Below are 115343 nucleotides of genomic sequence, written 5' to 3' on the forward strand. Positions count from 1 at the left end.
TTCTTCGAAGGCTCCGGCTACTACCGCCTCGCCTACGGCGCGATCGAACGCGATCGCGGAACATGAGCCAGGACGGCGCACAGGGCCGGAACGCGGGGCGGGCGCTCGCCGGTGCCGCCCGGTCCGTGTGGACGGAGCTCTCGTGCCGGTGTCGGTGCCGGTGTCGTGAAACAGGGACGGTGTGCGGCTCCGGCGGTCCGCGGGCTCACGCAGTCTCGTCACCGAGCGGCCGCGGGTTCGGGGTGATGCGGGCCTTCGGCCGGCCCGGGGGGTGCAGGAACACGGCCACGAAACCGGCGAACAGGGAGATCGAACCGGCGAGGACGAACGCGCCGGCGTAGTCCCAGGCGGCCACCACGACGGCGCCCATACCGGACCCGAGCAGACCGGAGACCAGCTTCGAGGAGTACACCAGGCCGTAGTTGGTGGCGTTGTTGTTCTCACCGAAGTAGTCGGCGGTGAGCGCGGCGAACATGGGGAAGATGGCGCCGCCGCCGAAACCGGAGATGGACGAGAACACCAGGAACAGCGGCAGGTTCCCGATGTTCCCGGAGACCAGGATGCCGTACTGGGACAGACCGAGGACGATGCAGACGAAGATCAGGCACTGCTTGCGCCCGTAACGGTCGGAGAGCCAGCCGATGACACCGCGGCCGGTGCCGTTGACGATCGCCTTCAGGGACATGGCGGTCGCCACGATGCCTCCGGCGAAGCCCGCGTCGTCACCGAAGGGCACCTGGAAGGCGATGCCGAAGATGTTCACGCCCGAGGTGCACAGCAGGCAGAACCACATCAGCGCCACCCGGCCGGTGCGCCACGCCTCCATGGGGGTGTACTGGTGCACGGCCGGCGGGTTCTTCTCCAGCGCGCGCCGGGTGCGCGCGTCGGTCGGCTTCTTCAGCGGATCGATGTCGGCCGGCCACCAGTTCTTCGGCGGGTCCTTGAAGAAGTAGCCGGACACCGCCACCACACCGGCCAGGAACACACCCACGGAGACCAGCACCCACCGGAAGTTGGTGAGGTCCATGAAGCCGGTGAAGATGAAGACGAACGGCACCGAACCGTAGGCGAAACCGCCGTTCACGAAGCCGGTCTTGCCGCCCTTGCGCTCCGGATACCACTTGGCGACCATGTTCACGCAGGTCGCGTACACCATGCCGGCGCCCATACCGCTGAACATGCCGAAGCCGAGATACGCGACGATCACATGCGGTGCGAAGGCGAGCGAGAGATAGCCCAGCAGGGTGCCCACCGCACCGCACATCATCGCCCAGCGGGCCGGCAGCCGGCCGCTCTCCCGCAGCTTGCCCGCCGGGAAGGCCACCGCCGCCTGGAAGAAGACCCAGACCCCCAGCATCCAGAAGATGTGCGCGCTGCTCCACGAGTGAGCCGTGTGCAGGGTGTCCTCGGCCGACGCGAACGCGTACTCCGCCGAGCTGATGCCCATCATGCCGACCCACGGCAGGATGACCATCCACTTGCGTTTGCGGCCCATGATGTCGACGTCGGTCTCACCGAGGCGGTAGACGCGTCCGTTCGCGTCCGCCACCTCCCGGTAGGGAACCGAATTGCGTAGATCAGTCGTTGTCATGTCGTGTTGCACCCCTTGCGTCGAAAGTTCTGGCCAGCGCCCCCTGTCCAATGCCTTTCGTGCGCGTTCGGGTCCCGGGGCCGGCCGACGCGCACCGTCGGCCGGCCCCCCGGTTCACTCACCTCATGAACCGCCCCCCAACATCCCGCCCGTCGCCCGCCACCGCCCTGTCGGAGGGGCCTTCGGCCCCCAGCTTTGACGCCGCACGCGCCCAGCGGTACTTCGCACCGAGCACGGCCACCGGCTGCTCGGTCGTGTACGGGTACGCCACGACCCCCCGCTCGAAGAGGTACTGGCACGCCTCCTCGACCTCCACGTCACCCGCGAGCGACGCCACCACCGGCTTCTCGATGCCCCGTTCGCGGAACTCGGCCACCACCCGCGCGGTGAGCTCCGCGAACACCATGGGAGGCGTGACGATCGTGTGCCAGTAACCGAGGACCAGCGCGTGGATGCGCGGGTCCTCGAGACCCAGCCGGATCGTCGCCTCGTACGTCGACGGCGGCTCGCCCCCGGTGATGTCCACCGGGTTGCCGGCCGCCCCGAACGGCGGGATGAACGCCCGGAACGCCGCGTCCAGATCCGGCGGGATCTCCATCAGCGACAGCCCGTTGTCCGTCACCGCGTCCGACAGCAGCACCCCGCTGCCGCCCGCCCCCGTGATGATCACGACGTTGTCGCCCTTCGGGGTGGGCAGCACCGGCAACGCGCGCGCGTACTCGAGCATGTCGTTCAGGCCCGGCGCGCGGATCACGCCGGCCTGCCGCAGGATGTCGTCGTACACGGCGTCGTCACCCGCCAGGGCGCCGGTGTGCGAGCCCGCGGCCTTCGCGCCCGCCGCCGTACGCCCCGCCTTCAGCACCACGACCGGCTTCTTCGGCACGGTCTCCCGCGCGGCCCGCACGAACGCCCGCCCGTCCTTGAGGTCCTCCAGGTGCATGGCGATGCAGTCGGTGCGCGGGTCCTCCCCGAACCAGGTCAGCAGGTCGTCCTCGTCCAGGTCCGACTTGTTGCCCAGCCCGACGATCGCCGACACACCCGTCCTGGTGGTGCGGGCGAAGCCCAGGATGGCCATCCCGATGCCGCCCGACTGCGAGGTCAGCGCGACCCCGCCCTTGACGTCGTACGGCGTGCAGAACGTGGCGCACAGGTCCTGCCAGGTCGAGTAGTAGCCGTAGATGTTGGGCCCGAGCAGCCGGATGCCGTGCCGCTCGGCGATCGCCACGATCTCGTCCTGGAGTTCGTGCTCACCGGTCTCGGCGAACCCGGAGGGGATGAGGACGGCGTTCGGGATCTTCTTGCGCCCCACCTCCTCCAGCGCCGCGGCCACGAACTTGGCGGGGATCGCGAAGACCGCCACATCCACCTCACCGGGGACGTCCGTGACACTCTTGTACGCCTTGCGGCCCAGAATGTCATCGGCCTTGGGGTTCACCGGATGGATCTCCCCGGCGAAACCGCCGTCGACGAGGTTGCGCATCACCGAGTTGCCGATCTTGCCCGCCTCGTTGGAGGCGCCGATCACGGCCACCGAACGCGGCTGCATCAGCCGCCGCATCGAGGTCAGGATCTCCTCGCGCGAGTACCGGCGGCGTTCCCTGGGCGGCTCGGTGGACAGGATCACGCGGATGTCCGCGGCGACGGCCCCGTCCGGGGTGGCGATCACCGGGTTGAGGTCCACCTCGGCGATCTCCGGGAAGTCCGTGACGAGTTCCGACACCCGGCGGATCTGCTCGGCGACCGCCCACCGGTCCACGCCCTCCCGGCCGCGCACCCCGCGCAGGATCTCCGCCGACCGGATCGAGTCCAGCATCGACAGCGCCTCGTCGGCCTCCACCGGCGCGAGCCGGAAGGTGACGTCCTTGAGCACCTCGACGAGCACACCGCCGAGACCGAACGCCACCACCTTCCCGAACGTCGGATCGGTGACCGCGCCGACGATGACCTCCTGCCCCTGCGGCAGCAGCTCCTGCACCTGCACACCGTCGATCCGGGCGGCGGGGTCGTAGGCGCGCGCGTTCTCCACGATCCGGCAGAACGCCGCCCGCACGTCGGCCGAGCCCTCCACGCCGACGATCACACCGCCGGCATCGGTCTTGTGCAGGATGTCCGGCGAGACGATCTTCATCACGACGGGCCCGCCGAACCGTGCCGCGTACGCCACGGCCTCCTCGACGTCCGTCGCCAACTCCTCACCCGGTACGGCGATCCCGTACGCGTCCGCCAGCACCTTGCCCTCGGGCGCGGTGAGGGCGGTGCGCCCGTCGGCGCGCACCGCGTCGAGCAGCTCGCGCACCCGGAGCGTGCGGTCCTCGGCCATCACTCAGATCACTCCGTTCGACTTGAGCAGACGCAGTTCCTCGTCGCCGATCCCGAGCTCGCCGACGAACACCTCTTCGTTGTGCTCGCCGAGCAGCGGGGAGGCGACCACGTCGACGGGGGAGTCGGAGAGCTTCAGCGGGCTGCCGACGGTGACGAACTCGCCGCGCTCGGGGTGCGGGACGGTGACGACCATCTCGTTCGCGGCCAGCGAGGGGTCCTCGATGATCTCCTTGGTGGACAGGATCGGCCCGCACGGGATGTTGTGCGCGTTCAGCCGCTCCAGCACCTCCCACTTGGGCAGCGTCGAGGACCACTCCTCGATCAGCTGGAACATCTTGTTGAGCTGGGGCAACCGAGCCTCCGGTGTCGCCCACTCGGGGTCCTCGGCCAGCTCCGGCCGGCCGATCAGCTCACTGATCGGCTTCCAGCCGACGGGCTGCACGATCACGTACACGTAGTCGTTCGGCCCGCCCGGCGCGCACTTGACCGCCCAGCCGGGCTGTCCGCCGCCGGAGGCGTTCCCGGACCGGGGAACCTCGTCGCCGAAGTCCTCGTTGGGGTATTCGGCGAGCGGACCATGGGTCAGGCGCTGCTGGTCGCGCAGCTTCACCCGGCAGAGGTTGAGCACCGCGTGCTGCATGGCCACGTTCACCCGCTGCCCGCGCCCGGTGTGCTCCCGCTGGAACAGCGCGGCGAGGATGCCCGCCACCACGTGGATGCCCGTGCCCGAGTCCCCGATCTGGGCCCCCGTCGCCAACGGCGGTCCGTCCTCGAAACCGGTGGTCGACATCGACCCGCCCATGGCCTGCGCGACGACCTCGTACGCCTTGAAGGCGGTGTACGGGCCCTCGCCGAACCCCTTGATGGAGGCGTAGACGATCCGTGGATTGATCTCCTTGATGCGGTCCCAGGTGAAGCCCATCCGGTCGACGGCACCTGGTCCGAAGTTCTCGACCATGACGTCCGAGCGCCGGATCAGCTCGGTGAGGATCTCCTTGCCGCGCTCGGTCTTGGTGTTGAGGGTGATGCTCCGCTTGTTGCAGTTGAGCATCGTGAAGTAGAGGGAGTCGACGTCCGGGAGGTCGCGCAGCTGTGTGCGCGTGATGTCCCCGGTCGGGGCCTCCAGTTTGACGACGTCCGCGCCGAGCCAGGCCAGCAACTGGGTGGCGGAGGGCCCGGACTGGACGTGCGTCATGTCCAGGACGCGGATGCCGTCAAGTGCCTTGGCGGTCATGGCGTGCACCTCACTTGTACATCGTCTGGTTCATGGTTCCGGGGGCGTACGCGTCCGGGTCCACCCAGACGTTGATCAGGGACGGCTTGCCCGACTCGCGGGCCCGGCGCAGCGCGGGGCCGATGTCGGCGGGGTCGCGGACCTCCTCGCCGTGACCGCCCAGCATCCGCGCGAACTGGTCGTACGGGACGTCGCCGAGGGTGTTGCCGATCCGCTCCCGCTCCTTGCCGTACTTGGCGGCCTGGCCGTAACGGATCTGGTTCATCGAGGAGTTGTTGCCGACGATGCCGACGAAGGGCAGGTCGTAGCGGACGAGGGTCTCGAAGTCCCAGCCGGTCAGGGAGAAGGCGCCGTCGCCGAAGAGGGCGACGACCTCCTTGTCGGGCCGCGCCTGCTTGGCCGCGAGCACGAAGGGGACACCGACGCCGAGGGTGCCCAGCGGGCCCGGGTCCATCCAGTGGCCGGGCGACTTGGGCTGGACGACCTGCCCGGAGAAGGTGACGATGTCGCCGCCGTCCCCGATGTAGATCGAGTCCTCGGTGAGGAAGTCGTTGATCTCGCTGACCAGCCGGTAGGGGTGGATGGGGGAGGCGTCCGACCTGAGCTGCGGCAGCCGCTTCTCCAGCGCGGTCTGCTCGGCCGCGCGCAGCTCGTCCAGCCACTCCTTGCGCTTGGAGGCACCGCCGTTGATCCTTCCGGACACCGCCTCGGTCACCGACTTCAGCACCAGCCCCGCGTCGCCGACGATGCCGAGGTCGATGTCGCGGTTCTTGCCGACGGTGCGGTAGTCGAGGTCGATCTGCACGACGGTCGCAGTGGGGGAGAGCCGCTTGCCGTAGCCCATGCGGAAGTCGAAGGGCGTGCCGACGATCACGATGACGTCGGCGTTGGAGAAGGCGTACCGGCGCGACAGCTGGAAGTGGTGCGGGTCGCCGGGCGGCAGGGTGCCGCGTCCCGCGCCGTTCATGTAGGCGGGGATGTTGAGGGTGCGGACGAGTTCGGTGGCCGCCTCGGTGCCCCGGGTGGTCCACACCTGGCTGCCGAGCAGGATCGCCGGTTTCTCGGCGTGCGTCAGCAGGTCGGCGAGCTTCTCGACGGCCTCGGGGTCGCCGGCCGAGCGCGTCGAGGCGCGGTAGGCGCCCTGCCGCGGCACGCGTGCCGCGGACGCCGGGACCTTGGCGTCCAGTACGTCGCGCGGGATCTCCAGGAAGGAGGGGCCGGGCGCGCCGTGGTAGCACTCGCGGTAGGCCATCGACACCATGTCCGCCGCGCGCGCCGTGTCCGGCACGGTCGCCGCGAACTTGGTGATGGGGTTCATCATGTCGACGTGCGGCAGGTCCTGCAGGGACCCCATCTTGTGCTGGGTCAGGGCTCCCTGACCGCCGATCAGCAGCATCGGCGACTCGGCGCGGAAGGCGTTGGCGACGCCGGTGACGGCGTCGGTGGTGCCGGGGCCCGCGGTGACGACCGCGCAGCCGGGCTTGCCGGTGATCCGTGCGTAGCCGTCGGCCGCGTGCGCGGCCACCTGTTCGTGGCGTACGTCGACGACCTCGATGCCCTCGTCCACGCAGCCGTCGTAGATGTCGATGATGTGGCCGCCGCACAGCGTGTAGATGCGGTCGACGCCCTCGGCCTTGAGGGCCTTGGCGACGAGGTGACCGCCGGAGATCAGGTCCTGTGTGTCGTCGGGCATGGCGAAGTCCTGTCCCTTCATAGGGGGTGGGAACGCTCTCGCGTACTGCTCGCGTACCGCTCTCGCAGTACATTGCATACAGTCGACGAATACTGTATGAAGCTTGTTATCCCGCATCCCCTGAGTGGTGTCCAGGGGGTGTGCGGCACTTTTCCCCCGCCGGACCCCGGCTTCTCCCAGCGACCTTCCGGCGACTTCGCAGACATGCGCAGACAGGAGCCGAGATGGACCTGTACGAACACCAGGCAAGGCAACTCTTCGAGGAACACGGCATCGTGGTGCCGAAGGCCGAGGTCACCGACGCGCCCAAGGAAGCCCGCGCGATCGCCCGCCGCCTCGGCGGCCGCGTCGTCGTCAAGGCACAGGTCAAGACCGGCGGACGCGGCAAGGCGGGCGGAGTGAAGATCGCCGCCGACCCGGCCGCCGCCGAACTGACGGCACGCCAGATCCTCGGCATGGACATCAAGGGACACACGGTCGGCAAGGTCATGCTGGCCCAGCCCGTGGAGATCGAGGACGAGTTCTACGTCTCCTACGTCCTGGACCGCGCCGCCGGCCGCTTCCTCGCCATCGCCTCCGCCGAGGGCGGCATGGACATCGAGGAGGTCGCCGCCACCCGCCCCGAGGCCGTCGCGCGCATCCCCGTCGACCCCGCCGAGGGCGTCACCTCGGCGACCGCGGCCCGCATCGCCGAGGCGGCGGGCCTCCCGCCGCAGACCGTCGACGTCCTCGTCCGGCTCTGGAAGGTCCTCGTCCGCGAGGACGCCCTGCTCGTCGAGGTCAACCCGCTCGTCCGCACGCGCGACGGACGGATCATGGCCCTCGACGGCAAGGTCACCCTCGACGACAACGCCCGCTTCCGGCAGGCCCGGTGGGGAGCGGAGGACTCGGCCCACGACGACCCGCTGGAGGCGGCCGCGGCGGCGAAGGGCCTCAACTACGTCAAACTGGACGGCGAGGTCGGCATCATCGGCAACGGCGCCGGCCTGGTCATGTCGACCCTCGACGTCGTCGCCGGCTGCGGGGCCCGCCCCGCCAACTTCCTCGACATCGGCGGCGGGGCGTCGGCGCAGATCATGTCGGACGGACTGTCCGTCATCCTCTCCGACCCGGCCGTGAAATCCGTCTTCGTCAACGTCTTCGGCGGCATCACCGCCTGCGACGCGGTGGCCGACGGCATCGTCCGCGCCCTGGACACCGTCCGGCTGACCAAACCGCTCGTCGTGCGCCTCGACGGCAACAACGCGGCCCGGGGCCGCGCCATCCTCGACGACCGCGCTCACCCGCTGGTCGAACAGGCCACCACGATGGACGGCGCCGCCGGCCGCGCGGCCCGACTCGCCACCACAGCCTGAGGAGACCGGACATGGCGATCCACCTCACCAAGGAGAGCAAGGTCCTCGTCCAGGGCATGACCGGCGGCGAGGGCATGAAGCACACCCGGCGGATGTTCGCCGCCGGCACGAACGTCGTCGGCGGAGTCAACCCGCGAAAGGCAGGCCGGACCGTCGACTTCGACGAGCGGGTCGTGCCCGTCTTCGGATCGGTCGCCGACGGCATGCGGGCGACCGGAGCCGATGTCACCGTGGTCTTCGTACCGCCCGCCCACGCCAAGGCCGCCGTCCTGGAGGCGGCCGACGCCGGCATCGGCCTCGCCGTCGTCATCACCGAGGGCATCCCCGTCCACGACTCCGTCGCCTTCACCACGTACGCACGGCAGAAGGGCACCCGGGTCATCGGCCCCAACTGCCCCGGCCTGATCACCCCCGGACAGTCCAACGCCGGCATCATCCCCGCCGACATCACCAAGCCGGGCCGCATCGGACTGGTCTCCAAGTCCGGCACGCTCACCTACCAGCTCATGTACGAGCTGCGGGACATCGGCTTCTCGACCTGTGTCGGCATCGGCGGGGACCCCGTCGTCGGCACCACCCACATCGACTGCCTCGCCGCCTTCCAGGACGACCCCGACACCGACGTCGTCGTCCTCATCGGTGAGATCGGCGGCGACGCCGAGGAACGCGCGGCCGCCTACATCGGCGAGCACGTCACCAAGCCGGTCGTCGCCTACATCGCGGGCTTCACCGCACCGGAGGGCCGTACCATGGGCCATGCGGGCGCGATCGTCTCCGGCTCCTCGGGCACGGCACAGGCGAAGCAGGACGCCCTGGAAGCCGTCGGCGTCCGGGTGGGTGGCACACCCACGGAAACGGCACGACACGTACTCGCCGTCCTCGAAGCCGGACGGTGACCCAGAGCGAACCCCAGCCAAGGGCGGCCCCCCGGGCCCCCTCCTCTCGACTGTGCACCGAGAGCGGAGAGAACCGCATGGCATCCACCCTCACCCTCAAAGCCGGAACCTCCTGGACCGACGCCTGGCAGCGCTGCCTCGCCGTCGCCCCCGAGGCCTTCCGGGACGACCGCGTCCTCAACCTCTGGAACGCCGCCTGGCAGGCCGACGGCAGCACGCTGCCCGCCGTCAGCCCCGTCGACGGCAGCCCCGTCATCGGCCCGCCGCGCCTGGACCGGGCCACCGCCCAGGACGCCGTACGCGCCGCGCTGGACCAGCACCGCGCCTGGCGGCATGTCCCGCTGCCGGAACGCCGCGCCCGCGTCGCCGCCACCCTGGACGCCCTCACCGAACACCGCGAACTGCTCGCCCTCCTCCTCGTCTGGGAGATCGGCAAACCCTGGCGGCTGGCCCAGGCGGACGTCGACCGGGCCATCGACGGCGTGCGCTGGTACGTCGACGGCATCGACGCCATGGTCGCCGGCCGGGCCCCGCTGGACGGGCCGGTGTCCAACATCGCGAGCTGGAACTACCCGATGAGCGTGCTCGTCCACGCCCTGCTGGTCCAGGCGCTGGCGGGCAACGCGGTCATCGCCAAGACCCCGACCGACGGCGGCGTCGCCTGTCTGACCCTGGCCTCGGCGCTCGCCGCCCGCGAGGGGATCCCCGTCACCCTCGTCAGCGGCAGCGGGGGCGAGCTGTCCGAGGCGCTGGTGCGGGCGCCCGAGATCGGCTGCGTCTCCTTCGTCGGCGGTCGCGACACCGGCGCGGCGGTGGCCACGGCCGTCGCCGACCTCGGCAAGCGGCACGTCCTCGAACAGGAAGGACTCAACACCTGGGGCATCTGGAACCACTCGGACTGGGACGCGCTCGCGGCGGTCGTCCCCAAGCTCTTCGACTACGGCAAGCAGCGCTGCACGGCGTATCCGCGCTTCGTCGTCCAGCGACAGCTCTTCGACGAGTTCCTGGCCGCGTACCTCCCCGCGGTGCGCACGCTCAGGATCGGCCACCCGCTCGCCGTGGAGCACCCCGACGACCCCCACCCGCGGCTGGACTTCGGGCCGATGATCAACGCGGCCAAGGCGAAGGAACTGCGCGACCAGGTCACCGAGGCCGTCGACCGCGGTGCCGTACCGCTGCACCACGGCGACGAGGCGGACGCCCGCTTCCTGCCCGGCCAGGACACCTCGGCGTACGTCCAGCCCGTCACGCTGCTGGACCCGCCACCGTCCTCACCGCTGTACCACGCGGAGCCGTTCGGGCCGGTCGACACGATCGTCCTGGTCGACACCGAGGCGGAACTGCTGGCCGCCATGAACGCGTCCAACGGCGCGCTGGTGGCCACGCTGTCCACGGACGACCGGGCCACCTACGACCGGCTCGCCCCGCAGATCCGCGCCTTCAAGGTCGGCCACGGCACCCCGCGCTCCCGCGGTGACCGGGACGAACTGTTCGGCGGGTTCGGCGCCTCCTGGCGCGGCGCCTTCGTCGGCGGCGAGCTGCTGGTCCGCGCCGTGACGCAGGGCCCGGCGGAGGAGCGGCTGCCCGGCAACTTCCCGGAGTACCACCTCATGCCCTGACGAACCCCGTGCCCCGGGCAGGTCCGGACGGACCCCTGCCCGGGGCACGGAAACGCAGGTGAAAGGCACTGCGAAACCTTGGTATGGTTGTCCACGTCGCCGAGGGGAACGCCCCTGACAAGGCGGTACACACCTGGTCCGGGTGGCGGAATGGCAGACGCGCTAGCTTGAGGTGCTAGTGCCCTTTATCGGGCGTGGGGGTTCAAGTCCCCCCTCGGACACTCGCAGTGAAGACACGGATGCAAGGGCTTCGACCTTATGGTCGTGGCCCTTTTTCGTGCGTCCACGGCCCCGCCCGGCGGAGACCGCACAGAAAACACCGCGGCCCCCTTCCCCGGAGAAGGGGGAAGGAGGCCGCAGTGGAACGCCGGGCGGTTCAGGGCACTGCGGTGGCGGCGGGGACCTCGTCCCGGTCGGCGGTGGCGGGGGCCTCGCCCTCGTCGAGGGCGGTGTCCTTCGTCTCCTTGCCGATCAGCAGCGAGACCAGGGTCAGCAGTGACATCGCGGAGAGGTAGACGCCGACCAGCCACGGCGAGCCGTCGGCGGCCTCCCACAGCGCCACCGCGATGAACGGGGCGACGGCCGCACCGAGGATCGAGCTGACGTTGTACGAGATGCCGGAGCCGGTGTAGCGCACGCTCGTCGGGAACAGCTCCGGCAGCAGCGCGCCCATCGGGCCGAAGGTCATGCCCATCAGCGTGAAGCCGAGCACCAGCCACAGCACCACGCCGAGCGTGCCCATGCCGATCAGCGGCACCCACACCAGACCGAAGACCAGGATCGCGGCGGTGACCCAGATCAGGGTGGCGCGACGGCCGTACTTGTCGGCGAGCGGGCCGGAGATCAGGGTGAACGCGGCGAAGAACAGCACCCCGAAGATCATCATCAGGACGAAGGTGGTGTAGCTGTACCCCAGGCCGGGCACGGCGGCGTCCGTCGCGGTCCGGCCGTAGCTCAGCGAGAACGTGGTCATCAGGTAGAAGAGCACGTAGGTGGCCAGCATGAAGAAGGTGCCGAGGACCAGCTGCTTCCAGTGGTTGCGGAAGACGGTGGCCAGCGGCAGCTTCCGCACCAGCCCGGCCTCACGGGTCTTGGAGAAGACCGGAGCCTCGACCAGGCGCATCCGCACCCACAGGCCGATCACGACCATCACGGCCGAGAACAGGAACGGAATGCGCCAGCCCCAGCTCAGGAAGGCCTCGGAGGGCTGCGACGGGTCGGCGCCCGCGGCGGACGGCAGCAGCGCGCCGATGATCAGGAAGAGGCCGTTGCCGATGATGAAGCCGAGCGGGGCACCCAGCTGCGGGAACGTGCCGTAGAGGGCGCGCTTGTTCTTCGGGGCGTTCTCCGTCGCGACCAGCGCGGCGCCGCTCCACTCACCGCCCAGCGCGAAGCCCTGGGCGAGCCGCATCAGCACCAGCAGCGCGGTGGCGATCCAGCCGGCCTGCTCGTAGGTGGGCAGTACGCCGATGAGGAAGGTGGCGATGCCCATGGTGAGGAGCGAGGCCACCAGCGTGCCCTTGCGGCCGAGCCGGTCGCCGAGGTGCCCGAAGACGACGGCGCCGATCGGACGGGCGACCATGGCGGCGCCGAACACCGCGAAGGACGACAGCAGCGCGGTGGTCGGGTCGCTGTTCGGGAAGAAGAGCGCGGGGAAGACCAGGACGGCGGCGGTCGCGTAGATGTAGAAGTCGTAGAACTCGATCGTCGTGCCGATGAGGCTCGCGACGAGGACACGGGACCGCGAGTTGACGGGCGCCGGGGCTGGACTGGTGGCTGGTGCGGGCATTTCTCGGTCTTTCGCACGAGGGCGGAGAACAGACGCCGACGGGGTAACGCCGACGGCCCGTCCGACGGCAGGCGCCTTCCCGGAGGAAGGACGCGTGTACGGTACAGGCGGTTCAAGGTTCCCAGACATCTCACTCACCAGTCGACGCGTATCAAGATGTGGGACGAGTTCGAGATGTCGGACGTCGTGAACGCACGCGGGCCCGCCACGGGGGCCGGCCCCCGGCGGGCGAACGGCGAACGGCCCGCGGCACGGAACCCGGGAGGAATCCCCGGGCCCGTGCCGCAGGCCGTCGTCAGATCGCCGGACCGGACCACCGCCGGGTCGCGGCGGTACCGGAAGGGCTGACTCAGTCGTCGCGCGCTTCGGCCTCCACCGGCTTCGGGATCATGAAGGACGTCGCGAAGGCGGCGGCCAGGATGACCACTCCGGCGATCATGCCGGCGGTGTAGTCGGCGGGCGACGTGGGGTCGTCCGGCAGGGCCGCGGTCTTGACCGCGTACAGCAGCGCGAAGCTGAGACCGGCGCCGAGGTTGAACGCCCCCGCGTTGAGGCCGGGCAGGAAGCCCGGGTTCTCCTTGGGGGACAGGACGATGCCGAGCCCGTTGAGCACGATGTTCGCCACGCCCGCGTAGGCGATGCCGACCAGGATCGAGGTCAGCAGCAGCATGGGGCGGGACTGGGAGTCGACCGTGAGGATCATCAGGAGCACGCCCGTCACGGCTCCGATCAGCCCCAGCCGCAGGATGCGGCCGTACCCGAAGGTGGCGGCGAGCCGGCCGGCAAGGGGTCCCATGGCCAGGCCGGCCAGGGCGTACGGCGTGAGGGTCCACCACGCGGACTGCTCGGCGCCCATGCCGAGTCCGGCGTTCCCGTCCTGGGCGAGTGCCGGGATCAGGCCGTTCATGACGGCGAACACGCCCGTCATGGTGAGCAGGGTGGTCAGCAGGGTCGCCCAGGTCGAGCGCTGCTTCAGGTGCCGGGTGGCGACCAGCGGGTGCCTGCTGCGGTCCTCGGTCCGCCAGAACAGGGCGAAGGCGATCGCGCCGACGACGATGAGGACGGCGACGAGGAGCCAGTTGGCGTCGGCGAGCTTGCCGGCCTCGTTCAGCGCGGTGAGCAGTGCGCCGACGGACACGACGAGGAGTGCCACACCGGGCCAGTCCATCCGGTCCGCGTTGGGCGCCTTGGTCTCGGGGGTCAGGGTGGCGACCATCACGGCGGCGAGGACCGCCACGACGGCCATCGTCCAGAAGACCGACCGGAAGCCGTAGTTGTCGGCGAGGTAGCCGCCGGCGAGGGCGTCGATACCGGCGATGCCGCCGTTGACGGCGGTGATCACGCCCAGCAGGGTGCCGTACTTCTTCGGTTCGCGCACCTCCTGCCGCAGCATGATCAGGCAGAGGGGGACGACCGGGCCGGACACACCCTGGATGATGCGGCCGACGAACAGCACGGGCACGCTCGGCGCCAGTGCGGCGACGACACAGCCGATGGCCATGAGCGCCAGCATGCCGGCCAGGACCTTGCGCCGGCCGATGACGTCGCCCAGCCTCGGCAGGAAGAGCGAGAACAGGGCCGCCGAGGTGAAGAACGCGGTCTGGGTGAGCCCGATCTCGGCCGAGCTGGCCCCGAAGCTCTCCTCGATGTTCTTCAGCGCGGGGCTGAGCATGCTCGCGTTGAGCTGGAAGGCGAAACAGGCCGCGAGGAGTGCGACCATCAGCACGCCCACGCGGGTCGCGCGCCGGCCCGACGTCTCGTCGGGCCGGTTCAGAGTGGTGGGTGCGCTCATGCCTCGACGTCACCGATCCGCTCGAGGGCGTCCACCACGAGGTCCCAGAACCGCTCGCGGTCGAGCTCGACCGCGACCTGGGTGTGGCAGTCGGCCGGAGCCGGGGCACGGAAGTCCGTCACGGTCATGCCCAGGGTCAGACCGCCGCTGAGCTCGACGTCCACGGGAGCCTTGCGCACCGTCATGACGGAGGGGTCGATCACGTACGCGACCGCGCAGGGGTCGTGCACGGGCGGGTGCTCGAAGCCCTGCGCCTCCTTGTAGGTGGCGCCGAAGAAGTCCAGCAGCTCGCCGACGAACTTGGCGGGCTTGGTGCCGACCGCGGCGATCTTCTCGGCGACCTCGGGCGTCGCCAGGGCCTGGTGCGTCAGGTCGAGACCGACCATGGTGACCGGCCAGCTCTCGTTGAAGACGATGTGGGCGGCCTCGGGGTCGATGATGATGTTGAACTCGGCGACCGCGCTCCAGTTGCCCTCGTGGTAGCCGCCGCCCATCAGGACGACCTCGCGGACCCGCTCGACGATGCGGGGCTCCTTGCGCGCGGCGAGGGCGATGTTGGTCAGGCCCGCCGTCGGGACGATGGTGATCTCGCCGGGCTCGTGCGACATCACCGTGTCGATGATGAGGTCGACGGCGTGCCGGCGGTCCAGCTCGAGCGTCGGTTCGGGCAGCTCCGGTCCGTCCAGACCGGTCTCGCCGTGGATGTCCGGGGCCGTCTCGATGGCCCGCACCAGAGGCCGCGGGCAGCCGGCGGCGAAGGGCACGCCGGTGATCCCGGCGATGCGCGCCACGGACAGGGCGTTGCGGGTCACCTTCTCCAGCGTCTGGTTGCCGACCACGGTCGTGACGGCGACCAGGTCGATGTCCGGGTTGCCGTGCGCCAGCAGCATCGCGATGGCGTCGTCGTGCCCGGGGTCGCAGTCGAGGATGATCTTTTTGGCCATCGGGAGCCCCTTTGCTCAAGGTGGAACGGGTGGAACGGGTGGAACGGGGGGGTGAAGCGGATCTCTGGAGCGCCGAAGAGGGCTGCTACCGGAGGGCGGGCCGGCTCGTACGCCCGGCGCCGGTGGTGGTGGCCGTCTCCGTCTCCGTCACCGGAGGGACGGCAGCGGCACGGGGCGATCGACCGGCGCCGGCGGCGATCGGGGCGATCGGGGTGAACATTGCGCACCTCCTTGGAAACGGTTTGGGAAAACGTTCTCCAGAAAAGTTCCTCATGGAACCCGCAGTTGTCAATGACCGATATCTCACGACTCCGCGCGGACGGGCCGATGATCGGCAATCCCAGGTGATAACGTTTGCCGGAAACAGTCCCGGAAGGCCGCTTCCCGCCTGGCGAGAGCCCGGTGGGCGAAGCGGAGTCGCACCGAGTGAAGGGGGGCTCGGCAGTGGCCGAGGTCACACTGAAGGACGTGGCTCACGCGTCGGGCTGCTCCGTTGCCACGGTGTCCCGGGTGCTGGGCGGAACCCGTCCGGTCGGGCCCGAGATCGCCCGCCGGGTCAAGGAGGCGGCCGACCGTCTCGGTTACCGGCCCAACCAGGTCGCCCGCGCCCTGCGCAGCCGCGCCACCGGCACCATCGGTCTCGTCCTGCCGCAGATCACCAACCCCTTCTTCCCCTCCCTCGTGCGGGAGGTGGAGCACGCGCTGCACGCCGAGGGCCGCGCCGTGCTGTTCGCCGACTGCGACGACGACCCGGAGACCGAGGCGGCCCGGATCACCGCCCTGCTGGACCGGCAGGTCGACGCCCTGCTGGTCGTCCCCGTCGACGAGACGCACAGCAGGGAGGCGGTGGCGATGGCGGCGGCCCACGTGCCCCTGGTGCTGCTGGACCGCGGCTGCGGGCCCGGCGTCGCCGACTCGGTCGCGACCGACAACACCGCCGGCATGGCACTCGTCCTGGACCACCTGGCCGCCACCGGCCGCCGTCGCCCGTGCTTCGTGGGCGCGGCCGGAACCGCCTCGGCGGCGGTCGAACGGCTCGCGGCGTACAAGGCGGGGGCCGGCGCCCTGGACGCGGAAGCCCCCGGCCGCGTCGAACTCGGCGACTTCTCGTTGGAGTGGGGGCGGGCCGCGGTGGACCGGGTCCTGCCCTCCCGGCCGGACGCCATCGTCTGTGCCAACGACCTCATCGCGGTCGGTGCGCTGCGACGGCTGCGGCAACTCGGCGTGGACGTCCCGGGTGAGATCGCCGTCACCGGTTTCGACGACGTCCCCGTGGCGGACCTCGCCGAACCGCCCCTGACCACCGTCCGCCAGCCCGTGCGCGCACTGGCCACCGAGGCCGCGCACCTGCTCGGCCACCGGCTGGCCGGGCAGCAGAACGGACAGCCGGACGGGCCGCGACGGTCGGTCCGGCTCGCCCCCGAACTCGTCGTACGCGCCTCCAGCGCACCTCGCGCCGCCTCGGCGCAGGACACCGGCAGTACCCGCACCTCAGAGGAAAACCAGTGATCGCAGTCGTCGGAAGCCTCAACCTGGATCTCGTCGTACCGGTTCCCCAGCATCCGGTGCCGGGCGAGACGGTCCTCGGCGGGGGCATCGCCCAGCACCCCGGTGGCAAGGGCGCCAACCAGGCGGTCGCCGCCGCCCGGCTCGGCGGGAGCGTCGCCTTCGTCGGCCGGGTCGGCGAGGACGACGCGGCCGGTGTCATGCTCGGCGCCGTCCGGGAGGAGGGCGTGGACACCACACACATCACCCGCACCCCGGACACGGCGACCGGCCGCGCCCTGATCGCGGTCGACCCGGCCGGCGAGAACACCATCATCGTCAGCCCCGGTGCCAACGCCCGCCTGAGCGCCGCCGACTGCGAGGCCGCCGCGGACGTGCTGCGGAAGGCGGCCGTGACCGTCCTCCAGCAGGAGGTCCCGGACGAGGCCAACCACGCCGCCGCACGGCTGGCCGGCGGCATCGTGCTGTACAACCCGGCCCCCGCCGTCGCCGGCGCCGTCCCGCCGCCCCACGTCGACGTGCTGGTCCCCAACCGCACGGAACTGGCGGCCCTCACCGGCACGCCCGTACCGGAGACGATCGACGAGGTCGCCGCCGCCGCCCGGAAGCTGACCGGTGCGGGCGCGGTGATCGTCACGCTCGGCGGCGACGGGGTGCTCCTCCTCGAGGGCACCTCGCACCTGCACGTCCCCGCCTTCTCCGTCCGGCCCGTGGACACCACCGCCGCCGGTGACTCCTTCTGCGGCGCGCTCGCCGTCGCCCTCGCGGAGGGCCGCACCCTCGAGCAGTCCGCCCGCTGGGCCTGCGCCGCCGCGGCGATCAGCACCACACGGGCGGGTGCCCAGCCCTCCCTCGCCCGCCGCGACGAGGTGGAGGCCTTCCTCGCCGGGAACACCGGGAACAGCTGAAGCGCCGTTCCGGCGGGAGGCGCCGGGGAGGCCGTCGCCGTGGCGCGGGCTGAGGCCCGCCCGCGCGGGACCCGCACCGGGTCCGCGCCCGGGCCCCGGCGCGGCTCACGGCGGACCGCCGAAGTCGCGGCTCTCCCAGCCGCGTCGCCGGCCCCGGCCCACGCCGAAGATCTCAACTTGAGAAAGAATCCGGACAAGATCGTTTTGATGCGCTCTACACCTGTTGAATAGCGGTCTCCTGAAGCCGCATATGCGGATGTCAAGCACCCTCACCGGGAGATCTGATGGTCCTCCGTTCTCTCTTCCGCAACGCACGGTCCGCCGACACCGAACCGACACCGTCGCCGGCCCCGCCGACGGGCGCAGGCGCCCGGCCGTTCGTTGCCGACCCCTCCCGGGCCGGGCTCTCCGGGGAATGGATGTTCGACCAGGCGCACAGCACCATCGGGTTCGCCGCCCGGCACGCCGTGGTGACCCGGGTCCGGGGGAGCTTCACCGGCTTCGACGGCTGGCTTCAGTTGGACGGTGCACGACCGGAACGCTCCGGAGCCGGAGTGGTCATTCGGGCGGACACCGTCAACACCCGCGTCGCGCAGCGCGACCGTCACCTCTGCAGCGCCGACTTCCTGGACGCCGAGCGCTACCCGACCATCACCTTCCGCAGCACCCACATCGAGCAGGTCGGTGAGGACCGCTTCCGGATGACGGGCGCCCTCACCGTCAAGGGCCGCACGCATCCGATCACCGTCGACCTCCTCTACACGGGCTCGGTGGTCGACGCCTTCGGCGTCGAGCGGATCGGCTTCGACGGTACAGCCGTCCTCAACCGCACCCAGTGGGACCTCACCTGGAACGCGGTGCTGGAGACCGGTGGTCTGATGGTCAGCGAGGAGATCGAGCTCGAGTTCGACATCTCGGCGGTCCGTGCGCCCTGACCACCCCGCACACGCGGCGCCCCGGCACGGGCTCCCGCACGGATGTGCGGTGCCGTGGTCCCGTTCTCGAGGATCTTGACGTGAGCCGGAACCAGTCGATACTGGTCCAGCGCGCACAGTCAGCTGTCCATGGCCGTGTCGGCACGAGGCGGGGGAATGCTGCTCGTTCGAACCCGGTCTGCGGTCCACCGGCAGCGTGATTTCCGGGACGGGTACCGACGAACCGTGGTCACATCCTCATGCCATCCTTCCAGGCGGTGCCGATGAAGAAGAGACTGTCCGGTGCGGGTGCCGTCCTCGGCGTCCTCGTCACGGTGGGCGCGCTGGCGGCGCCTGCGGCGCCCCTGGACCCACCGCGGCGTCACCACGCCGCCCTGCCCCTGGGCCCGTCCGGTCTGACCGAGACCCGTACCACGACCACCCTGCAGCCAGGTGTCACCCTCACCCGCATCGTGCGCGGTGACGACGCCCCGGCGCTGCACTGGACGGTCGAGGTCTCCATCCCCGGCGGTGACACCTCACCGGACCCCGACGCGCCCCCGACCGCCCTGAAGGACAAGGCGAGCGCCGACGAACTGGCCGCCGAACTCGAACGGGACGGTTTCGCCGCCCGGGTCGAGGAGGTGACGACGGCGAAGGTCGCCGACTACGCCGGCGGCACGCTGGGGTGGCGGGTCCGCGTCGGCTCCTACGACTCGCAGTCCGCCGCGACCTCCGAACGCGCGCGGCTGCGGGCGGCCGGTCACACGGGAGCCGCCGTCTACACCGGCTGGGACGGCGACGCCGCGGACCGCGGCCCCTGGCGGGTCGACGTGCTCACCATCGACCCACGCACCTTCCGCGGCGACTTGACGGCCTCGTACGGCCCGGACCTGGAGAACCGCGAGACCACCAGCGAACTGGCGGAGGCGGCCGGCGCGACCGCGGCGGTCAACGCCGGGTTCTTCGTCCTCGACCCGAAAGCGGGCGCGCCGGGCGATCCGGCCGGCGTGGGGGTGTACGACGGACGCCTGTTGAGCGAACCGGTGAGCGGACGCCCCGGCCTGGTGGTCCACGACGACGGCCGACGGACGGAGATCACCCGGCTCACCTGGCGAGGGCAGGTCATCGGTCGTGACTCTTCCCTGCGCCTGAACGGCGTCAACCGCGTCCCCGGCCTGATCAGGAACTGCGGCGGATCCGAGGGCGACCTTCCGACCGCGCTGCCCCTGCACGACGTCACCTGCACCAATCCCGACGAACTCGTCGCCTTCACACCGGACTACGGCCGCCGCACGCCGCAGGGCGAAGGGCTGGAGGCCGTACTGGACGCCCGGGGCCGGGTCGTCGAGCTGCGCTCACCCCGCGGCGGGCCGCTCCCGGACGGCGGCAGCTCCGTGCAGGCGACCGGCCGACACGTCGCCGGGCTGACCGGACTCGCACGCGTCGGCGACCGCCTGCGCGTCGAGGCGACCCTGCTGGACGAACGCGGACACCGGGTCCCGCCCTCACCCCGCACCGACATCCTGAACGCCGGCCCCGAACTGGTCCGCGACGGGCGGCTCCACGTCACGCCCGCCACCGACGGCATGGTGCACCCGGGCGACCCGAGCTGGTACTACGGCTGGGTGCACAAGCGCAACCCGCGCACCCTGGCCGGAGTGGACGCGGCCGGCCGCACCGTGCTCGTCACCGCCGACGGACGCGGCACCGACGCCCTCGGGCTCAGCATCGGCGAGAGCGCCGAGGTCGCCAGGGCACTCGGACTGCGCGACGCCGTCAACCTCGACGGCGGCGGCTCGACCACGATGGTGGCCGCCGGCCGGGTCATCAACACCCCGTCCGACGCCGCCGGCGAACGCCCCGTCGGGGAAGCCTTGTTGGTCCTGCCCCGCAGGAACTGACGCTCCAGGCCCGGTGGAGAAATCAGGTACTGGTCGTGGTGCCGCAGCCGCGACGGTCAGTCCAGGTCGGCCTGCCACAGGTCGGGGCCGAAGACCTCGTACTGGATGTCGCGCGGGGCGACCCCCTGCTCGATCAGCCGGCTCCGTACGGCCTGCATGAAGGGCAGCGGCCCGCACAGGTAGTAGAGGGCGTCGCCGGGGAGGTCGACGGCGGACAGGTCCATCTGTCCCTCGAAGACGCCGGTCACCGGTTCGAGGCTGTGCGCGCCCTTCTCGTACCAGAGGTACATCCGCGCGTCCCGCAGTGCCAGCACGTCGTTGACCACTTGCCGCCGCAGCGGGAAGGACGCCTCGTCGAGGTCGGCGTGGAGCACGGTGATCGGCAGCCCGGAGTCGGCCGCGACCAGGTGCGACAGCATGCCCGCCATGGGGGAGACCCCGATGCCCGCACTGGCGAACACCACCGGCCGTCCCGAGTCGTCGAGCACCACGTCGCCGTACGGCAGCGACAGCGTCAGGTCGTCGCCCACCTCGACGGAGTCGTGCAGCAGCGCCGACATCTCGCCGTCGGGATCGCCGCCCTCGCCGCGCACCCGCTTCACCGAGAACTGGCGGTGCTCGCCGTCGTCGGCGCGGGTCAGGCTGTACTGACGCGGCTGGAGCTTCCCGTCGGGCATCCGCATCCGGACGGTGACGTACTGGCCCGGCAGCGAGGTCTTCACCAGGCGGTCGTCGTTCCGCTTGACCACGAAGGTGACCACATCGCCGGTCTCCTTGATCTTCCGCTCCACCCGCCAGTCCCGCCAGACCGTCTCCGGCCGGACCCCGCGGGCGCTGTAGAGGCCGCGCTCCTGGTTGATCAGGGCATGGGCCATCAGCCAGTACACCTCGTCCCAGGCCGCGGCGACCTCCGCGGTGACCGCATCGCCCAGGACGTCGCCGATCGCCCCCATCAGGTGGTCGTGGACGACCTGGTACTGGTCCGGGCGGATGCCGAGCGAGGCGTGCTTGTGGGCGATCCGGCGCAGCAGCTGCTCCGGCACCCGCTCCGGTGTCTCCACCAGGGTCGTCGCGAACGCGGCCACCGAACCGGCCAGGGCCTGCTGCTGATGGCCGTGCGCCTGGTTGCCGCGGTTGAAGACGCCGTCGAGGAGTTCGGGATGCGCGGAGAACAGATTCCGGTAGAAGCGCTGGGCGATCTCCCCGATGTGGTCGGCGACCACGGGGAGCGTGGCGGTGATGACGGGACGGGACGTGTCGGAGAGCATGTGGCTTCCCTCCGGGGTCGGCGAGGACTCCTGGCCCGCTCCAGGTACCCGCCACCTCCGGAGCGACACGGACCGGGGACTCGGCTGGAGCGGGACGCCCCTGCTGCGGGACCGCCACTGTCCGTGCAGGTGGGGCCCGCGGCATGGAACCGACAGGGCTTCCTGCACAGCGCCGTCGACAGCCGTCGCTCCACCACCAGCGGCACCTTCCGGTTCGACGGCGAGGGCGCCCGCATCCCCGGATGGACATCGCGGTACAGCGCCGCTACGGAGCGGTCTTCGGCGCATTCGGGGAGTCCGAGGAGCGGTCACGAAGGGCGGCCGAACTCAGCAGGCAGATCGCCGCGTCGGCGCGGGACGGACTCGGCAACGTCGCCCTGGAGCCCGGCGACTGACGGGACGCGACGGCCGACGCCCCGGGCACATCAGGGTGGAGACGGGCTGCCCGACCCACTTGCTCCACCGTGCGCGGGCCATCGTGCCGGACACGGGAGTGCGACTTGTCGGGACCGGCAGCTGCGGATACCGGAGTGACTTGGCACCATGTGGCGTGGCGGCTGCTGTGGGAGCGGTGCGTGGCGTGCATGGGGCCCGGCGACGGGCCTGGTGTGCTGAGCGAGGGGGAGTCGTGGCGGACTGGATCTACATCCTCGATCCGAACAGGGACACGCTGGACGGGGAGCCGTTTGACAGGGAGACGATACGTCGGCTGGCGGAGGAGGAGCCCGGACTCGAACTCTGGCTCAGCCGCCGCAACCGCATGAAGGAGGGCGACCGCCTCTGGTTCTTCTTCACCCACCCGGAGTCGGCGGTCGCCGCGGTGGCCGAGGTCGACGAGGAGCCCTGGAACGATCCGGACGCCCCCGACATCCCCTACCTGGTCGCGGTGACTCTGCTGCCCGAGGCGACGAAGGCGCTGTACCGCGACCCCGTGGGCCGGGACGAACTGGGACTGGGGCAGGTGCGGTCGGTGCAGAAGGTGAAGCCGGAGGCGCTGCCGGTGCTGCTGGCACGGGCGGGCCTCTGACCGGCACGGCGGCGGCCGCGCGCCCGGTGCCTCGGTGAGGTGATCGGCATGTCGTCCGGTCGAGCCCGGCCGCGAGGAAACTTACCGCGGCCCTCAGGATCTCGTCGGCCCGCTTCAGTTCGGCGTTCTCCCTCTTCAACGCTTCGAGCCGGGCGGGATTCCTCCGTCGTCGTCCCCGGACGCGTCCCCGCGTCGATCTCTTGCTGCTTCCCCCGGTTCCGCAGCGTCTCACGGGACCCGATGTCGAGCTCCTTGGTCACCGCCTGCAAAGCGGGCGTCTCGTTCGGGTAGTCGTCGCGCACCTCGGCGACCCTGCGCACCGCACGACGGCGCAGCTCGAGCGGGTAGGGGAAGGCCGTGCCATGATGCGCCCCCTTCATGAAATCGAGTCTCCATCCGAGCCGCGGCGGTTCGCCGCTCACGCGTGTGCCCCCGCGGACTCACTCCCTGAGTGTCCAGGCCGGCGATCCGGGTGCGGGGCGCACCTTCAGTGCGGAGAAATCGATGTCCTCGTCCTCGTCCTCGTCGCCGGAGGGCAGACGGCCCGCCGTGTCCGGGTAGTAGTAGAGGCCGTATGCCCAATACTCCGGGAACTCGTGGCACATGAGATCGGGGTAGGGCGAGATCTCGGCGTTCTCGTAGCGTTCGTTGATTCTCGCCACGGCCTCGGCACGGGAGATCCCGAACCGTGAAACCATTTCATCCGCGATGTCCCGGAAGTATGCGAGCATTCCTTCGTCGAGACGCATGAGGAATTCTTCTGTCATGATGTCGGGGGCCCACCCGTCGATGAATCGAATGGGAGAACAATTCGGCAGCGCGCTCACTGAATCAGGAGATCTGTTGACCGACGTCGGCGAGCTGATCCTCGGCATTCCACCTGTAGCGCCACTCCCGCCTGCCTCCCGACAGCAGCTTGGTGACCCGGCGGACCACCCGTCCCTGGCCGTCGTGGCGGTAGAAGGTGCGTCCCGCCCGCTCGATGACGGTCCCCGAGTACGTGCGGTCCCCGGGACCCGGTGCGCCGTCGTCCACGGGCCCCGAGGTGGCGCAGGCGGTCAGGTTGCCCAGGACGTCGTAACCGTAGGTCTCGTCCCAGCGCCCCGCCCGATGAGGGGAAAACCACTTCCCCGATCCGGCATGTGCCCCTTCCCGGTGACGCAAGCTGCTCTCAGCATCTGCCAAGTGTGCCGAAAGACTTCAGGAAGTCATTGAGAATCTCCCCGGAGAACGGATCGACAGCAGGGTCCTCGGGCGTTACCACACTGACGGCGTAGTACTCGGACAGCAACAGGCCCGTCCCTTCGACGGCCGCTTCGGAATCCGTTGAACCGGTTCGCACTACGGAGACCGCCGTCGCATACAGCGGCTGCGCGTGGAGGCGGTAGAAGATTGCGTACGGCCCTTGCCCCGAAGCATCGAGAGCGTATCCGTGATCCTCCCAGAAGTCCTCCATGTCCTGCCCGGACGAGAAGGTGACGATGCCGGAGGTGTCATCGTCCGCCTCGGGAATATTCCAACCCGTCAAGTAGCCCAGGGTGAACGGCTCTCCGTACAGGAACAGTCCCGCCCACCTCTGCAGACCTCGGGAAACGAAGCGACGCATCGCCTCGGGGAACGAGGTGTCCATGAGGAAGTCGGTTGAATGGCCGGTGATATCCATCAAATCCTTTGCGAGGTCCGTGGAGTGGTGTCAATCCGTTGGAACAACGCCTTCGGTCAGGGCTCGTTGGAACGCTTCTTGGGGGGTGAAGTAGCCGAGGCGGCGTCGGGGCTGGCTGTTGATCTCTTTCACGATGGTGGTCAGGTAGGGCTGGCGGTCGGTGGTCTCGGTGCCCTTGGGCAGGTAGCGGCGGATGATGCCGTTCGTGTTCCCGTTGGCGGGCCGTTGCCAGGGCGACTGCGGGCTGGCGAAGTAGACGTCCAGGCCGGTTGCCGGAGTCAGTGAGGAGTTCGCCGGGTGATCCGAACGGGCCTGCCGAGGTGCTGCCTGCCAAAGGGCCTCGGTCCGAGGCGTTCACTCGGTGAGTGTCCAGACGTGCGAGCCCTTTGGAGGAGCAGGCCGCGTTTCCCACTGCGAGAGGTCCTCGGTGGACCCACTGTGCGGCACTCTTCCACCCTTGTCCTGGAAGTAGAGCCCGTAGGCCCAGTAATCCGGTTCTTCATGGCACATGAGATCTGGATAAGGGTCGATGTCAGCCCCTTCGTATGCCGCATTGATGCGTGCAACGGCCTCGGCCCGGGACATACCGAACCGGCCGACCAGTTCGTCGGCGATTTCTCGAAAATACTGAAGCATTCCTTCGTCGAGTACCGTAAGGAACTCTTCCGTCCTCGTCATGGACCCAGCCTCCGCAGTAGAGAATTGTCGAACAGTTGGGCAGCGCGATCGGAGTAGATCGCAATCTGGTGTCCGTTGAACACGCCGTCCGCCCCCTTCTTGAAAGGCCCCACGTTCCGGAGCATGGGCCCTTCAACCATCTCGTAGCTGTGCATGTCAGCGCCGGTTCGGTCCAGGCGGTGACGTCTGATGAAGTCGGAAAGCTCATCACTCGGACCATCGAAGATCTTGCTGTTCAGCTTGTCCAGCTCGCTCTTGGGTACTCGGAAGTGCAGCACCGCAGGGACATCGTTGTTTTTTCTCGCCAGTCGTTTCGCCCAGTCCAGGGCCTGTCGTGGGTCATTCGTCACATAGAACCCACCGAATCCGAAGTCCATCTCTCGGGGCGAGATATTGGGGTTGATCCCATGGGCGGTGATGTTGTCGGCGGCGTTTCCGTAGGTGCCATGGTACAGATCCACTGTGCAGGGGGCTTTCAGCCCGAGTGGATCCTTCCACTGCAGCGGATTCTTGACGTACGCATAGTGGTTCGGCGCCGGTGTTCGGCCCAGGGGGTCCGGGCTCAGGTAGCGTGCCGTGCCAGGCTCGTAATAGCGGTGATGGTTGTAGTGCAGCCCGGTTTCCACGTCGAAGTACTGACCCGGGAACCGCAGCGGGCACTCGATGCCGCTGCCACCGGAGGCTGCGACGCGCACGCCCCACAACGTGGTCGACTGCGTCCAGACGACGCCCCCCTCGGGGTCCACCAGTTCCGTGGGAGTGCCCAGGAGGTCGGTGACGATCGCGTAGAACCGCTCGTCGATCTGCTCCTGTGGGGTGTCCGGCCCGATCGGACCGGTCCCCCGGACCCGCTGGCTGATCGGGACCTGCCCACCGGTCCAGTCCCATGACAGGCTGACCGCCCCGTCCGTCTGCTCGGCCAGGTCGTCCCCGTCCCAGAAGAAGGACACCTGCTCCAGGACCGTCGTACCGTCCTCCGCCAGCAGTTGCTTCGCGATCCGTCGGCCGACGGGGTCGTAGACGTAGTGCCAGTGGCGACCGTCCGGAGTCAGAACGTCCGTCAACTGGTCCTCGGCGTTCCAGACGTAACGCCATTCGCGGCTGCCGCCGGACAGCAGCTTGGTCACCCGGCGGACCACCCGCCCCTGCCTGTCGTGCCGGTAGAACGTGCGGCCGGCCCGTTCGATGACGGTGCCCGAGTACGTGCGGTCACCGGGCCCGTTCTCCTCGTCGCCCAGCGGTGCCGAGGTGCTGGAGCCGATCAGGTTGCCCACGGCGTCGTACTGATAGTCCTCGTCCCATCCGGCCCCGCCCCGTGCGGCCGTCACCCGCCCGGCACGGTCGATCTCGAAGACTCGTTCGCCACGGACGGCGTCCGTCACCGACGACATCAGGCCGTCCGCCCTGTGCTGGAAGACGCGCTTCCTGGTTTCTCCGGCACTGGTGACGACCCTCTGGGTGGTGCGCAGTTGGTCCGCGTCCCACTCGTGGGTGAGGCGCGTGGCCTCTCCCAGGACCCGCTCGATCTCGCGGCCGACCACGTCGTAGTGGAAGGCGACCTCGTGTCCGCCCATGCCCTGGACCATCGAGCGGCCCTCGAAGTCGTACGCCCACCTGGTCGTGGCCCCGCTGGGAGTCCTGCGGGCAGTACGACGCCCGGTGATGTCGTACTCGGACCGCACTTCCCGGCCGTTCCACGACTCGGCGAGCAGCCGACCCGCCACGTCGTGCTCCCGGGTGAGTTCGACGTCCGCGTTGCGAGCCCGGACAAGCCGACCGAGCAGGTCGTACTCGTAGGTGGTGGTGCTGCCGCCCGCCTCCATGGCGACGATGTTGCCGAGCACGTCGTGACGGAACCGTGTCGTCTCGCCGGCCCCGTTGGTCCGCTCGACCAGTTGTCCCGCCGCGTCATAGCAGTAGGTCAGCGTACGGCCGTTGTAGTCGGTCTCCGTTATGAGCCTGCCGACACCGTCGTACGTGTAGGTCCAGTTCTGACCGATGGCGTTGGTGACACTCCGCAGCCTCAGTTCGGTGTCGTACTCGTAGCGCTCGAGGTTCCCGTCCTCGCTCTCCCGCAGCGAGCAGAGATCGAAGTGGGTGTTCGCATAGCTCGTGCGGCGGCCGTTCGAAGAGCGGAATTCCAGCGGGTTGCCCTCGGAGTCGTAGGACCAGTGCTCCAACGTCCCCTGGGGGAGGTGACGCCAGGCGATGCGTCCTTCCAGGGTCCAGCCGACCCGCGTGGTCTGCCCGAACGTATCGGTGAGTTCGGTGATCCGCCCCAAAGCGTCTCGTACGAACGTGCTCGTGGCACCCAGCGGATCCGTCTGGCCGATGACAAGGCCCGCGTCATTGTTGACGAGGGCTCGCTGCCGGACGCCCAGGGCGTCGGTGATGCTGGTGAGTGCCCCGTTGTCATCGAACGTGAAGGATGTGGTCCCACCCAGGGGATCGACGACCGCGACACGATTGCCTCGGTCGTCGTATGCCGACTCCCACGTGCTGCCGTCCGGCCGCACCACCTTCGACACTTGACCGTGTTCGTCGTACTCCCTGCGCTCCACGCTGCCGTCGGCACGGATGATGTGCGTGACGTTGCCCTGGGCGTCGTGGCTGAAGCCCGTGGTGCGACCCAGTGGGTCGATGAGCGCGATAAGTCGCCCGTCCTCGCCCCAGTTCCGGGTGACCGTATGTCCCAACGGGTCGGTCTCCCGGAGGGGCATGCAGTCCTCGTTGAACGTGTACGTGATCGAGTGGCCGAGCGAGTCCGTCGCCACGCTGGTACGCGTGTCCTCGTCGTACTCGTAGGTGTACGCGAGCACGCCGCCGTCGCCGGTCGTTCGTACGCAGCGGCCGACCAGGTCGTAGGTGTAGCGGTACCAGTACCCGCCCCGGCTCTGCCAACCGGTGATCCGATCCTGGTCATAGCTGTATCGCTGCGCGGCACCCGAGGAGTCGAGCACTCCGGCGAGGTGACCACGGCCGTCGTACTCGTACGACAGGAGCCTGGGCTGATCGGGAGCACTGATAAGGGACAGGCCGGTCACACGCCCCGCTGCAGTGGTGATGCCGAGGCGGTATCCGCCGTGATGCACCAGCTCGCGTGGCGAACCGTCTGCGTCGTAGAGCAGCTCAATGGAGTTGCCGTTGCGGTCCTTCACAGCGAAGAGCGGTAGTTCTGCCACGCGGCCACCGGGCACGCGGCGGAAGTGCAGTGTCACGCCGGTCTCGGACTGGGAAACCGTCATGTCGGCATCCGGCGTGCCGTCCCAGCCGAGCGACCAGTTGGGGCCCACCAGTGGTCTCATGGGCTCGCCCGGTTCCGGGATCGCGTATTGGAGCACGGTCCCGTCGGCGCTGACGAACCGGATGCCGTCGTCGTCGAGCAGGAGTCGCTGGTCCAGAGTGGACGTCCAGCTCGCCCCGAACCAGCCTCCTGCCTTTACCCCGGTGCGGTGGCTGCGCTCGACGATCAGAGGCAGGACACCCGGCAGTGCCACGTCGGTGATCGACATGACCATCTGACCGGTGGCCATGTCGATGGGGTCGCCACAGGTGAAGAGACTCTTCATCTGCCGGCCCAGGCCCTTGAGACGCGGGCCGAATCCCTTGACCCCGAGTGTCATCCCCTTGAGGCCGGTCTTGCCCAACGCCTTGAGGCCCTTGGCAAGTCCGCCGAGGGTGGTGAGCCCCTTCATGCCGGGGATGCAGTCCAGCGCCGCCAGCCCCACGTCCCACAGGGACGCCTGGCCCTTGGAATATTTATGGAGGGTGTCGGCGAGCACGACCAGGGCGGCGATCAGGACGATGGCGCCGAGGATCGGGCCGCCGATGATCAGGGCGACGATGCCGACGACCGCGACGACGACCTTGCAGACGGCGACGATGGTGTCCCAGTTGTCGGTGAACCAGTCACCGACCTCCTCCCACACGGACCGGTTCTGGATACCGGCGTCGGAGGCCTCGTCGATCTTCGACTTCGCGTCCCGGGCGGCCTCCTCGCGCATCTTCCGGGCGTCCGCGGCCATCTTCTTCGCCGCGGCCAGCGCGTCCTGGGCATCCGAGACGTCCGAGCGGGCCGAGGCCTGGGCGGACTTGGCGTTGCGCACGTCCCGGGTCGCCGCCCGCACCTTGGCCTCGTCGGGCTGGTCCGCGTCCGACTTCGACCCGGTGGGGTCGTCCTTGTACTTGTCGGCCTCCCTGGTCGCCCGTCCCACCCAGGACTCCGCCGACGCCAGCTTCGACTGCGCCGAGGACAGATCGGCGCGGGCCTCGCGCGCCTTGGCCAGCGCCTTGTCCGCCAGCGCCTGGGCCCGCTCAAGCTTCGGCCAGTAGGCGGCGAGCGCGTCGCCGCACATCCCGTAGGACTTCTCCAGCTTCCGCAGGTTCTTCGGGACGCCGGAGAACTCCTCCTTGAACACGGCGGCCGACTTGCCCGCCCACTCCGCCAGCGTGCCCTCGCCGGCCATGCCCTTGGCCAGGCGCAGCGCCTCGGAGACGTCGTCGGCGAAGTCGTGCAGGACCTTGGCGAGTCTGCGCACCCGCTGCGGGTCGCCGGGGGTGGGGTCCCTGTCCAGGTCCAGGACATGCCAGTCACTCGGCCTGTGGCCCACCATGCCGCAACCCCCGTCACACGCACATCGTCAACACCCTTATGCACACGTGAACTTACATGGCGCGTTAGTTCGATGAAAGATCGGCTTCCTCGAGGACGGTTCGGTGGTGGGGGCCTTCCTCGGTGTCGTGAAGCGTCGCAATTCCATGATCGTCCAGATGCACGTCGGTGAGAAGGTTCCCGGACTCGGCCTGTGGCGGGGCGGCCGGTCACCGGGTTGTGCAGGCGCACGCCCATGAAGGTGCGGCCTGTGACGGTCTCTCCGGAACGGTTGAAAGAACGCTCGTCGTCGAACTTCTTCCAACAAAGTCCAACAGCCCGTAGCCTCTTCACTCGGCAGTCGCACCAGGGGAACGATTCAGGACGCCTGACGAGGGAGACATGCAGATGACTCACTTTCCCGGGTGGAGAACCCGGTCCGGCACTCCCATACGTACTGCGCTCGCCACGCTCGCCGCAGGGCTGCTGTGCGCCACCGCGCTCGGCACACCGGCGTCGGCCGCAGAAGCTCCGGAGGAAGCCCGTGCCTCCTCCGCGGCCCCGGCGGGCATAGACGACCACCTGGCACTGACACCACCGATGGGGTTCAACAACTGGAACTCGACCCACTGCAGAGCGGAGTTCGACGAGGAGTTGGTCAAGGGCATGGCCGACCTCTTCGTGGAGAAGGGGCTCAAGGACGCCGGGTACGAGTACATCAACCTCGATGACTGCTGGGCCCTGCCCCAGCGCGACGCCGAGGGCAAGCTCGTGCCCGATCCGGCGCGGTTCCCCCACGGCATCAAGGCCGTCGCCGACTACGTGCACGGCAAGGGCCTGAAGTTCGGCATCTACACCAGCGCGGGAACGAAGACGTGCAGCAGCATCGGCTTCCCCGGCGCACTGGGCCACGAGTACAGCGACGCCCAGCAGTTCGCCGACTGGGGTGTCGACTACCTCAAGTACGACAACTGCAACAACGAGGGCGTGGACGCGAAGCAGCGCTACACGACCATGCGCGACGCGCTGGAGGCCACCGGGCGTCCGATCCTCTACAGCCTCTGCGAGTGGGGTGAGAACAAGCCCTGGGAATGGGCCAGGGGCGTCGGGCAGTCATGGCGCACCACGGGGGACATCAGTGACGACTGGGACTCCATGCTGTCGATCATGAAGGAGAACCTGCCCCTCGACGAGTACGCGGGCCCGGGCGGCTGGAACGACCCGGACATGCTGGAGGTGGGCAACGGCGGCATGACCGACACCGAGTACCGCACCCACTTCTCGATGTGGTCCATCATGGCCGCGCCCCTGCTCATCGGCGCGGACCTCCGGTCGGCGCCGCAGTCGGCCTTCGACATCCTCTCCAACGAGGAGGTCATCGCCGTCGACCAGGACGAGCTGGGCAAGCAGGGCAAGGTGATCAGTTCCGAGGGCGGCCGCTGGGTCGTGGCCAAGGAACTGGCCGACGGCAGCCGCGCGGTGGCCCTGTTCAACGAGAGCGACCGACCGCAGCGGATTTCCACCACGGCGCGTACGGTCGGCCTGCCGCACGCGGCCGGCTATCGGGTGCGGGACCTGTGGGAGCACCGCTCCACCCACACGGCGGGCGAGATCTCCGCGACCGTCCCCGGACACGGAACCGTGCTGGTGCGGGTGGGCCCGGACCGCGGCTGGGCCCAGCTGCCGCCCGCCGTGGACTCCGGAGCGGGCGGCGTCGCGATCACCGAGGCGGGTGACAGCGCACGGCTCACCGCGGTGACCGCGAACCTCGGACGCCGCCCGGTGCACTCCGTTTCCCTCGCGCTGACCGGCCCCGAGGGGTGGCGGACGAAGGCCGACTCCCGTCCGGGAAGCCCGCTGCTCCGTGGTGGCGCGGAGTTCCGGACCACGTGGCGGGCGAGGGTTCCGGAGGGCGCCGACCCCGGTACCTACGAGCTGAAGCTCACCACGACGTACCGCACGCCGTCCGGCCGGGAGGTCCGTTCCGTCTCCCCGGTCCAGGTGAAGGTGGCCGTCGCGCCGGAGGACGGCACCACCTACCTCAGCGACCTCACACCGCTGACAGCGGTCAACGGCTGGGGGCCGGTGGAGAAGGACCGGAGCAACGGCGAGAAGGCGGCCGGTGACGGCGGGACGCTCACCATCGGCGGCCGCACCTGGGACAAGGGCCTGGGCGTGCACGCCCACAGCCGCGTCGAGTACTTCACCGCGGGGCGCTGCGAACAGGTCACGGCCCTGGTCGGTCTCGACGACGAGACGGGGACACGCGGCACCGTCGCCTTCGAGATCCGCGCCGACGGCGAGCGTGCGGCCGCCACCGGCCTCCTCACCAACTCCCAGGACGCGCAGCAACTCACCGCTGAGGTGAGCGGCGCCCGGACCGTCACGCTGGTCGTCACCGACGGCGGCGACGGCAACGAGTACGACCACGCCGACTGGGCGGACTTGAAGATCACCTGCTGAGAACTCCGGTGGCCGGACCCGCCGTCGGGCCCGGTCACCGTCTGCATGCCGGGACCGCGTGTCCGGGGCTGGGGAGGGGAGTTCGGCTTGGAGTGTCCGCGCCGCCGCCGCCATCGTTCCCTCTTCCCGGTCTTCCCGGTCTTCCCGGTCCTCCCGGTCCTCCCGGTCCTCCTCGGGACGTGCCGGAACCTTGTGGCCGTGCTCCTGACCCCACGATGGGCCATCCCGCAGCGCCCGATTTCCCGCCGACCCGAGACGCTCGGCTCCGGCAGCTCATGTGCGCACTCACGGACAGGCGCCGCACCCGCGTCGGAGTACGAAACCGGGCTGGAGCGCTACTGGAGTGCTGAGGGGGATATGTCTCGTTAACGTCGTCAACGGTCGCCTTGCATTGATGCAGACAGGCGGGCTGTGTACGGTGGAAGGCATGCCACAGAACCCGGCCACTCCGACGAACCCGTTGGTGACAGGTTCCGAGATCGCTCGAATCGCGGGTGTCACTCGAGCCGCCGTGTCCAACTGGAGGCGGCGGTACGACGACTTCCCCGCTCCGGCCGGAGGCGGGGCCAACAGCCCTCTCTTCGACCTGGCCGAGGTACAGGCGTGGCTGAACAAACAGCACAAGGGACAGGACGTCACCGACGAGGTCCAGCTGTGGCAGGTGCTGCGCGGAGCCTACGGCGACGACATCCTCGGCGGGCTCGCGGACGTCGCGCAGGCTCTCGCCGCCCCCGGGGGCGAGGAGCCGTCCGTACTGCCGGCGCAGGCTGTCCGCCTGGCCCACCGCATGGCGGAGGAGAGTTCCCCGGCCGACGTGGTGAACGGGCTGGCCGAGCGGTTCACGGAGTCCGTGCGGCGGGCCGGATCCGATCAGGTGACCTCGCCCCGCGTCATCCGTGCCGTCCGGCACAGCGCCGGTGACCTCGCGCCCGACGCGGTGCTGTTCGACCCTGCCTGTGGAATCGGCACCCTCCTCCTGACCATCGGGACGAACCGCGGCAGCAGGCGGTACGGCCAGGAAGTGGACACCCACAGCGCACGGTTCGCGCGATGGCGGGCCGAGCTCGCGAAGCCGGCTCCCGTCGAGGTCAGGCAGGGCGACTCCCTGCGCGCCGACCAGTGGCCGGACCTCAAGGCAGACCTCGTCGTCTGCGACCCGCCGGTGAGCGACACCGACTGGGGGCGGGAGGACCTGCTCCTCGACCCGCGCTGGGAACTCGGCACGCCCTCCCGGGCCGAGGGTGAGCTCGCCTGGCTCCAGCACGCCTACGCGCACACCGCGCCGGGCGGCCGGGTCGTCATGGTGATGCCGGCGTCGGTCGCCTACCGCAAGGCCGGCCGTCGCATCCGTGCCGAGCTCGTCCGTCGCGGCATCCTGACCCAGGTCACCGCTCTGCCCCCGGGCACGGCTGCCGCGCACTCCCTGCCCGTGCACCTGTGGCAGCTGCGGCGGCCACGGACACCGGACGACACCGCCGCCACCGTCCGCATGGTCGACCTCACGGCCAACGATCCGGACGGGCCCTTGGAGCCGCGCCCCGAGCAGGTCACCGATGTCGCTCAGATCGACCTGCTGGACGATCTGGTGGACCTCACCCCGGGCCGCCACGTCGACGGGTCCCACCGCGACTTCGTCACCGAATACGACGCCTTGCACCGCGAGTTGGCCGAGCAGCTGCAACGCCTGGGTGAACTGCTCCCGACCCTGGTCGCCGGTGAGGGACCCGGCCCCCTCGACGGGGCCAGTGTGAGCGTCGCCGACCTCGTCAGGGCCGGACTGGTCGAGTACGCGGACCCGGAACCGGTCTCGGTCAGCGACCAACTCGACACGGACTTCCTCCAGGGCTTCCTGTACAGCACCGTCAACAGCCGCCGCTCCACCACCACCAGCGGCACCTTCCGGTTCGACGGCAAGGGCGCCCGCATCCCCCGGATGGACATCGCGGTACAGCGCCGCTACGGAGCGGTCTTCGGCGCACTCAGGGAGTTCGAGGAGCGGTCGCGAAGGGTGGCCGAACTCAGCCGGCAGATCGCCGCACTGGCGCGGGACGGGGTCAGCAACGGCGCCCTGAAGCCCGGCGACTGACCGGACGCAACGACCAACGTCACCTCCCGGCCGAACGGAACCGCACCGGCCGTCACGCCCAGCACGGCGACACACCGAAAATCCAGTCCCGCACACGTGCCACGAGCGCAGCCGTTTCCTCGCCCGGGTCATCCACTGTCACGGGGCTCAGGGGCCCGATGGACCACGTCAGGATCTCCTCGGTGCCGCGGTAGTCGAGCCACAGCCGGTGGGTGCGCCCGGTCACGCGCTGCCACAGCTGCCGTTCCTCACGGTCACCGATGGGGAGGGGCCTTGCCGGCAGGGAACCGGCAGCGGCGGCGGCCTTCTCCAGCTGCGGCGTCAACTGCTCGATCGCCACCACGTTGCGGACCTCCAGGGCCCTGGTCTCCGCGTTCGTCGTGTACGGCCGTTTGGCGGCTCAGGTGCAGGCGTCGTCGTGCCGGACGACAATCACCAGAAGGAAGAGTGCCGGGGCAGGGGTGCGGCTGCCGTGAGCGCTCGGCACCAGTTCACCAAGTTTCCCGTCCGCGTGTCCCGTTGCGAGGGCGCGACCGACTTCGAGTCGGTCTTCGCCGTCGTCCGACTGCGCACCAAGATCACCGTGGGCGTCGGCCTCCAGGCCCGCTCGGTGGCCCTTCGTCCGCCGTCGTCCGTCAGGAGTAGGTCCAACGCCAGGAGTTCGAGCTGTAAACGCACTTGATCCGAGCACCGCTCGCGGTCGTCGTCGTGGCCCCGTGGTCACTGTTCCGGCAGTACTGCCCTGCCTGGTAGCAGTTGCCCGCGTTGGAGACGATGGAGCAGGTTCCGGAGCCTTGGGCGCTGCCGGCGCTGCCGGCGCTGCCGCTGGTGCCGGATCCGGCGGCCCTGGCGGTCTTGGTGACGGTGACGGTCGGGCCGGGTGTGGTGACCTTCTTGGTCTTGGTGACCGTGGGGGTGGGTTCCGGCTTGGGAGTGGCGGTTACGGTGGCAGTTGCCGTGGCCGTGGCAGTTGCCGTGGCTGTGATGGTCGGCACGGGCTTGGCGGCCAGCGCCTGAGCGGCGTCGACCTCGTCCTGCGCGGACTGGGTGCCGCCGATCGCCCCCAAGGTGAACAGAGCCGCGCCGACAGCCCACAGTCTCTTGCGCTTGTGCAGCGGTCGTATGTCGGCTGGGTGCTGCCACTGGTTCTGCGGATTCACGATTCCCCCCGGGGACGGTCGGTGGTGGTAGGAGCGTTGTTGCCGGAACGTTTCGGGCAGCGGGTATCAGCAAAGCGCGCTTACTCGTGACCCTCGTGGGGTCGCCCTCTTGCGGGACGCCGAGGCATCGCCGGGTTTCCCGTGGTGTCCGGGGGCCGCGGCCGTTGAGGCGCAGGGCGCAGCCGGGTGGCTGCGTTGTTTTCGAGGGGAGCATGACCCATGCGTGTTAGTAATGTCAACAGATCGTCATATCGCTTGCTGTCGTGTGCACCATCGCCGGTGTGAGTTGCTGAGCATGAGCGGCGATGCCGGACATCCGACGGGACGGTGCGCAACGAGATGCAGCAGGCCTTCTGTCGCCCCTCGATGGTCCGGCATGAGAGTGTCGCCGCCGATGAGGGGGCCTCGTCGAGCCGCTGAGCCTTTTCCACTCTCATGCTGAGGCGAGGTGAAGCGCGAAGGAGTCGGCCGGTCTCTCCGGGCCAGGTCAGAGACCAAGATCAATCTTGGCGCTCCATCCTGTACCGCAACTCCTCACGTCCGTGCATGGCGCGGTGCGTGCGCGGACAAGGGGACCAGGGCGGTGTAACCATCTGCAACGAGTGCAAATGCGACGTCGCCGAGTGTGGGTGCGGGAGGCCATGGCCGCTACCGACGGTCAGGGCGTGCCGCTTGATTGATCAGGCCGCTGCTCTGGAAGGGGAGCGGGTTCGCCCTGTCAGTTATGTTTAGCGGGCAACTACCGCCGTTCGAGCTGTCTCAATCGTGTTGATCATCATGCTGTGGCGTCCGTTCGCTTGAGCTACGTTCTCTGGGTGATCGACTTTCAACTTTCCAGTGAGTGCAGCGATTTGTCCGCGCTCCGGGCCACCCTCTTCGGCATGCAGGCTGAGCAGCTCCATGGGCCATGGCGCGAGCTGTTCAGCTCTGCTCCCTTCGCCTTCCAGGAAGGGCTGACGCATCGAGAGCGCACCGAACTGTCCTACCAGCGACTCCACTTGGTCAATGAGGCTGTTCCCGATGCTCGGGCTCTGGTTGCCGACGCCGCTTCCCTGACCGCGTTGCATGAATGGGCAGGGGTCGCCGATGCCGGCATGGCGACGATCGCGAGCATCCACTTCAATCTGTTCCTCGGCAGCCTCCTGGATCACGACCACGAGGACCGGGACCTGACGCCCTACCTCCAGATGGAGCGTCTGGGGACCTTCCTGTGCACCGAGCAGGCGCACGGCAATGACGCTGCCCAGATGGAAACCACCGCCACGTTCGATCGAGCGTCAGGCGGCTTCGTGCTCGACACCCCGTCCGACGGCGCCCGAAAGTTCATGCCCAACACCAGCTCCGTAGGCGGCGCGAAGGACGCACTCGTCGCGGCCCGACTGATCGTTGACGGTGACGACAAGGGCGTGTTCCTGTTTCTGACCCCTCTCAGCGACAAGAACGGGCAGCATCTGCCAGGTGTTGAGGTCTGGGACCTGCCCCAGACCGGAAGCGCTCCCGTGGATCACTGCACCACAGCGTTCCACAGCGTCCCCCTGCCGTTCACCGCCATGCTGCAGGGGGAACACGGACGACTCCACCCGGACGGCCGGTTCGTCAGTTCCCTGGGCAACAGCCGTAAACGGTTCCTCCATTCCATCGGGCGTGTGACCATGGGCAAACTCTGCATGAGCGCCTACAGCCTGGGAGTGACACGGCATGCCTTGGGTATCGCCGTGCGGCACGCCCACAACCGGCAGACAGCAGGAATGACCAAGGGGCAGCGGGTGCCTTTGATGTCACATCGGAGCCACCACACACCGCTCCTGGACGCCCTTGCCTCGACTTACGCAGCCACGTTGCTGCACCGGTCCGTCGTCCGACAGTGGAGCCGGTCCACGGAGGCTGACCGTGAGGACTGCGAACGGCTGATAGCCGTCGCCAAGGGGTGGATCACCTGGCGGGCCCGGACCGTCATGACGGAGTGCCGTGAGAGGTGTGGTGCGCAAGGGCTCGCTCTGGCCAACGGCATAACGTTCCAGCTGGCCGCCAACGAGGGAACGATCACCGCCGAGGGGGACAATCTTGTCATCTGGACCAAGGCGGCAGGGGAGATGCTTCTGGGGGGCCTCACCCCGAAACCGGCCAATGAGACACTGCCCGAAGGGCGCTCGCTGCGCGATCCGCAGCACTTGCAGGACCTCCTGGCGGACGTAGAGCGGATATGGCACGAGCGGGCGCGTACGCGGCTGCGGACCAAGGGGGCTCGCTCACCCCTGGAGCGGTGGAACGCAACGGTGACCCCGGCCCTGAAGCTCGTCGACGCGCATGCCCATCGTCTGGCCGCCGAGGCTCTGCTGAGTGCGTCCGCCCAAGCCGCATCAGCACGCGCCCGGTCGCTGCTCGTGGACCTGCACGGCCTCTTCGCCCTTCGAGAAGTGGCCGCCCACAGCGGCGACCTGCTGGCGCAAGGGCGTCTCACTGCGGATCAGGTCTTGGTCCTGCCAGACGTCATCGAGAGTGTCATCACGGACCTCGCACCTCATGCGCTGGAGATGGTTGAGGCGTTCTCCGTACCTCACGGACTTTTGGACCGCCACCCCATACTGCACCTGGACGGTTCAAGCAGCCTCACGTCGGCCCTGCCATGACTTCTGCGTACCTGACGGGCCTCGTTGCGGCTGGTTGAAGCAAGGTCCCTCGCTGCCGACAACGTCCTGTGAGAGCGGTTGCCGTACGTGCCTGACGATCCCTCGGACATTCGTGAGGCACGTACGGAGGTCGGTACTCGCCGCATGCCTCGGCGCGTCCCGAGACAACGCGTGGACGGGCCCTTCGGGCACCGGGTTCAGGAGTACAGCGCGCGGTGAGATGTGTGGGTGAACCCGTCACCGGCGCTCAAGGCGTACACGACGCGTCCGCAGAAGTCCTGATACTCGGCTTCCTGCGCCGCATCCAGCGTGATGGCCGGCACCGGCCCGGTCTGCGCTCCGCGCCCGACGGCCTTGAGCAGGCCGGGCGGCGCCTTGAACTCCATCACATCCAGTACGCGTCCGAAGTTGTCGACGAGACACCGCATGTTCGTCTCCTCCGCCAGTTCGTCGAGCGCCTCGGTGAGCCGGCCGGTTGCCTGCTCCGCTCGAGCGAGCATGGTGTGGCAGGCCCGCAGGGTGTGCAGATGCTCCGCCGGAACGTCCACGGAGTACAGGCACGTCAGCTGTCGGCCCCGCGAGTCGTGCAGGGCCCAGCCTTTCCGGTCCCCTTGCCCCGGGGCCGCCGGGACCAAGGCCTGCCACTGGAGCTGAGACGGAAAACACTGCTGGATTTCGCCCCACCTGTCATATGCGGCGCGGATCAACAGGGCCTGTCCATCACTCAGATCATTTCGGTAGAAGTAATACAGGTTGTACAACAAAGGCTGCTCGATCCCGATGAACATACCGAGGAACACCGGATCGTCCGGGACCAGGAAACGCATCGAAATCCTCCCTCCTGGCATGGGTGGCACTACTGGACGACGGGCTCGAAGAGGACGGTCAGGACGCTCACCCCGACGGCACGGACAGCCATGAACCGAGCCGTTCCCTCACCGTGCATCGGATGGCGCAGGGGGTGCGCCCGGTCGTTCAGGCCCCGACTCGGCGCGGCAGTAATCCGCTGCAGATCCGTGTCACGGACGGTGTCCGCATACAGAGCCCGCACCGGCGCCGGGGCTGACCCCGTGTTGGCGGGCGAGGCCGGTGATGGTCTGGCCGCCCGGGTACGCGGCGTGCACGACGTCGGTCTTCTCGGCCTTGACGGCCGGGCGGCGGTCGCCCCTGTTGCCCTTGGCCTCGACGGCCCGCAGCCCGTCGTAGGTCGGTTCCCGATGGAGGTCCCGATGGAGTTCTCCGGTGGCCGCGTGGGTCTGCACCGTGAACTTCGCGGTGGACAGCAGCTCTCCGGTGCGCGGGTGGCGTGCGGTGAGGTCCATTGCGGAGAACGCGCTGTCGTGGATGCGCAGGGCGAGGCGGCCCTGGTGCAGGACGTCCAGCACGTCGAGAATGTGCTGCGGGTCTCGCACCAGGCGGAACATCTCGGAGATGTGCACGGTGTCGCCCGGCCGCGCGTACGTGAGCAGCTCACCGGACTTCGGGCGCTGGAGCGGGTGGAGGCGGCTGGAGGTGCCGGCCTCGGCAAGAACGGGGTTCTGACGGTCGGTCGACTGCTGGTCGGTCGACACCCGCTTGTAGGCCGGATTGGCCATGCTGCTCCCCGCTCCTGTGGACGGATCCGACCCTAGCCGTCGTCGAACGATCGTTTGACGACGGGGTCGGGCGGCAGCCGGGACGGCCCGCGCCTGGCGAGGTGCGCGAGACGACCGCCCAGGCGGCGTCCGGGTAGACGCTGCACGGTCTCCGGTACCGCAAACCGCACTGTCGGCGATGTCCTCGCGGGGCTCAGGAGGCGAAAAATCAGCGTCCCCGAGCCCTGAGCCGACGGGACCGGCCCGGCGCGCCCTGCGGCACGCGCCGCTGCTCGCCGGGGTCCCCTGCTTACCGCCGGGATCGTGCTCGACAGGCTGGTGGTGCGGCCGCTGTCCCATGGGTCGGGCCTGTCCAACGCTCACCGGTTGGTGACGTGCCGCTCCTTGCCCCAGCCCTCGTGAGCGCCGTGGCCCACTCCGGTCACCGTCGTGGTCCCGCGAGGGCGTACGCCGCGGTGCCGGTGACCGTGAGGGCCAGGGCCGTCCAGGTGCCCGCCGCCGTGCCGGGGGGCAGCAGCATCCAGGACGCCACCTGCGTCGGCACACTCGTCGGGGGCGGGGCGAAGAACGAGAACGAGAGCCAGGAGAACGGCAGCGTCCACGCGTACTGGCCGCCTGCGAGCGCCGCGCCCAGGGCGGCCAGGCCCATCAGGCCCGCGCTGTCCCGGACGACGAACGCGGTGGTGGCCATGTCCTCGCCCATGGCCTGCACGGTGAGCAGCGCCGTGCCGACGACCGCGCCGGCGAGCAGCACGTGCGCCGCTCTGCGGGGCACCCAGCGGATCGCGGCCGTCCGGTCCAGTGCGAGGTCCTGCCCGCTGAGCCCGATCGAGGCCGCCATCGCCCCCGTGGCGAGGAGGAGGACGGGGAGCCGCGGATCGCCGGGCCCCCCGCCCCCGTTCCGGGAGAGCGCCCACGCCGCCACCGTGCTGACCACCACCGCGGCGAGCGACGCGGGCACCTGACGCGAGCGCGCGTACAGCGTCAGCCATCTCACCGGGACGCACCGCCGGACAGAGCCTCGAAGGCGTCGCCCTCGCAGGAGAGCGCGGCGGCGCGCATCGCGTTGATCCGCGAGAGCTGTTCGGCCCGCGGCAGCGCCGTGAGTTCCTTCCACACCGGGCGGGTCTTGACCTCGACCTCGCTGCGCAGACCTGCCGACTCCGTGCCGGGAAGCGGCCTGAGGTCCCCGAGGACCCAACCCACCGCGACGGCCCGCGCGAAGTCCTTGTTCCCCCAGCCGCTCCAGCCGACAGGGGTGCACCCCGGCACCATGGCCTTGGCGATCAGGGCCCGGGTCAGTTCCTCGCCCTTCGCGGCGGCGATGACGCCGTCGTCGAAGTCGAAGAGCACGGTCTTGCCGGACCACTGCGGCATGGCGCCGTCCGGCAGTACGGCGGTGTTCTCCCGGACCGAGACCGGGGCCCGGTCGCCCAGGGCGCCGTGCAGCAGGCGCAGTGCCTCCTTGCCGGGACCCGCGAGGTCGGCGAGTCGTGTCCGGTGCGTCTTGGCCACGCACACCGGGCCGTCGCACACCAATTCCGCGGCGGCCTCGTCGACGACGTACATCCGGCGCGGGTCGGAGGGGAGGACGAGCAGGGCGAGCACCGCGCCCGCCAGGACGGGCGTCAGGGCGATCAGCCGGGCGCGCCGGCCCGTGGCGACCAGCAGCGCGAAGCCGGTCGCGGCCATGCCGAGCAGCCAGATCGTCTGCCCGACGTGCACGGAGGCGGAGAGGGTGACGAGCACATCGCGCACCTCCTCCACTGCCGGCGACAGCAGCGAGATGCGGTTCGGCTCCGTGCTCGGGTACCCCTCCTGCGTGACCGTCTCCGTCCGGCCCAACGACATGTGCATGAGGGCCGTGAACACGAAGGCACCCATGGCCAGCGCGGGCGGGGTGAGCGCGGACGGCAGGGCCCGCCCGGCTCCCATGCCCAGTACCGCGCCCGCGACGAGGAAGAGTGCCCCCACCAGTGAGATCGGCAGCCACCCGAGGTGCGTGTACTCGGTGTGGGCGACCACCTGGACCGCGCCCACGAGGACGAGGAGCGCGAAGGCCGAGGCCAGTGTGATCGCCGTCGTGCCCGCCAGCGCGGCCGCGCGGTGCCGGGCGGGCCGCGGCGTGCTCGTCAGCAGCTCGGTCATCTTCGAGCGGTGGTCGCGCAGGCCCTGCAGCGCCCCGAGCCCCACGGCGAGCGGCCACAGGTAGAACAGCAGGGAGCGGGTCCACAGGGCCATGGACGTCCACTGGGCCGTCCAGGCCGTGGTGCCCCTCCACCACCCGCCGTTCACCAGGTACAGGAACGCCGCCGCCGCCGTCAGGACCACGGCGCCGGCCCACGGGGCGACGGAGCGCTTCAGTTCGATGCGCAGGACGCGGACGTTCACCATGTGCCCCTTCCCTGCTCGGGGTCGAGCAGCAGCGCCGAGTAGCCGCGCTCCAGCGGGCTGTCCCCCGCGTGCTCGGGGCCGCCCACCGAGGCCAGCTCGTCCGGAGGGCCCTGGAAGACCAGCCGGCCCTCGGCGAAGAGCACCACGTCGGTGCAGGCGGCGGCGACGTCCTCCACCAGATGGGTCGAGACGAGCACACAGGTGTCCGTACCCAACTCCTGGAGCAGCTCGCGGAAGCGCAGCCGCTGCGCCGGGTCCAGACCGACCGTCGGCTCGTCCAGCAGCAGGATCGTCGGGTCGTTGACGATGGCCTGGGCGATGCCGACCCTGCGCACCATGCCGCCCGAGAGGGCCTTCATCCTCTCGTCGGCGCGGTCCGCCAGACCCACCCGCTCCACGGCGCGCTGCACCGCCGCGGGGATCTCCGCCTTCGGCACCTCCTTCAGCCACGCCATGTACTCGACGAACTCGCGCACCGTGAAACGCTTGTAGTAGCCGAACTCCTGCGGCAGATAGCCGATTCGGCGGCGCAGCGCACGGTGCTCGCCCCGGCCGCCCGCGGGCTCGCCGAGCAGCTCCAGGGTGCCCTCGGTGGGGCGCAGTACGGTGGCCAGGGTCCGGATGAGGGTGGTCTTGCCCGCCCCGTTGGGGCCGAGGAGCCCGTGGACGCCGGTGCCCAGCGACAGGTCGAGGCCGTCGACGGCCATTCGGTTCCTGCCGACCCTGACCTTCAGCCCGGTGGCCCGGATCTCCCAGGCGTAGGCCGTCGGTGCGATGTCGGCCGCGCTCACGGCGGACGTCATGTGGTGTTCCTTTCCGATGGTCCGATAGTCACCGAAGGGCTCCCGGCACGGAGTACGCGCCCCTGCGGGCGATCACGACACCGGTGCCGAGTGCGAGGAGCAGCCCCCACACGGGCAGACCGCCCGTCTGCAGGGCGAAGGTCGTACGGCTGGTGGCCAGGGTCGGCGCCACGACCACGGCGGCCCACACGACGGCCAGCACGACGGCAGCGCGGGTCACACCGAGGACACCGCCGAGCGCCAGCGTCGCCGCCGTCCAGGCCAGACAGGGCAGCAGCCACTGGGCCACCATCACCCCCGTCACCCATCCGCCCGCCAGCAGCGCGGGGACGACCGCGCCGAGCACGGACGCGGTGCGCCGCAGCACCAGGGGGAGTCCGGCCCGGGGCACCGAGGCCGTCAGTTCGTACGCCGGGTCCAGACCGCGCGACCAGGACGCCGCGACGCCGAGCACGGGCAGGATCGGCGCGAACAGCAGCACCAGCGACACCTCGCCGGAACCGGTGCCGGCCAGGTCGAGCAGCAGGGCCAGCAGCGTCACGCCCACGACCATGGCCAGCCACGGCACCATCGTGGGCGTCAGCCACCTCGACAGTCGCGCCGGCCGACGCCGTCCGCGCGGCATCGTGGCGGTGACCGCCAGCCGGGGTTCGAGGCCGGACCACACGGTGTCGACCAGCGACGCCACGGCGGGCACCTCGGCCCCGACAGCGGCGGACAGCCGGTCACGGCACACCCGGCACATCTCCAGATGAGCCTCCACGGCCCACACCTCGTCGGCGGCGAGGTCCGTGCCGCCGCGCGCGTAACCTCCGATGATCCGCGTCGACGGATGTTCCCCACTCACGCCAGCGCCCTCCGCATCGCGATCCGGGCCCGGCGGGCACGGGTCTTGACCGTGCCCTCGGGCAGCCCGAGCAGGACCGCGGTCTCCCGGACGGACAGCCCGTCGAGCACCATGGCCTGCAGTACCTGTCTCAGCTCCGGCGCGAGGCACCGCAGCGCGTCCCCGACTTCACCGCCGACGGTCGCCGCGAGCGCCTCCTCCTCGGCGGCGGGCGCCGCGTCGGGCACGGCGGCGGCCGGCGGCGGCTCCGCGTGGTGAGCCCTGCGCCGGAACGCGTCGACCAGGCGGCGCGCCGCAATCGTCCACAGCCAACCGGTGGCAGTCCCCCCGACCGCGGCCCCGGCGAACGCGCCCGCCGCGCGCCACACCGCCAAGTAGGTCTCCTGCATGACCTCCGCGACGATCTGCTCGTCCGCACACCGGCGGCGCAGCCGCACCGCCAGCCACGGCGCCGTACGCCGGTACAACTCCTCGAACGCGGCACGGTCGTCCTTCGCCACCAGCCGGACGAGACGCTCCTCGTCCACCTCGTGCAGCGCTGCCCTGACTGATCTCACACCCGCTAGACGCCCGAGCCGCGCCGCAGGTTTTCCCCCCGACGTGATCCCCGCCACATGGGGAAAAGCGAGCGGTTCCCCCCGACTGACGTTTCCCCGTCGCGCAGCGGTGGCTTCGCCGGTCCGGACGTCGGCCTCCTCCCTCGTGAAAAGCCGTGGCTCCGTCCGCCCGCCCCTCCCTACACTCGGCACCGAGCAGGCGCTGCCTCGATGTGGGGTCGCGCGTTCGCGACCGTGAGGGGAGTCCGGCCATGCGTGACCACACCGCTGCAGCCGTTCTCCGGACCCGGTCCGTCCGCTCCGAGGTGCTCCTCGTGTCCTCGGCCGTCCGGTGCCCGCTGCGCGGCCGGTACCGGATGCCGTGACGAGACCTGACCATTGACGGGCGGTCAATTCCGCTTTCCTTGAAGGCTTTCGGGTACTCATGTGCCCCCGTCGCCCGGCTGTGGGTCTCGTCCGGGAATCGCGCTGCCCTGTCACAGAGCACCGAAAGGCCACGGGCCATGCGCAACCCCCTGCACACCGACCCCCTCGCCGCCGTCCGCAACCTCGGCGTCCTCGCCCACGTCGACGCCGGCAAGACCACCGTCACCGAGCGGATCCTGTACGCCACCGGCACCACGCACCAGCGGGGCGAGGTGCACGACGGCACCACTGTCACCGACTTCGACCCGCAGGAGCGCGACCGGGGCATCACGATCTTCGCCGCCGCCGTCAGCTGCGCCTGGGACGGTCACCGCATCAACCTGATCGACACCCCCGGGCACGTGGACTTCGCCGACGAGGTCGAGCGCTCGCTGCGCGTACTTGACGGCGCGGTCGCGGTGTTCGACGCGATCGCCGGCGTGGAGCCGCAGAGCGAGTCGGTGTGGCGGCAGGCCGACCGGCACGGCGTGCCGCGCATCGCGTTCGTCAACAAGATGGACCGGGCCGGTGCCGAACTGGACGCCGCCGTCGCCTCGATCCGCGAGCGGCTGCACCCCTCGCCCCTGGTGGTCCAGTTGCCGATCGGTGCCGAGGGCGCCTTCACCGGTGTCGTCGACCTGATCCGCATGCGGGCGCTGACCTGGACCGACGACGGTACGACGGCCCACGACGGCCCCGTGCCGGACGACCTGCGGGAGGAGGCCCGCCGTCGGCGCCGGACGCTGGAGGAGGCCGTCGCCGAACTGCATCCGGGCGCGCTGGAGGAGTTCTGCGACACGGGCGCGCTCAGCGCCCGTACGCTCACCTCCGCCCTGCGCGACCTCACCCGCAGCGGCGAGGGTGTCGTCGTGCTGTGCGGCTCGGCGTACCGCAACCGGGGCGTCGAACCGCTGCTGGACGCCGTCCTCGCCTACCTTCCGTCCCCGCTCGACGTGCCGCCCGTGCGCGGGACGCGCGAGGACGGCACCGGTGTGCAGGACCGTCCCGCCGACCCGGAGGCGCCGTTCGCCGCCCTCGCGTTCAAGGTGAACGCCACGTCCACCGGGCGACTGACCTACCTGCGCCTGTACTCGGGAACGATCGAGAGGGGAGACACCGTGTGGGACGCGACCGCCCGCCGCACCGAGCGCATCGGCCGCATCCTGCGGGTCCGGGCCGACCGGCACGCCCCGCTGGACCGGGCGGTCGCCGGGGACATCGTCGCCGTGGTCGGGCTGAAGTCCGCCCGTGCCGGAGCGACCCTGTGCGCACCTTCCGCTCCGCTGGTCCTGGAGCCCCCAGGTGTCGCCGAGCCCGTCGTGTCCGTGGCGCTCGAGGCGCTCCGGGGCACCGACACCGGACGTCTGGCGTCGGCACTCGCGCGGCTCGTCGAGGAGGACCCCTCGCTGGTGGCACGGGCCGACTCGGAGACCGGTCAGACGGTGCTGTCCGGCATGGGTGAGCTGCATCTGGAGGTCGCGGTGGAGAAGATCCGGCGCGATCACGGGACGGCCGTCAACGTGGGCCGTCCCCGGGTCAGTCACCGGGAAACCGTCGGCCGCGGGGTGTCCGGGTTCGTCTTCCGGCACGTCAAACAGGATGGCGGGGCGGGCCAGTTCGCCCACGTCGTGCTCGACGTCGAGCCGCTGGGCACCCCGGGCACGCCGGGCACCGGGTTCGAGTTCCGCTCGGCCGTGGTCGGCGGGCGCGTGCCGCAGGAGTACGTCCGTGCGGTCGAGGCCGGCTGCCGGGACGCCCTGGCCGAGGGGCCGTCGGGCGGTCATCCGGTGACCGGTCTGCGCGTCACGCTCACCGACGGGGCGACCCATGTGAAGGACTCCTCGGACACCGCCTTCCGCACCGCCGGCCGGCTCGGTCTGCGGCAGGCCCTGCGGGCCTGCGCGATGGTGCTGCTGGAACCGGTGGTGGAGGCCACCGTCACCGTGCCCGAGAACGCGGTGGGCGGGGTGCTCGGCGATCTGGCCGCGCGCCGCGGCCGGGTGACCGGCTCGGCCACCCGGCCGGGCGGCACCGTCGTCATCGCGACGGTGCCGCTGGCCGAACTGTTCGGCTACGCGACCCGGTTGCGCAGCCGCACCCAGGGCCGCGGCACCTTCACCACCCGGCCCACCGGCTACGCACCGGCACCCCTCCCGGCACGGTAATCGCAACACCGGCCCGCGCCTGCGGACAGGACGGTGGCCGACGGTGGGTGCTTGAGGCCGGCAACCTCTGCAGTCGGTGTGGCGCCGGATGGTGCCGCTTGGCGCCGTTCGGCGCCAAGCGGCACCATCCCATGCTCTCAAGGGCGTATGAGTAAGCATGGAGCCGCAATCAATCAGGTAGGAATCAGGGCGTTTCTCCAGGTGAAACGGCTGCTTCACATGTCGGACCAGAGGTGCTGCCATTTGGCTTGCGCGTGGCGCCTCAATGGTGCCACCATGGCGCCATGGACCTCACTCCGTATGTCGAAACCCTCCGCCGTGAACTCGCGGTGGCCGCCGAAGCCGGTGGGGAGGACGCCCGCGAGCTGGCCGAACGGCTCACCGCTCCGCTGGAGTCGGCGACCCGCCTGACCCTGCTCAACGTGCTCTCCGCCGCGATGGACGAGATCACCCGCGAACTCGCCCCCGGCTCGGTCGACGTACGGCTGCGCGGGCTGGACCCCGACTTCGTGGTGACGCCGCCGCCCGTCGGCGGCCCCGTGGAGCCGGCCGCGCCCGTCGAACCGCTCAGGGCGCAGGCGCCCGCCGAGGGCGACGAGGGCGGGACCGCCCGCGTCAATCTGCGTCTGCCGGCCCACCTCAAGGCACGCGCCGAGGAGGCCGCGGGCCGCGAGGGCCTGTCGGTCAACGCGTGGCTGGTGCGGGCCGTGTCGGCCGCGGTCGACGGCGGTACGCGGCCGCGGCCGACGGAGAGGACCCGGACCATCGGACAGAGCTTCACGGGCTGGGTGCGCTAGCCGCACCCCCGCCCGCACCACTTCACCCACACCGCGTCCCACCAGCGGGGACGTTCTGAAGACCCAAGAGGACGGGACAGCCATGCCTTCTTTCGACACTCCCGAACCGATCTCGGTCACCGCACACGTGGACGCCGGTTCCATCCGGTTCACCGCGGGCGACCGCCCCGACACCGACGTCGAGGTGCGGCCCCGCGACCCGAAGAAGGAGCTGGACGTGCGGACAGCCGCCCAGACCCAGGTCACGTACGCGAACGGTGTCCTGGCTCTCAGGACGCCCAAGTCCCATCTGTTCGGCCGCACCGGCACCGTCGACGTGGCGGTCGAACTGCCCACGGGCTCGCACGTCGACGTGACCGGTTCCTGGGTTCAGGTGCTCGGTGAGGACCGGCTCGGCGAGGTTCGCGTGAAGACCTCGTCCGGCGACGTCCGCCTCGACGCGACCGGCCCGCTGAAGCTGACCGCGTCGCACGGTTCGATCACCGTGGACCGGGTCGAGGGCATGGCCGAGATCGCCACCAGCTCCGGCAGCCTGCGCGTCGGTCTCCTCGACGGCCCCGCCGTCCTGAAGAACTCGCACGGCACCACGACCGTGGGCGCCGCGACCGGTGAACTGCGGGTGAGCGGCGCCAACGGCGACATCGAGATCCGGCGCGCCGAGGACTCGGTCACCGCCACCACCGCCCACGGCACCCTGCGTGTGGGCGAAGTGGCCTGCGGCACGGTCCAGTTGGAGACCTCCTACGGCGCCATCGAGGTCGGCGTCCGCGAGGGCACGGCCGCCTGGCTCGACGTCAGCTCGGAATCCGGCCAGGTACGCAACACGCTCACCGCGTCCGCGACCCCGGAGGAGACCGAGGACACCGTCAAGGTCCGCGCCCGCACCCGGTACGGCAACATCGACATCCGCCGAGCCAAGGCCTGACCCCGGAAGAGCCGGTCTCAACTCGCACCCCCGCCAAGCCACTTCAGCTTTCGAATGGGAGGGCTCATGCCTTCTGTTGTCATGCCCGCATCCAGAAAGGGTGAAGGTCACCCGTCGCCGGCCGCCGTCTCCGCCGTCGGTCTGCGCAAGTCGTACGGCGACAAGACCGTCCTCGACGGCATCGATCTGAGCATCCCTGCCGGGTCCGTGTTCGCGCTGCTCGGGCCGAACGGCGCCGGCAAGACCACCGCCGTGAAGATCCTGTCCACGCTCATCGCCGCCGACGGCGGGCAGGCCCGGGTCGCGGGCCACGACCTCGTCGCCGACCCGCAGGCCGTGCGTGCCGCGATCGGCGTCACCGGACAGTTCTCCGCCGTCGACGGGCTGATCACCGGCGAGGAGAACATGCTCCTCATGGCGGACCTGCACCACCTGCCCAGACGCGAGGGTCGGCGGGTCACCGCCGAGTTACTGGAGAGGTTCGACCTCGTCGATGCCGCGAAGAAGCCCGCCCAGAGCTACTCGGGCGGCATGAAACGCCGCCTCGACATCGCCATGACCCTCGTCGACGACCCGCGGATCATCTTCCTCGACGAGCCGACCACCGGCCTCGACCCGCGCTCCCGCCACACCATGTGGCAGATCATCCGCGAACTCGTCACCGGCGGCGTCACCGTCTTCCTCACCACCCAGTACCTGGAGGAGGCCGACGAGCTCGCCGACCGTATCGCGGTGCTGAACGACGGCAGGATCGCCGCCGAGGGCACCGCCGAGGAGCTGAAGCGGATGATCCCCGGCGGACACGTCCGGCTCCGCTTCACCGACCCGGCCGCCTACCGGTCCGCTGCCCTCGCGCTGAGCGAGGTGACCCGGGACGACGAGGCGCTCGCGCTGCGGATCCCCAGCGACGGCAGCCAGCGCGAGCTGCGCTCCCTCCTCGACCGGCTGGACTCGGCCGGCATCGAGGCGGACGAGCTGACCGTGCACACCCCCGACCTCGACGACGTGTTCTTCGCCCTGACCGGCTCCACCGTGCCGAGTCGGCCCGACCAGTCCGACCAGCCCAAGGAGGATGTCCGATGAGCTCCCTCTCCCTCGCCGTGCGCGACTCGTCCACGATGCTGCGCCGCAACCTCCTGCACGCCCGGCGCTATCCGTCCCTCACTCTGAACCTGCTGCTCACGCCGGTCATGCTGCTGTTGCTCTTCGTCTACGTCTTCGGCGACGTGATGAGCGCGGGCATCGGGGGCGGCGGTCCGGACCGCTCCGAGTACATCGCGTACATCGTCCCGGGCCTGCTGCTGATGACCATCGGCTCCACTGTGATCGGGACCGCGGTCTCCGTCGCCAACGACATGACCGAGGGCATCATCGCCCGCTTCCGCACGATGGCGATCCACCGCGGTTCGGTGCTCGTCGGGCACGTCGTCGGCAGCGTGCTGCAGTCGATCGCGAGCGTGGTCCTCGTGGGTGCCGTCGCCGTGGCCATCGGCTTCCGGTCCACGGGAGCCGGCGTCCTGGAGTGGCTGGCGGCGTTCGGGCTGCTGGTGCTCTTCGCCACGGCGCTCACCTGGATCGCGGTCGGCATGGGCCTGGTCAGCCCGAACGCCGAGGCCGCCGGCAACAACGCGATGCCGATGATCCTGCTGCCGCTCCTCTCCAGCGCCTTCGTCCCGGTCGACGCCATGCCCGGCTGGTTCCAGCCGGTCGCCGAGTACCAGCCGTTCACGCCCGCCATCGAAACCCTCCGGGGCCTGCTGCTCGGCAGCGAGATCGGCCACCACGGGTGGCTCGCGGTCGTCTGGTGCCTGGGCCTCGCGGTGATCGGTTACTTCTGGTCGACCTCGAAGTTCAACCGCGACCCGAAGTGACCGCCATGCCGGCACGGACCGCCTTCCGCAACTCGTCCCGCCCGGGGGCGGCGCACTCCGACACCGCCTCGGAGTCGTCGGTAAGCCCGTTCGTGTCCGTGGCGAGCCGGTCGCCGCGTCCGCAACCGGCGCTGTCACGGTGCGCGCTCCGACCGGCGGTTCCGGTCGGAGCGCGCACCGCGTACCGGGGTCAGGGGTAGGAGACCACCTTCGACGGCACGGTGCTGGTCCCCGACGTCGGCGAACCCGTGTCGTTGATGACGCACTCGTACTGCCCGTGGCCGCTGAGCGACACGACCAGGAGGTGGTGGAAGCGGACCCCCGGGCGGTTCGGGGCGGCGAAGCCGTGGTGCTGCACGATCGACGGGTTGACGTTGTAGTAGCAGTAACTCCCCATGCCCCAGCCCTCGTGGGTGGTGACGTGGTCGCCGACCTTGTACGCGGCGTAGCCCTTGATCGAGCCGTTCTGGACGGCGGCCTGGTTCGGCGCGTCGTAGGCCTTCTCGTTCTGGAAGAAGATCGTGCGCCCGCGCTCGCCGTTCCACTGCACGTCGTACTTGTTGAAGTGTTCGACGAACAGGCCGGTGGCGAGCACGTCGTGGCCGTTGACGACGACGCCGTAGTCGCAGCGGTTGGTCTCCCAGCCGACGCCCTCGCCGTGGTCGGCGCGCCAGATCCAGGTGTGGTCGACGATGGTGTGCCGGGCGTTGACCACCATGCTGGTGGTCGCCTTGCCGGGGCCCGCGCCGCCGATCCGGATGAACACGTCCTGGACGGTGATCGGGTCGGCCGAGTGGTCACGGGAGGCGCCGTTCGGGCCGATCTCCACCAGGGTGGGGGAGTTGACCGGTCCGGCGTCGACGAGGAAGCCGGCCAGCCGTACCCCGTCGACGTCGGCGACCTTCAGGGCGGTGACGCCGTTGTCGGGGATCAGGGTGGCGTAGCCGAGGCCGAGGACGACCGTGCCCGCGCGGTTGACCCGGACCGGCTGGTCGACGTGGTAAATGCCCGGTGTCAGGAGCAGGTTGAGGCCCTGGTCGAGTGCCTGGTTGAGGGTGGCGGCGGAGTCGCCGGGCTTCGCCACGTAGAAACGGTCCAGGGCCAGGGAGGTGCCGCGCGGGGTGCCGTTGCCCCAGGTGACACCGCGTGCGTCGCGGCGCAGTGCGGGCAGGAACACGCGGTAGTCGGCGCCGGCCAGGTACAGGAACGGCTTCTCGCGGGAGATCGGCGTCCGGTCGAGCGTGGTGTAGGGCGGTTCCGGGAAGCTCTGCGCGGGGGCGCCCTGGACCCCCGAGAACACCATGTTCCACACGGCGTTGGTCCAGCCGCCGACCGAACTGTCCCGGGTGTACCACTGCTGCTGCGAGTACGGGCCGACCACTCCGTCGATCCGGCTGTCGGCGATGTAGCCGCCGCTGGCCCAGCCGTAGCCGGCGGGCGCGAGGTTGAGGCCGCCGCGTATGTGCATCCGGCGGAAGGGGGCGGCCTGGGCGACCGCCCAGCGGTTGGTGCCGTTGACCGGGACGAGGGCCAGGTTCTCCGCCGAACGCCAGAAGTTCTGGGTGGCGTTGCCGTCGAACCAGCCGGCGTCGACCGTCACGTCGCCGTTGATGGTGGTGTCGTCGGGGGAGAGGCCGAGGCCCGAGAGCGAGGTGTAGAAACCGAGTTGGGCGTTGAGCCCGTGGTAGGTGCCCGGCTTGAACAGGAACTGGTAGCGGCCCGGGCCGAACTGGGCCGATTCCTGCCGGGCGAACACCTCGTCCAGCTTCGCCTGGATGCCCGGCGTGGACGGGTCGAAGACGATCACGTTCGGACCGAGGTCGCCGCCGGCCCGCAGCCGGCGCGGCTTCCCGGGGTGCACCGCGGGGGAGGGGGCGGCCGGTGCGGCGGAGGCGGTGGTGGGCAGCGCCGCCAGCACGGGCGCGGCGGCCGCGGCTCCGAGGACGGCCCGGCGTCGGACGGCGGCACGGGGGTCGTCGGAGGACGGCTGGGCGGAGGGGGAGTCGGAGATCATGGGGGCTCTCCTGGTTCAGGAAGTGAACGGTGTGGGGGAGGTGGGAGCGCTCTCTCGCCGCTGATGGTTCATCCGTGGAACAGATGCGTCAAGAGGCTCGGCGAGAGTTGGGTGACTCCGTCAAAACCCTTGACGTGCCGCCTTCAGAGGGTTTAACTCACGTCCTAAATTAAGCCATGAGTCGCCGCCCCGCCATCCTTCTCCACTCCCTTCCCACACCCGGAAAGGCACATCAGGAGCCATGCGCAGTATTCGAGCCGCGGCCACCGGCGCCGTCATCCTGTCCCTCGCACTCGCCGCCTCGGCCTGCGGAGGCGGTTCGAGCACGGGGGGTGGGTCCGGCGACTCGCCCAAGGAGCTCACTTACTGGGCCTCCAACCAGGGCGCCGGCATCGAGATCGACAAGAAGGTGCTCCAGCCCGAACTGGACAAGTTCGAGAAGCAGACCGGCATCAAGGTCAAGCTCGAGGTCGTGCCCTGGTCCGACCTGCTCAACCGGATCCTCACCGCGACCACCTCCGGCCAGGGCCCGGACGTGCTCAACATCGGCAACACCTGGTCCGCCTCGCTCCAGGCGACGGGCGCGCTGCTGCCGTGGGACGCGAAGAACTTCGACAGGATCGGCGGCAAGGACCGCTTCGTCGACTCCGCGCTCGGCTCCACCGGCACCGAGGGCCAGGACCCGGCCGCCGTCCCGCTGTACTCGATGGCGTACGCCCTCTACTACAACAAGCAGATGCTCGCCGACGCGGGTGTCGACGCCCCGCCCGCCACCTGGGACGAGCTGGTCGCCGTCGGCAAGAAGGTGTCCGAGGGCGGCAAGTGGGGGATCGGCATGGAGGGTTCGAACCCCTCCGAGAACATCCACCACGCCTTCGTCTTCGCCAAGCAGCACGGCGCCGACTTCTTCACCCCCGACGGCAAGCCCGACTTCACCAGCGACGGTGCGGTCACCGCGGTCAAGCAGTACGTCGACCTGATGGCCAAGGACAAGATCATCGCCCCGGGCAACGCCGAGTACGCCCAGAACCAGTCCGTGAGCGACTTCGCCAAGGGCAGGACGGCGATGCTGCTGTGGCAGTCCGCGTCCGCCAACCTCGCGTCCCAGGGGATGAGCGAGGACGACTACGGCATCGCGCCGGTGCCCGTGCAGTCCGGCACCCCGGGCGCGGGCAAGCAGGTCAACTCGATGGTCGCCGGCATCAACCTGGCCGTCTTCAAGGACAGCGACAACCTCGACGGCGCCACCGAGTTCGTGAAGTTCATGACGAGCGACGCCGAGCAGAAGATCCTCAACACGGCCTACAGCTCCATCCCGCCGGTCAGGGCCGCCCAGGAGGACGCCGCCTTCAACTCCCCGGCCAACGCCGTCCTGAAGGACACCCTCGCCAACAGTGCCGTGGCGCTGCCGCAGGTCCCCGACGAGTCCCAGTTCGAGACCGCCGTCGGAACGGCGATCAAGGACCTGTTCGCCGACGCCGCCGGAGGCCGTGAGGTGACCACCGGCTCGGTCGAGGCCGCACTCACCAAGGCCCAGCAGCAGATGCCCGAGAAGTGAGTCACGACACCGCCATGACCGCCACTGTCCCCGCGGAGGCCGCCGTGCGGAATACGTCCCCCGGTGCGGCGCGCGGCCCCCGCCGCCGCCCCGGGCGGATCCGCCGCATCGGACTGCCGTACCTGCTCCTGCTGCCCGCGCTGCTCCTCGAACTCCTGGTCCACCTGGTGCCGATGGTGATCGGCATCGTCATGAGCTTCAAGGAGCTCACCCAGTTCTACATCCGCGACTGGGGCACCGCCCCGTGGGCCGCCCTCGACAATTACAAGGTGTCGGTGGACTTCGACGCCCCCGTCGGCGCGGCCCTGCTCCATTCCTTCTTCGTCACCGTCGCCTTCACCGTGTTGTCGGTCGGCCTGTGCTGGCTCCTCGGCACCGCCGCCGCGATCTACCTGCAGGACGCCTTCCGCGGCCGAGGCCTGCTGCGCGCCCTGTTCCTGGTGCCGTACGCGCTGCCGGTCTACGCCGCCGTCATCACCTGGGTGTTCATGTTCCAGCACGACAACGGCCTGGTGAACCACGTCCTGCACGATCAGCTCGGCCTCACCGACAAGCCGTCCTTCTGGCTGATCGGCGACAACAGCTTCTTCGCGCTGCTGACGGTGTCCGTGTGGAAGGGCTGGCCGTTCGCCTTCCTGATCGTCATGGCCGGCCTGCAGAACATCCCCCGCGAGCTGTACGAGGCCGCCGCGCTGGACGGCGCCGGGATGATCCAACAGGTCCGCCGCATCACCCTGCCGTCGCTGCGCCCGGTCAACCAGGTCCTGGTGCTGGTCCTGTTCCTGTGGACGTTCAACGACTTCAACACCCCGTTCGTCCTGTTCGGCAAGGCCGCCCCCGAGGCCGCGGACCTCATCTCGGTCCACATCTACCAGGCGTCCTTCGTCACCTGGAACTTCGGCACCGGCTCCGCCATGTCCGTCCTGCTCCTGCTGTTCCTGCTCGTCGTGACAGGCGTGTACCTCGTCCTCACCTCGCGCCGACGGAGGCCGTCACATGCCTAGTTCACCGAGGACGACGGCCGCCTCCCCGATGGCGCCGCCCCGCTCCTTCCTCTGGTCCCGGCGGATCTTCCTCACCCTGCTCACCGGCTTCGTGCTGATCCCGGTGTACGTCATGATCTCCAGCTCGCTGAAGCCGCTCGCGGACGTCACCGGCGGGTTCCGCTGGCTGCCGAGCGAGTTGACGATCCGCCCGTACATCGACATCTGGTCCACCGTCCCGCTCGCCCGGTACTTCGTGAACTCGCTGATCGTGGCGGGCGCGGCGACCGTCTGCTCGGTGGTGATCGCGGTCTTCTCCGCCTACGCGGTGAGCCGCCACAGCTTCCGCGGCAAGCGCGTCTTCACGGTGACCGTGCTGTCGACGCAGATGTTCCCCGGCATCCTCTTCCTCCTCCCGCTGTTCCTCATCTACGTCAACATCGGCAACGCCACGGGCATCGCCCTGTTCGGCTCGCGCGGCGGCCTGATCCTGACGTACCTGACGTTCTCCCTCCCGTTCTCCGTCTGGATGCTGATCGGCTACTTCGACTCGGTCCCGCGGGACCTGGACGAGGCCGCGCTGGTCGACGGCTGCGGTCCGCTCGGCGCGCTCTTCCGGGTCGTCGTGCCGGCCGCGGTCCCCGGCATCGTCGCGGTCGCCGTCTACGCCTTCATGACGGCCTGGGGCGAAGTGCTCTTCGCGTCGGTGATGACCAACGACACCACCCGCACCCTCGCCGTGGGACTCCAGGGCTACTCCACCCTCAACGACGTCTACTGGAACCAGATCATGGCGGCCTCGCTCGTGGTGAGCGTCCCCGTGGTCGCGGGCTTCCTGCTGCTGCAGCGCTACCTCGTCGCAGGCCTGACGGCAGGAGCCGTCAAGTGACACACCGGACCGGCACACCTGACGAGCCGACACACCTGACGGCCCGACACGCCTGTCGGATCAACGCGTCTGACGGGTCAACGCACCCGACATCGAAGGGACTTCTGTGACCATCGACTACGCCGCCCTCCCGCACGACTTCCTGTGGGGCACGGCCACCTCGGCCTACCAGGTCGAAGGAGCCGTGGCCGAGGACGGCCGCTCGCCGTCGATCTGGGACACCTTCGCGCACACCCCCGGCACCATCGACCACGGCGACCACGGCGACACCGCCTGCGACCACTACCACCGCTGGCGCGAGGACATCGACCTGATGCGCCGCCTCGGCACCAACGCCTACCGCCTGTCCATCGCCTGGCCCCGGGTCGTCCCCGGCGGCGACGGCCCGGTCAACGCCAAGGGTCTCGACTTCTACGACCAGGTGACCGACGGCCTGCTCGAGGCGGGCATCACCCCGTCCGTCACCCTCTACCACTGGGACCTGCCGCAGGTCCTCCAGGACCGCGGCGGCTGGCCGGAGCGCGACACCGCCGAGCACTTCGCCGCGTACGCGGCGGCGGTCGCCGAACGCCTCGGCGACCGCGTGCACCACTGGGCCACCCTCAACGAGCCCCTGTGCTCGGCCTGGATCGGCCACCTGGAAGGCAGGATGGCACCGGGCCTGACCGACCTGACGGCGGCTGTCCGCGCCTCCTACCACCTGCTGCTGGGCCACGGCCTCGCCGCGCGGGCGATCCGCGCCGCCGCCCCGGACGCCCGGGTGGGCATCGTCAACAACCTCTCCACGATCCATGCCGCCACCGACAGCCCCGAGGACCGGGCGGCCGCCGTCCGCATGGACGGCCACACCAACCGCTGGTGGCTGGACCCGATCCACGGCCGCGGCTTCCCCCAGGACATGCGCGAGCTCTACGGAGTGGAACTCCCGGAGAAACCAGGAGACTCGGAGGCCATCGCGGCCCCGCTCGACTGGCTCGGCCTCAACTACTACTTTCCCCAGGTGGTGGCGGCCGATCCCGACGGCCCGGCACCGCACGCCGCCTTCGTGCGCCGCGCCGACGTCCCGCGCACCGGCATGGACTGGGAGATCGACGCGAGCGGCATCGAGACGCTGCTGCTCCGCCTGACGAACGACTACGGCGCACGCAAGCTCTACGTCACCGAGAACGGCTCCGCCTTCCCGGACGTGGTCCGTCCCGACGGCACGATCGACGATCCGGAACGCCAGGACTACCTGGAACAGCACCTGGCCGCCTGCGCGTCCGCCGCCCGCAAGGGCGCTCCGCTCGCCGGCTACTTCGCCTGGTCGCTGCTGGACAACTTCGAGTGGGCGTACGGCTACGACAAGCGCTTCGGCCTCGTCCACGTCGACTACGCCACCCAGACCCGCACCATCAAGGGCTCCGGCCACCGGTACGCGGACATCATCCGTGGCCACGGGGGCCGGGCGCGGCACGCGGCCTAGCGGCACTCGCCGCGGCCCCGGTGGGCGCGAACGCGGAACCGCGCGCCCACCGGAGCCACCCGCGTTCCTGCTTGCATACCGTGCGCACGCCCTCCACGTACACGCCGTGCACGTACACGCCGTTCACGTACCACCGTCCGTACCGGTGCACGTCAGCAAGGGAGCCGGCGCCCCCACCCTCCCCAAGGAGAGCCGTATGCCATCCCGCACCCCCCGCACCCTCCTGACCGCCCTCACCACAGCAGCCGTCCTCTCCGCCGGTCCGGCACTCGCCGTCCCGGCGAGTGCCGCGCAGGCCGAGCGACCGGCAGTGGCGGCCGCCGCGTGGGACACCGACCACGCGGCCACCGCGTACGCGGCCGACCCGTCCGCCGTCACCGCCTCCGGCAGCGAGAACGCGGACGTCGGCCCCGGCCGCGCAGGGCCCGCCGGGCGTCACTGACCGCGTAGGCGGACTCCAGTCGCCAGGTCTCCAGTTTGTCCTGCACCTTTGACGCGACCTTCCACCACTTGAGCCACAGCGGCAGCTGCCGGAACGGCACGTGGTCGAGGGTGTCGTCGACGGCGTTCCCGGCGATGCTCCTGCGGCCGGGACCTTCCGCCCGCAGCGCGGCGTACAGCTCCGGCGTCAGTCTCCCGTTGAGCCGGGCCGCGGTGCCCGCCGCGGTGAACGCGAACCCGCGCTGAGCGACGTCCGGCAACCGCATCGCCCTGGCAACGCGTGGCGACGCCTCCTCCAGCGAACAGTTGAAGGCCAACCCGATCGCCGCTGTGCCGAGATGATTTTCGCCGCGCTCGAACGCGGCATCCCACTCCTCGGGGTCATCCAGCCCCAGCAGCCCCTCGCCGCTTTCCCAGTCCAAGTCAGACGCCATGACGCACCGTTCCCGTCACCCGTCAGCCGTCGCACTTGGGAGGAAGCAAGCGCCCTGTACCGAGCGTCGCCCGAGCGCGAGGCGATGGGGCTCGACCCGGACGACTGCCTCCTGCACACCGACGAGTTGGTGGGCATGATCGGTTGCCGTGCGCCGAACCGTCGCAGTCCCATGACCACCACGCGGTCGCCGCACAGCTTGCGCAGGTCGTCCTGGTCGGAGGTGAAGACGGGGACCGGCCCCGGCAGTCGCAGGGCGGCGGTGGCCAGGGCGGCGTCGATGGCGTACTTGCGGCCGTGGAGACCTGTCGGCGGTCAGATCAGCCCCGCCCCCTTGATGGCCCGGTTCCGCCAGAGGCAGTACACGGCGGCCGGGTCGTCCCAGTACCTCCACGGCATGGCGTCCACATAGCCGTCGACCAGCCGGAACTGCTCCAACGCCGCGTGGTGGCGGCCCTGTCGGGTCAGGAAGTAGGCCAGCAGGTGCCGTACGGCCGCCCTGTCCGGATGGTCCGGCGGGGCTGCGGCCACGTCCGCCAGGGCCGCGTCGACCAGGGCGACCAGGTAGGGCGCACGAAAGTCGGCCGGCTTCGCGGCGTCGTCCTGGTGCTCGTACCACGTGATCAGCGGCAGCGCGGTGAGCAGGCTGCCGGGCGGCGCCTTGGCCGCGGCCTCGCGTGCGAAGGACACGGCCAGCTCCTCCGAGCCACGCCACTTCGCGCACCAGTACTGGAGCGCCGCGCAGTGCGCGCGGTAGTGGTGCGGGTCCCGGGCGGTGATCTCCTTCCAGATCCGCCGCATGTCCTCGTGCGAGTAGCCCAGGCCCAGTGCGGCCCAGATCTCCGCGATGTACGGCGAGGGGTCGTCCGGGTTCAGCGCCGCGGCGCGCGCGTTCTCCTGCGGCGCGCGGACCAATGTGCTGTGGAACCCCGCGAACTGGTCCCGACTGGTGTCCTGCGCCCAGCCACCGCCCCGCAGATGCCAGGCCAGGGAGACCGTCGCTTCCGCCCGCACCAGCGCCACGTCCGGGTCGTCCGCTCCGGCCGCCGCTTCCCACGCGTGCAGCCAGCTGTCCGGGTGGGCGGCCCGGTGCGAGCCCAGCGCGTCGGCGCAGTACGAGCGGCGCGCCCAGTCGCGCTGTTCCCTGGTCCGGGCCAGCAACTGCGCCGCCGGCTCCCAACGGCCACGGGCGGCCGCGGCCCTCGCCCGCTCCAACTCGGGGTCGTGAGCAGCCTGCTGGGTGTTCTGCCCGGATCGCGGGAGGAAGCCCAGCGCTTCAGCCCTCCGGGAGGAGCGCCCGGAGGGGGAGGGACCTGCCATGAAACGGCGGTAGTAGACGATCCCGGCTGCTGTCGCGAGCCCGAGGACGACGATGCGAGCGATCTCCACGAGTCACGCACCGTCCTGCAGGATCACAACCACCATGGCGCCTTGTGCGCACACGAACACAGCCATCGGGCAAAGTCCTTCACAGGAGAGACGCACAACTGGGACGCGTGGGGGAGGAACGGAGTATCACCCGTCGGCGACACGCCTCGCAAACGCGTTCCCGGCGACCGGACTGCGAAGAGGACGCGGAGACGGTGGAACAACTCGCAGGCGGCCGACCAGCCAGGTCGCAGGGGTTGCCGCACGCGTGATCGAGGGGGAGTTGCCGTCCGGATCGTCGGAGCCTGCCGAAGGAGCCTGTCGGCAGACCGGGTCCGGTGCACATGACGGTGGCGTCAATGAGGAACACGAGCCGATGTGGATCGTCTCCTGGACGGGCGAGGGGTACGCGCGTGCCCAGAAGCCGGAGTTCGTGCTCGCGGCCATGGGAACGTACCTGGTCGATCAAGTCAACGGAGTCCGCGCCCGAGACATGGCCGCCGTGCCGGGCAGTCCGTCCGGCACGGCGCACAGACGGACACGACACGGGTCGGGTGCCCCGTCCCGGGTCGGGACGGCCCCGTGTCCGGCCCGATCACGTCATCGGCCGCAAGGCCACAGCTCCCAGGCCGTTCCGCGCGTGCTGGTCGTGGACCTTGACGTGAGGCGGAACCCGCCGATACTCATGCAGCGTGCAACGACGGGCCGTCAGCGACGAACCGAACCCGCAGGGAGCCGCCGTGATCGCGACCGTGACCGCCGTCCTGACCCTTCGAGCCCGTGTTTCCCTCATCCTCGCCGTACTGCTGCTCACCCTCGCCCCCACCGCTCCGGCACTCGCCGCCGTCCCACCGACGGGATCTCCCGTCACCGGTGTCCAGGCGGCGACGGACACGTCGCGTTCCGGGTCGCCCCGAGGCGCCGAGGTCGTCGCGGTCACCCGGGTCGCCGACCGGCAGGTCGATCTGTCGGTGCGCTCGCAGGCTCTGGGCGGCCGGACGGTCGAGGTCCGCCTGCTCACCCCCGACGGCTGGAACCCGGACGCGCGACGCCGGCAGCACTGGCCGACCCTCTGGCTGCTGCACGGCTGCTGCGGCGACTACACCTCGTGGACCGCGATGACCGACGTCGCGCAGACCGACAGCCTGCGCGACGTGCTCGTGGTGATGCCGGAGGCGGGCTGGAACGGCTGGTACAGCGACTGGTGGAACCACGGCCGGGGCGGCGACCCGGCCTGGGAGACGTTCCACACCGTGGAGCTGCGACACCTCCTGGAGCGTGACTGGGGCGCCGGCGCCGACCGCGTCGTGGCCGGCCTGTCCATGGGAGGCCAGGGCGCCCTGCAGTACGCCGCACGGAACCCCGGCATGTTCAAGGCGACCGCCGCGTACTCCGGTTCCGCCCACCCGCTCCTGAACGACGAGTCGGTCGACCGCATCATGGGCTTCTTCGCCGGCCAGGGCGACGACCCGCTGCGGGTCTGGGGCGACCCGGTCGCGCAGCGCCGCATCTGGCAGGCCCACGACCCGTTCCACCTGGCCGAGCGGCTCCGGTCGATCCCCGTGTACCTGTCGTGCGGCGACGGCACCACCGGCCCGCTGGACCCGCCGGGCCGCACCAGCGCGCTCGAGGCCGACTTCAACCGGCAGAACCACGCCCTCGCCGCCGAGTTGGAACGCGTCGGCGCGAAGCACCTCACCACCCACTTCTACGGACCGGGCACCCACGGCTGGGCGTACTGGGAACGCGAACTGCACGCGTCGCTCCCTATACTGCTCGGCGCCCTACGGGTCGACCACGTCGACGGCTGACCAGGCCCGCCCGGGGCCGTCCCACTCGAGCGAAAGAACAGGGTTGATGACGAAGGAAGACGCCGACCGCCAGGGCCGGTGCGTGGTGCTCGAGGAGATCACGGACGAGAACTGGCGCGACGTCGCCGACGTGGCCCCCGCCGACGACCAGCGCCGGTTCGTGGCAGCCCTCGGGGCACGCTATCTGCTGCTCTCCCTGCGGGACGGAACCTGGAACTCCCTCGCGGTCCGGGCCGGTGGCGAGGTCGTGGGCCATGTCATGTGGGCGTACGACGAGGAGGACGGCACCCACTGGATCGGCGGCATGGTCGTCGACGCCGCCGAGCAGGGCAAGGGCGTGGGCCGCGCCACGATGCGCGTCCTGGTGCGACGCCTCGCAGCACTGCCGTCCTGCCGCGAGATCCGGCTCTCCTACCACCCGGAGAACACCCCCGCCGCTCGCCTGTACGCGTCGCTGGGCTTCACGCCCACCGGAGAGTTCGAGGACGAGGAGGTCGTGGCCGCGCTGAGCAGCGGATCGGCCGCCGCCTGACCCTCCAGGACGACCGGAAGCCCTCGGCGGGCGCACTGAGCCAGTCGACGGAAGCCGGACAGACCATCGTCCGCCGCCGGGCGACGGCGAGCCGCTCACCGGTGTGGAGGTGGTCCGTGCCGCGCCCGGACCGCTCTCGGGCAGCGGCCCGCCGTCGCGCACCGGCGGGTGGGCCGCCGGCCCAAGCGGATCGGTGCTGCTTACCACCGCGTGCCGGGCCGGCGCGCGGCGGTTGGGCCGTTCGGCGGCATCGCCGCGCGCGCACCGACGGACCGCTGTGTCGTGGACCCGGACGCGCACCGACGGACCGCTGTGTCGTGGACCCGGACGCGCACCGCGGCCAGGGCACCGGTGGCCCGGGGCGCTCAGCCACGGAGAACCACGAACGGAGTATGCCCATGCCCCTCATACGCCGATTCACAGCGGGCCGCAGACGCCCTGCCGCGCTCATCACCGCGCTGGTGACCTGCTCGACCGTACTGACCGGCCAGGACCTCGCCGTGACCGGTGGCACGCCCGCACCTTCGGTACCCGTCCCGCAGCTGGACTGGAGCCCCTGCGTTCGAGGCGGCGAGTTCGACTGCGCGACCGCGAAGGTGCCGCTGGACCACGACAGACCGGGTGGCCGCCTCCTCGAACTGGCGGTCGTCAAAAGGAAGGCGACCGGCCCCGGCCGGCGCATCGGCACCCTCTTCTTCAACCCCGGCGGCCCCGGCGGTCCCGGAACGGTGCAGATGCCGCAGAACTACGAGAAGTTCCCGCGCGAGGTGCGGGAGCGGTTCGACATCGTCAGCTGGGACCCCCGGGGAGTCGGCAGCAGCACCGCGGTGAACTGCTTCGCCAGTCTTGAGGAGGCCGCCGAATGGAACGCGGGCAAACCGGCGGGCTTCCCGGTGGGCGAGAAGGAACGGGCGGCCTTCACCGCCGCGTACAAGGACCTGGCCCGGCGCTGTGAGCAGCGTGACCCCGAGCTGCTGCGCCACGTGTCGACCACCGACACCGCCCGCGACCTCGATCTGCTCCGCCAGGCGGTGGGGGAGTCGCACCTCACCTACCAGGGGATCTCCTACGGCACGATCCTGGGCGCCACCTACGCCAACCTCTTCCCGGGCAAGGTCCGCGCCATGGTCCTCGACAGCGGCATCGACCCGCAGGCCTGGACGAATCACGCGTCCGACGACCCCCGGCTCACGACGTTCCTGCGCATGGGCTCGGACCGCAGCGCGGCAGCGACCCTGGACGGGTTCCTCGCCCTGTGCGGGGCCACCACCACCGCCCACTGCGCCTTCTCCGCCGGCAGCCCGAAAGCGACGCGGGCCAAGTTCGACCAGCTGATGCAGCGGCTCCGGAAGCAGCCCGTGGGCGCGTGGACCTACGCCGGCACGGTCGCCGACGCGGTGAGCAGCCTCTACGTCGTCCACCCGGGGTGGACGGACCTCGCCGGCCGGCTGCAGGACCTGTGGCGGGGCCGCGTCCCGGAGTCGGCCCCGCTCCCGCCCCCGCCGGCGGTCCCGAACCCGAACCCGTACCTGGGCCAGGAACAGGGTGCCGCGGTGCTCTGCGGCGACAGCCCCAACCCGCGTGACCCCGGTGTCTACCACGCCATGGAGGAGGACAGCGCCGCTCGTGCGGGCGACGCCGGACGCTTCTGGACCTGGGCCGCCGCGGGGTGCGCCGCCTGGCCCGCGGTCGCCGCCGACCGTTATCGCGGTCCGTGGAACAAGCCGACGGCACACCCCGTCCTGGTGGTCGGTACCGTCTACGACCCCGCCACTCCCTACTCGAACGCGCAGGCCATGGTCGAAGAACTGGCCGACGCCCGTCTGCTCACCAACGACGGCTACGGGCACACCGCGTTGATCAACCCCAGCAGCTGCGTCAAGGCACACGAGAGCCGCTACCTGATCGACGGCACCCTCCCGCCGGTCGGAACGACGTGCCGGCAGGACACGCCTCCCTTCTCCGCGCCCAAGCCGATCGGTGGCGTCACCACCGGCGGCGGCGGGACGGCCGGCGCCGTCTCCTGAACCGGTCACGACCCCCGCTCCGGCACGGGCCGGCGACGAGCCCGCGCCCGGGCCCGGGAGCGGGGTCCGGACCCGGGCGCGGGGTCCGGGCGCGGGCATCCGGAGTCGCCGGCTGTGGTTCCTGCCGCCCGGCGACGTCGGCCGGGCGGCGCGACCAGCCGGTCAGCCGTCAGGGAGGAGACGCACGGGCAGAGAGACCCAGGAACGCAGGGTGTTGTTGGGATGGCGGCGGGGCGGGCCGGCCGGCTCGATCCGGCGGACGCGACGGGCCAGGGCGGTCAGCAGTGCTTCCGCTTCCAGACGTGCCACATGCTGCCCGACGCACTGGTGGATGCCCATGCCGAAACCGACGTGGCCGGACGGATCACGGGTGAGGTCGAAGCGGTCCGGGGCGTCCCAGCGGGCCGGATCGCGGTTCGCGGCCCCGAGGAACATGAGGATCTTCGTCCCCTCGGGGACGACGGTGCCGGCGATGCGGACATCGGTGGTGGCGGTGCGGAAGAACGTCTGCACCGGCGACTGCCAGCGGACCGCCTCGTCGAAGGCGATGCGCGCCGCCTCGGGCCGCTCCCGCAGGAGCCGCCACTGCTCGGGATGGGTGGCGAAGGCGTGCAGGGCGGCCGCCAGACCGTGCACGGTGGTGTCGACCCCCGCCGTGAGCAGCGAACGCACCACCAGCGGTGCCTGCTCGTAGGTGAGGTCCCCGCGGTCGGCGGCGGCCCAGATCCGGGCCCCGAACCCGTCCTCGCCCAGTGCCTCGCGCGCGCACTGGGCGTTCACCCGGGCCGACAGCTCGGCCACGCGGTGCGCGTCGGCCGTGACCAGGTCGTTGACCGGGCCGAAGGCGTTGAAGGCCATGTTGCCGTAGGGCAGCAGATGCTCCCGCCCGTCGGGCCCGAGGCCGACCGCGTCGGGGAACACCCGCAGCGGGAAGTCCTTCGCCAGGGCAGCGAAGGCGTCCACCTCCGGCCCCTGGGCCAGCACCCGGTCGACCAGCTCCTCGGCCGTCGCGATCCAGGACTCGCGCAGGCGGCGCAGCGCGGGCGGCGCCAGGATCTCCCGCAGCACACGGCGCGGGGCGTCGTGCGCGGGCGGATCGGCCTCCAGCAGCAGGCTGGGCGGCCGCCACGGCTTCTCGTGGCGGAAGTTGGTCAGACCGACGCCCGCTCCCGACTCGAAACGCTGCCAGTCCACCAGGGCGGCGTGCACCTGCTCGTAACGGGCCAGGGCGTGGACGCCGTAGCGCGACAGACGCACCACGGGGCCGGCCTCGCGCAGGACGTGGTGCATCGGTTCCGGGTCGAGCAGGACATCGGGGGCGAACGGGTCCACGTCGCTGACGGGCGGCAGGACATCGCGTTCGAGTTCCTCGGTCATGGGGGCTCCACAGGACGCAGGGGACGTGTTCACAGGTCGAGCACCAGACGGTCGTCGCAGGATCGGGACACGCACGGGAACATGCAGTCGTTCGCGGCGCGCTCGTGGTCGGCGAGGATCGCGTCCCGGTGGTCGGGGCGCCCCTCGAGGACCGGCGTCAGGCAGGTGCCGCAGGTGCCCTGCCCGCACGACGAGAGCACCTCCGCACCGGCGCCGCGCACCGCCTCCAGCACGGACACGCCGGGCGTGACCGTGACGGTGCGTCCGGAGCGCCGCAGTTCGACCTCGAAGGCCGTGTCGCGGACCGCGGCCCGCCGGTCGCCGGCGGTGAACCGCTCGGTGCGCAGAGCGTGCGGTGGCCACGGGGAACAGGCGGCCTCCACCGCGTTCAGCAGCGGGCCGGGACCGCAGCAGTACACCTTCGTGTCCGGCCGCGGCGTGCCGAGCCACGCGTCGAGGTCGAGCAGTCCGCGCTCGTCCTGCGGCACGACGTGGACCCGGTCGCCGTACACCGCGACGAGTTCGTCGCGAAACGCCATGGACGCCCGGGTGCGGCCCCCGTACAGCAACTGCCAGTCCGCTCCGGTCATCTCGGCCTGACGGACCATCGGCAGCAGCGGCGTGATCCCGATGCCGCCCGCGACGAACAGGTAGCTCCGCGAGGGCACCAGCGGAAAGTGGTTGCGCGGTCCGCCCACCCCGACCCGGTCACCCGCGCGCAGGCGGTCGTGCACGAAGGCGGATCCGCCCCGCCCCCCGGGCTCCCGCAGCACCGCGATCCGGTAGGTGTGGGCGTCCCACCGGTCACCGCACAGCGAGTACTGCCGGGTCGTTCCGTTCGGCAGGACCAGATCGATGTGAGAGCCCGGCGTCCAGTCAGGGAGGCGTGCTCCCCCCGGATGCACGAGAGTGAGGGCGGCGACTCCGTCGGCCACCGGCTCCTTGGCCGCGACCTCCAGGGTCACCGCGCTCCCCGCGCCGCCCGGCGCCGACCGTGCCCCGGCGGCACGTCGCGCGCCACGAGCAACCGCGTTGTTTCCGACCACGTTGTCGCCTCCCGTCTCTGGGTTGCAGGCAGGATGCTCGGCAGGACGCGACCGCGGCGACGGCGTTCTCATCCAGTGAGAGGCGGACTTCCCGTGTCCGTCACCGGGGCGTTCCGCACCCGTCACCGCAGGGCCCGGTCGGTGACGCGGCTCCCCGGCCCTCCCGACCCCGGCGCGTGACGGGCCGCCCCTCGACGTATCGCACGACTTCTCCGACACTCGGGCGGAGCCGTAGTCCGCTCGGATCCCGCCACCGGCGGGATCCGAGCGGTGGAAAGAAAGGTGGGTGAGCGTGACAGTGCAGGCGATGACGCGCGCGAAGACCGCTGACGACCGGGCCGGGGCGCGCTGCGCCGGGACCGGCACCGGTCCGGTGCTGGCCCGGGCGTTCCGCATCCTCGAGGCGTTCGACGCCGACCATCCGGCGATGACGCTGAGCGAGCTGGCACGGCGCTCGGACCTGCCCACGTCGACCGTGCACCGGATGCTCGGCGAACTGATCGGCTGGGGCGCGCTGGAACGGGGCGAGGACGGCCGGTACCGCATCGGGCTGCGGCTGTGGGAGGTGGGAGCGCTGGCTCCGCGCGGGCAGGGACTGCGGGAGAGTGCCCTGCCGTTCATGGAGGACATGTCGCAGATCACCCGCGAGAACGTGCAACTCGCCGTGCGCGAGGGCGACGAGCTGGTGTTCGTGGAGCGGATCGCGGGCACCGGGGCGGTGCCGGTGCTCACCCGGGTGGGCGGGCGGTTCGCGCTGACCGTCACCGGGGGCGGCCTGGTCCTGCTGGCCCACGCGTCGCTCGACGTGCAGGAGAAGGTACTGGCCGGCCCGTTCCACCGGTTCACCCGGCGGACCGTGACCGACGCGCACACACTGCGCCGGATGCTCGCCGCCGTCCGCCGCGACGGCTACTCCGTGAGCGACCGTCAGGTCACGATGGACGCCTTGTCGGTGGCCGCGCCGGTGTACGGGCCGGGGGACGAGGTGGCCGCGGCCGTGTCGCTGGTCGTGCGGCACGGCAGCCGCTCGGCGCACGAGCTCGCGCCGCTGGTGTGCGCCAGCGCCCGGGCGATCTCACGGGCGCTCACCCGGCCGGGCCCGGTGCCCGCCCGGCCGGGCCGGACGGCCCCCTGACCCCGCGCGGCCCCGCCGTACCGGGCCGGGGCGGGAATTGTTTCCCGGCATCCGGGAAAGGCCCTGACCGGACCGGGGACCCGCGCCCAGGATGACCGCACCAGCCGCCCCGCCCACCGGGAGCAGACCGAGCCGCGTCCTTCCGCGGGCGGGGCGGTCCGTGTCCCAGCAGTCGACAACGGAGTGCTGTCATGGATCGTTTCCCCACCCGTTCACGCGCCGGAGCCGCGCGGTGAACCGCCCGCTGCGCGACGCCCTCGACGAGGGGGCGATGAGCCGCTTCCAGTGGCGCGTGATCGTGGTCTGCGTCCTGCTCAACGTCCTCGACGGTTTCGACGTGCTGGTGATGGCCTTCACCGGCAAGAGCGTCTCCGCCGAATGGGGACTGTCGTCCTCCCAGCTCGGCCTGCTGCTCAGCGCCGGACTGGTCGGCATGGCGCTCGGCGCGCTCGGCCTCGCGCCGTGGGCCGACCGCGTGGGCCGCCGCCCGGTCGTGCTCGGCTGTCTCGGCGTCGCCGCCGTCGGCATGCTGCTCTCGGCCGCCGCCCAGTCCGCCACGCAGCTCGGGGTGCTCCGCGTACTGACCGGCGTCGGCATCGGTGGCGTCCTTGCCTGCAGCAACGTCCTGTCCGGCGAGTACGCCTCGCGCCGCTGGCGGGGCCTGGCCGTCAGCCTGAACTCCACCGGCTACGCCATCGGCGCCACCCTCGGCGGGCTGCTCGCCGTCGGCATGGTCGACCGCTTCGGCTGGCGGTCGGTCTTCCTGGCGGGCGGGGTCGCCACCGCCGCGGTCGTACCACTGGCCTGGGCCACCCTGCCCGAATCGCTGGACTTCCTGCTGACCCGCAGGCCCAAGGGCGCGCTGGAGCGGGTCAACGCGCTGGCCCGCCGCATGGGGCTGCCCACGCAGTCCCGGCTGCCCGAGACCACCGAGCAGCCCTCCGCCTCGGTCACCGCCGGATTCCGGCAGCTGCTCGCCGGTCCGCTGCGCCGCTCCACGGTGCTGCTGTGGTCCGCGTTCTTCCTGGTCATGTCCGGCTTCTACTTCGTCACCAGCTGGACACCGACCCTGCTGATCGAAGCGGGACTCTCCAGCGCCCAGGGCCTGACCGGCGGCACCCTGCTCAACCTCGGCGGCATCTTCGGCGCGGCGGCGCTCGGCGCCCTCGCCTCCCGGTTCCAGCTCCGCCACGTGCTGACCGCCTACCTGATCCTCACCGCCGTCCTGCTGTCCGGCTTCATCCTCTCCACCTCCGCCCTGTGGGCGGCCCTCACCCTCGGCGCCCTCATCGGCGTGTTCGCCAACGGCTGTGTGGCCGGCCTGTACGCCCTGAACCCCGTCGTCTACGACGCGTCCGTGCGCGCCACCGGCATCGGCTGCGCGCTCGCCGTCGGCCGCGTCGGATCGATCGTGGCGCCCACCGCCGCCGGTGCCCTGCTGGACACCGGCTGGAGCCCGCAGAGCCTCTACCTCGCCGTGGGCTCGATCTTCGTCGCGGCCGGCATCGTCGTCCTGGCGCTGCGCCCGTCCCGCGCGACCGGAGCCCGCCCGGCCGCCCCCGCCCCCGCCGTCGCCGTCGGCGACGCCCCCTGACCCCGACCGGCCATCGCGCCCGTAAGGAGAAACACCGTGACCGCTTTCGTCCGCAACCAGTGGTACGTGGCCGCCTACGCCCACGAGGTCGGCCGCGAACTGCTCGGCCGCACCGTCCTCGGCGAGCCGATCCTGCTCTACCGGACCGAGGACGGCCGCCCGGTCGCCATGGCGGACCGCTGCGTGCACCGCCGCTTCCCGCTCTCGGAGAAGCCGAGCCGCCTCGACGGCGACCGCGTGGTCTGCGGCTACCACGGCTTCACGTACGGCACCGACGGCGTGTGCGTGTCCGTACCCGGCCAGCAGCGCATCCCCCGCACGGCCCGGCTGGCCACCTACCCGGTCCTCGAACAGGACGCCTTCGTGTGGGTGTGGATCGGGGACCGCGAACCCGGCACCACCCTGCCGCCGCGCGCCCCGTGGATGGACTCGCCCGACTACACCGTCGTGTCCGGCATGGAGACCATCGACAGCGACTACGGGCTGCTGGTCGACAACCTGCTGGACCTCTCCCACGAGACGTATCTGCACGGCGGGTACATCGGTACCCCGGAGGTCGCCGAGACCCCCATCACCACCGAGGTGGACGACCGGGCCGGCATCGTCTACGTCAGCCGGCACATGGACGACGCCGAATGCCCCCCGTTCTACGCCACGTCCACCGGGATCACCGGACGCATCACCCGCTGGCAGGACATCGAGTACCACGCCCCGTGCCTCTACCTCCTGCACTCCCGGATCGCCCCCGTCGGCGCGCCGGGGCCGAACCCGGACGGCAGCGATCCGCACGCCTTCCACGTCGAGGTCGTCTACGCCATCACCCCGTCCACCGAGAAGACCACGTACGACTTCTGGGCGGTGGCCCGGGACTTCGCACCGGGGGACCAGGAGGTCTCCGACTTCCTGCGGGAGAACAACCGCACCGTGGTCCTGCAGGACGTGGTCGCGCTCAACGTGCTGCAGAAGGCGCTCGACACCGAGCAGGACGGCTACCAGGAGCTGTCCGTCAACATCGACACCGGCGGCCTCGCCGCGCGCCGGATCCTCGCCCGCCTGGCCGCCGAAGGAGCGGACCAGGACCGTCCGGCGGCGGCGTCCCGATGAGCCCGCTGCATCCCCCGGCGCTCACCGGCGGTGGCGTCCACCGCATCCACTGGGTCCTCGGCACCGACCGGTTGCTCGCCGTCTGCCACTGCGGCGCCGAGCGCGAGTTCGAGGACCCGGTGGAACTGTGGGACTGGCTGCTCGCCCACCCCGAGGGGCACCGCCCGCCCGCCGCCGCGACGCCCCCGCCCGCCGGGACGCCCGAGCCCGCCCTCGCCTGACGGAGGAAGTACCGTGACCACCGTGATCCCCACGCGCGCCCAGGAGAGCGGCACCGAGACCGACCTCGACCTGGTCGTCGAGGGCAGGGACACCGTCGCCCGGGGCGTCGTGCGACTGACCCTCGCCCGTCCCGACGGCGGCGACCTGCCGCCCTGGCGCCCCGGAGCCCACATCGACCTCCGGCTCACCCCGGAACTCACCCGCCAGTACTCGCTGTGCTCCGACCCCGCCGACCGAACCCGCTGGCAGGTCGCCGTGCTGCGCGAGCCGGACGGCCGGGGAGGCTCCGCCCACGTCCACGACCACCTGGCCCCCGGCGACCCGGTACGGGTGCGCGGCCCGCGCAACCACTTCGCACTCCAGCCCTCGCCCCGCTACCTGTTCCTGGCCGGCGGCATCGGCATCACCCCGCTCCTGCCGATGCTCGCCGAAGCCGAACGTCAGGGTGCCCACTGGGAGTTGGTGTACGGCGGACGCACCCTTGCCTCCATGGCCTTCCACGCCGAGCTGCGCTCCGCCTACGGCGAGCGCGTCCGCCTGGTACCGCAGGACACACACGGCCTGCCGGACCTGGACGCCCTGCTCGGCAGCCCGCTCCCGGACACGTCGGTCTACTGCTGCGGCCCGGAAGGCCTGCTGCGGGCGGTGGAGGAACGCTGCGCCGTCCGGCCGCACGCCGCCCTGCACACCGAGCGGTTCGCACCCAAGGACCTGCGGCCCGCCGCCGCGGAGGAGGAGTTCGAGGTCGAACTGGCCGGCAGCGGCCGCACCGTGACGGTGCCGCCCGGCGTCTCGGTGCTGGAGGCCGTCGAGCAGGCGGGTGTGCAGGTGCTGTCCTCATGCCGCGAGGGCACCTGCGGCACCTGCGAGACACCGGTGCTCGACGGCACCGTGGACCACCGCGACTCCCTCCTCACCCCCGACGAGCAGGCCGCGAACGACACCATGATGATCTGCGTCTCCCGGGCCGCCTGCCCCCGCCTCGTCCTCGACCTGTGAGCGGTCCTCGACCTGCGAGCGCGGGGGGACCCGGCGAGTCGGTCCTGACGCGGGCGGTGCGCATCCTGGAGGCGTTCACCCAGGACGAGCCCGCCCTGTCCGTCTCCGAGATCGCGCGCCGGTCGGGACTGCACGTGGCCACCGCCTCCCGCCTGATCGCCGAACTCGTCGCGCACGGGCTGCTGGTGCGCGACGAACGGCGTCTGGTACGGGTCGGGGTGCGCCTGTGGGAGCTGGCCTCGCGCGCCTCGCCCGCCCTCACACTGCGCGAGCGCGCCATGCCGTTCCTGGAGGGCGTCCACGACGTCGTCGGCCACCACGTGCAGCTCGCCGTGCGCGACGGGGAGGAGGTGCTGTTCGTGGAACGGCTGTCCACGCCCGGCTCCGTCGTCAACTACACGCGGATCGCGGGCCGCCTGCCGCTGCACGCCTCCTCCAGCGGCCTCGTCCTGCTCGCGCACGCCCCCGCCGGGCTGCGCGAACAGGTCGTCGAGGCAGGGCGGTTGAACGCCTACACAGCCGCCACCCCCGTCGCCCCGGGCAGGCTGCGGGCCCAGCTCGCCGCCGTACGCCGCGACGGCTACGCGTACTGCCCCGGCTTCGTGCACGAGGACGCCCTCGGCATCGCGGCCCCCGTGCGCGACGGCTCGGGCGACGTCGTCGCGGCCGTCGGCGTGGTCGTGCCCAACGACGCCGCCGCCCGGTCCCACCTCCCCGTGGTCCGCACGGCCGCACGCGGCATCTCCCGCGCCCTCGGCACCCGACCGGCGGACGCGCAGGGGAGCGGAGGATGAGCCGGTCCCGGAACGAGACGCCGTTTCGCCGGATCCGGTACCGGCTCTGTGAGCCGGGGTGCGGGAGCGCATCGCGGCGCTGGGCGCGCTGCCGGCGAGCAGCGAGGTGCTCGGGTCGCCCGGGCACCGCTGGGTCCTGGAGGAGCCGCTCGCCGAGGACGAGGTGACCAGGCTGCTCGGCCTCGGCGCCGTCAAGGTGGACGTGGGCCGGGGCTCGGACCGGAGTCGGGTGGTCATGGCCGACCCCGAGGGCAACGAGTTCGACGCCCTGCGCACCCCGGCACCGCGGAACCAGCTCGCCCCTGCCAGGGGTCCTGTAGCCGCACTCCCCACTGCCAGACCGTTGACCAGGACAGATGCAGAAGTCCGGTGAGAGTGCCAGGCCACCCCGGCGGAAGGTGATTTCCGCCACCACCGGCGGGGGTGTCCTGGTGGGCAGGCTAAGCTGCACATGCCCCGCGGGGGAAGTCCGGTCGAATTCCGGCGCTGACCCGCAACGGTAGGCGGAGCCCGTCCGAGGCCCCGCAAGCCCGATTACCCGCGGTGTGAAGGCTCCTGTCAATCGCCGTGGACTGCGAGAGGTGCTGCGCAGGGCGCCCCGCGCCCGGGGCCGCTCCTTCTGTTGCGCAGGGGCACGGCCTGAGGCGAAAGCGACCCGTCCGTGGCCACCACCCTCGAAACCGAACCTGCCACGCCCGCGCACACGCCCCGTACCGGAGCCGGGGCCGCGTCCCCCCGGCGCGTTCCACTGCCCCTTCTCCTGATCGGCCTGGGCGCCGCTCTGCCCGTGTCCCTCGTCTGCGGGGTGGGGATCGGGGCGTCGGGGATCTCCTGGGGCGAGGTGCTACACCACCTGTGGGCCGGGTTGACGGGCGGGTCCATGACCCCCGGCCAGGTGCCGGCGTACACCATCGTCTGGGAACTGCGCCTTCCCCGGGCCGTGCTGGCCGCGATCGTCGGGGCCGGGCTGTCGGCCATCGGCGTCGCGGTGCAGGCCATGGTCCGCAACGCTCTCGCCGACCCGTACGTGCTGGGCATCTCCTCGGGCGCGGCCGTGGGCGCCAACGCCGTGCTCATCTTCGGAGCCTTCGGCGCGCTCGGCGTCTGGGCCCTGTCCACGGCGGCGTTCCTCTCCGCGCTCCTGGCCATGGTGCTGGTGTACGCGATCGCCCGTACCCCTCGCGGACTGAGCCCGCTGCGGCTCGTCCTGACGGGCACCGCGATGTTCTACGGCTTCTCGGCCGTCACCACGTTCATGGTGTTCGCGGCCGAGCGCGGTGAGGCGGCTCGTTCCGCGATGATGTGGCTGCTCGGCAGCCTCGGCGGCGCCAACTGGGCCTCCGTTCCGATCGCCGCGGGGGCGGTGCTCGGCGGCCTCGTCCACCTCGCGTGGTCGGCGCGCCGTCTGAACGCCCTGGCCATGGGCGACGAGACGGCCGCCGCGCTGGGAGTGGACCCGGGGAGGCTGCGCAAGGAGCTGTTCCTGGTCTCCGCGGCCGTCACGGGGGCGGTGGTGGCGGTGAGCGGGGCGATCGGTTTCGTCGGGCTGATGGTTCCGCACGCCGTACGGATGCTCGTCGGCGCCGACCACCGGCGGCTGCTGGCCGTCGCACCGCTCGCCGGAGCCGTCCTGCTGGTCTGGGTGGACATCCTGTCCCGCGCGGTGCTCGCACCGGTCGAACTGCCGGTGGGCGTCCTGACCGCGGCCATCGGCGTGCCGTGTTTCCTCCTGCTGATGCGCCGCCGTTCCTACGCCTTCGGAGGCGTGTGATGCGGGTCGACGTCGACGCACTGACCGTCGAGGCCGAGGGGGCCCGGCTGGTGGAAGAGGTCACGCTGGGGGCGGCCGAGGGGCAGCTCGTCGGCCTGGTCGGGCCCAACGGCAGTGGGAAATCGACCCTGTTGCGCTGCGTCTACCGGGCGCTGCGTCCCTCGGCCGGTACGGTCCGGCTCGGCGGTGAGGACCTGTACGCCATGAGCGCGCGTGAAAGTGCCCGTCGGGTGGCCGCACTGCCCCAGGAGTCAGTCACCGAATTCGATTTCACGGTCGCCGAGGTCGTGGCGATGGGGCGGTTGCCGCACCAACGGTCGGCGGCCCGGACCACCGATGAGGACCGCGAGGCGTGCGCGGCCGCGCTGGTGGGGGTCGGCGCCGGTCACCTCGCCGACCGTGGCTTCCTCACCCTCTCCGGCGGCGAGAGGCAGCGGGTCCTGATCGCCCGGGCGCTCGCCCAACGACCCCGGGTGCTGGTGCTCGACGAGCCCACCAACCACCTGGACATCGCCCAGCAGTTGGAAGTGCTCGCCCTGGTGCGTGGCAGCGGACTGACGGTGCTCACCGCACTGCACGACCTCAACCTCGCCGCACTCCACTGCGACTTGCTCCACGTCATCGACGGCGGCCGGATCGTCGCCTCCGGTGCTCCGCACGACGTGCTCACACCCGAGCTGCTGGCCGAGGTCTTCGGCGTGCGGGCGCATCGCGTCCCGCACCCGGAGACCGGCGCCGTACAGCTGCTCTTCGACCGTCTCCTGCCCGCTCAGCCCACTACCTGAGGAGCCACCTCCACCATGCCGCACCTGGCACGCCCCGCCGCACTCGCGCTCGCCACGGCCCTGCTCCTCACCGGCTGCGGTGCGCAGGTCACCTCTCGGGAAGGAGAGAAGGACGGTTCCGCCGCACGTGACGGCCACTATCCGGTGACCGTGGAGAACTGCGGCCAGAAGAAGACCTACGACACAGCCCCCCAGCGCGTGGTCACCAACGACGTCGGCATCACCGAGATCATGTTCGCGCTCGGACTCGAGGGCCATATGGCGGGCTATGTGATGCCCGACGACAAGGGCGACCTCACGTCCGTTCCCTGGAAGGACGCCTACCAGAAGACCACGTGGCTCTCGAAGGAGAGGATCAACAAGGAGCTGGTCCTCGACGCCCGTGCCGATCTGGTCTTCGCGGGCTGGAACTACGGCTTCAGCGAGGGAACCGGCTTCACCCCCGCCGAACTGGACGAGGTGGGCGTCGACTCGTATCTGCTGAGTGAGTCGTGCCGTAACGGGAGAGGGAAGGCACGGGGCGTGATGTCGCCGCTCGACGCCCTCTACACCGATCTGCGGAACCTGGGAAGGATCTTCGACGTCGAGGACCGTGCCGAAACCCTCATCGCGACGTTCCGGGAGCAGGTGGCCGAAGCGCAGGCGAAGGCGCCGAAGGGGGCGGACCGTCCGAGGGTCTTCCTCTACGACGACGGGCGGGACAAGCCGCTGACCTCGGGTGCGTACGCAGGTCCGCACGACATCATCACCAAGGCGGGCGGTGATCACGTCATGAAGGACCTCAAGGACAGCTGGACGACGGTCGGCTGGGAGACCGTCGTCGAACGCGACCCGGAGGTGATCGTGATCAACGACTACGGAGACACCAGCGCCGACCAGAAGCGGAAGTTCCTGAAGTCCTACCCACCGCTCGCACACGTCTCGGCCGTCAAGAACGACCGGATCGTCGTCCTCGACTACGTGGACCTGGTGGAGAGCCCGCGCAATCCCGCGGCCGTCAGCTCGCTCGCCGCAGAGCTGAGGAACTTCGACCGGGGCGGATCCCCCCGGGGAGAGGAGTGAGGCCGCATGTCCGTCGACGCGAACCCGGTCGAAGCGACGTCCGGTCAGGCCACGGCCCCGTCGCCCGCCCCGGCGAACACCCCCGCGCCCTGCCGGGTCGTCGTGTGCCGGGACTGCTGCTGCGGCAGCTCCAAGGTGCCCGGCGTCGACCACGCGGCGCAGACGGCGCGCCTGCGCGCGGCGGTTCCGACACGGGTGTCCGCCTGTCTGGACCTGTGTGAACAGGCCAACGTCATCGTCGTCCAGCCTTCCGCGGCGGGCCGGTCGGCCGGCGGCCGGCCCGTCTGGCTGGGGCTGGTCAACGACCCCGACGCCATCGAGGACATCGTCGCCTGGGCGCACGCCGGCGGCCCCGGCGTCGCACCCCTCCCGGACATCCTCGACCTCTACACCATCAGGCCGCCGCGGCGGGGCACGGCCCTTTGAGACCGCGCTCACCGGACCGCCCTCCGTGCGGCAGCGGCCGGGGCCGCTGCCGCACGAGTGGGGCACCACGGCCCCCCTCGAACCCACGTCGCGGCGCCCGTCGGAAAGGAAACGCCACAGCATGACCGAACACGCTCAGGCTCAGGCATCCGCCGAGGCCGTCACCGCGGCCCTGCACGACGTGGCGGCCCTCGGCGGCTTCTTCGTCCTGCCCGTCGGCGGCCCGGACGAGGGCTGGCACCCGCTCGACCGGTCCTCCGCGAGCGGCTTCACCGACCTGTCCGCAGCCGTCGCGCGGCGGTACCGCACCGGCGAACCGCGGATCGGCGTGTCCATCGCCCACCTCGGACACGCGGCCCGCCTCTGGTCCCCCGCCCTGGCGTGCGTGCTGCTGCACGGGATCGTCCCGGACCTGACGGAGCTGCAGCGTGCCGACGACGGACCGGCCCTGCGTCTGTCCCGCCCCGCCGGCTGGTGCGCCGAGCGGCTCCCCGACCCCGCTCTCGCCCTGAACGAGCAGGTGATGCGGCATCTGCGCGCGCTCGAGGCCGGACTGCGCATCAAGATCGCTCCGCGCCTGCTGGACGGGAACGCCGCCTCCGCACTCGTCGGGTCGGCCCATGTCCTGCTGTCGGCCCGCCCCGAGCTGCGGGAGCCGCTCACGGACCTCACCACCCGGCTGCTGAGCACCGGACGACTCGCGGGCACCGGAGTGATCACCGGCCCGGACCTCACGTTCCGCCGCCGCAGTTGCTGCCTCTACTACCGTGCGCCGAACAGCTCGAAGTGCGGCGACTGCTGCCTGGCCGGCCGAGACGGACCGTCAGCCTGACCCTGTTCGACTCGGTCCGCAGCACGTGTTCACGGCCGTCGCCGTGCACATCGAGCGCCTCATGTCAGTTACTCGTTACTCGAACTCCAACCGTTTGGTGACCATTTGACCCGGTGGTTGACCTGGGCATGACGGGCTGGGCAGGGTGAGCCGGTCTGCCTTCCGTCTCTCCTCAGGAGTCGTCGTGACCGACAGCCCCGACCCCGGCTCTGCCGCACGCCGCCCCACCCGCCGTGGACTGCTGCGCACCGCCGGACTGATGGCCGGTCTCACCGTGGCCGGTCTCCCCACCTCCGCTGGTGCGGCTGTCCCCTCCGAGACAGAACCGGCCCTGCTGCCGGCCGTCAAGAACGGCACGGTGACCGGGGCCGGAGACCGTGAACTGCGCGGTGAGTGGATCGCCACCGTCGCCAACATCGACTGGCCCTCGCGGCCCGGCCTGAGCCCCGCCGCGCAGCAGACGGAGTTCGTCGCGCTGCTCGACCACGCCAGATCGATCGGGCTCAACGCGGTGTTCGCCCAGGTCCGCCCGACGGCCGACGCGTTCTGGCCCTCACGGTTCGAGCCGTGGTCACAGTACCTGACCGGAACTCAGGGACAGGATCCCGGTTACGACCCGCTGGGCTTCATGGTCGACGCCGCGCACGCCCGCGGGCTGGCCCTGCACGCGTGGTTCAATCCGTACCGCGTCTCGCAGCAGTCCGACGTCACCAAGCTCGTGCCCGGCCACCCGGCGCGGCTGCACCCGGAATGGACCGTCTCCTACGGCGGCCGGCTGTACTACAACCCCGGAATCCCGGCCGCCCGCGCCTTCGTCGAGGACGCCGTCATGGACGCGGTGGAGCGCTACGAGATCGACGGCGTCCACTTCGACGACTACTTCTACCCCTACCCGGTGGGCGGCCAGGACTTCCCCGACGACGACGCCTTCGCCGCGTACGGCGCGGGCTTCACCGACCGGGCCGCCTGGCGCCGGCACAACGTGGACCTGCTGGTGCGGGAGGTGCACGACCGGGTGCGCGAGGTGCGGCCCGAGGCGGCGTTCGGCGTCAGCCCCTTCGGCATCTGGCGCAACGCCTCCAGCGACCCGCGGGGCTCGGCCACCGGCGGCACCCAGTCCTACGACGCGCTGAACGCCGACACCCTGGGCTGGGTACGCAACGGCTGGCTGGACTACATCGCCCCGCAGCTGTACTGGAACATCGGTCTCCCCGTGGCCGACTACGGCGTCCTCGCTCCGTGGTGGGCGGACGCGGTGCGCGGCACCGACGTGCAGCTGTGGATCGGCCAGGCCGTGTACAAGGTGGGCGACCCCGCCCAACCGGCCGCCTGGCAGGACCCGGCCGAGCTCTCCCGGCACCTGACGACGGACAAGGGGCTGCCGGGGATCAACGGCGAGATCCTGTTCAGCGCCACGGACGTGACCGCCGATCCGATCGGCGCGATCAGCAGGATGGCCGGCGACCACTGGCAGCGGCCCGCACTGCCTCCCGTCCTGCCGAGGCTCGCCGGCGGTCCCGCGCCGCTGCCCCCGCTCGCGTCGGCGACCCGGACGGCCGGCGGCGGGATCCGGATCGAGGTGCGCTCCCGCGGCAACCACGTCCCCGCGCTGTACGCGGTCCGGCTGCGCGGCGCCGCCGGCGGCGACGAGCTCGTGGCGGTGCTCCCGGGCGCACGCAGCGCCGAGTGGGCGGGGCCGGCGGCACCGGAGGGCTCGGCGTACGCGGTCACCTCGGTGGACCGTGCCAACCGCGAGAGCGCCCCCGTCACCGCCCGGTTGCGCAAACGCTGACGTCGTGTCCGGTCCGACCTCCTGGCTCCACCCGGCCGACGGAGCCAGGAGGCGCGGAACCCGCGGCAGCCACGCCGTACCGGACGTGCCGACGGGCCCTTGGCCCCCAGGCAGACCTCTGCCATGACCTCTTTCCCGTCCCGGTCCGGTGCCGCACTCGACCCACGGATCTGGCATCTGCGCCGGGGCCGGCTGCCGCCCGTCCCGCCCGCCGCTCTGAAGAGACCCGCCGCCCCACCCCAGGAGTGAGTACCCCATGTCATACGTCGTCGTCGCCCGCCACCGCACCGAGGAGGGTGAGGAGAACACCGCCCTCCCCCTGGTCGACACCATGGCCGCCGCCTCCCGCCAAGAGCCGGGCGACCTCGATGTGCTGCGCCGCGCCCCGCGCCCGGAGGTGAGGGCATGAAGACCCGTGCGGTGGTCCTGCGCGGCGTGTCGACGGCCCGCCCCTACTCCGACACCCGTCCGGCGGAGGTGGAGGAGCTGGAGCTGGGCGCCCCGCGCGAGGGCGAGGTGCTGGTGCGGATCGCCGCTGCCTCGCTCTGTCATTCGGACCTTTCGGTTGTCAACGGCGACCGGGTCCGCCCGCTGCCCATGGCGCTGGGTCATGAGGCGGTGGGCGTCGTCCAGGACACCGGACCGGGCGTCAGCCGGGTCCGTCCCGGTGACCATGTGGCTCTGGTCTTCGTGCCGAGCTGCGGCTTCTGCGCCGACTGCGCGGCGGGCCGGCCCGCCCTGTGCGCACAGGCGGCCGCGGCGAACGGATCAGGTGCGCTGCTGCACGGCTCGTCGCTGCTGACCGATGCCTCCGGCGCCCCGGTCCACCACCAGCTGGGCGTCTCCGCGTTCTCCGAACACGCGGTGCTGGCCCAGGAATCGGTGGTGCCGATCCCGAAGGACATCCCGTTCACGGTGGCGTCGATGTTCGGCTGCGCCGTCCTGACCGGCGCCGGAGCCGTCATCAACACGACGGCCCTGCGCCCCGGCCAGTCGACGGTGGTCTACGGCCTGGGCGGCGTGGGCCTGTCCGCGGTGCTGGGTGCCCGTGCGGCGGGCGCGTACCCGATCATCGCGGTCGACCCGGTCCGAAAGAAGCGCGAGCTGGCTCTCCAGCTGGGCGCGACTCATGCCTGCGCCCCCGGCGAGGCGATCGAGGAGATCCGCGAACTCACCGGCGGCGGGGCCGAGGTGGCCGTTGAGGCGGTGGGCAGCCCCGAGGTGATGGCTCAGTGCCTGACCGCCGTGGCCCGGGGCGGCAAGGTCGTCTCGGTGGGCCTGCCCGCCCCCGACCGGGTACTGGAGGTCCCGGCCCTGGCGTTCGCGGGCGAGGGCAAGTCCCTGCTGGGCTCGTACATGGGCGACGCGGTCCCGCGCCGCGACATCCCCAGGTTCCTGGACCTGTGGCGGGCCGGTCTGATGCCGGTGGAGCGGATGCACACGGGCACACTGCCGCTGTCCGACATCAACGCGGCGATGGAGGAGCTGGCTTCGGGCCGGGCGATCCGCCAGGTCGTCGACACCTCGGGCATGCTGGACACCTGACGCGGCCTGCCGGGCCCGGCCGATGGCGCCCCTCCCGTGACCGGGAGGGGCGCCATCGGTGTCTCCCCGCTTCTGCGGCAGCGGGGAGCGTCCTCCTCCAGCACCGGCGCTCGCGGCCACCGGTGTTCCATCGGACGAGGCATGGTCCGTGTGAGGTTCTGGCCCGAGGCGGGCGACCTGGGGACGGCTCCCTGGAGTGCGGTGCGTGTCACCGGTATCACGTCCACGCAAGTCGAAGAAGGCCAAGCGCCCGAAGAGGGGGGTGCGGACGAGGCCGCCGTGTCCCGCGGCACTGACAGCCGTATCCGCCGGCGATGCTCCGAGGGGAAGCCAGGTCCCCCTGTTCACCAGGGACAACGTCGTCGTGCACCACGGCCACGGCCCCGAGACGGAAGGCGGCCTTTGCCACGTCCTGCGCGAGGGGCCCGACGACGACATCATCCGCGGCCGGTGAGGAAGACGACGCGACGTCGAAACGCGGACGCCCGCCGACCGGCACGCCGACTGCGGCACGGCACGGCAGCCTCGTGCGGTCGGTGCGTGCGCCGACGCCCGAGGTGTCGGCCCGCTCGCCTGTGGCGTGACGGGAGGTCCGAGCAGGGGGATCCTGCGGTCGCCGTCCTGAGCCGCGTGATGCGAACGCTGCGACGCGTTGACCGACGCACGTGCGGGAGCGGACGCCTGCCCGGGCTCCTCCGGCGCCGGCGGCCACCGCTGGGCGACGGCGAGCCGTCCACCGGTGAGGAGGTGGTCCACGCTGCGACCGGACCGCTCCCGGCCCCGCCCACCGCTCCGAGCCGGCCCGCTGCCACAACCGCTCCGTCCGGGCCTCCACCTCCTGACGCAGGGGCGCCCACTGCCGGAACGACGCCTCGCGCGTCGCCTCCGCGTACACCTCCCGGTCGGCTCGTCCCGGCCGGTCGTTAGCCCACCCGGGGTGCCCGGACCACCCGGTCGCGATGGTGGCCGTGCGCCCCGTGGCCGCCGACCGCACGATGGCGGTGTTGCCGACCGGCAACCGATCGGTACCGGCCGGATGCGAAGGAGGCCCCGCGGTGGGCGAGCTGTACATCGACGGCGAGTGGACGAAGGCGGCGGCCGGCGGGCGGCGGGAGGTGGTCAACCCGTACGACGCCTCCGTCGTGACCACCGTCGACGAGGCGGACGCCACCGATGTGGACCGCGCGGTGCGCGCCGCCCGGCGTGCCTTCGACGAGGAGGACTGGGCGAACGCCCCCACCCGTCGGCGCGCCGACCTCCTGCTGCGCGTCCACGACCTGCTGCTGCGCGACAAGGAGGAGATCGCCCGCACCGAGACCGCCGACACCGGCAAGACACTGACCGAGGCCCGCTTCGACGTGGAGGACGTGGCGAACGCCTTCCGTTACTTCGCGGAACTCGCGGGCAAGGACGGTGGCCGTGTCGTGGACGTCGGCCCGGACGTCCTCAGTCGCGTCGTCTACCAGCCGGTCGGGGTGTGCGCGCTCATCGCCCCCTGGAACTACCCGCTGCTGCAGGCCTCGTGGAAGGTGGCGCCGGCGCTGGCCGCCGGCAACACCTTCGTCCTCAAACCCAGCGAGACCACACCGCTCACCACGATCGCCATGATCCGGCTGATCGAGGAGGCCGGCGCCCCGCCCGGCGTCGCCAACCTGGTGCTCGGCTCCGGAGCGACCGTCGGCGCGGCCCTGACCGGCCACCCCGAGGTCGACCTGGTCTCCTTCACCGGAGGTCTGAGCACCGGCCGCACCATCATGGCCGCCGCCGCCGAGGGGCCGAAGACCGTCGCCCTGGAACTGGGCGGCAAGAACCCCAACATCGTCTTCGAGGACGCCGACTTCGCCGCCGCCGTGGACTACGCGTTGGACGCCGCCTTCCTGCACGCCGGGCAGGTCTGCTCCGCCGGTTCACGCCTGCTGGTCCAGGACTCCCTGTACGACCGGTTCGTCGAATCCCTCGCCCGGCGCGCCCGGTCGATCCGCCTGGGCAACGGCATGGAGGAGGGCACGGAGAGCGGCCCGCTCAGCTCTGCCGAGCACCGTGACAAGGTCGAACGCCACATCGCCGTCGCCCGGGAGGAGGGCGCCCGGCTCGTCACCGGCGGCACCCGCCCCGACGACCCGGCGCTGAGCCGCGGCTTCTTCCTGCTGCCGACGGTCTTCGCCGACTGCGACAAGTCCATGCGCATCGTGCAGGAAGAGGTCTTCGGGCCGGTCGTCACCGTCGAGCGTTTCCACACCGAGGACGAGGCGGTGGAGCTGGCCAACGACACCCGCTACGGCCTGGCCGGCGGGGTGTGGACCTCCGACGCGAGCCGTGCCCAGCGCGTCGCCCAGCGGCTGCGGCACGGCACCGTGTGGATCAACGACTTCCACCCCTACGTACCGCAGGCCGAGTGGGGTGGCTTCGGCCGCTCCGGCGTCGGGCGCGAGCTGGGCCCCACGGGCCTGCGCGAATACCAGGAGGCCAAGCACATCTACCAGAACCTCGCCCCGGCACCCTCCGGCTGGTTCAAGGGCTGACCAGGCGCAGCAGCACGACGCGGCACACCACCCGCCCCCTCCCGACGGCCACCGAAGAAAGGCACCCCATGGCCTCCACCACCCCGCACGGCGCCGAGTCCTCCTACGACTACGTCATCGTCGGCGGCGGCACTGCCGGCTGTGTGCTCGCCGCCCGCCTGAGCGAGGACCCCGACTGCCGTGTCTGCGTCATCGAGGGCGGCCCCAGCGACGTCGGCGACGAGCGCATCCTGCGTCTGCGCAACTGGATCAACCTGCTCGGCACGGAGTTCGACTACGGCTACACCACCGTCGAACAGCCGCGCGGCAACTCCCACATCCTGCACTCACGGGCCCGCGTACTCGGCGGTTGCTCCTCCCACAACACGCTGATCAGCTTCCTGCCGCTGCCGCAGGACCTCGACGACTGGGTGGGCCAGGGCTGCACCGGCTGGGACCCGGCGACGATCCTCCCCTACCGCGACCGGCTGCTCACCAAGATCGTCCCGGTGGCCGAGGCCGACCGCAATCCCATCGCCAAGGACTTCGTCACCGCCGCCTCCCGCGCCACCGGCGTCCCCGTCATCGACGACTTCAACGCCGAGCCCTTCGCCGACGGCACCGGCTTCTTCTCCCTGGCCTACGAGCCGGAGGGCAACCTGCGTTCCTCCACGTCCGTCGCCTACCTCCACCCCGTCATGGACCGCCCCAACCTCACCCTCCTCCTGGAGACCTGGGCCCACCGGCTGCTCACCGACGAGTCGGGGAGGCTGACCCGCGTCGCCGTCCGCGGCGCCGACGGCGAGCCCGCCACCGTGCGCGCCGAACGCGAACTCCTGCTGTGCGCCGGCGCCATCGACACCCCGCGCCTGCTGATGCTGTCCGGCATCGGCCCGGCCGACGACCTGCGCCGCCTGGGCATCGACGTACAGGTCGACCTGCCCGGCGTGGGGGAGAACCTGCTGGACCACCCCGAGTCCGTGATGGTCTGGGAGACCGAGGGCCCGCTGCCGCCCAACTCCGCGATGGACTCCGACGCCGGCCTGTTCCTGCGCCTCGAGAAGGGGCAGCCGCGCCCGGACCTGATGTTCCACTTCTACCAGGTGCCCTTCACCGTCAACACCGAACGTTTGGGCTACCCCGTCCCGGAGCACGGGGTGTGCATGACGCCGAACGTGCCCCGGGCCCGCTCCGTCGGCCGCATGTGGCTGCGCAGTTCCGACCCGGCCGAGCACCCCGCCCTGGACTTCCGGTACTTCACCGACCCCGACGGCCACGACGAGCGCACCATCGTCGAGGGGCTCAAGGTGGCCCGGGAGGTCGCCGCGACCGATCCCCTGAGCGGCTGGCTGCTCCGCGAGGTCGCGCCCGGCCCGAGCGTCACCTCCGACGCCGACCTGTCGGAGTACGGGCGCCGTGCGGCCCACACCGTCTACCACCCGGCGGGCACCTGCCGCATGGGCGCGGCGGACGCCCCGATGGCCGTCTGTGACCCGGAGTTGAGACTGCGCGGCGTCGAGGGCGTGCGCGTCGTCGACGCGTCGGTGTTTCCGACGATGCCCACCATCAACCCCATGGTGACCGTCATGCTCGCCGCCGAACGCGCCGCCGACCTGCTCACCGGCGGCCCCGGGCCCACCGGCAAGGCGACGGCACGGTGACCGGACCGCGCCGTCCCGCTCTCGCGCACAGATGCCCGCAGGTCGACACGGCCGGCCGCCGAGAGTCGGCGTTCTCGTCCCTGTCCTCGTCCTGAGCGAAGGAGGAACCCGACTGTGTCGGCCAATGGAGACAAGGGCACCGGAGCCGTGCCGGAGGAGATGTCGGCGGAGGAGGTGCCGATGGGCACGGTCCGGCTCAAACCCGCGGTCTTCTTCGGGTCGGCCGTCCTCATCCTCGCGATCTCGATCTGGGCGATCATCACCCCCTCCGGTGCGGAAACGGTCATCGGAGTGGTGGTCGGCAAGATCTCCCGTTGGTTCGGCTGGTACTACTTCCTCGCCGCGAGCCTGTACCTGCTGTTCGTCGTCTTCATCGCATTCTCCAAGTACGGCACGGTCAAGCTGGGCCCCAAGCACTCCAAGCCCGACTACGGCATCTTCACCTGGGGGTCGATGCTGTTCGCGGCGGGCATCGGCATCGACCTGATGTTCTTCTCGGTCTCCGGACCCGTCAGCCACTACCTCGCGCCGCCACAGGGCGACCCGCAGACGCTCGAGGCCGCCCGGCAGGCCGTGGTGTGGACCCTGTTCCACTACGGCATCACCGGCTGGGGCATGTACGCGCTGATGGGCATGGCGCTCGCCTACTTCTCCTTCCGGTACCAGCTGCCGCTCGCGATCCGCTCCGCGCTCTACCCGATCATCGGCCGCCGGATCCACGGGCGGATCGGCGACACCGTCGACCTGGCGGCCATCATCGGCACCGTGTTCGGCATCGGCGTGACGCTCGGCATCGGCGTGGTGCAGCTGAACTACGGGCTGAAAGTCCTCTTCGGCGTGCCGGAGGGGCTTTCCGCACAGATCGCCCTGATCGTCGTCGCGGTGGCGATGGCCACCGCGTCCGCGGTGGCCGGCGTGGACAAGGGCATCCGACGGCTGTCGCAGCTCAACGTCCTCCTGGCCGCCCTGCTGGTGCTCTACATCCTGGTCGTGGGTGAACCGTTCCGTTTGCTCAACGCCCTGGTCCAGAACGTCGGGGACTACATCAGCCGTTTCCCGTCGATGACCCTGAACACCTTCGCCTACGACCAGCCCATCGAGTGGCTGGACGCGTGGACGCTCTTCTTCTGGGCCTGGTGGATCGCCTGGGCGCCGTTCGTCGGGCTCTTCCTGGCCCGCATCTCCCGCGGCCGCACCCTGCGCGAGTTCGTCGCGGCGACGCTGGTCATCCCGTTCATCTTCACCGGTCTCTTCCTGTCGATCTTCGGCAACAGCGCCCTGTTCCTGGTGCGCGACGGGAACATCGAGTTCGGTGAAACGGCCATGAACGTCCCCGAGCATGGCTTCTACAACCTGTTGACGGAGTATCCGGGGTTCCTGTTCAGCGCCGGACTCGCGACGTTCGTCGGGCTGCTGCTGTACGTCACCTCCGCGGACTCCGGGGCCCTGGTCATGGGCAACCTCAGCGCCGAACTGCCCACCCCGGTGACCGACGCGCCCTCGTGGCTGCGCATCTTCTGGGCGGTGGCGACAGGGCTGCTCACCCTCGCCATGCTCATCGTGGGCGGTGTGCACGCGCTCACCAACGCCACCATCATCATGGGTCTCCCCTTCTCCTTCGTCATGTTCCTGATCATGGCCGGGCTCTATCTGGCGTTGCGCACCGAGCGGATGCGGGCGGAGGCGAGGATCACCACGCTGCCCGGGAGGCTCTCCGGCCGTACGGTGCAGCACGGTCTGTCGGGGGCGCCGACCTGGCGGCACCGGCTGGCGCGCACGATGGCGTTCCCCGGCAGGCGGGCGGCCGCGAGATTCGTCGACCACGTGTGCCGCCCCGCCTTCCAGGAGGTCGTCCAGGAGCTGCGGGAGCAGGGAGCGGAGGCGGAGGTCCTGGAAGGCACCGACGAGGAGACCGGCCTCGCCCACGTCGGCCTGCGGGTGCCGATCGGCCCCGGCGACGAATTCCTCTACGAGGTCCGGCCCGTCGAGCTGCCGACCCCCGCGTTCGCCACCCGGTCGGTCAGCACGCACGACACCTACGTACGTTTCGAGGTCCGGCTCGCCGAGGGCAACCAGGACTACGACGTGATGGGGTACACCAAGGAACAGCTCATCGCCGACGGCCTCGACCAGTACGAGCGGCACCTGGAGTTCCTGCGGATGCGCCACGAGGCGGCCACCCGCTCGAGCTTCCCCGGCCACCGCCTGGACGCACCGGACGCACACCTGCCGGAGGAGTAGGCCCCACGCAGGGGCGGCGGCAGGGCGGCGAGCCGGTGCCTCGAGGTGCGAACGAGCGGCGGCCCGGAGCACTTACTCCGCGTGGGCCGACCGGACCGGTTCCGCCGGTGCCTCCGCCGGCGCGCCGGGCCCCGGCCCCGCCGGACCGCCCGGCTCGTCCGTGTACAGGTCCCTGCGGACCTCGATCACCAGCGCGCTCACCCGCGGGTCCTTCCCGGAGTACTCGAGCGGTGCGTACGTCCCGCGAAGGGGCTGTCGATCCCCGTGCCGTCGAAACCCGCGAACGCCTTCTCCGCGCGGGCGAGCAGCCCGGCCGGGGTGCGGAAGGGGTTCGTGCCCAGAGGCAGACGGACGGGCGGGGCCGGTGCCGTGGAGTTCGTACGGCAGGGGCTCGGTCGGGTACGAGCGCGCGTCGATGACGACCGCCCGCCCCACCGCGTCCGGCCGTTCGGCGACCGCGTCGGTCATGGCCTCGGCGTACGGGTGGAAGTACCGCTCGACGAGTGGACGTCCGTCGTGGCCATCCGGCCGCAGCTCACCCCGGTGCGACGTCCCCGTGTACACCGCTCCCACGCCGACGGCCGGCATCTCCTCCCGCTCGCCCGGGAACCGCCCGGGGTCGACGACCGGACGGGAGAGCCGGTCCACGAACCGCCAGGGCGTACCGGAGGACACCCGGGCGGCGGGCATCGGCCGGATGCCGATGCCCGCCGCCGGTTCTCGCCGGTTCAGTTGTACGGGATCACCAGCACGGACTTGTCCGTGCCCGTCTGGAGCTTCGAGGTGCCGTTGCCGATGGCGCTCCACACCTCGAGGCGTACGGTGCCGCCGTTCAGATCGCCCGGTGTGCCCGTGGACGCCTTGAGACCGCGTGCCTGCGTGTATTCCTCCCATCCGGTGACCGGGTCGGTCGCGAAGTAGTGGTACGTCTCGATCCGGTCGAAGGCGCCGTCGCCGGTGAAGTCGTAGCTGACCCGGGCCTGTTGGCCCAGCCCGACCGTGCTGCCCGCGTCCACCTGGAGCCGGAAGGCGGTCTGCGCGCCCGGGGTGAGCTTGCCGTTGACGCCGCGGACCTCGTAGACGAGGGGCTGGTACGGGGTGCCGTCGCGGTTGGCGCCGCCGGCGGAGGCGATGGTGTCGCTGCCCGCCGTGCCGTCCGTCGCCGTGGTCAGGGCGCCACCGCTGCGCAGCCGGAAGGTGTTACCGGTCGGCGGTTCCGGCTCCGGGTCGGGGTCGGGGTCTCCTGAACCGGTTCCGGTGCCGGTCGCGGTGGAACGGGCCGGTACGGAGAGGGTCTTGCCGTCGGAGAAGGTCACGGTGCGCGCCGTGGCTCCGTGGTTGTGGGCCGCGTAGGTGCGGGCGGAACCCTTGGTGAAGACGGCGGAGGTGGGGATGTCACCGGTCACGGTGGCGTCCGGGGCGCCGAGGGCGTCGAGGGTGTTGATCCAGTGGTAGGTGTGCGCCTTCGACTCCCCCGCCTCCGGGGTGTAGCCGGCGTGGCCCGCGTCCCATTTCGCCTTGGCCGCACCCGGGTCGGCGAAGGACTGGAACTCCCAGAGGATGTCGCGCCATTCGACGGCCGGGCCGCCGTTCTCCCGCTCCATCTCGGCGATGTTGCGCCGGATCGCGGCCTTCTCGCCGCCGAGGTGGAGCGATCCGCCGGTCACGGGCAGGACGTTGATGCCGTGGATCTCCTCGGGGTTGGCGGTCCACCAGGTGGCGTAGGCGGCGCCACTGCCCCACACCATGCCGACCGTGTCGTGGCCGAACGAGGACGGGAAGACCTGCTCGTCGGCGTCGAACCAGTACTGGGCGATCGACTCCGACTCGGTGGTCAGCAGGAAGGTGCCGAGGTCACGCAGCGAGGTGTCACCGGTCGCGGAGCCCCACAGGACGAGGGCGGCGCTGAGGTTGGTGGACTCGGAGGAGGACTCCTGGTTGTTGCCGGCGGCGAAACCCTGGTGCCCGGAGGCCCAGCTGTGGCCCGCGTAGACGTCGAAGCCGCGCAGGAAGGGGAAGGCGGTGTCGGTGCGGCTGGGGTTGGCGGTGTCCCGTACGAGGGTCTTGACCATGCCGCCCCAGGCGGAGTCGGCGGCCCAGCCCTGGTCGTACTGGGCGACGATCGCCGCCGCGTAGACGTAGTAGCCGTAGTGGAAGTGGTGGTCGTTCAGCTCGGTGTCGCTGCCGTAGGAGGCGGGGTATCCGGTGAGCGTCTTCCAGTCCTTGTCGTAGCTGAACTCGTTCGCGCCTCCCGCCGTGAACCAGTCCTGGAGCCTGCCCTTCATCAGGCCCAGCAGCCTGTCGCGGATGCCGGTCTCACCGATCTGGTCGGCCACCGGGACGAGCTGGGCGAGGCGGCCGAGGGCCTTGCCGGTCCAGTAGGTGTCGGTGGCGCCGGAGAAGGGGTCGGCGGCGTTCGCGACCTCGTTCAGGTACCCGCGCAGTCTGGCGGCGTCCACGCCGTTCGACTTGGGCAGCGCGGGCAGCACCGCCGCGGCCTTCTGGCTCGTGGTGAAGGAGGCCGACTCGCGGACCTTCATGGTGCCGCGCGGCGAGACGTAGGTGTAGGAGGTGAGGGGGTCCGTGGTGTTCAGCCACTGGTGGCGGTAGAGGGCCTGGAGCGTGCCGCGCTCGGTGCCTTCCTTCGCCTCGGTGGTGAGCGTGTAGGTGGCCCTGACGGTGCCCCCGGTGTAGCTCCAGGTGACCTTGGAGTCGGTGACGAAGCTGTAGGCGTACTTCTTGAAGGTCGCCAGCGCGCCGGTGGACGGCAGCACGGCGACGGAGAAGTAGTCCTTGGAACCGAGACCCGCGGTGACGGTGGAGCCGGCGACGTTCCAGTCGCTGCCGGTCGGCGCGAAGAGGGCGTAGTGGTGCCCGGCGACGGTGATGCCGAGGACGTTGCCCTGGTCGGCGAAGACGGTGGGCGCGCCGGCGGTGGTGATCTGGGCGTTGCCGCCGGAGCCCTTGGCGTACACGAACGGGGAGCCGTGGCCGATGGTGGTGCGCAGGGTGCGGGCGCCGTCGGACCACTGGGGGGTGACCGTCCAGTCGGACCAGTCGTCGGCCTTGGTGTCGGGTGAGTTGAGGCCGGTCAGGCCGATGGTGAGGTCGCGCTTGTGGGCGTACTCGTACTGGCGGCCGTCACCGACGATCGCGGGGGTCGTCGGGTAGCCGACGTCGAGCCCGCCGGCCGTGGCCTGGTAGGTGAGGGGGTGTCCGTACATGGGGGTCGAGTACGGGTTGTCGCCGTAGCGCTGGAAGGCGAGGGAGGACCACCAGTCGTTGGTGGGCACGGGCCGGTTCCGGGCGGCGGCGGTCAGCTTGGGCGTGACCGGCGTTCCCGTGTTGGTGGTGGGGCCCGACGTACCGGGGGGCCGGGTGTCGGAGTAGCTGCCGGAGCCCACGGGGACGGTGGCGGCGGCCGCCGGTGCGGCGGCCGGGCCCAGGCCGACGACGGCGAGGGCTGAGGCCAGGAGCAGTACTACTGCCGGTCTGGTGCGGGCGCGGGGGGATGGCATGGGGCACCTCGAGTTGTGACAGGAGGGAGTCTGAGAGCGCTCTCAGGTGGCCGGAACGTAAAGCCCCTGTAATGCACGTGTCAATACGTTGAACACAATGGGTGGGTGGCGCCGGACTTAAACCCCGTTCTGCCTTCGCGTCTTGACGGTGTGAGCGCCCATCCGGCGCCACAACCGCGACACCGAGTATCCCGAGCAGCTCAAGGGAGCCGCGATCACTCCGGCCGTCGACGTCTTCGCGCTCGGCACGGCGCTGACGTTCACCGCCACCGGCACCGGGCCCTTCGGAACCACCGAAGGCAGCAGCGCCGCCCAGTTGATGTATCGGATCGTCTACGAGGAGTCCGACCTCGGTGCTCTGCCGTCCCGGCTGCGCACGGTTGTGGGCCGGTGCCTGGCCAAGGATCCGGCCCGGCGCCCGACCGTGCAGCAACTGCTGGAACAGCTTTCGCACATCGACGGCGATGCGCAGGTTGCCGCTGGTGTCCAGTGGCTGCCGGATTCCCTGGCGAGGTCGTGACCGACAGCGCGCCTCCGTCGCCCTCACCGCTGCCTCCCGCCAAGCAGTCCACCGTTGTCGACGCGCAGGCGCCCACGCAACTGGCCGGCCCCGTGGTCATGCCTCCAGGACCCGCATTCGGGGGCCCGCCGACGCCGCACACGGTGCCGCACCTGTACGGCTACGCCGAACCCCGCAGCGGAGGCACGCGGGGACCGAGGAGGGCCGTGATCATTGCGGGGGTCGCGGCAACCGCGGTCGTCATAGGGGGACTGGCATGGTTCCTGCCGAACGTCCTCGGCGGCAACCGCGACCGGGACACGCCGTTTTCCGCGAGTGAACCGTCGGCCGCGGCCGGGGCGGCTCAGCCACCGACCGAACCGACGCCGTCCCAGGCCGGGCCGACCCGGTCCGCCGAGGCGCCCGCCCCCAAGGAGCCGCCGGTGGTGGGCACCTGGCGGGGCAGCCACCTCCGCAACCAGGGCAAGTCCCGGCTCGGGCTGGACATCAGCTCCTCCGGCGGCGGTGCACCGGAGGCGGTGTTCGGGTTCTCCGCGCATCCGGACAACCTCGATGTCCCCACCGGCTCCTTCGCCATGATCGGGACGTACGGAGAAGGCCGAATGGCCCTGCGCGGGGACCGCTGGATCGATCAGCCCGACAACTACCTCATGGTCGACCTCGAGGCGGACGTGCCGCAGGAGAACCCCACCGCCCTCGAAGGAGAAGTCGTCGGCTCCTTCGGCTGTTCCACCTTCTCCGTCGTACGGCAGTGACGGGCCGAGGATCACCCAGGGTGCCGCTCACCTCGATGTGTACGGTTCCGGTCGCGGTGTCGGATGGTGTCCCGCCGGGTGGTGTGGGGGATCTTTGCGGTCCCTGCGCTGCGGGGCCGGAGGCGGGTGCCGTGTCGAAAACCGTGAGCAGTCGGCGGGCATGTGTCACGTAAGCGCTCAAACGAGCGGAATCAGGACAGCGGTGGCCGAAGTGCTCACGGTTTCGGGATGGGGTGTTCTCCCCGGGGCGTGGACGCGTGTCCCGGCACCGCCCACGTCGAGGCTGCTGAGCGGCACCATCGGCCCCGACCTGCGACGCCGCCTTCAGATCCCTTACAACGCCCGCAGGGACCATCCCCACAAGTGCAGCTCAGCGCGCCGGAAGGCCCCGGATGCACACGGCTTCCCATGTTGAGGGCTCAGGCCAGGGGTCACAGTGGCCCCAGTTGAGTGAAGACGATGAGGGGGACGGTGACGAGGGCTGCCCCTCGGCGCACCGGGCCCGGGCGCTCGCGAGGGGAGCGGCCGGGCCCGGCGCATTCGGTGATGGGGCGTCAGCAGTTCGGGATCACGGTGCCGTTGTTGTCACGTGCTTCGTCGTTGCCCCAGCGCGACAGGTAGTACGCGGAGACATACGCCCCGCGCCCGTTCTTGCCGGCGTAGGTGGTGTCGAGGTCCGTCTTCAGCCACCAGTGGTTGTAGGTGCCGTTCGCGCCGCGGATCTCCTGGCCCCACACCTTGCAGTACACGTAGTTGGTGCCCGCGTTCAGCACACCCTGCGCGTCGTTGGTGTTCGGCTGCGCGTAGCCCGTGGCGTTGGTGAAGGTGTCGACCCAGTACTTGCCGGTGCCGCAGCCGTTGTCGCTGGTCAGGTGGTGGCTGCCGTACGAGCCGGGGTAGGCGAGCGAGGTTCCGTTGATCTTGATCTTCTGGCCGACGCCGTTGTAGAGCTGCTCGTAGTGGATGTGCGCGCCGAAGCTGTTGCCGGTGTTGCCGGTGGTGCCGATCTGCTGTCCCTGGCCGACATACGCGCCGCTGGCGACGGAGAAGGCGCTCAGGTGGAAGTAGTAGGTCTGCCAGCCGCCGCCGTGGTCGATCTTGATGTAGTTGCCGGCGCCGTTCGCCTGGTAGTGCCGGGTGGCGGTTCCGGAGGCCGAGGCGAGCACGGGCGAGCCGTTGGTGGTGCCGCCGTCGCTGCGGACGAAGTCCAGCGCCTCCCGGACCTCGGCCGAGTGGTGGCTGTACGTCCATTTCTGGCCACAGGCGAAGGGGGCTTTGAAGAGGGGCGCCGCCTGCGCGGGCGTCGCCGCGAGCAGGCCGCCCACGAGGGCCACGAGGCCCAGCAGGGCAATGCGTATCGATCGCAATGCTGTCTCCGAACTACGAAGTGCGTGGAGGATTGGTCTCCTCATGCGCGGACGGGCCCAGAATGCCGAAGCTTGACGTGTGCGCAACAGTCCCCCTAGGGAAGTCCCTAGAGCACGCCGGCGAGGCCGTCCGCATCGTCAGCGCTTTCCAGACGGCGGGCTTCCCCCCCCATGCGGTCGGTTCGCTGTGGCACATCGACGACGTGATCGGGGCTGACGTCGTCCGCACGGCCGAGACCCTGCACCGGGCCGTACACACCCTGCGCGACACGTATCCGCAGACCCCGAGCCCGGGGGCCTACCGGATGCACGTGAGTCCCCGGCTGTCGTCAAACCTCGGCCGATGACCGCCCAGGATCAGGGCTGGCCGGGCTGTCGCAGCAGCAGTTGCGTCGCGGGTCTCGGGAGGTCTGCGGTCAGAGGGGTGTGCCAGAGTCTGCGCATGCTCGAGATCGTGGTGAAGACGGAGAACCGGGAGCGGCACGTCCGCGTGTCCGCCGAGGAGCTGGAGGGGCTGGTCCGGCGAATCGGTGATGACGGTGACCGCTTCCTGGTGATCCAGCGCATACCCGACCTGCCGGACGTCTTCGCCCAGGTCTGGCACGAGGCCGGTGGTGACTACACGCTGGAGCACCGCGACGGTGCCGCCGACCGGCACTTCCAGGCGATGGCCGACGGGCCCGAGGTCGTGATCGCGGCGCTCACCGGCTGGGCCCGCCAGGAGACCGGATGGGAGGGTGGTCCGGCCTGGTCGCTGCTGGACATGGGCCCCGTCCCCGAGGGGCCGCCGCTCGACCTCGACGAAGACGAGCGCGCGGAGTTGGAGAAGCGCGTCCGCGAGGGCTGGTCGGCGGCTACGCCTCCCGCGCCGAACTGGCCCAGCTTGCCGAGGAGTACCTGGTCACCGAAGACCGTCGGCCCGTCTCGCGCGAGCAGGCACAGGCGCTGGCCGACCGGATGTGGCTGGAACGGATCGCGGAGCAGGCCACATGGCAGGGCGAGACCGACCCTGAGCGGCTCACCCGCGCATTCACCACCCTGCGGGAGGCCGGTATCACCGCCCGCGAGAACTTCACCTGTTGCCGTAGCTGCGGCCGGTCCGAGATCGGCGGCGAAGGCGGGCCCGACGCCCGCGGTTTCGTCTACTTCCACACCCAGTGCACAGAGTCTGCCGCGGACGGCCGCGGACTGATGCTCCTGTACGGCGGCTTCGACGGCTTGTCCGAGACCACTGCGGTCATCGGCCACGAGGTCGTGGCTGCCCTAGAAGCAGTCGGCCTCCACGCCGAGTGGGACCACGACCCCGGCAGGGCCATCACCGTCACCCCCCTGGAGTGGCGCCGCCGCCTGATCGGCTAGGACCTGTCCGGCCGCTCTTGCGGCTGCTGCTCCGGCCGCTCGTCGGGCCGAGCACGGACCTGACGAATCGACGAACGGCGGGTGGCCGCTTCGGGGGTTGTATCTCCCCGCCGTCTCCCGCCCCCGCCTGTGACAGCCCTGTGACCGGAACTGTTGCCTCCATCACACGTGCGGGGGTCGCACCCTGATGAGATGGCCGGATGCGCAGATTCGCTGACCTCCGCCCGGCTCTCGCCGCGACCACCCCCTTACTGTCGGCTCTCGCCGCGACCGCTCTGCTGCTCACGGGCTGTGGGACGGAGCGCGCGGGTGCCGGGAGCACCGGCGCCGGCACGGCCGCGTCGCAGGAGGGCGCGCGGATCGACGATCCGGGCAAGGACGGCGTACGGATCACCTCGCTGACCCTCCCGTCGGACTCCCCCTCACCCACCCGCAGCCACTTGGTCTCCGCCGACAGGCTCACCACGGGCTCGGACTCGGGGGTCTCCGCCGCCTATGAGGTCACCAACGAGGGCGCCGAGGCCCTGACCTACTCGATCGTCTTCACCTTCATGAGCGGTGACGGCGGGGCCGTGACCAACCAGACCGAGACCGTGCGCGACCTCGGCCCCGGACAGACCGTGCGGGGCACGGTCCGGGCCGGGGAACTGCCGCCCACCGCGCCGCGGGTGACGCAGGCCGAGGTGCTCGAAGTGACCAAGGTCCCTGCGGGCGAGGCGCCGGCCGAACCGGGCTCCTGCCCCGCCTCCGGGATCCGGATCAGCATCGACGAGGGCAACGCGGCCATGGGACTGCGCGTCGTGGGCCTGCACCTCGACAACTGCGGCACGCGCGCCTACACCGTCGAGGGCTACCCGCTGCTGGAACTCCTGGACGAGGGCCTCGAGCCCGTCGACGGCATCGAGATCCTCGACGGCAGCGGCGACATCACCACCGGCGCCGGGCCCGACGAACAGCCCCGGCCCGTCACGCTCGAGCCCGGCGAGTCGGCGACCGCCGGCCTGGTCTGGCGCAACACCACCGAGTTCGGTACGCCGGTGAACGTGCCCTACGTGCGGGTCCGGGCGAAGGAGGGCGCCGACCCGGTGACGGTGACCCCGCACCTCGACCTCGGAACCACCGGAAAGCTCGGGGTCAGACCCTGGGAAAAGACGGAACAGTAGACGATGCCTCTCACCTCGTCGACCGTGGGGGCCGGGGTGATCCACGCGCCGTCCTCGTTGCGGTCGCACACGACGAACCCCTCGGAGCGCAGCCGGTCCACAAGCGCGGGCGAGTGGGTGGCGCGGTGTTCACCACCCCGTCGACGACCTCTTCCGGCGTGCCGACCAGCGGGGCTGGGCAGTCGACACGCCGCAGCCCGGGTATCCGGCGACCTCCGGGGTGTTGCTGGGCTTCACCCAGCAGACCTTCCAGGGGGTCGAGCGCGACGCCGACGGCTTGTCGAGGCACGTCGCCCCGGTCCTGGTGGGGAAGGGACTACTGCGACGGCTTCGGAAGCGGGCCGAGTCGGAGCGATGGGCCGTGGACCGGGAGCGGTCCGGACGCAGCGTGGACCACCTCGAGGTGGCTGGTGGCGCTGGAGGGGGCCGGGCAAGGGGCGGTGACGACGGGCCGGCGTTCCGCTCAGGTGTCGGAGACCTCCACACGCAGCCGCCCACCGTCCGCCCCGGCGGCCGGTCGGATGTGGAAGTCCTGGCCGGGGACCCGCCCGGGGCGTACGGCGTCGGCGCACAGCGCGGTGGTGATGAGGGCCGTGTCTCGTTGACGTCGCCGGCGTAGGGACGTCCCAGGCATCGAGGCGGTGCCCGCACAGCTGTCTGGCGAGCCGGGCGCCACGCGGAGTCGAGCTGAAGCACATCGTGAACCGGTGTGTCGTGGGGGATGGTTGTGTTGCGGTCACGTACTCACGGTGACGTCCCGTGGCCCGGCACGACCAGGGGCGACGCGCCGACGCGGGCCCTTCGTACGCGACGACATCCGGCGGTGTGCGGCGCGGTACGGGGAGAGCCGCGAGACGGAGAACGACGGCCTCTCGCTTCGCGGTTCGTTCACGAAAGCGCAGCCCGACGGGTTCTGCTGGGGTGGGGGGCTTCTGTCCTCGACCGGGCAGAACCCGAAGACACATGGGCGACTCACCCCACACGGGCCCCGTGGACCTCCGCCCGCTGTGACGCGACTGTGACCGGAGGAGTGGCTTCCGCCACAGACGGTCCGGGGTGGTGCTGATGAGGTGGCCCGCATGCCTGCCGCCCCGCTCATCCCTCAAGCCCCGCCCCCGCCCGGACGGAAGGGGCGGGAGGGACGGGCGTGCTGCTGGTGGGTTTAGGTCTCTTTGCGATCTGTGCCCTCGGCGCGCTCATCGCCGCGACGGGGGTCGTCGCGATGGCGTTCCCCGGTCGGCCCGAGCCCTGGGCGGTGCATCTGCTGCGCCGTGCGGCGGCAGCGGCCGTGTGGGCGGCCGTGGCCGTCTACTCCCTGGGGCTCTCCGGTGTTCTGCTGTCGGAGCACGAGTTCGGCAACGGCGCGGACTCGATTCCGGCTCCGGCCTGTCGCGACGGCTTCGACGCGGAGACGAGACAGGGCCTCTCCCACCACCGGTCCTCGTACCTGCCACTCCGCTTCGACTGCGTCCGCGACGACAGCACCGTCTACTCCAGTGAGGCCGGCTACGTGTGGATGAACTGGGCGACCGCGTCCCTCGCCCTGGCCGCCCTCCTGCTCGTCATCGGCACGGGCTACGCCACCGAGCTCCGCGCCCGGAAGACTGCGGCGGTGTCATGACGCTGCTCCCGGTCTTCGTCGGGCTCGTGGTCGGCTGGGTCGCGTTGCGCGGGCTGCTGGCGCATCCGCTGCTGCCGTTGTGGATGCGGACCTCGGTGTTCTGGACGGTGCCGCTCGGTGCCATGACCTGGGTCGTGATCATGGTGGCGGACGACCCCTTCCTGTTCCCGGAGACCGACCCCTGCCCCGGGGTGCCGATGCGGGAGGGCGTCACCGGGAGCGGGGAGGTCTCGGGAATCTCCACCCCGTTTCCGCCGCGGGCCTACTGCCAGTGGGAGGACGGCACCGTCCACAACCTCGCGCCCGGGGCCGAGTTCGTGTTCTGGGTCCTCTTCGCCATGACGGTCGTACAGCTCGCGGCGGGGCTGTGGCACGTCCTGCGGGATCCGAAGTCGTTCCTGCGCTAGGGGACAGGCGGCGGTGCAGGACGACCTCTTCGCCGGACACCCCTGGCCCTCACCCGCTCGCCCGTGACCAAGGACCTGAGTGGTTACCGTGAACAGGCGGATTGTTCCTGGGGCGACACGTCTCCCTGCATGCGCACCAGGATCCGGAGGGTTTCGCGGGCCTCCCGGCGACGGCTCGGCCGCTTCGAAAAGGTGGCCACAAGCGCGATGGCTGCGGCAACACCGACGTAAGTCATGCAACAGATGAGCGAGATCATCCCGAGCGCAGCCGGGACCAATTCGGCCATGAAGTAATGGGGTTATCGCCCCCTTCGGCGACTAGACGTCTGTTTTCCGCCAGCCTACGGCCTCTGACTCCTCGGTGTCTGCTCGCAAACAAGCCATACGCCCGCCCGAGAGACCCCCCTCCCGTTCGCCGCTCAGACAGCCGGGTGGAGCCGTGCGCCCGAGCTTTCGACCGGCTCGCCGAGCACGCCGTGCGGGGCCGGCGGCCCGTGGGCTCAGCTGAACCCGTAGGCGCGCTCGACCTTGGCCACGTGGAGCGTGAACGAGGAGTATCAGTGCTCGCGCCCGTGCGCACGGGCCGGGGCGTGCTCCGCGTGATCCCGCCAAGCGGCGATCGAGTCCTCGTCCCTCCAGTACGACACCGTGATCCCCAGACCGTCCGCGCCGCGAGCGGAGTCGACCCCGAGGAATCCCGGCTGGTCGGCGGCCAGTTCCAGCAACCGCTCGGCTGTCTCCCCGTAGCCGTTGTCGCCGGCGGTCCGCACGGCGGTGAACACCACGGCGTAGTAGGGCGGGGCGGGCAGCGACGCGGGCACAGGATCGGTCACGGAGGCCCTCCAACGGACGACACCGGCAGTATCGCCTCGAACGATCTCGCGCGCCCACCTGAAATCACAACCCCCGCTGTCCGGCCACTGACCCGTGCTCCAGGCGTTCGCGGTGGCACGGTAGAGGTGAACCACGCCGGTGTACGCGGTTCAGCGGTCGCGGAACGGTGGCAGCACCTTCTGCTCCACCAGGCGGTCGAACAGCTGCAGCAGCCGCGTCTCGGTGTCGAGCGCGTTCGCGAACCCCGCCTGACGGATCTTCACGGTGGACGTGATGTGGTCCGCCTCGTGGTGGAACAGGAAGTCCCCGACCGACCAGGCGACGAGCTTCTCGTACGGCGTGGGGACCAGGCCGTGACGGTCGACGAGTCGCTGCCACACGTCCGCGCGGGTCGGCATCGCCTCGGTGAGCGACATCTGCTGGGGCGGGGCGTAGGCCATGCCGAAGTGCTCGGCGAACCGCGGCCAGAGGCCGGACCAGCGGAACTGGTCGCCGTTGGTCACGTTGAAGACCTGATCGGCGGCGGTCCCGGCTGAGCCCGCCCACACGCTCGCCCGGGCGAGCAGCTCGGCGTCGGTGGTCTGGTACAGCACGTCGTAAGCGGCGCGGGTGTCGGCGGCCCGCATCGTCGAGGCCCTCGACCCGCCGGGGTTCGCGCGGGCCTGACCGGCCGCCCGTCCGGGCGACCTCCGAGGCGCTGCCCGGGGCGGCGGATGCGCTACGGCGTCCCGGTCAGGCGCAGGCGGGTGCGGGAGGGGGCCGACGGGGGCAGTGCGGCGATGATCTCGGCGAGCGAGGTCGCGGCGAGGCTGTGCCGCCAGGCTTCGTGGGCTTCGGCCATCTTCTCGGCGAGGATGCAGGGGTTCTGGCACTCCTCTGCGGGCAGTGCTCCCCGTCCCTGTTGGCGGATCTCGCGGCACTCGTACGGCGCGGACGCACCGTCGACCGCCTCGACGATCTGCAGGAGCGTGATCTCGGAAGCGGGCCGGGCCAGCCGGAACCCACCGCGCGGGCCCGTCGTCGCGGCCAGCACGCCGGCCTTGACCAGCGCCTGGAGCTGCTTGGCGAGATAGGCCGCCGGCAGGTCGAAGTACCGGGCGAGCTGTGCCGCCGACGCGGTGGTCCCCGCCTCGAGCTGCGCCAGCGACGTGGCGCAGTGCAACAGCCATTCCGTACTCACAGGCAGCTTCATGGCCGGATCCTATCCCGGATATTGCGGACCTCTTTAGTCCGAGATAGCGTCCGGCGGCAGTGCGAGAGGCAGAGGAGAGATCACCATGCGGACCATGCGAATCGCCGTGGCCGGAGCGACCGGGAACATCGGGGCCCTCGCCGTCGCCGCCCTGGAACGGGCCGGACACCACGTCGTGCGCATCAGCCGTTCACTCGGCGTGGACCTGACCACGGGCGACGGCCTCGACGCCGCCCTGACCGGCGTCGAGGCCGTCGTGGACGCCACCAACTGCACGGCGACCGACCGGGACGAAGCGGTGACGTACTTCGGCACCACCACCCGGACGCTGCTCGCAGCCGAGGAACGGGCCGGTGTCCGCCACCACGTGCTGCTCTCGATCGCCGCCGTCGACCGCGTCGGAGGCAACGCGCACTACGCCGGCAAGCGCGAGCAGGAGCGTCTCGTGGCCGAGGGCCCGGTGCCGTGGACGATCGTCCCGGCCACCCAGTTCCACGACTTCGCCGCGATGGTGACGAGCTGGACCGAGCGGGAAGGCACCGCCACCATCGCGCCCCTGCTCGTCCAGCCGATCGCACCCGCGGACGTGGCCGACATCCTCGCCGAGATCGCCACGGGCGCACCGCAGGGACGTTACCGGGAGGTCGCCGGTCCCGAGCCGCAGGATCTGGTGGACATGGCCCGGCGCACCAACGACGCGCGCGGCCGTGCGGTCAAGCTCGTGCCGACGTGGTCGGCGCTGTTCGGCCCGGCGATGGCCGGTGACGTGCTGCTGCCCCGAGCGGGCGCCCGCATCGCGCCGACCACCTTCGACGAGTGGCTCGCACAGCAGCGATAGCGCGTCCCGCTCCACAGCGCCCCGCGCCGCTGCGATCGCGGTAGCGGGCCACGGCCACCCCGCCTGCGCCGATGGCCACCGGCCGTGGCATCACGCCCCGGATCGCCCGTAGAGGTGGGTACGGACTCCGGTCGGCGGCTGGGCGGGCAGGCACCGCTGGACCGTCGAACGCACCGTGGCCCGGCTCACCCGATGAGACCGTTCCTTGCGTCTGCCGGCGGAATCGGCGCAACTCATCGAGATCGACGACTCCGGCGGCGTGGCACGCAAGCGGTGGCGGCGCACGACCCGGCCGGTGGCCCGGTCCGGACGGTCGGGCAGGACCGTCCTGATCTCGGGCCTCCGGCCTTCGCCCTCACCCACCCGCCTCCGTCAGGAACGGGCCGGGCTCGTCCGACCAGGAGACCTACGGGCTGTCGCGGACCAGGTGTGTGCGAGGCTGGTTGACTTCTTCTGCACGGGCGGTCGACGGCGGTCCTTCGGCCAGGCAGTTCGTGCACCGACATGCCGCTGGGGCTCACCGGAGGAAGTGGACGTGGAGCAGTTCGCTGCGGGCAAGGTTCTGCGCGGCAGGTACCGGCTGGACCGGATCCTGGGCCGAGGGGCGATGGGGCACGTCTGGCAGGGGACGGACGTGTATCTGGCCCGCCCTGTCGCGGTCAAGACCGTCGCCGCGGACCTGCTCGCCCTGCCCGACTGGCGCCACACCGCCCTGGCGCGCTTCGAGAGGGAGGCCAAGGCCGCCGCACGGCTGGACCACGCCAACATCACCACCGTGTACGACGCGGCCGTCACCGAGGACGTCTGCTGCCTGGTGATGCAGCTCGTCGACGGGACGACCCTCGACAACGTCGTCGACGGCGCCGACGACGGCCGCCTGCCCGTGTCCGCCGCGGTCTCCGTGGCCGCGCAACTGTGCTCGGGGCTGTCCGCCGCGCACGCGGCCGGCCTGGTGCACCGCGACCTCAAGCCGCAGAACGTCATGGTCCGCACCAGCGGTCTGGTGAAGATCCTCGACTTCGGCCTCGTGAAGGTGCTCTCGGACGCCGACCCGCGGCTCACCATGACGGGGGAGACCCTCGGCAACATCGCCTACGCCTCGCCCGAACTCCTGTCCGGCGAACAGCCGTTGGACGGCCGCAGCGACCTGTACGCGGTGGGGTGCCTGCTGCACCACATGCTCACCGGCCGACCCCCCTACCACGGTGAGGGCCCCGCCGAGCTGGCGACTCGGCACCTCACCGCGCCCCCGCCCCGGCTGGCCGGATGCGGGGTCGACGCCCCGGCCGCGCTCCAGGACCTGCTGCACGCCCTGCTCGCCAAGCGCCCCGAGGACCGACCCGGCGGGGCGGCGGACGTGTACGCCGCCCTCGCCCCGTACCTGCCGGCCCCGGACCCGGCACGCGCGACCCGTAGGACGCCGCCGGAGGACCCCCGGCGGCCGTTCCTCGTGCCCCAAGGGCCGGTCATGCCCCGACCGGCGGCCGGACCTTGATCAGTTCCTTGAGGAACGGGCTCGGCTCCCCGTGCCAGAAGACGTCCAGGCTGTCCCGGGCGCGCGTGGTCGCCACGAAGAGCAGGGACCGGGCGCGCTGCATCTCCGTCCGGTAGCGCGCCGGGTCCGTGGTCCGCCGCTGCTGGACGCTCGCATGCGGCACCAGCCCGTCGCTCACCCCGGCGATGATCATGCGCTGGTACTCGAGCCCCTTGAACCGGAACATCGTGCCGATGTGGACGCCGCTGTCGCCGCGGGGCCCGTCCGGGCCTATCTCCAACGCTTGGATACCGTGCTGGAGCAACGTGTTCGCGGCTTCGCTCGCCATCAGGTTGGTCGGCACGGCGATGGCGATCTGCTCGTGCGGCACCTCACCCCAGGACTCGATCAGCGCGGCGATCGCCTCGCGCTCGTCCTCCCAGTCGTCCAGCCGGTGCAGGTCCGGGACGGCCCCGCTGAGCACGGACCGGTACCCGGCCAGCGTCTCGGTGCTGCCGTCGAGGTCGTCGTACGTCTCGTCGCCGAGCACGTTCAGCGCGGAGCGCAGGATCTGCCGGGTGGTGCGGTAGCTCAGCGACAGCTTCGACGACCGGCCGCGGATGTTGATGCCGAGGCTGCCGAGGGTCACCTGGTTCTTGTAGATGCGCTGGTGGGTGTCACCGACCAGGAAGAGGTCGTTGCGGTCCGGAGCGGTCATCGCGCGCAGCATCTTCCAGTGCGCGGGCCGCAGGTCCTGCGCCTCGTCGACCACGATGTGCCGGTACCGGTAGCGCAGCCAGCCTCCCGAACCGTCGGCCACGTGGATGTTGTCCAGGCCGCCCGCTTCCTCCCGCCGGCGGTCGACGGCCTGGATACGCCGGGCGCGCGCCGCCTCCAACTGCGCGGCCCGCTCCGCGACCTGGTCCCACGTCTGGGCTCCGAGCCGGTCCAGGCGCTGGGTGAACCGCTCGGCGAGCTGCCAGATCTCGGCGCGCTGGGCACGGGTGACGGTGCCGCCACGGCCGGCGCGGCGCACCCGGAAGTACTCCGCGCGGGAGGTGACGGCCTGGCCGAGGATCACCTGCGTCCACTCGTCGTTCAGGAACTCCGCGTCCCAGCCGTCCTCGCCGAGTTCGTCCAGGAGCGAGCGCCATTCCCGGACCGCCTGCGCCTCGTCGATGATCCGCTTGCGGTTGCCGGGCTCCGCCTCCCGGACGGTCCGCAGCGCGAGCTGGTCGACGTGGCTGATCTCGACGCGCGCCAGCAGCGCTTCGCCGCCCAGGGCGAGCAGCCGTGAACGCAGGTCCGCCGCGAGGTTCTTGTTGTACGTGGTCAGCAGGACCGGCTTGTTCCGGCCGGCCGGGAGCCGCTCGACCAGGTACCTGACCCGGTGCAGCGCCACGATCGTCTTGCCGGTGCCGGGCCCGCCGCCCACGCGGGCGGGACCGTTGTAGTCCCGCGAGACGAGCTTGGCCTGCGTGGGGTGCAGGAACACCTTCCAGCGCCCGAAGTCCTCACCCTCCAGCGCCTCGCGCAGCGCGTCGTCGGTGGTGGTGACGATGGTGGCGGGACGTTCGGCGGCGGCCCGGAAGTCCTCGGGGTCCACGGGTTCCGGCGCCGCGACGGGGGCGGTGACCTGCTCCAGGACGTCGTCGTACTCCTTGCCGTCGTACAGCGCCAGCAGCACCTCGCCGGTGAGCTGGGGCGCGTACTCGGCGAGTCCGAGGAGCTGGTCCTCGGTGGTCAGTGCGGCGACGACCGGGAGCAGGGACGGGGCCACCCCCAGATCGGTGAGCTGCTGCTGCGACCACTTCGCGAACAGCGGCTCGGGAGCGGCCGGCTCGGCGGGACGGGCGGGCTCTGCGGGCTCTGCGGGTCCGGCGGTCGGTGCGGCGGTCCGCGGGGCCGGGGGAGTGAGCACTTCCGCCTGCACGACCTGCAGGTCCACGTACTCGATGCCGCCGGTGACGCGGTTGACCGAGTACGTGAGCCGGTCCAGGTGCGCGTACACGTCCTTGCGGTGCTTGACCGAGACGATCAGCCAGTCGTCGTCCGCCAGGCGCAGCAGCAGCGCGCGGTACTCGTCGTTGACGCGCGCCGAGTACAGCTTGTCGTGTCCCTGCAACTGCTTGAGACGCAGGCCCGCGGAGTCGGGGTTGGTCTTGAACTTGTGCTGGAAGTCGTAGATCGCGCCCTTGACCGGGCGGGGGAGCTTGAGGATCTCCCGGTCCGCCTTGTCGAGCAGGCGCAGCGTCACGTTCTTGCCGGTCACGGCTGTTCGTTCTCCCCGTTCTCCGTGGTGGTGCCGTCGGGCTGGTCAGGAGGGTTCCGGTCGCCGGACGGGGACGCCGGTGGTGTCGGCGGTGCGCCGTCGAGGCGGTCCGCGATGTCGTCCGCGGTCCAGTCGGCGGCGGGCCGCACCTCCCAGCCGGCCGCGGCGAACGCACGGTCGCGGTCGACGGCCTCCGGGTCCTCGTCCTCGCCCTCCGGCGGGCGCGGGGCGAGGACGACACCGACGCGTGCGGCGGGCCAGGCCAACTCGGCCAGCCAGCCGTTCTCGTCGAGCTCGTGGCCGTCCTCGGGGACCGGGACACCGCGCGCGGCGAGGGCCGCGGCGAGCGCGAGCAGGCCGGGCTCGTCCGCGTCGAGGTACTCGACGACCCGGTCCCACGCCGCGTCCCGCACGGGCGCGGCGGCGCCCGCCCGGGACACCTCCGCGGCGGCCGGGGCCTGCGGCGACGGCGCGGCGGTCCCGGCCGGCACGGGCGTTCCGCCGACGGCGGCGGTCGCGGTCGCGGTGGCGGCGAGGGTGACGCGGACACTCTCCAGGACACCGCTGCCGCCCGTGACCGCCAGGGTCTCGACCGGGAACCCGTCGAGACGGCCGGTCGTGAGCTGGACGGCGTCACCGCCGCCGGTGTCCAGGAACTGCAGCAGGTTGGACCAGTACAGCCAGGCCCGCCAGCGGCGCTTGTGCGCCTCCTCCTGGGCGTGGACGCCCGGCGCGTCGTCGAGCAGGGCGATGCCGGTCCACGCGGGGGGCTTCGCCCGGCCGTCCGCGGCGAACACCAGCGGCAGCCCCGACCGGTCGGTGACCGTGAACAGATGCACCGGGCCGGGCGGCCCGGTGGGCGTCCCTCCGCGCAGCGCCGCCGTGATCTGCTCGCCGAGCACGTCCGGCGGCAGCGCGACGGGGCGGGCCCCGGCGCCCCTGAAGCCTGCCAGGGCGGCCTCCGCCCGCCCCTGCCAGAGCCTCGCGTCCGGTCGGCGCAGGTACTCCATGAGCTGGACGGCCGGATTGACCCACACCGTCTCCGCGAGCTCACCGGGCAGGGCGCCCCACACCTTGGCGTAGTAGTCGCGGGCCGTGCCGCGGGCCCGGTCGTCGTACGGCTCCCACACCGGGTCGGCCGGTCCCGCGCCCGCGTAACCGGTGTCCCGGACGTGGCGCTGCCATCCCCTCACGTCGCCGTAGGTGAGCTGGAAGACCCTGAGTCCTTCGGCCCGCAGCCGTGTGCGCTTGTCGGCGTCGTCGCCGACGCGGTTGTGCGCACGGCCGGCGTGGAACTCGTAGCCGTCCAGGTAGAGCGCCACGCGCGGGCCGGGCGCGTCGACCCGTTCGAAGAGGACGTCGGGGCGGGTGCCGTCGAGGACGCGCTGCTGCGACACCCGCCAGCTCAGCGTGGTGCCGTCGGCCGCGGTCAGCCGCAGGTCCAGTGCGTGGGTGCCGGCCGGAGTGATGTAGGCGTCACCGCTCGCCCGGCTCTCCGGGAGTTCGGCCCACTCGCGCAGCGTGTCGATGAACAGGACTTCGAGATCGCTCTCGGCCTGTTGGTGCATCGGGATGTGCTGGGTGGTGGCGACGGACGAGGTGCGCCAGCGCTCGCCGTCCGCACCGAGCAGTTCGTCGAGCATCTGCCGGACCTCGTTGCGGCTGACCTTGTCGTAGTCGGCCGGCGGTACGCGGCGCAGCAGGCAGCGGTGGCAGCCGTCGAGCCCCTTCCTCAGACAGTCGCAGCTCTCGATCACCTCACGGGCCTTCAGCAGGACCTCGCGGAAGCCCTCGGAGGTCGCCAGGCGGTGCAGGTAACCGGTGCCGCCGGGCAGCCGGTCGTACACCACGAGGAACCGGCGCGGCCAGTCGCGGTCCTCGCCGTCCGGCATGGACGCGGCGGTGATGTCGATGTGGTCGGGGTCGCCGCCGTAGCGGGCCGCTATGCCCGCGAACAGCGCGGCGGTGAACGAGGCGAGCCGCTCCCCGGCCCGCGCCACGGACGCCGGCAGCAGGATGCGGACGGCCTCCGTCGTCAGCTCGTGCGCCAGCAGCAGCGGCACGTCCAGCCCGGCGCCCTGCTCCTCCCCGCTGCCGCGCAGCCGTCGGCGCGGGCACCACAACTGGTGGTGGGCGCTCGCACGGGTGGAACGGGCGAGCGACGCGGTGAGCGCGTGCTGCGACTGGTCGACGACGGGCCGGCCGTCGGCCGTCGCGCCGCCGCAACTCGCGCACACGTAGAACGGGTTCAGGCGCACGTCGTCCCCGGCCAGCGGAACCGTGCTGCTGCCGTCCTGCCGGTCGACCCCCAGGTTCAGGGTGCGGACGACGGCCCTGCGCGTGAAGTCGGCGCCGAAGACCGCGGTGTCGTGCCGCCACGATCCGGCCGCCAGGTGCACCGGGTCGATGTCGACGGTGGTGAGGACCGCGTACCGCCTCCGGTCCCGCTCGTCGCGGTCGTCCCGGACCCGGGCGTCGTCCCGCTTGTCCCGGGACAGCACCCGCCGGGGCTCCAGTACGCGGTGCACGCAGCCCGCGTCGGCGATCTCCCGGGAACCGCACCGCGGGCACGGCGAGGTGTCGTTCTCCGGATCGCCGTGCGTGCGCGCGTACCCGCAGGCCGGACAGAGGCGCCACACCGCCCAGGCGCGCCGCTCGGGGCTGCCGATGTCGAGGGCGCGCACGACGTGCCGGTAGCCGTTGACGTAGAAGCTGTTGCCGGGCGCGAGTTCGGTCAGGGCCGGCTTGCGGGAGCGCTCGTAGTCGCGCATCTCGCTGCGGTACACCTGGTTCCGGCGGTCGTCGTCGCCCTCCGGGGCCTCGGCGTCCCCGCCGTTCCCGCCGTCCTCGTCGTCCCCGGACGCCTCCTTCCAGTAGAGCGTGGCCTCCAGTGACGTCGTCGTGTCGGTGAGGCTGTAGTTGGGCAGCAGCCCCAGCTCGACGAGGGCGCCGTGGGCGCTGGTCTGGCTCAGCTGGCGCAGCAGCTCGCCCGTGGCGCGCCGTTCCGCGAGCAACTCGCGCCGCTCCGCGCCCTGTTCGCGGTCCTCGGCGAGCAGCCCGTCGACGGCGGTGTCGATGGCGGCGATACGGCGGCGCAGCTCCTCGCGGCGCGCCGTCCACTCCTCCTCGGCCTCCTGCAAGGTGCGCGCGATGCCGCCGGTGGCGTAGGCGCGCAGCTCGCCCGCGGCGTGCGCGGACACCCCCCGGTCGTCGTCCGGGCCGCCGGGCGCCTGCGGGAACAGCGCCAGGAACTCCTCCACCAGCCGCGCCCCGTGGGTGAGCGCCGCCTCCGACAGGTCCTGGCACCAGCTCTCCGTGCCGAACAGCGTCGACGACAGGCGCGGCAGCGGCATGAGCGGCTCACCGTCGGCCGTGGTCAGCTCGCCGCGCGCCGCCCGGTCCAGCAGGTGCGCCGTGTACTGGCGGCGCAGGATCTCCACGGCCGACAGGTAGCAGCCCGGCGGCACGATGTCACCGGCGATCATCTCCGTCGGGTCGTCCAGGTAGTACCGGTCGCGGGCCCGGCGCCCGCCGAAGGCGACCACCAGCGCGTTGCCGGTCCTGCGTCCGGCCCGCCCGGCCCGCTGCACGTAGTTCGCCGGGCCGCCCGGCAGCGAACCGAGCAGCACCGCCGACAGGTCGCCGATGTCGATGCCCAGTTCCAGGGTGGGCGTGCAGGACAGCACGTTGGGGTCGGTGTAGTGGCTGCCCTGCCGGAACGTGCGCTCCACGCGCTCCCGTTCGGGCCGGGTCAGCATGCCGGTGTGCTCGGCCGTGACGACCCGGTAGGTGCCGCCGGTCAGATACAGGCGGCGGTAGTAGTCGGCCCGGTAGTCACGCTCCAGCTTCCCGCCGAAGCCGCCGCTGCCCGCCCCGGTCGACGACACGCCGTGCTGCGGCGGGGTGAGCAGGCCGGTGCAGCGCCAGCGCGGGCAGGGGTGCCCGTACCAGCGGGTGCGCCGCTCGGGCGGCACCACCTGCTGCCAGCCGCACTCCTCGCAGGACACGAACGCCTTGTTGACCAGGTCGTCCGTCAGGAGCCGCACGTGGATGTGGCCCGGCTGCAGACCGTAGACGCGGGTCGTGCGGTCCTTGGCGGTGCGCACCGACAGCACGCCCTCGTCCGCGAGGACGGGCAGCAGCCTGCGCAGGTACTCGGTCGCCTGCACCGCGTCCAGACCGAGACAGCGCCGCGTCCAGTCCTGGTACCAGGTGCCCCGACCGGTGATCGTGTCGAACTTCGACTTCTCCTTGGGGCCGTCGAGCAGGAACCTCGGGGGCGCCACGTACCCCTCGGGGAAGGCGGGCATCCCCTCCGGCCGCCGGCCGGAGATCAGGTACTGGTTGACACCCGCTTCCTTGATCCAGGTCTCCAGCCACCGGTGCCGCACGCCACCGCGCAGCCGCACCCGCTCCAGCAACCCCCGCACGTACGCCAGGTACCGCTCGGGCGTGGGCAGGCCGCCGCCCAGCCCCAACTGCCCCGGCAGCGTGAGGTGCAGGTCGCGGGCGAGCGCGACGATCCGGTCCGGATCGGCGACCACCACCTCCGCGGCCGTGGTCCGGGTCAGCTCCAGGGTGCGCCCGAGCCGGGAGCGCAGCCCGAACTCCATGACGGTCGCGAACGCGAGCCGCTCCCCGATGAGCTTCCAGGTCCGCGCGTCCCCGGTGCCGCGCCCCGACAGGAGCCGGTCCACGCCCGGTTCGTCGTGCAGGTCCGGCGGGACGACGGCGGCCAGCGCCTGCGGATCGTCCACGGAGTCCAGGACGTCGCCGATCAGGTCGTTGAGCGGGAGCGGCGCACCCGTGTCGTCGAGCTGGTGCGCGAGGAGCGAGCGCAGCGAGAACTTGTACGAGGCGTTGGCGACGTACCCGGCCCGGTGCGCCGCGTCCTGCGTGGAGTCGTTGAACAGCAGCGTCTTGCGCTCTTCCGGCGCCAGCGCGATCTCCTGGCCGCCGGTGAACAGCTGGGTGACCGTCGCGGAGGCCAGCGCGGCGAGCGCGGTGCCGAGGAACCTGATGCCGTTGTCCGTGTTGCAGGCCGGGCAGGTGTCGTCCCGGGCGGCCTGGTCGGCGGTCTTCTTGTCCAGGAGGGCCCGCGCGAACCAGGCGTCCTGCAGCCCCTCCCCGTCCCCGGCGACCGGCATGCGGTAGGTGCTCTGCGCCCCGTCCAGCACCACGACGGACTGCGGATCGACGCCGCCCGCCTGCTGGGGCGCGGTGCCGGTGAGCGCTGCGAGGGCGTCCCGCGCCTCGGCCGGGGTCGCCGCGATGAAGTACCGCAGCCGCCGCTTGTCCCGTCCGACGGCGGCCTGCCAGATCTTCGGCGGACCGGTCTCCAGCTTCTGCGGATCGGCCTCCGGGGACAGCGCCGCCCAGCCCGAACGGCCGCAGACGCGGCAGTAGATCGCGGGCAGATGGGCCTGGGCCGGTCGCTGCACGGTGTCCGAACCCGGCAGGGCCTGGGGCCGCCGCGAGTCCGCCGTCGGCCAGTCGTCGCTCTCGGACGGGTCCTCGGACGCGGACGCCGCGGTGAGCGCGGAGCGCCGCGCGACGGTCCGCTCGTCCTCGTACCAGCGGAACTCCGGCCGGCCGCTCACCCCGCTCAGCACCCGCCCCACCGGACGGACCCACAGGTGCGCCTCGATGTGCAGCAGCGGACGCGGCCGGCGCGCGTCGGACTCCGGGTCCCGCGCGGACGACAGCAGCGCCACGAACCGCGACAGCGCCTCCAGCGCGAGCCGCGGGTTCTCCCGCGCGGTGCGCGCCCACGCGTACCCGAAGCGGGCCATGCGGTCCCGCAGCCCCCACTCGTCGAGCGGCTCGCCGTTCAGCAGCGCGAGCACCCCGTGGGTGAAGTCGTGCTTCTTCAGCAGCCGCCCGATCTGGAAGGCGTCCAGGCCGCGCCGCCCCAGCAGCCGCTCGGCGAGCCCGTCCAGGTCGAGCCGGTCCGGGTCGGACTCCACGCCCGGCCCGCCCGAGACCTCGATGACCTCCTTGGGGCCGGGAGGCTCGGGCAGCTCGTAGTCGATGTCGCCGACGAAGTCGTCGGCGCTCAGCCGCTCCTCACCGATCACCGCGTCCGCACCGAACGGCACGCCGAACACCTGCTCGGCGACGGTGAGGATGCCGCCGGTGTCGCCCCCGCCCTCACCGAGGGTCGCCGACGTCGCCACCGGGCAGATCGACCCGAGCGGCCGCTCCGGCTTCGAGGCGCCCACGGCGGACGCCAACCGCCGCAACAGCATCGCCACGTCGGTGCCCTGCGCGCCGTCGTAGGTGTGGAACTCGTCCAGCACCACGTACGCCGGGTCGGCCCCCTCCCACAGCGGCCGGTCCTCGGCCCGCTGCAGCAGCAGGTCCAGCATCTTGTAGTTGGTGATCAGCACGTCCGGCGGCGACTGGCGCATCTCCTCGCGCCGCGTCATCACCCGCCGGAAGTCCGTGTCCGGCTTGTCGCCGATGTAGAGACCGGCCGTCACCTGCGCCAGTTCCGGCTGCGCCAGGTAGTCGCCGATCCGGCCGGCCTGGTCGGTGGCGAGCGCGTTCATCGGGTACAGCAGCACGGCCTTCACCCCGCGCCGGCCCAGCGCCTTCTGCCGCCGGCAGTGGTCGAGCACCGGGATCAGGAACGACTCGGTCTTGCCGGACCCGGTCCCGGTCGTCACGAGCGTCGGCTCGGCCGCCCCCCGGTACGTGCTCAGCCGCTCCCACGCCTTCGCCTGGTGCCGCCACGGCGTGAACGACGGCTGCCACTCCAGCGCCGACCGCCATCCGTCGTCGGCGGGGTGGAACGGTGTCCTGATCCGCAGGTACGGCCCCCGGAAGATGCCCGTCTCCGGATCCCCGAGGAACCGGTCCAACGCGAGCCGCGTGTCCTCGTCGGCCAGCGCGTACGTCGTCGTGAGGTACTGCGTCAGACTGCCGCGGAGCTGCGCGGCGGCCAGGGTGGGCTTCACGAGGACCTTTCGGGCAGGACGGTCACCACGACCGCCGGGTGCGCGACGCCGTGACAGCCAGGCGCCGGCACTGTGACGATCAGCACCCAACATATCGGCCCGGGTCTCCTGTCTCAGACCCGTGCTGCACAGTAGTTGTCGGTGCTCGTCCGGCTCCGGTACCTCGTGCCCGGCCTGTTCGGCAGGTCGAAGGAGTAGCCGGTGGAGGGGGAGCGCACGTTCGTACGCCGAAAGTGGTCCACTGAGGAGGTGGTGGCGTACTGGCCGCCGGTGTGCGGCGGGTCGTCGTCCCGGCGCCAGGCGATGCAGATCGAGAACGGTGCCCGGCCGAACGTGAGTACGTCGACGTGCATTGTGTCGGATGAGCTGTGGGAACGGATCGCCGCTGTTGCCGCAGCGGGAACGCCGCTTCCGATGCCCCGGTCTCCGGCCCCCTGCCCCACGGATCCTGAAAAGCTTAAGCTTCGCAAGTCGGAAGGACGCGGAGGGGGATCCGCATGTTGTTGCGAAAGGGTGCCAACGCACCGGTGTCGCCTACCAGGGTCCGGGTGGAAGTGGGTTGGCGAGGAGAGCCCGGGACGCCTGAAGTGGACGCGTCAGCGTTGTTGCTGACGGCGGTCGGCAAGGTGCGGTCGGATGACGACTTCGTGTTCTACAACCAGCCTGTACACCGCAGTGGTGCGGTGAGTCACGAGGGCAAGCGCCAGGACGGCACGGGCACGCTCGAGACGATCGGGGTGGACCTGTCCGCGGTGGATCAGGAGATCGGGACCGTTGTGGTCGTGGCGTCCACCGACGGCGCGTTCGGTCAGGTACCCGGCCTGTTCGTGCGCGTGCTGGACGCGGAGAGCGGCGCCGAGACGGTGCGGTTCGATGCTACGGGTGCCACCTCGGAGACGGCGTTCGTGCTCGGGGAGCTATACCGGCGGAACGGCGCATGGAAGTTCCGGGCGGTGGGCCAGGGATACGCCTCCGGCCTGGCAGGGCTTGCCAACGACTTCGGGATCACCGTCGACGAGCCCTCCTCACCCCCGCCTGCGCGGCAGACCGCGCCTCCGCCTCCGCCTCCTCCCCCTGCTCCTCAGCCGGCGCAGCGGTCGACCATCACGTTGACGAAGGCAGCGCCTGAGGTGTCGCTGACCAAGCAGGGCGCCACCTCAGGCGCCATGCGGGTCAATCTCTCGTGGAGCGCTCGCAAGCCGTCGCACGGCTGGAGGAAGGAGGGAAAGGGCGCCGTCCGGCTGGAGGACATCGACCTGGACCTCTGCTGTCTGTGGGAGCTTCAGAACGGGGTGACGGGGATCGTCCACCCCATCAACAACCAGTTCGGCTCCTTCGTCCAGCCGCCCTACATTCGGCTGGACCAGGACGACCGGACTGGCTCGAGTGAGGTCGGTGAGAACCTCGTGATCAATCTTGATCACGCAGCCGAGGTCAAGCGCATCCTGGTGTTCGTGACCGTCTACGCGGGGGCGTCGAGCTTCGCGGGCCTGAACGGGGTCGCCACGCTGTATCCCCCGACCGGTCCGCCGATCGAGATGCTCCTGGACGAGTGCACCGTTCCTTCGTCGGTCGCTGCGATCGCACTCGTCGAGAACGTGGGCGGGGAACTGATCGTGCGGCGGGAGGCGAAGTACATCGTGGTGCCGCCTGGCATCTTCAAGCAGCAGGCCGTGGACATCGAGTACGGCTGGGGGATGACCTGGCACGCGGCCAGCAAGGACTGATCCACCGCGCCCGCTCGACGTGGTGGCGGCGCAACCGCCGCTCCGCGGTGGACCGTCCCGGCAACCTGGCCGGACGGGACAAGGAGTGCCAGGAGGCGCCCCTGTTCCCGCTGCACCTGGTTCAGCCCGCCCTGGTTTACGTCGACCCGCAGCTGACGCAGTAATCCTCACCGATCTGAAGTCGTGGCCGGCACCTGCGGTACGGCGGGCGCGGATGACGGCCATGCCCATGGCCGAAGCCTCTGCCTGCCGACTGTCGGCTTCCCGGACTGCCACCGGGCACTGGCCTCGGGAAAGGGCCCGGACGACCCGTATGTACCTGGTCGTCACTCGGCTTTCCTGAACACCGCCGACATCGCGTCTCCTGTGTCATGGGCCAGCCGTCCCGGCGTCTCCGGCGAGATCAGGCCGACCCGGGTGGCCAGCTCGCGGCCGTGAACGTCGACGGCGGCCTCGATGAGGCCCGCGAGTGTGTCCAGGGCGGTGCGGGCGCGCGACCGGGCGACGGCCGCGCAGCCGACGGCGGCCAGTGCGGCCGGCCACCACCAGCAGGCGAGCAGGGCGTAGCCGACGGCCCAGGCGGCGAGGCGGGCGGCGGCACTGAAGGAGTCGTGGGCCGACTGGATCTGGCGTACGGCAGGTTCGGGGAGGATCAGCCACAGCCGCGGCCAGAGGGCGGCGAGGTCCACTCCGTAGGCGTCCTCGACGCGGTCGGCCGTTGCCTGCATGCGGTCGCTGTACCAGGTGGGGCGGACCGGTTCGCGCAGCGCGATACGGTCGCGGGCTTCGGTGAGGGCTTGGATCCGCGCCAAAGTGCCACTGGGGATCATCACCGCACCGTTGGGCCCGGCACCTGTCCGGTGGGCATGGCCGATGGCTTCGCCAAGCTTCGCGTCCCTGTCCCGCCACCGGCGGGCCCGTCGTGCGGTCCTGGCGCGCGAGAGCGGGTCCCGGCCGAAGCGCAGCCGGCACCGCTCGATCGCGCCGCCGAGGAACTGAGCGGCGAGTGAGGCCGCGGTCGCGGTGAGCAGGACGAGGGCGACCAGGAGCGCGGCGGTGCCGGTGCGGTCCAGCGCGGGACGGGCGGCGAGGTCGTCCAGGGTGGTGCGCAGCCGGTCGACGTCGTGCCAGTGGCGGTGCCCCAGCGTGGTGCCGACGGCCGTGGTGGCGAGGAACAGGGCGCCGGGCAGGACCAGCAGGTTCAGCCAGCGTTCGGTTAGTTTGCCGCCCAGGGTGGCGAGGAAGGGGTTCACGGGGCGGGGTTACTGCGCGGAGCCCAGGCGGCTCTTGCGCATGCGGGTGCCGTTGACGGCGCAGTACGGGGCGGGGAGCAGGTCGCGGGCCCGTTCGATGCGGGTGCAGCCGGTCGATCCGGGGCATACGGCGACCTTGATGTGGGGTGTGAGGCCGGGGGCCGTCGCGCCTCGGGATTCGCTGTCCAGCCCGCGTGCGTCCCCGCTCCGGCGCAACGCCGTGTCCAGGGCGCGGTAGCAGGTAGCGAGTTCGTCGGCGCCCGCACCCGACCGCAACAGGTCACGGGCACGCTCGGCCGCCTCCCGGACCCCGGGCTGCCGCATGTCCTCCGGCGAGCCGAGCAGGGCGCACAACGCTGCTGCCGCCCCGTGGTCGTGCCGGGGGGAGTCGGGAGATACGGTCATGGCCCAAGTGTGCCGCACGGCAAGCAGAATCGGGTGGGGGTTGACACACTGTCGGAGTCGACGGCCGGGGGGGCGACGGGTGAAGTACGACCGAGACTGGTTTCTGCAGGCGCTTCGCGCGCGCCTCGACCGGGCCGGGACAGCGGACGGGGGCGTGGCCGCGGACGTGGTGTTCGGCCCCGACGCGGATGCCGAACTCCGGGGACTGCTGCGCACCGCCGACACGAGGACCGACATGGAGGCCCGTCACGCGGCCGGCTGGCTCTGCGTTGCCCGGGCGAGGGCCGATCCGGGAGATCGCGGCGCTGTCCACGGGTGCATGGCCGGGACGCTGCTTTTCCCGGTGTGGGTCGCCGATCCGGGGCTGGTGCCGCCGGAGTTGGCGGCGGGCTACGCGGCCACCGATCCCGCCGTACGCCCCGACCCGGCGGACGCGGATGGTCCCGCCGAGTGGTCCGCCCAGTGTGTCGCGTCCGTGATCGCGGCGGAGGGGCGGCACCACACCCCGCCGTCAGATGCCTCCGAAGACGTTCGCAGGCTCCACGATATGGCCGCGCTGCTAGCTGAGACGACCCCCTCCCGGGAGTTCCGGCTTGCCACCGCGGTCGGATGCGGCAGCCTCGCCGTACTCGCGACGTGGGAGTACGACCCCTGGTTCGTGAGCCGGCTCCAAGAAGTGTCCCGCGCCGTGATCCTCACCGGGACGGCCTGGCCGTTCGGAGACCTGACGGATGCTGATCCGGTCCGGTTCCTCCACAGGGCCGTCAAGCACGCCCCGGCCGACTCCCCCGCACGGCTCCTCGCCTTGGACGGTCTGGGCCGTCGGCTCCGGGAGCGCTATCTGGAGTCGTTCGATGCCGAGGACCTGTACGAGGCGGT

Annotated in this window: 90 protein-coding genes, 1 tRNA gene, 3 pseudogenes and 1 riboswitch (1 of these 95 running past the window's edge); of the genes and pseudogenes, 54 read left to right on the forward strand and 40 right to left on the reverse strand. The window is 71.1% G+C overall.

Features of this window, described 5'->3' with window-relative positions; translation table 11 throughout:
- Nucleotides 1-205: 205 nt before the first annotated feature.
- From AB0I73_RS11110 to AB0I73_RS11125, 4 genes are all read right to left on the reverse strand, one after another.
- Nucleotides 206-1591 carry an OFA family MFS transporter gene (locus AB0I73_RS11110; protein WP_363036011.1) on the reverse strand — a complete coding sequence of 462 codons (1386 nt, stop codon included), beginning with the start codon at nt 1589-1591 and terminating at the stop codon, nt 206-208.
- 118 nt (nt 1592-1709) lie between these two features.
- Nucleotides 1710-3911: an acetate--CoA ligase family protein gene (locus AB0I73_RS11115; protein WP_363036013.1), complete on the reverse strand. Its 2202-nt coding sequence runs from the start codon at nt 3909-3911 to the stop codon at nt 1710-1712.
- 3 nt (nt 3912-3914) lie between these two features.
- Nucleotides 3915-5147, reverse strand: coding sequence for a formyl-CoA transferase (frc, locus tag AB0I73_RS11120; protein WP_363036015.1), 1233 nt, complete (start codon nt 5145-5147; stop codon nt 3915-3917).
- 10 nt (nt 5148-5157) lie between these two features.
- Complete coding sequence (locus tag AB0I73_RS11125) at nt 5158-6840, reverse strand: thiamine pyrophosphate-binding protein (RefSeq protein ID WP_363036017.1); 1683 nt, start codon at nt 6838-6840, stop codon at nt 5158-5160.
- A 224-nt stretch (nt 6841-7064) separates the two neighbouring features.
- Here AB0I73_RS11125 and sucC point away from each other — a divergent pair, with 224 nt between their 5' ends.
- The 4 genes from sucC to AB0I73_RS11145 all read left to right on the forward strand — a co-directional run bounded on the left by sucC (nt 7065) and on the right by AB0I73_RS11145 (nt 10931).
- Nucleotides 7065-8195, forward strand: coding sequence for an ADP-forming succinate--CoA ligase subunit beta (gene sucC, locus AB0I73_RS11130; protein ID WP_363036019.1), 1131 nt, complete (start codon nt 7065-7067; stop codon nt 8193-8195).
- Nucleotides 8196-8206: 11 nt separating this feature from the next.
- Nucleotides 8207-9091 carry a succinate--CoA ligase subunit alpha gene (gene sucD, locus AB0I73_RS11135; protein WP_363036021.1) on the forward strand — a complete coding sequence of 295 codons (885 nt, stop codon included), beginning with the start codon at nt 8207-8209 and terminating at the stop codon, nt 9089-9091.
- A gap of 77 nt (nt 9092-9168) precedes the next feature.
- A complete protein-coding gene (locus tag AB0I73_RS11140) occupies nt 9169-10710 on the forward strand; it encodes an aldehyde dehydrogenase family protein (RefSeq protein ID WP_363036023.1) in 1542 nt (513 codons plus the stop codon).
- A 136-nt stretch (nt 10711-10846) separates the two neighbouring features.
- Nucleotides 10847-10931, forward strand: a tRNA-Leu gene (locus AB0I73_RS11145).
- 155 nt (nt 10932-11086) lie between these two features.
- On the opposite strand, the gene AB0I73_RS11150 is transcribed toward AB0I73_RS11145, so the two are convergent.
- From AB0I73_RS11150 to AB0I73_RS11165, 4 genes are all read right to left on the reverse strand, one after another.
- Complete coding sequence (locus tag AB0I73_RS11150) at nt 11087-12499, reverse strand: MFS transporter (protein ID WP_363036025.1); 1413 nt, start codon at nt 12497-12499, stop codon at nt 11087-11089.
- Between the two features lie 349 nt (nt 12500-12848).
- A complete protein-coding gene (locus tag AB0I73_RS11155; protein WP_363036027.1) occupies nt 12849-14291 on the reverse strand; it encodes an MFS transporter in 1443 nt (480 codons plus the stop codon).
- On the reverse strand, nt 14288-15235 hold the full coding sequence (locus AB0I73_RS11160; protein WP_109379629.1) for a nucleoside hydrolase: 948 nt from the start codon (nt 15233-15235) through the stop codon (nt 14288-14290). The genes AB0I73_RS11155 and AB0I73_RS11160 overlap by 4 nt, the downstream gene beginning before the upstream one ends.
- A gap of 85 nt (nt 15236-15320) precedes the next feature.
- Nucleotides 15321-15455, reverse strand: coding sequence for a hypothetical protein (locus AB0I73_RS11165; protein ID WP_363036030.1), 135 nt, complete (start codon nt 15453-15455; stop codon nt 15321-15323).
- A gap of 248 nt (nt 15456-15703) precedes the next feature.
- Here AB0I73_RS11165 and AB0I73_RS11170 point away from each other — a divergent pair, with 248 nt between their 5' ends.
- The 4 genes from AB0I73_RS11170 to AB0I73_RS11185 all read left to right on the forward strand — a co-directional run bounded on the left by AB0I73_RS11170 (nt 15704) and on the right by AB0I73_RS11185 (nt 20467).
- On the forward strand, nt 15704-16744 hold the full coding sequence (locus AB0I73_RS11170) for a LacI family DNA-binding transcriptional regulator (protein WP_363036032.1): 1041 nt from the start codon (nt 15704-15706) through the stop codon (nt 16742-16744).
- Nucleotides 16741-17649: a ribokinase gene (gene rbsK, locus AB0I73_RS11175; RefSeq protein ID WP_363036034.1), complete on the forward strand. Its 909-nt coding sequence runs from the start codon at nt 16741-16743 to the stop codon at nt 17647-17649. The genes AB0I73_RS11170 and rbsK overlap by 4 nt, the downstream gene beginning before the upstream one ends.
- A 284-nt stretch (nt 17650-17933) precedes the next feature.
- Nucleotides 17934-18584 carry a YceI family protein gene (locus tag AB0I73_RS11180; protein ID WP_363036035.1) on the forward strand — a complete coding sequence of 217 codons (651 nt, stop codon included), beginning with the start codon at nt 17934-17936 and terminating at the stop codon, nt 18582-18584.
- Nucleotides 18585-18847: 263 nt separating this feature from the next.
- The gene (locus tag AB0I73_RS11185; RefSeq protein ID WP_363036037.1) at nt 18848-20467 is read left to right on the forward strand and encodes a phosphodiester glycosidase family protein; all 1620 of its coding nucleotides are present in this window, start codon (nt 18848-18850) and stop codon (nt 20465-20467) included.
- A gap of 56 nt (nt 20468-20523) precedes the next feature.
- On the opposite strand, the gene AB0I73_RS11190 is transcribed toward AB0I73_RS11185, so the two are convergent.
- Complete coding sequence (locus AB0I73_RS11190) at nt 20524-21735, reverse strand: globin domain-containing protein (RefSeq protein ID WP_363036039.1); 1212 nt, start codon at nt 21733-21735, stop codon at nt 20524-20526.
- Between the two features lie 242 nt (nt 21736-21977).
- Between AB0I73_RS11190 and AB0I73_RS11195 the strand changes: the two genes are divergently transcribed.
- Nucleotides 21978-22130: a hypothetical protein gene (locus AB0I73_RS11195; RefSeq protein ID WP_363036040.1), complete on the forward strand. Its 153-nt coding sequence runs from the start codon at nt 21978-21980 to the stop codon at nt 22128-22130.
- A gap of 233 nt (nt 22131-22363) precedes the next feature.
- Nucleotides 22364-22762 (forward strand): hypothetical protein, encoded by a 399-nt coding sequence (locus AB0I73_RS11200; RefSeq protein WP_363036042.1) that lies wholly within the window; start codon nt 22364-22366, stop codon nt 22760-22762.
- Between the two features lie 440 nt (nt 22763-23202).
- Here the strand turns inward: AB0I73_RS11200 and AB0I73_RS11205 are convergent, their stop codons facing one another.
- The 5 genes from AB0I73_RS11205 to AB0I73_RS11225 all read right to left on the reverse strand — a co-directional run bounded on the left by AB0I73_RS11205 (nt 23203) and on the right by AB0I73_RS11225 (nt 29716).
- Nucleotides 23203-23529, reverse strand: coding sequence for a hypothetical protein (locus AB0I73_RS11205; RefSeq protein WP_363036044.1), 327 nt, complete (start codon nt 23527-23529; stop codon nt 23203-23205).
- A gap of 64 nt (nt 23530-23593) precedes the next feature.
- A complete protein-coding gene (locus AB0I73_RS11210) occupies nt 23594-23926 on the reverse strand; it encodes a hypothetical protein (protein WP_363036046.1) in 333 nt (110 codons plus the stop codon).
- A gap of 7 nt (nt 23927-23933) precedes the next feature.
- Nucleotides 23934-24425: a hypothetical protein gene (locus AB0I73_RS11215; protein WP_363036048.1), complete on the reverse strand. Its 492-nt coding sequence runs from the start codon at nt 24423-24425 to the stop codon at nt 23934-23936.
- Nucleotides 24426-24779: 354 nt separating this feature from the next.
- Nucleotides 24780-25103 carry a hypothetical protein gene (locus AB0I73_RS11220; protein WP_363036050.1) on the reverse strand — a complete coding sequence of 108 codons (324 nt, stop codon included), beginning with the start codon at nt 25101-25103 and terminating at the stop codon, nt 24780-24782.
- The gene (locus tag AB0I73_RS11225) at nt 25100-29716 is read right to left on the reverse strand and encodes an RHS repeat-associated core domain-containing protein (RefSeq protein ID WP_363036052.1); all 4617 of its coding nucleotides are present in this window, start codon (nt 29714-29716) and stop codon (nt 25100-25102) included. The genes AB0I73_RS11220 and AB0I73_RS11225 overlap by 4 nt, the downstream gene beginning before the upstream one ends.
- A 386-nt stretch (nt 29717-30102) precedes the next feature.
- On the opposite strand from AB0I73_RS11225, the gene AB0I73_RS11230 reads away from it, so the two are divergent.
- A complete protein-coding gene (locus AB0I73_RS11230; RefSeq protein WP_363036054.1) occupies nt 30103-32157 on the forward strand; it encodes an NPCBM/NEW2 domain-containing protein in 2055 nt (684 codons plus the stop codon).
- Between the two features lie 427 nt (nt 32158-32584).
- A complete protein-coding gene (locus AB0I73_RS11235; protein ID WP_363036056.1) occupies nt 32585-34243 on the forward strand; it encodes an N-6 DNA methylase in 1659 nt (552 codons plus the stop codon).
- 52 nt (nt 34244-34295) lie between these two features.
- Here AB0I73_RS11235 and AB0I73_RS11240 read toward each other — a convergent pair whose 3' ends face one another.
- Nucleotides 34296-34583, reverse strand: coding sequence for a hypothetical protein (locus tag AB0I73_RS11240; protein ID WP_363036210.1), 288 nt, complete (start codon nt 34581-34583; stop codon nt 34296-34298).
- A 295-nt stretch (nt 34584-34878) separates the two neighbouring features.
- Complete coding sequence (locus AB0I73_RS11245) at nt 34879-35403, reverse strand: hypothetical protein (protein ID WP_363036058.1); 525 nt, start codon at nt 35401-35403, stop codon at nt 34879-34881.
- Between the two features lie 881 nt (nt 35404-36284).
- Between AB0I73_RS11245 and AB0I73_RS11250 the strand changes: the two genes are divergently transcribed.
- Nucleotides 36285-38033, forward strand: a complete 1749-nt coding sequence (locus AB0I73_RS11250) for an acyl-CoA dehydrogenase (RefSeq protein ID WP_363036197.1) — start codon at nt 36285-36287, stop codon at nt 38031-38033.
- Between the two features lie 197 nt (nt 38034-38230).
- On the opposite strand, the gene AB0I73_RS11255 is transcribed toward AB0I73_RS11250, so the two are convergent.
- The 7 genes from AB0I73_RS11255 to AB0I73_RS11285 all read right to left on the reverse strand — a co-directional run bounded on the left by AB0I73_RS11255 (nt 38231) and on the right by AB0I73_RS11285 (nt 44229).
- On the reverse strand, nt 38231-38860 hold the full coding sequence (locus AB0I73_RS11255) for a hypothetical protein (protein WP_363036060.1): 630 nt from the start codon (nt 38858-38860) through the stop codon (nt 38231-38233).
- 192 nt (nt 38861-39052) lie between these two features.
- A complete protein-coding gene (locus AB0I73_RS11260; protein WP_363036062.1) occupies nt 39053-39628 on the reverse strand; it encodes a recombinase family protein in 576 nt (191 codons plus the stop codon).
- A 421-nt stretch (nt 39629-40049) separates the two neighbouring features.
- On the reverse strand, nt 40050-40625 hold the full coding sequence (locus AB0I73_RS11265; RefSeq protein ID WP_363036064.1) for a hypothetical protein: 576 nt from the start codon (nt 40623-40625) through the stop codon (nt 40050-40052).
- Nucleotides 40622-42019: a hypothetical protein gene (locus tag AB0I73_RS11270; protein WP_363036199.1), complete on the reverse strand. Its 1398-nt coding sequence runs from the start codon at nt 42017-42019 to the stop codon at nt 40622-40624. Before AB0I73_RS11270 ends, AB0I73_RS11265 begins: the two co-directional genes overlap by 4 nt.
- Complete coding sequence (locus AB0I73_RS11275; protein WP_363036066.1) at nt 42016-42825, reverse strand: ABC transporter ATP-binding protein; 810 nt, start codon at nt 42823-42825, stop codon at nt 42016-42018. Before AB0I73_RS11275 ends, AB0I73_RS11270 begins: the two co-directional genes overlap by 4 nt.
- Before the next feature lie 28 nt (nt 42826-42853).
- Nucleotides 42854-43672: a zf-HC2 domain-containing protein gene (locus AB0I73_RS11280; RefSeq protein ID WP_363036068.1), complete on the reverse strand. Its 819-nt coding sequence runs from the start codon at nt 43670-43672 to the stop codon at nt 42854-42856.
- Nucleotides 43669-44229 carry an RNA polymerase sigma factor gene (locus AB0I73_RS11285; protein ID WP_109379586.1) on the reverse strand — a complete coding sequence of 187 codons (561 nt, stop codon included), beginning with the start codon at nt 44227-44229 and terminating at the stop codon, nt 43669-43671. Before AB0I73_RS11285 ends, AB0I73_RS11280 begins: the two co-directional genes overlap by 4 nt.
- Nucleotides 44230-44732: 503 nt before the next feature.
- Between AB0I73_RS11285 and fusA the strand changes: the two genes are divergently transcribed.
- The 5 genes from fusA (at nt 44733) to AB0I73_RS11310 (ending at nt 50392) form a co-directional block, all read left to right on the forward strand.
- Nucleotides 44733-46799 (forward strand): elongation factor G, encoded by a 2067-nt coding sequence (fusA, locus tag AB0I73_RS11290; protein ID WP_363036070.1) that lies wholly within the window; start codon nt 44733-44735, stop codon nt 46797-46799.
- A 284-nt stretch (nt 46800-47083) separates the two neighbouring features.
- Nucleotides 47084-47596 carry a hypothetical protein gene (locus tag AB0I73_RS11295; protein ID WP_363036072.1) on the forward strand — a complete coding sequence of 171 codons (513 nt, stop codon included), beginning with the start codon at nt 47084-47086 and terminating at the stop codon, nt 47594-47596.
- 82 nt (nt 47597-47678) lie between these two features.
- The gene (locus AB0I73_RS11300) at nt 47679-48521 is read left to right on the forward strand and encodes a DUF4097 family beta strand repeat-containing protein (RefSeq protein ID WP_363036074.1); all 843 of its coding nucleotides are present in this window, start codon (nt 47679-47681) and stop codon (nt 48519-48521) included.
- Between the two features lie 66 nt (nt 48522-48587).
- The gene (locus tag AB0I73_RS11305; RefSeq protein WP_363036076.1) at nt 48588-49604 is read left to right on the forward strand and encodes an ATP-binding cassette domain-containing protein; all 1017 of its coding nucleotides are present in this window, start codon (nt 48588-48590) and stop codon (nt 49602-49604) included.
- Nucleotides 49601-50392, forward strand: coding sequence for an ABC transporter permease (locus tag AB0I73_RS11310; protein ID WP_363036078.1), 792 nt, complete (start codon nt 49601-49603; stop codon nt 50390-50392). The genes AB0I73_RS11305 and AB0I73_RS11310 overlap by 4 nt, the downstream gene beginning before the upstream one ends.
- A 190-nt stretch (nt 50393-50582) precedes the next feature.
- On the opposite strand, the gene AB0I73_RS11315 is transcribed toward AB0I73_RS11310, so the two are convergent.
- Entirely contained in the window at nt 50583-52406 is a 1824-nt protein-coding gene (locus AB0I73_RS11315) for a coagulation factor 5/8 type domain-containing protein (RefSeq protein ID WP_363036079.1), read from the reverse strand.
- A gap of 241 nt (nt 52407-52647) precedes the next feature.
- On the opposite strand from AB0I73_RS11315, the gene AB0I73_RS11320 reads away from it, so the two are divergent.
- The 5 genes from AB0I73_RS11320 (at nt 52648) to AB0I73_RS11340 (ending at nt 57743) form a co-directional block, all read left to right on the forward strand.
- Nucleotides 52648-53964 (forward strand): sugar ABC transporter substrate-binding protein, encoded by a 1317-nt coding sequence (locus AB0I73_RS11320; RefSeq protein WP_363036081.1) that lies wholly within the window; start codon nt 52648-52650, stop codon nt 53962-53964.
- Between the two features lie 14 nt (nt 53965-53978).
- A complete protein-coding gene (locus tag AB0I73_RS11325; RefSeq protein WP_363036083.1) occupies nt 53979-54968 on the forward strand; it encodes a sugar ABC transporter permease in 990 nt (329 codons plus the stop codon).
- 28 nt (nt 54969-54996) lie between these two features.
- Entirely contained in the window at nt 54997-55836 is an 840-nt protein-coding gene (locus AB0I73_RS11330; protein ID WP_363036201.1) for a carbohydrate ABC transporter permease, read from the forward strand.
- Between the two features lie 106 nt (nt 55837-55942).
- Nucleotides 55943-57301, forward strand: a complete 1359-nt coding sequence (locus tag AB0I73_RS11335) for a GH1 family beta-glucosidase (RefSeq protein WP_363036085.1) — start codon at nt 55943-55945, stop codon at nt 57299-57301.
- Between the two features lie 196 nt (nt 57302-57497).
- Entirely contained in the window at nt 57498-57743 is a 246-nt protein-coding gene (locus AB0I73_RS11340; RefSeq protein WP_363036087.1) for a hypothetical protein, read from the forward strand.
- Here the strand turns inward: AB0I73_RS11340 and AB0I73_RS11345 are convergent.
- Nucleotides 57676-58176, reverse strand: a complete 501-nt coding sequence (locus tag AB0I73_RS11345; RefSeq protein ID WP_363036089.1) for a hypothetical protein — start codon at nt 58174-58176, stop codon at nt 57676-57678. The genes AB0I73_RS11340 and AB0I73_RS11345 overlap by 68 nt on opposite strands.
- A gap of 314 nt (nt 58177-58490) precedes the next feature.
- Entirely contained in the window at nt 58491-59564 is a 1074-nt protein-coding gene (locus tag AB0I73_RS11350) for a hypothetical protein (protein WP_363036091.1), read from the reverse strand.
- 731 nt (nt 59565-60295) lie between these two features.
- On the opposite strand from AB0I73_RS11350, the gene AB0I73_RS11355 reads away from it, so the two are divergent.
- From AB0I73_RS11355 to AB0I73_RS11365, 3 genes are all read left to right on the forward strand, one after another.
- A complete protein-coding gene (locus AB0I73_RS11355; RefSeq protein ID WP_363036202.1) occupies nt 60296-61354 on the forward strand; it encodes an alpha/beta hydrolase family protein in 1059 nt (352 codons plus the stop codon).
- Nucleotides 61355-61400: 46 nt separating this feature from the next.
- A complete protein-coding gene (locus AB0I73_RS11360; RefSeq protein WP_363036093.1) occupies nt 61401-61886 on the forward strand; it encodes a GNAT family N-acetyltransferase in 486 nt (161 codons plus the stop codon).
- A gap of 398 nt (nt 61887-62284) precedes the next feature.
- Complete coding sequence (locus tag AB0I73_RS11365; RefSeq protein WP_363036095.1) at nt 62285-63913, forward strand: alpha/beta fold hydrolase; 1629 nt, start codon at nt 62285-62287, stop codon at nt 63911-63913.
- A 162-nt stretch (nt 63914-64075) separates the two neighbouring features.
- On the opposite strand, the gene AB0I73_RS11370 is transcribed toward AB0I73_RS11365, so the two are convergent.
- Both AB0I73_RS11370 and AB0I73_RS11375 read right to left on the reverse strand, forming a co-directional pair.
- Nucleotides 64076-65290, reverse strand: a complete 1215-nt coding sequence (locus AB0I73_RS11370; protein WP_363036097.1) for a cytochrome P450 — start codon at nt 65288-65290, stop codon at nt 64076-64078.
- 29 nt (nt 65291-65319) lie between these two features.
- Nucleotides 65320-66255: a PDR/VanB family oxidoreductase gene (locus tag AB0I73_RS11375; RefSeq protein ID WP_363036099.1), complete on the reverse strand. Its 936-nt coding sequence runs from the start codon at nt 66253-66255 to the stop codon at nt 65320-65322.
- A gap of 373 nt (nt 66256-66628) precedes the next feature.
- Here AB0I73_RS11375 and AB0I73_RS11380 point away from each other — a divergent pair, with 373 nt between their 5' ends.
- The 18 genes and pseudogenes from AB0I73_RS11380 to betT all read left to right on the forward strand — a co-directional run bounded on the left by AB0I73_RS11380 (nt 66629) and on the right by betT (nt 86800).
- A complete protein-coding gene (locus AB0I73_RS11380; protein WP_363036101.1) occupies nt 66629-67471 on the forward strand; it encodes an IclR family transcriptional regulator in 843 nt (280 codons plus the stop codon).
- A gap of 232 nt (nt 67472-67703) precedes the next feature.
- Complete coding sequence (locus AB0I73_RS11385) at nt 67704-69065, forward strand: MFS transporter (protein WP_363036103.1); 1362 nt, start codon at nt 67704-67706, stop codon at nt 69063-69065.
- A 36-nt stretch (nt 69066-69101) separates the two neighbouring features.
- Nucleotides 69102-70169, forward strand: a complete 1068-nt coding sequence (locus AB0I73_RS11390) for an aromatic ring-hydroxylating dioxygenase subunit alpha (RefSeq protein WP_363036105.1) — start codon at nt 69102-69104, stop codon at nt 70167-70169.
- Nucleotides 70166-70390 carry a hypothetical protein gene (locus tag AB0I73_RS11395; RefSeq protein WP_363036107.1) on the forward strand — a complete coding sequence of 75 codons (225 nt, stop codon included), beginning with the start codon at nt 70166-70168 and terminating at the stop codon, nt 70388-70390. Before AB0I73_RS11390 ends, AB0I73_RS11395 begins: the two co-directional genes overlap by 4 nt.
- A gap of 13 nt (nt 70391-70403) precedes the next feature.
- Nucleotides 70404-71390: a PDR/VanB family oxidoreductase gene (locus AB0I73_RS11400; RefSeq protein WP_363036109.1), complete on the forward strand. Its 987-nt coding sequence runs from the start codon at nt 70404-70406 to the stop codon at nt 71388-71390.
- Nucleotides 71387-72184 carry an IclR family transcriptional regulator gene (locus AB0I73_RS11405; RefSeq protein WP_363036111.1) on the forward strand — a complete coding sequence of 266 codons (798 nt, stop codon included), beginning with the start codon at nt 71387-71389 and terminating at the stop codon, nt 72182-72184. The genes AB0I73_RS11400 and AB0I73_RS11405 overlap by 4 nt, the downstream gene beginning before the upstream one ends.
- Before the next feature lie 154 nt (nt 72185-72338).
- Nucleotides 72339-72557 (forward strand): annotated as a pseudogene (locus AB0I73_RS11410) (VOC family protein); the annotation flags it as partial.
- A gap of 66 nt (nt 72558-72623) precedes the next feature.
- Nucleotides 72624-72745: riboswitch (cobalamin riboswitch) on the forward strand.
- A gap of 100 nt (nt 72746-72845) precedes the next feature.
- Nucleotides 72846-73955, forward strand: coding sequence for an iron ABC transporter permease (locus tag AB0I73_RS11415; RefSeq protein ID WP_363036113.1), 1110 nt, complete (start codon nt 72846-72848; stop codon nt 73953-73955).
- On the forward strand, nt 73955-74740 hold the full coding sequence (locus AB0I73_RS11420) for an ABC transporter ATP-binding protein (protein WP_363036115.1): 786 nt from the start codon (nt 73955-73957) through the stop codon (nt 74738-74740). Before AB0I73_RS11415 ends, AB0I73_RS11420 begins: the two co-directional genes overlap by 1 nt.
- A gap of 15 nt (nt 74741-74755) precedes the next feature.
- The gene (locus AB0I73_RS11425; RefSeq protein WP_363036117.1) at nt 74756-75802 is read left to right on the forward strand and encodes an ABC transporter substrate-binding protein; all 1047 of its coding nucleotides are present in this window, start codon (nt 74756-74758) and stop codon (nt 75800-75802) included.
- A 6-nt stretch (nt 75803-75808) separates the two neighbouring features.
- Nucleotides 75809-76228, forward strand: coding sequence for a (2Fe-2S) ferredoxin domain-containing protein (locus tag AB0I73_RS11430; protein ID WP_363036119.1), 420 nt, complete (start codon nt 75809-75811; stop codon nt 76226-76228).
- Nucleotides 76229-76349: 121 nt separating this feature from the next.
- Nucleotides 76350-77060 carry a (2Fe-2S)-binding protein gene (locus AB0I73_RS11435; protein ID WP_363036121.1) on the forward strand — a complete coding sequence of 237 codons (711 nt, stop codon included), beginning with the start codon at nt 76350-76352 and terminating at the stop codon, nt 77058-77060.
- A 259-nt stretch (nt 77061-77319) separates the two neighbouring features.
- A pseudogene (locus AB0I73_RS11440) lies at nt 77320-78543 on the forward strand (family 10 glycosylhydrolase); the annotation flags it as partial.
- Between the two features lie 565 nt (nt 78544-79108).
- Nucleotides 79109-79261, forward strand: a complete 153-nt coding sequence (locus AB0I73_RS11445) for a hypothetical protein (protein ID WP_363036123.1) — start codon at nt 79109-79111, stop codon at nt 79259-79261.
- Nucleotides 79258-80397, forward strand: a complete 1140-nt coding sequence (locus AB0I73_RS11450; RefSeq protein WP_363036125.1) for a zinc-binding dehydrogenase — start codon at nt 79258-79260, stop codon at nt 80395-80397. Before AB0I73_RS11445 ends, AB0I73_RS11450 begins: the two co-directional genes overlap by 4 nt.
- A gap of 1055 nt (nt 80398-81452) precedes the next feature.
- The gene (locus AB0I73_RS11455) at nt 81453-82919 is read left to right on the forward strand and encodes an aldehyde dehydrogenase family protein (RefSeq protein ID WP_363036127.1); all 1467 of its coding nucleotides are present in this window, start codon (nt 81453-81455) and stop codon (nt 82917-82919) included.
- A 68-nt stretch (nt 82920-82987) separates the two neighbouring features.
- Nucleotides 82988-84559: a GMC oxidoreductase gene (locus AB0I73_RS11460; RefSeq protein WP_363036129.1), complete on the forward strand. Its 1572-nt coding sequence runs from the start codon at nt 82988-82990 to the stop codon at nt 84557-84559.
- 159 nt (nt 84560-84718) lie between these two features.
- Entirely contained in the window at nt 84719-86800 is a 2082-nt protein-coding gene (gene betT, locus AB0I73_RS11465; protein WP_363036204.1) for a choline BCCT transporter BetT, read from the forward strand.
- Nucleotides 86801-86872: 72 nt separating this feature from the next.
- Here betT and AB0I73_RS11470 read toward each other — a convergent pair whose 3' ends face one another.
- Nucleotides 86873-87607, reverse strand: a complete 735-nt coding sequence (locus AB0I73_RS11470) for an N-formylglutamate amidohydrolase (protein ID WP_363036131.1) — start codon at nt 87605-87607, stop codon at nt 86873-86875.
- Entirely contained in the window at nt 87529-90318 is a 2790-nt protein-coding gene (locus tag AB0I73_RS11475; protein WP_363036133.1) for a glycosyl hydrolase, read from the reverse strand. The genes AB0I73_RS11470 and AB0I73_RS11475 overlap by 79 nt, the downstream gene beginning before the upstream one ends.
- Before the next feature lie 160 nt (nt 90319-90478).
- On the opposite strand from AB0I73_RS11475, the gene AB0I73_RS11480 reads away from it, so the two are divergent.
- Nucleotides 90479-90838, forward strand: coding sequence for a protein kinase (locus AB0I73_RS11480; RefSeq protein WP_363036206.1), 360 nt, complete (start codon nt 90479-90481; stop codon nt 90836-90838).
- Between the two features lie 206 nt (nt 90839-91044).
- The gene (locus tag AB0I73_RS11485) at nt 91045-91593 is read left to right on the forward strand and encodes a hypothetical protein (RefSeq protein WP_363036135.1); all 549 of its coding nucleotides are present in this window, start codon (nt 91045-91047) and stop codon (nt 91591-91593) included.
- A gap of 554 nt (nt 91594-92147) precedes the next feature.
- On the opposite strand, the gene AB0I73_RS11490 is transcribed toward AB0I73_RS11485, so the two are convergent.
- Complete coding sequence (locus AB0I73_RS11490) at nt 92148-92960, reverse strand: M23 family metallopeptidase (RefSeq protein WP_109379648.1); 813 nt, start codon at nt 92958-92960, stop codon at nt 92148-92150.
- Between the two features lie 442 nt (nt 92961-93402).
- Between AB0I73_RS11490 and AB0I73_RS11495 the strand changes: the two are divergent.
- Nucleotides 93403-94319: pseudogene (locus AB0I73_RS11495) on the forward strand (hypothetical protein).
- A 200-nt stretch (nt 94320-94519) separates the two neighbouring features.
- A complete protein-coding gene (locus AB0I73_RS11500; protein ID WP_363036137.1) occupies nt 94520-95482 on the forward strand; it encodes a DUF4232 domain-containing protein in 963 nt (320 codons plus the stop codon).
- A gap of 463 nt (nt 95483-95945) precedes the next feature.
- Here AB0I73_RS11500 and AB0I73_RS11505 read toward each other — a convergent pair whose 3' ends face one another.
- Nucleotides 95946-96116 (reverse strand): hypothetical protein, encoded by a 171-nt coding sequence (locus tag AB0I73_RS11505; protein WP_363036139.1) that lies wholly within the window; start codon nt 96114-96116, stop codon nt 95946-95948.
- A 513-nt stretch (nt 96117-96629) separates the two neighbouring features.
- Between AB0I73_RS11505 and AB0I73_RS11510 the strand changes: the two genes are divergently transcribed.
- A complete protein-coding gene (locus AB0I73_RS11510) occupies nt 96630-97103 on the forward strand; it encodes a hypothetical protein (RefSeq protein ID WP_363036141.1) in 474 nt (157 codons plus the stop codon).
- Complete coding sequence (locus tag AB0I73_RS11515; RefSeq protein ID WP_363036143.1) at nt 97100-97510, forward strand: hypothetical protein; 411 nt, start codon at nt 97100-97102, stop codon at nt 97508-97510. Before AB0I73_RS11510 ends, AB0I73_RS11515 begins: the two co-directional genes overlap by 4 nt.
- Before the next feature lie 557 nt (nt 97511-98067).
- Here AB0I73_RS11515 and AB0I73_RS11520 read toward each other — a convergent pair.
- From AB0I73_RS11520 to AB0I73_RS11530, 3 genes are all read right to left on the reverse strand, one after another.
- Nucleotides 98068-98343 (reverse strand): antibiotic biosynthesis monooxygenase, encoded by a 276-nt coding sequence (locus AB0I73_RS11520; RefSeq protein WP_363036145.1) that lies wholly within the window; start codon nt 98341-98343, stop codon nt 98068-98070.
- 150 nt (nt 98344-98493) lie between these two features.
- The gene (locus tag AB0I73_RS11525; RefSeq protein ID WP_363036147.1) at nt 98494-98970 is read right to left on the reverse strand and encodes a hypothetical protein; all 477 of its coding nucleotides are present in this window, start codon (nt 98968-98970) and stop codon (nt 98494-98496) included.
- A 92-nt stretch (nt 98971-99062) separates the two neighbouring features.
- Nucleotides 99063-99536 carry an Rrf2 family transcriptional regulator gene (locus tag AB0I73_RS11530; protein WP_363036149.1) on the reverse strand — a complete coding sequence of 158 codons (474 nt, stop codon included), beginning with the start codon at nt 99534-99536 and terminating at the stop codon, nt 99063-99065.
- Nucleotides 99537-99621: 85 nt separating this feature from the next.
- Here AB0I73_RS11530 and AB0I73_RS11535 point away from each other — a divergent pair, with 85 nt between their 5' ends.
- On the forward strand, nt 99622-100374 hold the full coding sequence (locus AB0I73_RS11535) for an SDR family oxidoreductase (protein WP_363036151.1): 753 nt from the start codon (nt 99622-99624) through the stop codon (nt 100372-100374).
- A gap of 535 nt (nt 100375-100909) precedes the next feature.
- Nucleotides 100910-101869: a serine/threonine-protein kinase gene (locus AB0I73_RS11540; protein ID WP_363036153.1), complete on the forward strand. Its 960-nt coding sequence runs from the start codon at nt 100910-100912 to the stop codon at nt 101867-101869.
- Here AB0I73_RS11540 and AB0I73_RS11545 read toward each other — a convergent pair.
- The 3 genes from AB0I73_RS11545 to AB0I73_RS11555 form a co-directional block, all read right to left on the reverse strand.
- Nucleotides 101841-104120: a UvrD-helicase domain-containing protein gene (locus tag AB0I73_RS11545; RefSeq protein ID WP_363036155.1), complete on the reverse strand. Its 2280-nt coding sequence runs from the start codon at nt 104118-104120 to the stop codon at nt 101841-101843. The two genes, AB0I73_RS11540 and AB0I73_RS11545, sit on opposite strands and share 29 nt — an antisense overlap.
- Complete coding sequence (locus AB0I73_RS11550) at nt 104117-111079, reverse strand: DEAD/DEAH box helicase (RefSeq protein ID WP_363036157.1); 6963 nt, start codon at nt 111077-111079, stop codon at nt 104117-104119. Before AB0I73_RS11550 ends, AB0I73_RS11545 begins: the two co-directional genes overlap by 4 nt.
- A gap of 113 nt (nt 111080-111192) precedes the next feature.
- The gene (locus AB0I73_RS11555; RefSeq protein ID WP_363036159.1) at nt 111193-111432 is read right to left on the reverse strand and encodes a hypothetical protein; all 240 of its coding nucleotides are present in this window, start codon (nt 111430-111432) and stop codon (nt 111193-111195) included.
- A gap of 144 nt (nt 111433-111576) precedes the next feature.
- Here AB0I73_RS11555 and AB0I73_RS11560 point away from each other — a divergent pair, with 144 nt between their 5' ends.
- Nucleotides 111577-112806, forward strand: coding sequence for a TerD family protein (locus AB0I73_RS11560; protein WP_363036161.1), 1230 nt, complete (start codon nt 111577-111579; stop codon nt 112804-112806).
- 326 nt (nt 112807-113132) lie between these two features.
- Here AB0I73_RS11560 and AB0I73_RS11565 read toward each other — a convergent pair whose 3' ends face one another.
- Together AB0I73_RS11565 and AB0I73_RS11570 are read right to left on the reverse strand one after the other, a co-directional pair.
- Nucleotides 113133-114059 (reverse strand): hypothetical protein, encoded by a 927-nt coding sequence (locus AB0I73_RS11565; RefSeq protein ID WP_363036163.1) that lies wholly within the window; start codon nt 114057-114059, stop codon nt 113133-113135.
- A gap of 9 nt (nt 114060-114068) precedes the next feature.
- Nucleotides 114069-114464: a hypothetical protein gene (locus AB0I73_RS11570; RefSeq protein ID WP_363036165.1), complete on the reverse strand. Its 396-nt coding sequence runs from the start codon at nt 114462-114464 to the stop codon at nt 114069-114071.
- Nucleotides 114465-114543: 79 nt separating this feature from the next.
- On the opposite strand from AB0I73_RS11570, the gene AB0I73_RS11575 reads away from it, so the two are divergent.
- A protein-coding gene (locus AB0I73_RS11575; RefSeq protein WP_363036167.1) for a CHAT domain-containing protein crosses the window boundary here: on the forward strand, nt 114544-115343 show its 5' end (the start). 2971 nt of this gene lie beyond the right edge of the window; 800 of the gene's 3771 nt are visible here — the first part of the coding sequence; the start codon lies at nt 114544-114546; the stop codon falls past the right edge of the window.

Origin of the sequence: Streptomyces sp. NPDC050388 (assembly GCF_040655635.1) — a bacterium.
Taxonomy (GTDB): domain Bacteria; phylum Actinomycetota; class Actinomycetes; order Streptomycetales; family Streptomycetaceae; genus Streptomyces.

Excerpts from the sequence above, each read along its gene's own strand:
- AB0I73_RS11320 (WP_363036081.1), top strand. The coding sequence starts at position 52,648 with ATGCGCAGTATTCGAGCCGCGGCCACCGGCGCCGTCATCCTGTCCCTC.
- AB0I73_RS11450 (WP_363036125.1), top strand. The coding sequence starts at position 79,258 with ATGAAGACCCGTGCGGTGGTCCTGCGCGGCGTGTCGACGGCCCGCCCC.
- AB0I73_RS11215 (WP_363036048.1), bottom strand. The coding sequence starts at position 24,425 with ATGGATATCACCGGCCATTCAACCGACTTCCTCATGGACACCTCGTTC.
- AB0I73_RS11325 (WP_363036083.1), top strand. The coding sequence starts at position 53,979 with ATGACCGCCACTGTCCCCGCGGAGGCCGCCGTGCGGAATACGTCCCCC.
- AB0I73_RS11260 (WP_363036062.1), bottom strand. The coding sequence starts at position 39,628 with ATGGCCAATCCGGCCTACAAGCGGGTGTCGACCGACCAGCAGTCGACC.
- AB0I73_RS11360 (WP_363036093.1), top strand. The coding sequence starts at position 61,401 with ATGACGAAGGAAGACGCCGACCGCCAGGGCCGGTGCGTGGTGCTCGAG.
- AB0I73_RS11530 (WP_363036149.1), bottom strand. The coding sequence starts at position 99,536 with ATGAAGCTGCCTGTGAGTACGGAATGGCTGTTGCACTGCGCCACGTCG.
- AB0I73_RS11310 (WP_363036078.1), top strand. The coding sequence starts at position 49,601 with ATGAGCTCCCTCTCCCTCGCCGTGCGCGACTCGTCCACGATGCTGCGC.
- AB0I73_RS11275 (WP_363036066.1), bottom strand. The coding sequence starts at position 42,825 with ATGACGTCCGCCGTGAGCGCGGCCGACATCGCACCGACGGCCTACGCC.
- AB0I73_RS11300 (WP_363036074.1), top strand. The coding sequence starts at position 47,679 with ATGCCTTCTTTCGACACTCCCGAACCGATCTCGGTCACCGCACACGTG.
- AB0I73_RS11370 (WP_363036097.1), bottom strand. The coding sequence starts at position 65,290 with ATGACCGAGGAACTCGAACGCGATGTCCTGCCGCCCGTCAGCGACGTG.
- AB0I73_RS11445 (WP_363036123.1), top strand. The coding sequence starts at position 79,109 with ATGTCATACGTCGTCGTCGCCCGCCACCGCACCGAGGAGGGTGAGGAG.
- AB0I73_RS11195 (WP_363036040.1), top strand. The coding sequence starts at position 21,978 with ATGGACATCGCGGTACAGCGCCGCTACGGAGCGGTCTTCGGCGCATTC.
- AB0I73_RS11250 (WP_363036197.1), top strand. The coding sequence starts at position 36,285 with ATGCAGGCTGAGCAGCTCCATGGGCCATGGCGCGAGCTGTTCAGCTCT.
- AB0I73_RS11420 (WP_363036115.1), top strand. The coding sequence starts at position 73,955 with ATGCGGGTCGACGTCGACGCACTGACCGTCGAGGCCGAGGGGGCCCGG.
- AB0I73_RS11475 (WP_363036133.1), bottom strand. The coding sequence starts at position 90,318 with ATGCCATCCCCCCGCGCCCGCACCAGACCGGCAGTAGTACTGCTCCTG.
- AB0I73_RS11425 (WP_363036117.1), top strand. The coding sequence starts at position 74,756 with ATGCCGCACCTGGCACGCCCCGCCGCACTCGCGCTCGCCACGGCCCTG.
- AB0I73_RS11230 (WP_363036054.1), top strand. The coding sequence starts at position 30,103 with ATGACTCACTTTCCCGGGTGGAGAACCCGGTCCGGCACTCCCATACGT.
- AB0I73_RS11555 (WP_363036159.1), bottom strand. The coding sequence starts at position 111,432 with ATGCACGTCGACGTACTCACGTTCGGCCGGGCACCGTTCTCGATCTGC.
- AB0I73_RS11340 (WP_363036087.1), top strand. The coding sequence starts at position 57,498 with ATGCCATCCCGCACCCCCCGCACCCTCCTGACCGCCCTCACCACAGCA.
- AB0I73_RS11150 (WP_363036025.1), bottom strand. The coding sequence starts at position 12,499 with ATGCCCGCACCAGCCACCAGTCCAGCCCCGGCGCCCGTCAACTCGCGG.
- AB0I73_RS11160 (WP_109379629.1), bottom strand. The coding sequence starts at position 15,235 with ATGGCCAAAAAGATCATCCTCGACTGCGACCCCGGGCACGACGACGCC.
- AB0I73_RS11165 (WP_363036030.1), bottom strand. The coding sequence starts at position 15,455 with ATGTTCACCCCGATCGCCCCGATCGCCGCCGGCGCCGGTCGATCGCCC.
- frc (WP_363036015.1), bottom strand. The coding sequence starts at position 5,147 with ATGACCGCCAAGGCACTTGACGGCATCCGCGTCCTGGACATGACGCAC.
- AB0I73_RS11460 (WP_363036129.1), top strand. The coding sequence starts at position 82,988 with ATGGCCTCCACCACCCCGCACGGCGCCGAGTCCTCCTACGACTACGTC.
- AB0I73_RS11330 (WP_363036201.1), top strand. The coding sequence starts at position 54,997 with ATGGCGCCGCCCCGCTCCTTCCTCTGGTCCCGGCGGATCTTCCTCACC.
- AB0I73_RS11115 (WP_363036013.1), bottom strand. The coding sequence starts at position 3,911 with ATGGCCGAGGACCGCACGCTCCGGGTGCGCGAGCTGCTCGACGCGGTG.
- AB0I73_RS11435 (WP_363036121.1), top strand. The coding sequence starts at position 76,350 with ATGACCGAACACGCTCAGGCTCAGGCATCCGCCGAGGCCGTCACCGCG.
- AB0I73_RS11190 (WP_363036039.1), bottom strand. The coding sequence starts at position 21,735 with ATGCTCTCCGACACGTCCCGTCCCGTCATCACCGCCACGCTCCCCGTG.
- AB0I73_RS11125 (WP_363036017.1), bottom strand. The coding sequence starts at position 6,840 with ATGCCCGACGACACACAGGACCTGATCTCCGGCGGTCACCTCGTCGCC.
- AB0I73_RS11515 (WP_363036143.1), top strand. The coding sequence starts at position 97,100 with ATGACGCTGCTCCCGGTCTTCGTCGGGCTCGTGGTCGGCTGGGTCGCG.
- AB0I73_RS11305 (WP_363036076.1), top strand. The coding sequence starts at position 48,588 with ATGCCTTCTGTTGTCATGCCCGCATCCAGAAAGGGTGAAGGTCACCCG.
- betT (WP_363036204.1), top strand. The coding sequence starts at position 84,719 with ATGTCGGCGGAGGAGGTGCCGATGGGCACGGTCCGGCTCAAACCCGCG.
- AB0I73_RS11225 (WP_363036052.1), bottom strand. The coding sequence starts at position 29,716 with ATGGTGGGCCACAGGCCGAGTGACTGGCATGTCCTGGACCTGGACAGG.
- AB0I73_RS11535 (WP_363036151.1), top strand. The coding sequence starts at position 99,622 with ATGCGGACCATGCGAATCGCCGTGGCCGGAGCGACCGGGAACATCGGG.
- sucD (WP_363036021.1), top strand. The coding sequence starts at position 8,207 with ATGGCGATCCACCTCACCAAGGAGAGCAAGGTCCTCGTCCAGGGCATG.
- AB0I73_RS11345 (WP_363036089.1), bottom strand. The coding sequence starts at position 58,176 with ATGGCGTCTGACTTGGACTGGGAAAGCGGCGAGGGGCTGCTGGGGCTG.
- AB0I73_RS11205 (WP_363036044.1), bottom strand. The coding sequence starts at position 23,529 with ATGACAGAAGAATTCCTCATGCGTCTCGACGAAGGAATGCTCGCATAC.
- AB0I73_RS11560 (WP_363036161.1), top strand. The coding sequence starts at position 111,577 with ATGTTGTTGCGAAAGGGTGCCAACGCACCGGTGTCGCCTACCAGGGTC.
- AB0I73_RS11505 (WP_363036139.1), bottom strand. The coding sequence starts at position 96,116 with ATGCCTGGGACGTCCCTACGCCGGCGACGTCAACGAGACACGGCCCTC.
- fusA (WP_363036070.1), top strand. The coding sequence starts at position 44,733 with ATGCGCAACCCCCTGCACACCGACCCCCTCGCCGCCGTCCGCAACCTC.
- AB0I73_RS11365 (WP_363036095.1), top strand. The coding sequence starts at position 62,285 with ATGCCCCTCATACGCCGATTCACAGCGGGCCGCAGACGCCCTGCCGCG.
- AB0I73_RS11140 (WP_363036023.1), top strand. The coding sequence starts at position 9,169 with ATGGCATCCACCCTCACCCTCAAAGCCGGAACCTCCTGGACCGACGCC.
- AB0I73_RS11315 (WP_363036079.1), bottom strand. The coding sequence starts at position 52,406 with ATGATCTCCGACTCCCCCTCCGCCCAGCCGTCCTCCGACGACCCCCGT.
- AB0I73_RS11220 (WP_363036050.1), bottom strand. The coding sequence starts at position 25,103 with ATGACGAGGACGGAAGAGTTCCTTACGGTACTCGACGAAGGAATGCTT.
- sucC (WP_363036019.1), top strand. The coding sequence starts at position 7,065 with ATGGACCTGTACGAACACCAGGCAAGGCAACTCTTCGAGGAACACGGC.
- AB0I73_RS11185 (WP_363036037.1), top strand. The coding sequence starts at position 18,848 with ATGAAGAAGAGACTGTCCGGTGCGGGTGCCGTCCTCGGCGTCCTCGTC.
- AB0I73_RS11235 (WP_363036056.1), top strand. The coding sequence starts at position 32,585 with ATGCCACAGAACCCGGCCACTCCGACGAACCCGTTGGTGACAGGTTCC.
- AB0I73_RS11110 (WP_363036011.1), bottom strand. The coding sequence starts at position 1,591 with ATGACAACGACTGATCTACGCAATTCGGTTCCCTACCGGGAGGTGGCG.
- AB0I73_RS11255 (WP_363036060.1), bottom strand. The coding sequence starts at position 38,860 with ATGCGTTTCCTGGTCCCGGACGATCCGGTGTTCCTCGGTATGTTCATC.
- AB0I73_RS11525 (WP_363036147.1), bottom strand. The coding sequence starts at position 98,970 with ATGCGGGCCGCCGACACCCGCGCCGCTTACGACGTGCTGTACCAGACC.
- AB0I73_RS11500 (WP_363036137.1), top strand. The coding sequence starts at position 94,520 with ATGCGCAGATTCGCTGACCTCCGCCCGGCTCTCGCCGCGACCACCCCC.
- AB0I73_RS11570 (WP_363036165.1), bottom strand. The coding sequence starts at position 114,464 with ATGACCGTATCTCCCGACTCCCCCCGGCACGACCACGGGGCGGCAGCA.
- AB0I73_RS11295 (WP_363036072.1), top strand. The coding sequence starts at position 47,084 with ATGGACCTCACTCCGTATGTCGAAACCCTCCGCCGTGAACTCGCGGTG.
- AB0I73_RS11395 (WP_363036107.1), top strand. The coding sequence starts at position 70,166 with ATGAGCCCGCTGCATCCCCCGGCGCTCACCGGCGGTGGCGTCCACCGC.
- AB0I73_RS11430 (WP_363036119.1), top strand. The coding sequence starts at position 75,809 with ATGTCCGTCGACGCGAACCCGGTCGAAGCGACGTCCGGTCAGGCCACG.
- AB0I73_RS11155 (WP_363036027.1), bottom strand. The coding sequence starts at position 14,291 with ATGAGCGCACCCACCACTCTGAACCGGCCCGACGAGACGTCGGGCCGG.
- AB0I73_RS11180 (WP_363036035.1), top strand. The coding sequence starts at position 17,934 with ATGGTCCTCCGTTCTCTCTTCCGCAACGCACGGTCCGCCGACACCGAA.